We start from the raw sequence: 113,231 nt of genomic DNA, 5'->3' as shown, positions 1-113,231 counted from the left end.
TGCCGTCGGCGGGGAGCCTTCCGCTGCCGTCGATCTCCCCGGCGGGGCTCGACCCGCTGAACCGCGCGACGTAGAGCGTGCCGCGGCTGAGCAGCGTGCGGTTGTGCTCGCGGGCGGCCCGGGTCTGGCCCTCCATCATCGGCTCGTCGGAGACGTACTTGTAGACGTAGTCGAACCGCTCGTCGTCGCCCATGTACGCGACCACGCGACGGTCGGCGGCGAGCCGGATGGTGGCGCCCTCGTGCTTGATGCGGCCGAGCGCGGTGTGCTTGACGGGCGGGGCGGCCGGGTCGAGCGGGTCGACCTCGACCACCCAGCCGAAGCGGTTGACCTCGTTGGGCTCGCGCGTCACGTCGAAGCGGGGGTCGAACCGCTCCCACAGCCGTTCGGTCGCCTCCTTCGACACGCCGTACCGGGCGAGGCGGGCGGCCGCGACCGGCTCGGTGACCCCGGCCGCGTTGGCGAAGTACCCGTTGAAGTTCTCCTCGCCGGACAGGAACGTGCCCCACGGCGTGACGCCGCCCGAGCAGTTGTTGAACGTGCCGAGCACGCGGGTGCCGGTGGGGTCGCCGGACGTGCGCAGCCACTCCGACCCGGCGGCCGGCCCGTCGAGCACGAACTCCGATGCACCGGTGTAGCGGCGGTTGTACTGCGCTTCGGGAGTTTGGGGGTCCAGCACCGGCGTGATCCGCCCGGTGCCGCGGTCGCGCTCCACGACGACGACGGTCAGCCCGTGTGCCGCCAGGGCGATGCGGTACTGCTCCTCGGTGGGGTTGGCCGCGTCGTAGCCGCGGAACATGAGCGGCTCGATCGTGTACTCGTGGTTCGAGAACATCACGTACCGCTCGCCGGGGCCGGGCAGCGGCAGCAGCCCGCAGAAGTCGTTGTTGTAGCCGAACTGGGCGGCCTGCGCCTCCGCGGTCTGGTTGTCGAAGTCGAACGCGGGCGCGCCGGGCACGACCGGGTCGCCCCAGCGGATCACGACGTTGCTCTCGTAGCCGGGCGGCAGGGTGATCGCGTCGGCGGTGTTGGGCGCGACCGGCTCGAAGTCGAGCCCGCGCGGGGCGCTCGGCGCGGCGGCGGCGCCCTCGTTCTCGGCGCCGGGCGAGCACGCCGCGGTGGCGGTGGTGGCGCCCGCGGCGAGGGTCAGGACGGCGCCGGCTCGCAGCACTCCGCGACGGCTGAACGCTCGCGCCAGCATGTCGCCGAAGTACTCGTTGTCCGAGGTGTTGGGCTCGTCGTGGGCACACGCATTGGCGCAGCGGTAGCGGCAGGTGAGGCCCTGCCGGCCACCGTGGCTCTCGGTCAGCAACGGGAGCGCGATGCGGCCGGACGGGCGCGGCTGGGCCACGTCATCCTCCAGGGGGAGTTCGGGAACGCGCCGACCTTAGGCAGTCGGGGCGAGTGCGCGATGGCGGCCAGGTGGAGCAGAGGTGAACGGGCCGAACGGCGGCGGGAGGCGTTGCTCACCCTCGGCGAACACGGCCGCCGATAGCGAACACGGCGCCCCGCGGGCCCGCGTCCGGCCTAGCTTCGGGACACCGCCGACGAGAGGATGCCCGATGCAGATCCAGAACGCCGTGCACCACCCGCGGCCCCCCGTCCCGCCGTCCTACCCACCGGAGCCGCCGCGCCGGCCGGCACCGCCGCCCGCGCAGCCTCCGCCGCCGCTGGTGGGCGGACCCGTCCTCTACGCCGCAGCCCCGCCTGCCCCCGCGAGCGACCCGGTGCTGGACCGGCTGCTCGAGGAGCGGATCGTCTTCCTCGGCCGGGAGGTCGACGACGAGATCGCCAACCGGATCACCGCGCAGCTGCTCCTGCTCGCCGCGCAGGACCCCGGGCGCGACATCACGATGTACATCAACTCGCCGGGCGGCTCGGTCACGGCGGGCATGGCCGTCTACGACACGATGCGGCTGATCCGACCGGACGTCGCCACCTGGGCCGTCGGCTTCGCCGCGTCGATGGGCCAGTTCCTGCTCACCGCGGGCACCCCGGGCAAGCGGCACGCGCTGCCGCACGCGCGCATCCTGATGCACCAGCCGTCGGCCGGCATCGGCGGCCACGCCACCGACATCGCGATCCGGGCCGGGGTCTACGGGCAGATGAAGCGCGAGATCGCCGAGATCACCGCCCGGCACACGGGCCGGACCGTCGAGACGATCACCGCGGACTCCGACCGCGACCGCTGGTTCACCGCGGCAGAGGCGCAGGCGTACGGGCTGGTGGACCACGTCGTCACGGAGTGAGGGGGAAGGTGGCGAGCAGCGACGTACCTTCCCCGGGAGGGCTGATGATCCTGAACTCGCCACCGGCCGCCTCCACCCGGTCGACGAGCCCGATCAGGCCCGATCCCTGCCCGATCTGCGCCCCGCCGATGCCGTCGTCCCGCACGACGATCCGCGCGATCCCGTTGGTCGCGGCGACGTCGATGTCCACCACGGACGCCTGCGCGTGTTTCGCCGCGTTGGTGAGCGCCTCCGACACGACGTAGTAGGCGGGCACCTCGACCCGCTCCGGTAGGCGGTCCGGGACGTGCATGTTGAGCGTCGTGGGCACGGCGGAGCGGCGGGCGAGCGAGCGGAGCGCGTACGCGAGGCCGCCTTCGGACAGGATCGCCGGGTGCAGGCCCCGGGAGATCTCGCGGAGCTCTTCGAGCACCGCGGTCAGGCCGTCCACGATCCGCCCGATCTTCGCGGGCAGGTCGGGCGGGTCGGCGGGCGCCATCGACTCCGCCTCCCGCAGCGCGAGTGCCAGCGACACGAGCCCCTGCTGGACCCCGTCGTGCAGGTTCCGCTCGAGCCGTCGCCTTGCCTCGTCCGATGCGGCCACGACCCGCGCCCTCGACGCGGTGAGCTGCTCACGGGCGTCCGCGTTGGAGATCGCGATCGCGATCAGGTCCGCGAACTTGGCGATGCGATCCTCCGCGTCCACGGGTAGCGCGGCGGGGGGAACGGCCTCGGCGTCGGTCGACGGCTCGCTGCGCGGTGCCGTCATCGCGGACGCGACCCCCCACAGCCGGTCGCCGATGACGATCGGGGCCCCGACCGCCGAGAAGCCGGCGCTCGGTATGACGTCGGCGATCGGTCCGGAGGCGCCGCGGTAGCTGTCCATGCGGGCGGAGCGGCCCGTGCGGAACACCTTCGCGGCGACGCTCTCGCCCTCCAGCGGCCAGTTCGAGCCGACCGGCATCGGGATGTCGAAGCGGCCGGAGCTCGCGATGACCGTCGTCGTGTCGTCGGGCTCGAAACGCAGCACGAACCCGTTGTCGACGTGTGAGATCCGGGCGATCTCATCGGCGACGCGCCGGAAGATCCGGGCGGGCTTCTCACCCTTCGCGACGAGCGTGGCCACCCGCCGCAGCGCCGCCTGCTCGTCGGCCAGCCGTACGACCTCCGCCCTGGCGTGCGCGTTCGAGATCGACGTGGCGACGAGCTGGGCGAACTCGGCGATGCGCGACTCCGCGTCCGGCGGGGGCTCGGACGCGGGCCAGCCGGCGATCATCACGCCCCACAGCTGCCCCTCGACCTCGATCGGGCTCGCCGTCGCCGAGTGGAGCCCGCACCGGGCGACGTGGTCGGCGGTCGGCCCGCCGGCCGCGAGCGATCGGCTGTTCATGCGGGTGGCGCGGCGCTCGCGGAGGACGAAGCCTGCGAGCGCGTCCCGTTCGACCGTGACCCGGGTGCCGAGCACGATCCCCTCGCCGCGGACCTCCGGGGCGGTCCACCCGGCCACCGCCGTGGCGGTATCGGCCGCGTCGTACCGGAGCATCTGCGTCATGCCCGCCCGCAGGAGCCGCCCGACCTCCTCCGTGACGCTGGCGAGGACCTCCCCGGCCGCCGGCTGGCGGGCGACGAGGGTGGCCACCCGGCGCAGCGCCGCCTGCTCGTCCGCGAGCCGCTCGAGCTGCGCCTGGTGGTCGGTGAGGGTCGCGAGCAGGTGGGCGTTCTCGTTGCTCTGCCGCTGGCTCTCCTTGCGCAGCGCGCGCTCGTCGTCGATGTAGCGGCGCATGCGGAGGGTCATCGAGGTCACGCGGGCCATCGCGTGCAGGAGCCCGAGCTCGTCGGCGCTCAGGAAGCCCGGTCCGGACCGGGCCAGGACCATGCGCGCACCGGACGGGTGCTCCAGCGGCACGACGGCGGCCGCGCAGCACCCGGATCCGGGAACCGTGAGCTCGTCGCGCTGCCCCCTGGCCACGGCGGCGAGCTCGGCGAAGGGGACGGCGTCCTCCGGGTAGCCGATGGAGGCGACGGTGGCCCCCTGCCGCGACACCATCGCCACGACCTCCGCGTCCAGCGACTCCGCGACACGCTCGACCGCGCCTGCCGCGGCCGCGGCCTCCGTGGCGAACGACGACACCGCCGCGAGGAACTCGGCGAGCTTCTGGGCGGACCAGCCAGGGGGGACCGACATGTCAGGCGACCGACAGGACGACGAGCGTCTGGTTGTGGAAGCCGATCACCCCCTGTATGCGGGCGATCTCCCCGTAGGTGTAGAAGCCCGCCACCGGCGCACCACCCGAGCACTTCATGATCTCGTCGATCTCCACGCGGATCCCCTCGTGGCCGAGCACAGGACGTCTGCCGACGCATTCGAACGCGAGCACGCCGAGCGGAGGGTCGCCCCCGAGCGCCGCGACGGCGTCCTCGCAGGCGGCGTTACCGGCCCACCGGACCGACTCGGCGTCGCCCTCCATGAGCCAGACGAGTGCGGCCTGCGGTACCTCTGCGATGCACGCGAGCGAGCGGTCGGCGAAGTCGCCACCCGCGACGAACCGGATCTCCTCCTCGCCTTCGCGGTGGCCCAGCCCGAGCGGGTGCACTAGCGCGAGCCTGGAGAGCTCCTCCTGGCTGGTGCACGCCTCGTGCGCGCCGAGGCGCTCCAGGTACACGTCGAGCGCCGGCCGACCGTTGAGCTTGTGGACCCGGTTGCCGCCGCTCGCCGTGACGAGCATCGGCTCGCCGACCCGGCGCCACCCGTGGCGCACGCCGATCCCCAGCGGCGCGTCGGAGCCGATCGCGGCCCCGACCACCGAGTCGGTCAGCACCTGGTCACCGTGCAGCTGGAACGTCCGCTCCATCTGGGCAGCGCCGGCACACCCACCGACGAGCGGCACTCCCGCCCCGAGCACCCGGTACACACCGCGCAGGATCTCCCGCTGGTCGCCCGCGAGACCGTCGGTGAGGAGCAGCAGGACTCGGTGCGGCCGCTCGTCGAGCCCGCTGATGCACCTGGCCACGGTGGCGCCCGCCGCCCGTAGGTCGTGCGACGCGGGCGTCGCAGCTGCGGTGCGGACCGAGAAGCCGTCGCCGCCGAGGGCCATGACGACGACGCTCCGCTCGCCGCTGCCGTCCGGGGCGATCTCACCGGACGTCGAGCACCCGATCAGGGGAACGCCCCCGGAACGCTCGTTGATCTGCCGGAGGACGGTGGGCGGATCGAGGGCCTCGGAGCAGAAGACGATCAGGAGCTTCGCGTCGGCGTGGACGAGCGCGCCGTCCGCCGCTCGCGTTCCGGCATCCGGCTCGGTTCCCTCGGCCTGTCCGACTCCGAGCCACCGCTGTGTGCCCATAGCCACTCCGCTTAGAGGAACCCCCTCACGCTACTCCCGGACGCGATGCACCGCGCGAGCGACAGCGGCAGCAGGTGGCGCCGTCGCGGCGAACCCGCGGTGCCGCTAGCGTGACGCACTCGCCACCTTCTGCATCGATGGAGAGGTCACGAGCCATGCGCGTCGGCGTGCTCACCGGAGGCGGGGACTGCCCCGGACTCAACGCGGTCATCCGGGCGATCGTCCGCAAGGGCGTTCCGGAGTACGGGTACTCGTTCATCGGCTTCCGCGACGGCTGGCGCGGCCCGCTCGAGGCGCTGACCCGGCCGCTCGACATCCCCAGCGTCCGCGGCATCCTGCCCCGCGGCGGCACCATCCTAGGCTCGTCGCGCACCAACCCGTTCTCCGTGGACGGCGGCGTCGAGAAGATCCGCCGCAACCTGCAGAACCTCGGCGTCGACGCCCTCATCGCGATCGGCGGTGAGGACACCCTCGGCGTCGCCACCAAGCTGCACGAGATGGGCGTCAACGTCATCGGGGTGCCCAAGACGATCGACAACGACCTGTCGGGCACCGACTACACATTCGGCTTCGACACCGCGGTCAACATCGCGACCGAGGCCATCGACCGGCTGCACACCACCGCCGAGTCGCACCACCGCGCGCTGATCGTCGAGGTGATGGGCAGGCACGCCGGCTGGATCGCACTGCACTCCGGCATGGCCGGTGGCGCCAACGCGATCCTCATCCCCGAGGTCCGCTTCGACCTCGACCAGGTCTGCAAGTGGGTGGAGTCGCGGTTCCAGCTCGACTACGCGCCGATCATCGTCGTGTCCGAGGGCGCGAAGCCCAAGGACGGCGAGGAGGTGCTGCAGAGCGGCGAGAAGGACGCGTTCGGCCACGTCCGGCTCGGCGGCATCGGCGACTGGCTGGCCCACCAGATCGAGGAGCGCACCGGCAAGGAGGCGCGCACCACGGTGCTCGGGCACGTCCAGCGCGGCGGCACCCCCACCGCCCGCGACCGCTGGCTCGCCACCCGCTTCGGGCTGCACGCGATCGACGCCGTGCACGAGGGCAAGTGGGGGCAGATGACGGCGCTGCGCGGCACCGACATCGTCACCGTGCCGCTGTCGGAGGCCACCAAGGAGCTCAAGGTCGTCGACCCGGCCCTGTACGCCGAGGCCGAGGTCTTCTTCGGTTAGGACCCGATGCGGGGCGTGCGGACCGGGGTCGCGACCGCGAGGCGGGCCGCGACCTCGCGGGCCGCGGCGAAGCAGACGTCCTCGCGATGGCGCGGGCCGATGAGCTGCACGCCGAGCGGCTGCCCGTCGACCACGCCGGTGGGGACGGCCACGGCAGGCACGCCGGCACAGGTGGTGGCCGTGCAGAGCCGCATCCCGAGCATGGCCCGCAGCCCCTGGTCGGCGTCGAACGGGTCGACGTCGAACGGGCGCTCGGTGTAGACGGGCCCGAGAACCAGCGGATAGCGCTCGGCGAACGCGTCCCAGGCCCGCATCACCCCGAACCGGGTGGCCGTCGCGGCGAGGTAGCCCTCCAGCTCGGCCGGTGGCCGCTGCGCCATCGAGAGCTCCATGTGCCGCGCCGACTCCTCGGTGAGCAGGCGCCGGATCGACGGCCAGCGGAGCCCGAACTCCGCGGTGATCAGCGTCCCGTAGGCCATCAAGGCCTCGGCGATCTGCGGCGGGTCCGCCTCCACCACCTCGTAGCCCGCATCGGTGAGCGCCCCGGCCGCCCTCGCGAGCTCGGCACGGATCTGCGGGTCGACACCGAGCCCCGCCGGGTCGGTGCACAGCGCAACACGGCGGGCCGGCGGGGCGCAGGCGGCCCTCGGCACCGTGCGCGGATCGGCCGGGTCGGGCCCGGCGAGCGCGTCGAAGGCGAGCTCCAGGTCCTCGACCGTGCGCGCGATCGGCCCGTCGACCGGGAACAGCTGCGACGCCAGCGTCGGGTCCGCCCCTCCGACGCGGTGGTCCTGGGCGATGCCGCCGTAGCTCGGCTTGAGGGCCGCCACCCCGCAGAACATCGCGGGCAGCCGCACCGACCCGCCGGAGTCGTTGCCCAGACCCAGCGGGGCCATTCCCGCCGCGACCGCCGCGCCGTCCCCGCCGCTGCTGCCACCCGGCGTCCGGATGGCCCCCCACGGGTTGCGGGTCTCCCCGAACAGCTGGCTCACCGTGGTGTTCCCGGCCAGCGCCAGGTCCGGCATGTTGCTGTGCCCGATCGGGATCGCCCCCGCGGCGCGCAGCCGACGCACCGGAGGCGCGTCCGCAGGCGCCACCGCGTCACGGAAGCGCGGCACCCCGTGCGTCGTGGGGTGGCCGGCGACGTCGATGTTCTCCTTCACGGTGAACGGCACCCCGGCCAGCGGGCCGACGTGCTCCCCGGCCCGCACCCGGGCGTCGATCCGGTCGGCGTCGGCGAGCGCCTCCTCGAACCGGACGGTTACGGCGTTCACCGCGGGGTTCACCTCGTCGATGCGCGCGAGGCACCCCTCGACAACCTCGCGCGCCGTCGCCTCACCTGCGCCGACCGCCCGGCCGATCGCGGCCGCGCTCCATCCCCAAACCTCGTCCACACGAAGAGGATACAGAACCGTATCTGGATACGACTCTGTATTTTCAGTCGCGGGTCCAGAGGCGGTCCAGCAGCGCCACCGCGTCGACGACGACGTCGGCCGGCAGGCGGTCGGGCGCGAGCATCCGTTGGAGGAGCAACCCGTCCTCCAGCGCGTGCACGATCAACGCGAGCTGCTGCGGGTCGGCGGGCGGCTCGACCCCCCGAGCGCGGAACCGGGCGGCGATGGCGTGCGCGTGCGCGTCGCGGGCCATGTCCTCGCGCTCCGCCAGGGCGGGCCGCACCTCGGGGTGCCGCAACGCGTGCAGCAGCAGCTCGAGGCGCAGCGCCAGCCACTGCTCGAGGTGCTCGGCCCGCGCGCGGTTCCACTCCCGCAGCCGCTCGTCGCCGTCCTCACCCGCGGTCAGGGCGCGCATCTCTGCCAGCTCCCGCTCGGTGCGCCGCTGCAGCAACTCGCGGACCAGCTCGTGCTTGTCGGCGAAGTTGCCGTAGAAGGCACCCCTGGTGAAGCCGGCCCGCTCGGCGATCTGCTCAACCGACGTGCCGTTCACCCCGCGCTCCGCGAACAGCTGTGCGGCCGCCTCCAGCAGCAGGTCCCGGGTGCGGGCGCGGCTCTCCTCGCGGGTCAGGCGCTTGCTCGGCACCGCGTCACGATACGGCCTGCGCTCAGGCCGCGACCGGCATCGGCACCCGCTCCACCATGGCCGGGGTGCCGGGGCGCAGGCGCCGCACCAGGCCGGCCACCGAGCCGATCGCCGTGCCGATGCCGAGGCTCACGGTGAGGGCGACGAGCGGGTCGCTGGCGAACGCGGCGCCGCCGAGGAACCCCAGCATCGCGACGTACGCGGCCGACATGGTGGCCCCGAGCGCGCTGAAGCCCAAGTACCGGCGCCCCGGGAAGCGGCTCGCGCCCGCCGCCAGCGCCGCCACCGTGCGGCCGGCGGGGATGTAGCGGGCGGTCAGCAGGATGAGGCCGCCGCGGGTCGTCAGCATGCGCTCGGCCCGGGCGAACAGCTCGGCGCGCTGCGTGCCGGCCAGCAGTCTCGTGCGCACCGCGGCTCCGAACCCCCGGCCGATCAGGAAGGCGGCGCACTCGCCCACGAACGAGCCGAGCGCGGCCGCCGCGATCACGGCCATCAGGTTCTGGCCACCCGTGGCCGCACCCACTCCGGCCGCGATGATCAAGGCCTCGCTCGGCACCATCGGCAGCAGCGCGTCCACGACGGCGAGCCCGACGATGACGAGCAGCAACCACTGAGATGCCAACGCGCTGTCCAGCAGCAGCCGCAGTCCCTCGATCACAGCACCCAGGCTAGGAACGGCACGCCTGCGGCACATCGGTCGAAAGGTCGGCTCGACCCGCAATTCGTATCAGGGTCTACCCCGAGATCGACTCAGACGATTCCCTGGCGCGTCGCGGTGTAGACGATCTCGGTGCGCCGCCGGACGTCGAGCTTGTCGCGCAGGTTCCGCACGTGGAACTTGACGGTGGCCTCGCTGATCACGAGCCGCCTGCCGATCTCCCGGTTGGACATGCCGACCGCCAGCAGCCGCAGCACCTGGTTCTCGCGCTCGGTCAGCATCGCGCCGCCGAGCCCGCGCACGGGTGGGCGGTCCTCGTCGCGCAGCACGTCGGCGACCATGGAGCCCGCGGGGCCTCCGGTGTCGAACACGCTCTCGCCGCGCAGCAGCGTGTGCACGGCGCGGACGATGTCTGCGGTGTCGGCGCCCTTGCGGACGTAGCCGTGGACGCCGAGGCGCACGGTCCGCAGCATGAGGTCCCGGTCGCGGCAGCCGGTGAGGACGAGCACCCGCACCCCGCGGTGCCGTTCGAGCAGCATCCGGGCGAGCTCGACGCCTGCGGCGTCGCCGCGGCCGAGCGCGACGTCGAGGATGACGAGATCGGGTGGGCACCGGTCGGCGATCACGAGGGCGTCGCGCGGCGTGGCGGCCTCTCCGATCACGGTCACGTGCGGGTCGGGGGCGAACAGCTGGCGCAGCCCGAAGCGGACGATTGCCTCGTCGTCCACGACGAGGATGCGGGCGGTGCGCCGGGCGGTGGTGGTGGGGGCCGTGCGTGCCGTGTCGAGGACGGCGTGGTGGTCGAGCAGGGCGTCAGCAGTCATCGGGCTCCCTCCCTGGTGGTGGTCGGGCGGGATGAGGCTAGGCAGCGAGACGTTGCCTGCACGTTGCACGCGCAACGTCTGGCGCGCTTGCTGCCCGTGCCGCCCTGGGTGATGATGGCCAGGTCCTGGGGCGATGACGCTCGGAGTGCTGATGACCATCGATAGCGTGTTCGACCCATCGGCCCACGCGCACCTGATGCACCAGGTGTTCGAGGCCGTGCTCGCCGGTGACCGGGCACCCGTCGCGCCACGCACGCTCGTCTCCGAGTCGTGGCAACGCAGTCTGGCCGCCCACATCGACCCTGACAGGCGCACGCCCCCGGTGGTCGTCGGGGAGTCCGAGATCCCCCACCTGCGCACCGCCCACCCGCTGAACGCCGTGATGCCGCTGCTGCGCAGCACGCTGGTGAGCATCGCCGACGAGGCCATGCACGTCATGCTCGTCACCGACGCCGACGGCACCATCCTCTGGCGCGAGGGCGCCGCCTCGGTGCTCAACAAGGCCGACGAGGTCGGCCTGATACCGGGCACCCGATGGAGCGAGGACGCCATCGGCACCAACGCGATGGGCACCACGCTCGCCGTGGACGCGCCGGTCACGATCCACTCGGCAGAGCACCTCGTGCGCACCTACCACGCCTGGACCTGCGCAGCAGCGCCCGTGCACGACCCGGACACCGGCACGATCCTCGGTGCCATCGACATCAGCGGGCCGCTGCACACGGTGCACCCGGCGATGAAGCAGCTGGTGTCGGCCACCGCCCAGCTCGCCGAGCACCAGCTGCGCGTACGCCTCGCCATCGAGGACGAGCGGCTGCGCGTGCGCAACATGCCCCACCTCGCGACCCTCCGGGGGCAGGCAGGCGCGCTGCTCACGCCGACCGGCCGGATCGTCGCGGGCGAGCCGTACGGCGGGTGGCCGGAGCGCGTACCGGTGCACCCGGGCGTCGAACGGGTGGTCCTGGACGACGGCCGCGAGATGGTGGTGGAGCAGCTCGCCGAGGGCTACCTGCTGCGCGCGCCCCAGCGCAGCGCCCCCGCTCCGCGGCGCTCGGCGCTGTCGCTGCGCTTCACGGGCGAGGGCGCGCCGACGGCCGTCCTCGACGGCCGGTCCGTCCCGCTGACCCTGCGCCCCGCCGAGCTGCTCACCGCGCTCGCCCTGCACCCCGACGGTCTCACCGCCGAGCAGCTCGCGCTCCTGCTCTACGGCGAGGAGGGCAACCCCACCACGGTGCGCGGCGAGGTGCTGCGCCTGCGCGGGCTCATCGGCGCCGACGTGCTGCGCACCCGCCCCTACCGGCTGGCGGCCATCGTCGACACCGACTTCCAGGCCGCGCGCCGCGCGATCCGCGACCGCCGCCCGGCCGACGCACTGCGCGCCTGCGCGGGCCCGCTGCTCCCCCGGTCGGACGCCCCCGCGATCCGGGAGCTGCGCGCCGAGCTGGAGTTCGGGCTGCGCGGCATCGTCCTTGAGAGCGGCGACGTGGACCTGCTCGCCGAGTTCGCCGCCCACCCCCTCGGCCGCGACGACCTCGAGGTCCACGACCGCCTGCTGGCGCTGCTGCCGTCGTCGGACCCCCGGCGCGGGCCGATCTCGGCCCGGCGGCGCCACCTGCTCTTCTGATCCGCGCGGCGGCTGGGGGCTGCGCAGAGTCCCTTCCCTCTGCGACGACGGTGCCGAGCGCGCAACTAGCCGGCGAACGCCTTCCGGACGTCCGCGGGTGACGCCGCGACGGCCGCCGCGTCCGGCTCTGCCGCTGTCAGGCGGGGGACGTGGATCACGGCGTCGTAGGCGGCCAGGGGGTTCTGCTCGGAGTAGAGGCGGCCGAAGCGCTGGCGGCCGGCCGCCCGGACCCGCGCGGTGTCCGTGGGCGGGAGCCGGCGCAGATCGACCGCGAACGGGCCGTCGTGGCTCGCGGCCATCAGCGCGTCGAGGCTGTCGGGATCGGGCGGCCCCATCTCGGCGAACAGCGTGCCGGCGAAGAACTCCGGCGCGTCGGCGAGCGTCGGGCCGGTCCCCGCGGTCGTGCCGATGACCACGTAGTCCGAGCCGAGGCGGTCGGCGAGGTGCATGCCCATCGACGCCTCCGCCACCCCCGGCATCGTGCAGGGGCAGCGCTGGACGTGGCCGTTGTGCGCCGGCAGGACGACCCGGCCCTCCTCCCGGTCGACGATCCACTCGACGGTGTCGGCGATCGCCGTCTCGCGGTGCATCGCGAACTGCCCACCGCGGGCCATGGCGCGGAACTGCGCGTCGATCGTGACCGTGAGGTCCATCGTGCGGAGCGCACGCGCGTACGCCTCGGCGCCGGATCGCCGCAGGTACTCGAGGCGCCGGGCGATCAGCCGCGCCCGGAGATCGGCGAGCCCCGCCGTCAGCGCGTCCCTGCGCTCGCCGGGGAGGGCGGGGTAACCGGCCATCGCCGCGGGGATCCCGAACGGCGACCCGGCCGAGAAGGCGAGCGCCGTCTCCCGGACAGCGGGATCGGGCCTGAGCTCCGGGTCGGCCTCCGCGAGGTAGGCGGTCACGGCGTCGAGTCCCGGGAGCAGGGACACGTTCGACCCGCCCAGGTCGATCCCGTAGAAGCCGACCCCTCGGTCCCGCATCCACGCCAGCAGGTCGCGTATCTCCGTCCACAGCCCGCTCAGCGACGTCAGCCCGTTCGCCATGACGTGCCCGAGCTCGCCGTCGCCGCCGCGGACCCAGCCGTCGACCAGCCACCCCTCTGCGAACCCCGACTCCATCGCGACGGCACCGAACCCGTGCCGCTCGACGAGGTAGCGCGTCAGCCGGTGCCGGAGCTGGAGGTACTCGCGGGTGTAGTGCTCGCTCTCGCCGATCGCGACCACCTTCGCGTCGCCGATCAGCTCGTCGAGCCATCCCAGGTCGTCCAGGGGCGCTTCCGGCTCCAGCGTGGAGAGCGGGATCACCCCGTCGTCGCTCAGTTCATCCATCGAGATCTCCGTTTCCAATTTTGGGAACGGTACCAGATGTGGGATCGTCAGGCCGTGGACCTGCTCGACCTGCTCGTTCATCCGGTGCGGCTGAGGATCGTGTTCGCGATGTCCGGCGGGCAGACGCGCACGACGTCGGACCTGTGCACCCAGCTACCGGACGTCCCCAAGACCAGCGTGTACCGCCACGTGGGCGTGCTGGCCGATGCGGGCGTTCTGGAGGTCGCCGACGAGCAGCGCGTCCACGGCGCCGTCGAACGGCACTACCGGCTGCGCGGGGAGCGGGCGGCGATCGGCGCCGACGTGGCCGCTGCCATGTCCCTCGACGACCACCGCCGCGCCTTCGCCGCGGGCATGGCCGCCGTGCTCGCCGAGTTCAACGCCTACCTCGACCGCCCCGGCGCCGACCCCGTGGCCGACCAGGTCGGCTACCGGCAGGGCGTCCTGTGGCTCGGCCCCGACGAGCGCGCGAAGCTGATCGACGGGCTGCGCTCCCTGCTACGGGAGGTGGTGGACAACCAGCCCACGCCGGAGCGCAGCTCGCACCTGGTGACCGCGATCTTCTTCCCGGCTACTCCACCGTGACGCTCTTGGCCAGGTTGCGGGGCTTGTCCACGTCCCGGTCCAGCGCGACCGCGGCGTGGTAGGCGAGGACCTGCAGGGGGATCGACAGCAGGATCGGGTCCAGCTCCGGCTCGCCCTTCGGCACCACGATGGTGCGGTCGGCGAGGTCGGTCGGCAGCTCCCGGTGCGCCACCGCGATCACCGGGCCCTTGCGCGCCTTGATCTCCGAGAGCGTCGAGGTGTTCTTGTCGAGCAGGTCGTCGTCGGGGACGACCGCGACGGTCGGCATCTCCGGGCTGATCAGCGCCAGCGGGCCGTGCTTGAGCTCGGCCGACGGGTACGCCTCCGCGTGGACGTAGGAGATCTCCTTCAGCTTCTGCGCGCCCTCCCGCGCGACGGGCCAGCCGCGGCGGCGGCCGACGAACATCACGCTGTGACTCTTCGCGACCTCCTTGGCGACCTCCGCGATGCCGTCGGACTGCTCGAGGATCTGCGCGATCTGCGCTGGCAGCGCGTTCAGGCCCGCGATGATGCGACGCCCCTGCTCCGGCGCGAGGTCGCGGATCCGGCCGAGGTGCAGCGCGAGCAGCGCGAACGCCGTGACCGTCGACGTGAACGACTTCGTGGCGGCCACCGACATCTCGGGGCCGGCGTGGAGGTAGATGCCGCCGTCGACCTGGCGCGCGATCGTCGAGCCGACGACGTTCACGATCCCGATCACGCGGCCGCCCTTGCGCTGCAGCTCCTGCACCGCGGCGAGGGTGTCGATCGTCTCGCCGGACTGGCTGACCGCGACGTAGAGCGTGTCCGGCTCGACCACCGGGTTGCGGTAGCGGAACTCCGACGCAGGCTCGGCGCTCGCCGGGACGCGCGCGAGGTCCTCGATCAGCTGCGCACCGAGCTCGCCCGCGTAGCAGGCCGACCCGCAGCCGAGGATCTTCACCCGGCGGAACTCCCGCGCCTCGCGGACGGACATGTTGAGCCCGCCGAGGTGCGCGGTGGCGAAGCGCTCGTCGATGCGGCCCTTCAGTGCCCGCTCGATCGTGCGCGGCTGCTCCTGGATCTCCTTCACCAGGAAGTGCGCGTGGTCGCCGATCTCGGCGCCGACCACGTCCCAGTCGATCGTGGACGGGCTCTTGGCCACTGCGCGGTCGTCGAGGGTGTACGTGCGGTAGCCGTTCGCGGTGATCGTGGCCAGCTCGCCGTCGTCGAGGTAGACGACCTGGCGCGTGTAGCCGATCAGCGCCGCGACGTCCGACGCCACGAACATCTCCTTCTCCCCGACGCCGAGCAGCACCGGGCTGCCGTTGCGGGCGACGACGATCCGGTCCGGGTGCTCGGCGTCCAGGATCGCGAGGCCGTAGGCCCCGACCACCTGCCGCAGCGCCTGGCGGACGGCCTGCTCCAGGTCCTCGGCGCCTGCGGCGAAGGCGGCCGCCACGAGGTGCGCCACCGTCTCGGTGTCGGTCTGCGAGGTGAACTCGACCCCGTCGGCCGTGAGCTTCGCGCGCAGCTCGTCGGCGTTCTCGATGATGCCGTTGTGGACGACCGCGATGCGCCCGGCCGTGTCGGTCTGCGGGTGGGCGTTGGCCTCGCTCGGCTCACCGTGCGTGGCCCAGCGCGTGTGCCCGATGCCCGGCGCGCCCTTGAACCGCGGCGGCAGCTCGGCGGCCAGCTCGGCGACCCGCCCGCTCACCTTGCGGATCTTGAGCCCGCTCCGGCCGCGCAGCGCGAGACCGGCGCTGTCGTACCCGCGGTACTCCAGGCGCCCCAGCCCCTCGAGGAGGATCGGGGCGGCGTCCTGGGGTCCGACGTATCCGACGATGCCGCACATGGAAGTCCCTTCACGTTCACCCGTAGACGATGCGCCGCAGCTGCCGCGCCGACAGCGGCGGCGGGGCCACCCGCCGCGTCGCCAGCTCCGCGCTCAGCGCCGCGAATATCTGCTCGTTCGTGAGCCCGCGGCGTTTCAGCTCCGCGTGCCTGCGCCGGACGTAGTCCGGCAACTGTTCGGAGAAGTAGACGAGGACCTCGGCCACCACACGTGCCGCCTCCCCCGAGTCGAGGGGGGTGCTGCGGACCAGGTGCGCGATGAGATCGTCGTACGGTCCGGCGGGCACGGGAAGAGATGGTGCCCGACCAGGACGCCGAACCACAAATTTCCTGCCCGGAATCGGGCAGGATTCGGCTCTGCTTACGCAGCGGGCTCCATCTCGCCCGCCTCCCACAGCCGCGCGTAGTGGCCGCCCGCCCCGAGCAGCTCGGCGTGCGAACCCACCTCGACGATCCGGCCGCCGTCGAGCACCACGATCCGGTCGGCCCGCGCAGCAGTGCCGAGCCGGTGGGCCACGACGAACGCCGTGCGGCGGGAGGTGACGCGGTCGCCCGCGGCGTGCACCGCGGCCTCGGTGGCCGGGTCGAGGGCGGCCGTGGCCTCGTCGAGGAGCAGCAGGTCGGGGTCGGCGAGCTCGGCGCGGGCCAGAGCGATGAGCTGCCGCTGCCCCGCCGACAGCCCCTGCCCCCGCTCCCCGACCGGGTGCCGGAACCCGCCGGGCAGCGCGCGCACGAGGTCGAGCGCGCCGACGGCCCGCGCGGCCGCCTCGATCTGCGCCGGGCTCGCGTCGGGACGGGCGTAGGCGATGTTGGCGGCGACGTCGCCGGTGAACAGGTGCGGTTCCTGCGGCACGATGCCCAGCCGCTGCCGGAACGCGGCGAGGGGATACCGCCGCACGTCCACGCCGTCGACGAGCACCGCGCCGGTGCCGGTGTCGTAGAACCGGGCGAGGAGCTTGACCACCGTGGACTTGCCCGCACCGGTGGCCCCGACGAGCGCGACCGTCTCGCCGGGCGCGACCCGCAGCGAGACGCCGTCGAGCGCGGGCGCCCCCGCGCCGGCGTAGCTGAAGCCGACGTCGCGCAGCTCGACCTCGCCCCGGAACCGCTCGGGCACCGGGACGGGGTCGCCCGCCGGCTCCGGCGGCACCGACGTGGGCGTGCGCAGCAGCTCGCCGATGCGCGACAGCCCGATGCGGGCCTGCTGGTAGCCGTCGAAGACCTGCGACAGCTGCTGGACGGGCGCGAAGAACAGCCCCAGGTAGAGCAGGAACGCGGTGAGCACCCCCGGCGTGAGGTCGCCCCCGGCCACGCGCGCCGCGCCGACCCCGAGCACGGCGGCCGTCGCGATGTCCGAGAGCAGGGCGACGAACGGGAAGTAGGTGGCGATGTAGCGCTGCGCCCGCAGCCGGGAGCGCCGGTAGGCGGCGCTGCGCTCGGCGAACGTGATGGCGCTGCGCTCCTCGCGGACGTAGGCCTGCGCCACGCGCACCCCGGTGACGTTCTCCTGGAAGTCGGCGTTGACGAGGCTCACCCGCTCGCGGGCCTCGGCGTACGCCGCCGACGACACCCGGCGGAACACCACCGTGGCGACGGCGAGGACCGGCACCACCGCGAGCGCGACGAGCGCGAGCTGCGGGTCGGTGACCAGCAGTGCGCCCGCGACACCGCCGATCGTGAGCACGCTGACCACGGCCTGCGCGAGCCCGGTCTGCAGGAACGTCGACAGCGCGTCGACGTCGGTGGTCATCCGGGTCATGATCCGGCCGGAGAGCTCGCGCTCGAAGTAGTCGAGGCCCAGCCGCTGCAGGTGGGCGTAGCTGCGAACGCGCAGCAGGTAGAGCAGGGTCTCCCCGGCGCGCGCCGTGATGACGGTCTGCGCAGCGACCACGAGCCAGCCCACGACGACGAGCCCGAGCCCCAGCATCGAGGCCGTGACGAGGACGCTTGACGCCCCCGCCGTGATGCCGCCGTCGATCGCCAGGCGCGTGACGGCGGGCAGCGCGAGGCTGCCGAGGGCGTCGAGCGCGACCAGGGTGACCCCGAGCAGGAGCGGCGTGCGCACCGGTCGCAGCAGGCGGGTGAGCCGGAACGCGGGATCGGGGGCGGTGGGGTCCTCGCCCGGCACGCGGGGCACCTCGGTGGCCGGTGGCAGCGCCTCGACCGCCGCGAGCAGCTCCGGGGTGGGCGCCATGTCGCCCGCGGCGGTGCCCATCCCACCGCCGCCGTGGGAGCCCGTGCCGCTCGACCGGGCCGTCCCCGCGCTGGTCGACGTGGACGGCGCCGCCTCCGTGCCCTCGCTGCCCGGCTCGGGCCACAGCTGTGCCGTGCCCTCCGCCGAGTCCGACGTTCCGGCCCGGCGAGTGCCGCGTGCGGGCGCGTCGAGCAGCTCCCGGAACAGCGCGCAGCGCTCCATCAGCTCCGCCTCGGTGCCCACGTCGACGACGCGCCCTGCGTCGAGCACGGCGATCCGGTCGGCGAGGGCGAGGCTGGAGCGGCGGTGCGCGACGAGCAGGGTGGTGCGGCCGGCCGTGAGTGCGCGCAGCGTGTCGTGGATGGCGGCCTCGGTGGAGGTGTCGACGGCCGAGGTGGCGTCGTCCAGCACGAGCACGCGCGGGTCGGTGAGCACGGCCCTCGCCAGCGCGATCCGCTGGCGCTGCCCGCCCGACAGCGTGAGCCCGCGTTCGCCGACGAGCGTGTCGTAGCCGTCGGGAAGGGTCTCGACGAACGCGTCGACCTGTGCCGCGCGCGCCGCCGCCCGCACCTCATCGTCACTCGCGTCCGGGCAGCCGTACGCGATGTTGGCGCGGATGGTGTCGGAGAACAGGAACGCCTCCTCGAACACCACGCCGAGCTCGCGCCGCAGGTCGGCGAGCCGCAGCTGCGGGAGCGGCACCCCGCCGAGGCGCAGCTCGCCCCGCTGGGGGTCGTAGAAGCGCGGCAGGAGCAGCGCGATGGTGGACTTGCCCGAACCCGCCGTGCCGACCACGGCCAGCGTCTCGCCCGGCTCCACGTGCAGCGTGACCCCGTCGAGCACCGGGTCGCGGCGCGAGTAGCCGAACGTGACGTCGTGCAGATCCACCGACAGCGGACCCCCGGGGAGGGTGGCCGGGGAGGCCGGGTCGACGACGTCGGGCTGGGAGTCGATCAGGTCGTGCACGCGCTCCACACCCGCGCGGGCGAGCTGGGCGCTCACCACCACGGAGCCGAGCAGGCGCGCAGGCCCGACCAGCTGGGCGACGTAGGTGGAGAACGCGAGGAAGGTGCCGAGGCTGATCGAACCCTGCAGCGCGAGCCAGCCGCCCAGCGCGATGACGCCGACCTGCCCGAGCGTGGGCAGGGCGAGCAGCGTGGGGTAGAGCCGGGCCGTGAGCCGCGCGGCGCGCATCCGCTCGGCGAAGAGCCGGGAGGCCCGGCGCTCGAGCGAGGCCGTCTCACGGGCCTCCTGCCCGAAGCCCTTGACCACCCGCACGCCGGTGACGGTCTCCTCCACGTGCTGGGCGATGTCGGCGGCCCGTTGCTGCGCCGACCAGGTGGCCGGGAACAGCTTCGCCCTGGTGCGCAGCGCGATCCAGCACACGGTGGGCACCACTACCAGCGCCACGACCGTGAGCAGCGGGGAGAGCCACAACATGGCCGCCACCGACGCGACGACGAGCACCACCGCGCCGAGCGCGAGCGGGGCCATCGACAGCAGCGTCTGGACCAGCTGGAGATCCGTGATCGACCGCGACACGACCTGCCCGGTGCGCAGCGTGTCCTGGCGCTCGCCGTCGAGGCGCTGCATCGCGGCGAACACCTGCCGCCGGAGGTCGTGCTGCACGTCGAGGGCGAGCCGGCCCGCGAGGTAGCGCCGCACGAACGCCGCGCCGAAGCGCACCAGCGCGAGCGCGACCACCGCCGCGACGACCGGGACGAGCACGGCCGTCGACCCCGCGACGGCGTCGTCGACGGCGACGCGGGTGAGCAGCGGCCCCACCGCCTCCAGGCTGACCCCGAACACCGACGCCCCGAGCGCGCCCACCGCGACGGCCCGGTGCCGGAGGCAGGCGCGGACGAGACGGCGGATCCAACCGGGGGAGCGAGCATCGGGCACGTCTCCACGGTAAGCCGCGACTCCGACGGTCGGCCTTCCCAGGATCCCGGCGTCACACCCGCACGGGCCGGGCTCCCGCCGACGATCACGAATCGGTGACCGTTCGGCGGGACCCGGAACACCGCGGTCGATCGTTCGCGCTGCACCGAGCACCTCGTACGATGCTGGCCGCCCGGTCGACGCGTCCGGAAACCGACAGGAGACCCCCGGTGCACTCCAAGATCATCGCAGTGGCCACCGCGCTACTGGCCGCCCTCAGCGTCGCCGGCTGCGGCGGCGGATCCGACGCCGACACCCTTCGCGTCGGCACCGAGGGCACGTACAGCCCGTTCAGCTTCCAGGGCCCTGACGGCGAGCTCACCGGGTACGACGTCGAGGTCGTGCAGGCCGTCGGAGCGAAGCTCGGCAAGCAGGTCGAGTTCGTGCAGACGCCGTGGGACGCGATCTTCGCCGGGCTGGAGGCCGAGCGCTTCGACCTGGTCGCCAACCAGGTGACGATCAACGACGAGCGCAAGGCCAAGTACGACCTGTCGGAGCCCTACACGGTCTCCGAGGGCGTGATCGTCACCCGCGCCGACAACACCGACATCACCAGCCTGGCCGACCTGCGGGGCAGGACCACCGCGCAGTCCGCCACCAGCAACTGGGCCACCGTCGCGCGCGACGCGGGCGCCAACGTGGAGGCGGTCGAGGGCTTCGTGCAGGCCGTCCAGCTGCTGAAGGACGGCCGGGTGGACGCCACGGTCAACGACTCGCTCGCGGTGGCCGAGTACCAGAAGGTGCAGGGCGACGCCGCCGTGAAGATCGCCGGGACGACCGGCGACACGAGTGAGCAGGCGTTCGCTGCACGCAAGGACAGCGGCCTGATCGCCGACGTGAACCGGGCGCTCGGCGAGCTGCGCGCTGACGGCACGCTGAAGCAGATCTCGGACAAGTACTTCGGCACCGACGTCAGCGGCGCCTAGTGGACCCAGGTACCTGGGACCTGATCTGGCGCAACCTGTGGCCGATGCTGGTGGCCACCGTCACGCAGACCCTGCCCCTGACGGCCATCAGCTTCGTGGTCGGCCTGGTGCTGGCACTGTTCGTCGCGCTGGCCCGGATCTCCAAGATCCGGCCGCTCTCGATGCTGGCGCGCGGCTACATCTCGGTCATCCGCGGCACGCCGCTGCTGGTCCAGCTGTTCATCGTGTTCTACGCGCTGCCGCAGCTGAACATCGTGATCGACCCGTTCCCGGCCGCGGTGATCGCCTTCAGCCTCAACGTCGGCGGCTACGCGGCCGAGGTGGTCCGGGCAGCCATTCTGAGCATCCCGAAGGGGCAGTGGGAGGCGGCCCAGACGATCGGGATGGGCTACTCGAAGACGTTGCAACGGATCATCCTGCCGCAGGCGGCCCGCACCGCGGTGCCGCCGCTGTCCAACACGTTGATCTCCCTGGTCAAGGACACGTCGCTGGCCTCGACCATCCTGGTGACCGAGCTGCTTCGGGTCGCCCAGCTGGCCGCGGCGCCGACGTTCGACTTCTTCGCCCTGTACGGGGTGGCGGCGGTCTACTACTGGGTGATCTGCTTCGTCCTGTCCTTCGGGCAGATCCGGCTCGAGACGAGGCTGGAGAGGTACGTGGCCAGATGACCGGCTTGCTGACAGTCCGTGGCGTGGAGAAGTCGTTCGGCGACCTGCGGGTGCTGCGCGGCATCTCCTTCGACGTGCCGGCCGGCACGGTGACCGCGGTGATCGGGCCGTCCGGGTCGGGCAAGACCACCGTGCTGCGCACGTTGAACGCCCTCGACCAGGCCGACGCCGGGGTCATCACGATCGGCGACCTCTCGGTGGACTTCGCCGCCGAGGTCGACCGCGCCACCCTGACGCGGTTCCGGTTGCAGAGCGGCATGGTGTTCCAGAGCCACAACCTGTTCCCGCACATGACGGTCCTGCAGAACGTGATCGAGGGCCCGGTGGTCGTGCAGAAGCGGCCGCGGGACGAGGCAATCGCGGATGCCCGGGAACTGCTGGACCAGGTGGGGCTGGCCGAGAAGGCCGACCAGTACCCCTTCCAGCTGTCCGGCGGGCAGCAGCAACGGGTCGGCATCGCCAGGGCGCTCGCCCTGAAACCCAAGCTGATGCTGTTCGACGAGCCGACCTCCGCGCTGGATCCCGAGCTGGTCGGCGACGTGCTCCGCGTGATCAAGGATCTGGCGGCGGGCGGCTGGACGATGGTCGTGGTCACCCACGAGATCCGGTTCGCCCAGCAGGTGGCCGACCAGGTGCTGTTCCTCGACGGCGGCGTGGTGCTCGAGTCCGGCCCGCCCGCGCAGGTGCTGACCGACCCGCGTGAGCCCCGCACCCGGCAGTTCCTCGACCGGATCCTGAACCCGATCTAGAGCCGCACCACGCCGGTTCTCCTGGCTTGAGGCCTCCTGTCTCCAGGTCTTGCCTCCTCAGGGCCTCCTGGCGGCGCCGCGCAGTGTGCGGGGCCGCTCGGGCATGTCCTTGCTCTCGCACACCGACTTCTGCCCTCACACACCGACTGCAGACAGTGTGTGAGCACCGAAGTCGGTGTGCGACCGACACCCACGCCCGTTTTGCCCGTTTTTCGCGTACCGAAGCTTCGATCATGGTCGTGACACCGCCTTCGGTGGCGCCGCGCGCCGAAGGGGCAGGCCCACCGGCTGCCCGCGAAGCGGGCCCTTCAGAGGCCGCTGAGGAGCGGCCCCGCACCACGCGCGGCGCCGCCGAAGGCCTGGTGGGAGACGACCTGATGGTCTCGATGCTGTTTCAAGTGATGTCGCGCCGCCCAGCCACCAGCCAGCCCACGACGCCTGCCGCGGCCGTCCACGCTGCGAGCACCAGCAGGGCCACGCTCCAGGCCGGTGGGTCGGTGACGCCCGCGAGGAGCTCGACGACCTGGGGACCGGTTGCCGGGCCCGCGATCTCGTTCGCCGGGATGCCGTAGACCGCCACCTCGCCGGCGTTCCCGGGCAGGTACGACGACAGGGAGCGGACGGCCTGCGGGTCGGCCGCCTGCAGCAGCGCCCCGATCAGCAGCTCGCCGACCATGAGGTACAGCAGCAGGGACACGAGCGCGCCGACCTGGTTGCTCACCGCCGTGCCGAACGCGGCGCCGAGTGCACCCCACAGCGCCGACACCGCGATGCCGATCAGCGCGGTGGCCGCCAGTGGACCCGCGCCGGGGAACGCGACACCTCCGTCGGCGGCGGCGCCTGCGATCACCCCCGCCACCACGGTCACCGCGGCGTAGCAGCCTCCGACCCCGGCGCTGACGAGCATCTTCGACAGCAGCACCGGGCCCCGGCCGCGGGTCGTGAGGTAGGTGGTGGTGACGGTGCGGTGGCGGTACTCGCCTGCGGCCGCGACGACGCCGTGCACGGCGGCGAACACGGTGGTCAGCCCGAGCGAGTACGCCACGGAGCCGAGGAGGAGCGGGAGCCGCTCCGACTCGGTGAAGGCCGCCGTGAACACCCCGCCGAAGACGTTGATCATGATCGACAGCAGCGCGGAGGGGATCAGCAGACCCCACCACAGCTTCGTCGACGCGACCTTGCGGAACTCCGCACGGATCGGCGCCCCGATCGCCACCCTCACCCCACCCGCCACGGCTCCGACGTGAGCTGGAAGAACAGCTGCTCCAGCTCCACCCGCTCGTGCACCATGCCGTAGATCGCCACGCCTGCGCCGAGCGCCACGTCCCCGACGTGGACGGGGTCGGTGCCCGCCACGCCCAGCCAGCCGTCGGAGAGCGTGTCGATCTCCAGCACACCGGTGGCGGCCAGCGCGTCGGCCAGTCGTACGGGATCGGCGCAGCGCACCAGCACGCGAGCGCTGCGCGACCCCCGCAGCTCCGCGAGCGACCCCTGGTAGGCGCATCGGCCGCGGCTGATCACCACGAGGTGGTCGGCGGTCTGCTCCACCTCGGCGAGCAGGTGGCTGGAGATCAGCACGCTGCGCCCCTGCGCGGCGAACGCCCGCAGGAACGCGCGCAGCCACGCGATCCCCTCGGGATCGAGCCCGTTGCCCGGCTCGTCGAGCACCAGGACCTGCGGATCGCCGAGCAGCGCGACGGCCAGCGCGAGCCGCTGTCGCATGCCGAGGGAGTACTCGCCGACCGGCCGCTCGCCCGCGTCCCCGAGCCCGACGGTGCCGAGCGCGTGCTCCACCGCCCGGGCGGGCACCCCGATCGCCGCCGCGCAGACGAGCAGGTGGGCGCGGGCGGTGCGCGCGGGGTGGAAGCCCTGCGCCTCGAGCACGGCACCCACGACCCGGCCCGGCTGCGGCAGCTCCGCGAACCGCAGGCCGTTGATCCGAGCCTCGCCCGCCGTGGGCGTGACCAACCCGAGGATCATGCGCAGCGTCGTGGTCTTCCCGGAGCCGTTCGGCCCGAGGAAGCCGGTGACGGCACCGGGCTCCACGTCGAACGTCAGCCCGTCGACGGCCTGCACGGCACCGAACCGCTTGCTCAGCTCGCGGACGGTGACGCGGCCGTTCCGGTCGTCATGCACCAGATCGCTGGATCGCCGCTAGTCGTCGACCGGCTCGGCGTCGGCCGACGGCTTCCGGCCGTTGCGCGGCGCCGCGTCGGCGAGCTCGTCGCCGGGTCCTTCGACGGCGGGCGACTTGCTGTCGGCGTCGTCGGCCGAGACCACGGGCAGCTCGGGATCGGTGGAGGGTGCGATCTCGGCAGGCGGGCCGTCGATCGCGGCGAGAACGGCTTCGGCCCAGCCGGCGTGCTCGACGTCGCCGAGCAGGTTCGACTCCCGCCCGCGGCTGCCGGGCCCGAACCTCGGCGGCAGCTCGGCCACCCGCAGCCGGTGCCGGGCGGCCTCTTCCCGCGTGATCGCGTCGAATGCGGCGGCGGGCCCGCTCCGCGCCCCGCGCGCGAACGTGCCGACGACGGTGCCCGACGGCAGCGCGGCGAGCAGTGCCCGCAGCGAGTGGTCGACGCCGGGGACCCGGCGGACGATGTCCTCGGCACCGACGATGCAGCTCACCAGCGCCGCGGACTCCTCCTTCGTCAGCTCGATGAGCTCGGGGAGCTGGCGGGTGAGCACGTCGGCGACGCCCGCGCCCGCGCGCGACAGGTTGATCACGCGCCACGCGTCGCGGTGGCGCAGCCGCTGGTGGACGACGCTGACGTAGGCGGTGCCCCGCCGGGTGGCCCCGAGCCCCTGGCTGGCCGAGTCGCCGAGCACGATCCACAGCGGCCCGGTGGCCCGCCGGGCCTCCAGGTTGGAGGCGACCCACTCGTCGGCGAAGGCCTTGATCTGCAACCTGCGGGCGGACGCGCCGGGCAGCACGCCACCGAGGAAGCGTTCGCCACCCGCCTTCATCCGCCGTGCCGCTGCGCGCATCCGAGGGACCTGCAATGGAGAGCTCATGAGGAACTCCGAGTGGTCGTGACTACCCGCCGGCACGGGAATTGCACGCGGGTCGGGATCGTCACCGTATCCAGTGGGTCACCGCGGCGGTCAACGGGGGCGCCGCCGTCAGAAGCCGTAGGCCGTGATCGTCGGCAGGACGTTCTCCCGCAGGCCGTCGAGCACGTACCGCTCGTGGGGCACCACCGGGTCGGGCAGCGCGGACAGCGGGAACCACCCCAGGTCGGCCGCCTTCGCCGCCTCCATCAGCTGCGGCTCGCCTGCCCAGCGGTGGCAGCCGAAGAAGAAGTCGACACGTTCGTCGACGGGGTCGCGGTTGCCGTGGGTGCGGTGCATCGCGGTGAGCGGTTCCAGATCGGCCGGGTCGATCTTCACGCCGACCTCCTCCGCCGCCTCGCGGCACGCGGCCGCGAACACGGACTCGTCGGCCTCGACGTGCCCGGCGGCGGCCGCCGCCCAGTGCCCGTCCCGGTAGCCGGTGCCCTGCCGGAGCTGGAGCAGCACCTCGGCGTCGGAACCGGTGCCGCGGAACAGGAGGACGTAGGCGGCCGGAACGACGCGGAACCTCACACCAGCACCCTAGGCTGCCCTCGTGCCCCGCTCCCACTACGAGAAGATCACGACGCCGGACGGCGACTTCGACGCGTTCTGCGCCGTCCCCGAGACCACCCCGGCACCGGCGGTGCTGGTGCTCCAGGAGGTCTTCGGGATCAACGACAACATCCGGGGGCTCACCGAGCAGCTCGCCGAAGCCGGGTACCTGGCGCTCGCGCCGGACGTGTTCTGGCGGGTCGAGCCGCGCTTCGAGCGCAAGGACGAGTCCGGGCTGGCCGACGGCATGGCCCACGTCCAGCAGCTGGACTTCGACCTCGTGCCCGGCGACCTCACCGCCGTCATGGCGCACGCCCTCGCGATGCCGGAGTGCAACGGCCGGATCGGGGCGGTCGGGTTCTGCCTCGGCGGCACGCTCGCGTACCTGTTCGCCGGCACCGCGCGGGTGGACGGGCGCGGGCCGGACGCCGTCGTCTCCTACTACGGCTCCGCCATCAACGGCATGCTCGACCTCGCCCCGCGCCTCGAGTGCCCCGTGCTGTTCCACTACGGCGCGCAGGACCCGTACATCCCCGCGGAGCAGATCGACGAGGTCGAGCAGGCCTTCTCCGGCCGGAGCGACGTGGTCCTGCACCGCTACGAGGCGGGCCACGCCTTCTCCAACTGGGACGCCCCGACGTTCTTCGACGAGCGGGCGGCCAGGACGGCGTGGCCCCGCACGCTGGACTTCCTGGAGAAGCACCTGCGCTGACCGGGTCAGGCCGAGTGCGGGCCGAACAGGCCCGGGGTCCAGGCGGACGCCCTCGGGCGGGAGGCCCACCACAGGCGGGCGTAGAGGCGCAGCAGCCGTGACGGTCGCCCTCCCGGGGCGCGTCGGCACTGGCGGGCCAGCCGGTGGGCCGCGGCGGCGGCCTCCAGCTCCCGGCGGCGCAGCCGCACGAGCTGGCTCGTGTGAGCGATGGGATCCACGGCTCACTCCTCGGCGATGACGGGCTGCGGCAGGTACTGGGCGAGGAAGAGCCGCACGGCGCGCGAGCCCTCCGGCCGGAGCGAAGGATCCTCGAGGCGGCCGTCGTACCGGGCCCACACGGCCGCGAGGTCCCGGGACAGCTCGGCGAACTCGTCGGCGGTGAGCCACGTGATCGTGGCCCGGGTGCGCGCGTGGCGCCGCCATTCCTCCGGCTCGCGGTCCCGCCGCCGGCCGAACTCCTTGATCCGGCCGACCTCGTAGTCGAGGAAGACCTCGGTCAGGGTCTCGGCAGCCATGGCACCTTCGGGCTCCAGTTCCGCGGACTCCCAGCTCTGGTCGTACTTGACCAGCTTCCAGGGCCGCTCGCGCCCGGTGCCGCCGTCGGCCTGCTCCACGAACCCGTACTTGGCCAGCATGTTCAGGTGGTAGGAGCAGCTGGCGACGCTCTCCCCCGTGAACTCGGCACACCGGGTGGCGGTGGCCGTGCGTTCGAGCCCGAGCAGCTCGATCAGCTTCCACCGCGTGGGGTGCGACAGCGCGCGAAGAGCCTTGGGGTCGGTGATCCGTTCGGGTAGCTGCTCGGTCACGCATGTCAAGGTACCTTTGGCAAGGTTTCTTTCGCAAGGAACCTTAACTTGACTCGTCAGTAACATCTCCACCCATGCTGCTGTCGACCCAGCTCCAGTACGGCGACGACCCGGTCCGCAACGCCGAGGCGGTGGTCGCGATGGAGCAGGCCGGCCTCGACGTCGTGTGGGTCGCCGAGGCCTACAGCTTCGACGCGGTGTCGTTGATGGGGTACCTCGCCGCGCGCACCGAGCGTGTTCAGATCGGCTCCGGGATCCTGCCGATCTACACCCGTACCCCCACGCTCACCGCGATGACGGCCGCGGGCCTCGACGCGCTGTCCGGCGGACGGGCGATACTCGGGCTCGGCGCGTCCGGACCGCAGGTCATCGAGGGGTTCCACGGCGTGCCGTACGACAAGCCCGTCGCGCGCACGCGCGAGATCATCGAAATCTGCCGTCGGGTATGGCGCCGGGAGCGGCTCACCAACGACGGGCTCTACCCGATCCCGCTGCCGGAGGACCGGGGCACCGGGCTGGGCAAGCCGCTGAAGCTGATCAACCACCCGCAGCGGGCGGACATCCCGATCTGGGTGGCAGCGCTCGGTGACAAGAACGTCGAGATGACGGCCGAGCTCGCGAACGGCTGGCTCCCGCACCTGCTGATGCCGGAGAAGATCCGTGAGGTCTTCGGTCCCGCGCTCGACGCAGGCCTCGCGAAGCGGGCGCCGGAGCTCGGTCCGCTGCAGATCACCGGTGGCGGGATCCTCGCGCTCGAGGAGGAGATGTTCGAGCCCGCCCGCCAGCTGGCCCGCGCCGTGTACGCCCTGTACATCGGCGGCATGGGCGCACGCGGGCGCAACTTCTACAACACCGTCTTCGCACGCCAGGGCTACGCCGACGAGGCGCGGCTGGTGCAGGACCTCTACCTCGACGGGCGCAAGGACGAGGCCGCCGCGGCGCTGCCGGCCGACTTCGTCGACAAGGTCACGCTGATCGGCCCACCTGCTCACGTGAAGGAGCGGATCGACGTGCTGCGCGCGGCGGGCGTGACGCACCTGCACGTCAATCCGGTCACGGCCGACGCACCGAAGCTCCTCGGCCAGGTGAAGGAGTGGATCACCTGATCGACGCCCCTGGCGGTCGCAAAGGGACCCTCGTGCGGATGACGGAGTGTCACCAGACCACACTCCATGCAACGGATCCCACCGATCGGCAGGAGCCAGCGTTGCACGACCACGCCATCGCCGTGTCCGACCGCCCGATGGCGCTGCACCAGTACCGCTTCGTGGAGACCCATGCGTGGTGGCTCGGGACGTTCGGCCTCCACCAGCACCTCACGGAACACCGGCTGCGGCAGTGGATCCCGGCGCACCCGGAACGGGAGTGGGTGCTCGAGCGGGAGCTGACGGGAGCGCAGACCTGGCTCACCGGCTCGGCGGACGAGGCGCGCGAGGACGGGTTCGACCTGCACGACGTGGCGCCCGTCGGACGCTTCCGCGCCCGCTACGGCGACTTCGACACCTCGCGCGACTCCGAGGACGATTTCGGGATCGAGCTCGACACCGTGTTCTGCCCGCGGCCGCGGACGCCGCGGCGCGGGAGCTGGCAGTCCCCCACCCCGGAGTTCCTGCAGCGCCTGCCCCAGGACCCGGCCGCGTTGCTCGCCCGGCTCCGCGAGGACAACCCGGGCAGCTGGTTCGGGCCGTTCGCGGCCGCCGTCACCGCGCTGCGCACCACGCTCGTGCCCGCCGAGCTGCGGGCGGCGTTCTTCCGGGCGCTGTCGGCGCTACCGGGCGTCAGCTTCGCCGAGGAGGCGCAGAACGTCGACGGGCACGCGTGCGTCGCGCTCGTCCACGACGCCGGGCGCACGCGCACCGAGCTGCTCCTCGACCCGGCCGACGGCCAGTTCGCCGGCGAGCGCGACACGCTGCGCGTCGACTCCCGGTGCGGGCTGCCGGCGGGCACCGTGATCAGCACCACCGCGGTCCGGACCGAGGTCGTCGACGCCGAGGGCGAGGTCCCGGCCGGGGGCACCCACTTTCACTGAACCGACCCCTTGACCGGTGCAGCCGATCACCGCCCCTGTGCGGTACCCGCCTCCTGAGCGCGAGGACTAACCTGGCGTGCAGTCCTCGGCGAAGACGATGCGATCCGATCAAGGCGGTCATAAGCGTGTCCAGCAGCAGTACGTCCAGTCCAGCAGGCGAGTTCGGGCCGAACGAATGGCTCGTCGAGGAGATGTACCAGCGCTTCCTCGACGACCCCTCCACCGTCGACCCCGCTTGGCACGAGTTCTTCGCGGACTACCGACCGACCGACGCCGCTGCCGCCGACACCGCCGACGACTCGGCAGGCACCGGTTCCGTCCAGCAGGCCGCACAGCAGCCCGGCCGGCCGTCCCCGCCGTCCGACGCGCCCACCGCGCCCGCTCCCACCCCGGCCGCCGAGCCGGCCGAGCCCAGTGAGCGCTCGCGGGCCGCCGACCGCAAGGCGCTCACGCCCACCACGCCGCCCGGCGGCACCAACGGCAGCGGCCCTGCGGTCAAGCGCAGCGAGCCCGCCCGCGGAGCGAAGCCGGCCGCCGGCAGCACCTCGCAGGCCGCACGTCCCGCCGCGCGCGCCGCCGACGCGGGCGGCACCACCACCCCGCTGCGCGGTGCCGCGGGCGCGGTCGTCAAGAACATGAACGCCTCGCTCGCCGTGCCCACGGCCACGAGCGTGCGCGCGGTCCCGGCGAAGCTGCTCGCCGACAACCGCGTCGTCATCAACAACCAGCTCCGGCGCACCCGCGGCGGCAAGGTCTCCTTCACGCACCTCATCGGGTACGCGCTGGTCAAGGCGCTCGCCGACTTCCCGGTGATGAACCGCCACTACAGCGAGCAGGACGGCAAGCCCGTCGTCGTGCAGCCCGACCACGTCAACCTCGGGCTCGCCATCGACCTGCCGGGCAAGGACGGGCAGCGCTCGCTCGTCGTCGTCTCGATCAAGGGCTGCGAGGCGATGAACTTCGCCCAGTTCTGGGCGGCCTACGAGGCGATGGTGCACAAGGCGCGCGCAGGCGCGCTGCAGGCGGAGGACTTCGCGGGCACCACCATCACGCTCACCAACCCGGGCACGCTCGGCACCAACCACTCGGTGCCGCGGCTGATGCAGGGCCAGGGCGCGATCATCGGTGTCGGCGCGATGGAGTACCCCGCGCAGTTCCAGGGGGCGAGCGACGAGAAGCTGGCCGAGATCGGGGTCAGCAAGATCATCACGCTGACGTCCACCTACGACCACCGGATCATCCAGGGCGCCGAGTCCGGCGACTTCCTGCGCCGCGTCCACGCGCTGCTGCTGGGCGAGGACGAGTTCTACGACGAGATCTTCCGGTCGGTGCGGGTGCCGTACGAGCCGGTGCGGTGGGTGCAGGACATCCCCGAGGGCGCGATCGACAAGACCGCCCGCGTCATCGAGGTGATCGACGCGCACCGCACCCGCGGCCACCTCATGGCCGACACCGACCCGCTGAACTACCGCCAGCGCCGCCACCCCGACCTGGACATCCTGTCCCACGGGCTCACGCTGTGGGACCTGGACCGCGAGTTCGCGGTCGGCGGGTTCGCCGGCAGGCAGCACATGAAGCTGCGCGACGTGCTCGGCGTGCTGCGCGACGCGTACTGCCGCACCATCGGCACCGAGTACATGCACATCGCCGACCCCGAGCAGCGCGCGTGGCTGCAGGAGCGGATCGAGGTGCCGCACCAGAAGCCCAACCAGGCCGAGCAGAAGTACATCCTGTCGAAGCTCAACGCGGCCGAGGCGTTCGAGACGTTCCTGCAGACCAAGTACGTCGGGCAGAAGCGGTTCTCGCTCGAGGGCGGCGAGACCGTGATCCCGCTGCTCGACGCCGTGCTGGACAAGGCCGCCGAGCACGAGCTCGACGAGGTCGTCATCGGCATGCCGCACCGCGGCCGCCTCAACGTGCTGGCCAACATCGTGGGCAAGCCGATCAGCCAGATCTTCCGCGAGTTCGAGGGCAACCTCGACCCCGGCCAGGCCCACGGCTCCGGCGACGTGAAGTACCACCTGGGCGCCGAGGGCAAGTACTTCCGGATGTTCGGTGACGGCGAGACGGTCGTGTCGCTGGCGTCCAACCCGTCGCACCTGGAGGCCGTCGACCCGGTGCTCGAGGGCATCGTCCGCGCCAAGCAGGACCTCCTCGACAAGGGCGAGGGCGGCTTCACGGTGCTGCCGCTGATGCTGCACGGCGACGCCGCGTTCGCCGGTCAGGGCGTGGTCGCGGAGACGCTCAACCTCGCCAAGCTGCGCGGGTACCGCACCGGCGGCACCGTGCACGTGGTGATCAACAACCAGGTCGGGTTCACCACCGCGCCCGAGCACTCGCGCTCGTCGCAGTACTCCACCGACGTCGCGAAGATGATCGACGCGCCGGTCTTCCACGTGAACGGCGACGACCCGGAGGCCTGCGTCTGGGTGGCCAAGCTGGCCGTGGACTACCGCGAGCGCTGGCACAACGACGTCGTGATCGACATGATCTGCTACCGGCGTCGCGGCCACAACGAGGGCGACGACCCCTCGATGACCCAGCCGGCGATGTACGACATCATCGACGCGAAGCGCAGCGTCCGGAAGATCTACACCGAGTCGCTCATCGGCCGCGGAGACATCACCGTCGACGAGGCAGAGCACGCGCTCAAGGACTTCTCCAACCAGCTGGAGCACGTCTTCAACGAGGTCCGCGAGCTGGAGAAGACACCGCCTGCGCCGAGCCCGTCCGTGGAGAAGGAGCAGTCGGTCCCCACCGACCTCGACACGTCGGTCTCGCTGGAGGTCGTCCACCGCATCGGCGACGCGCACGTCGAGCTGCCCGACGGCTTCAACGTGCACCAGCGCGTCAAGCCGGTGCTGCAGCGGCGCTACCAGATGTCGCGCGAGGGCAACGTCGACTGGGCGTTCGGCGAGCTGCTCGCACTCGGCTCCCTCGTGATGGACGGCAAGCTGGTGCGGATCTCGGGCCAGGACACCCGCCGCGGCACGTTCGTGCAGCGCCACTCGGTGATCATCGACCGCAAGTCCGGCGAGGAGTACTACCCGCTGCGCAACCTGTCGGAGGACCAGGACCGCTTCCTGCCGTACGACTCGGCGCTGTCGGAGTTCGCCGCACTCGGGTTCGAGTACGGCTACTCGGTGGCCAACCCCGAGGCGTTCGTGGCCTGGGAGGCCCAGTTCGGCGACTTCGTCAACGGCGCGCAGTCGATCATCGACGAGTTCATCTCGTCCGGTGAGGCCAAGTGGGGCCAGATGTCCGACGTCGCGCTGCTGCTGCCGCACGGGCTCGAGGGCCAGGGCCCGGACCACTCCTCGGGCCGCATCGAGCGGTTCCTGCAGCTGTGCGCCGAGGGCTCGATGACGGTGGCACTGCCCACGGAGCCGGCCAACTACTTCCACCTGCTGCGCAGGCACTCGATGGACGGCGTGCGCCGCCCGCTCGTGGTGTTCACGCCGAAGTGGATGCTGCGGGCCAAGCAGGTCGTGAGCCCGCTGTCGGACTTCACCGGAGGCCGGTTCCGCCCGGTCATCGACGACCCGCGCTTCCGCGACGGCGACGGCGTCGCAACCGGCGTGCGGCGCGTCCTGCTGTGCAGCGGCAAAATCTACTACGAGCTCGCCGCCGTGCGCGACAAGCGCAGCATCGACGACATCGCGCTCGTCCGGATCGAGCAGCTGTACCCGGTGCCGGACCGCCAGCTCGCGTCCGTGCTCGACCGCTACCCGAACGCCGAGGACGTCCGCTGGGTCCAGGAGGAGCCCGCCAACCAGGGCGCGTGGCCGTTCTTGGGGCTGGAGCTGCCGGAGATGCTGCCGCGGCTGGTCGGCTTCCGGCGCGTGTCCCGCAGGCGGATGGCGGCCCCGGCCGCCGGCTCGTCGAAGGTGCATGAGGTGGAGCAGGCCGCCCTGATCGACGAGGCTCTCTCGAGCACTTCCGACTGATCGACGAGGTAAGGGTGTACGCAACCGACCGGGGCATCGAGGAGCTCGTCGAACGGCGCGGGGACGAGCAGGTCAGCGTGGAATGGCTGGCCGAGCGGCTCCGCGTGTTCGTCGACCTGAATCCCGCCTTCGAGGACGCCGTCGAGCGGATCGCGAGCTTCCTCGCCCGGGACGACGCCGACGACCTGGACTGACCGAACGGCACTCTCGTCCTGCTCCATGGGACGAGAGTGCCGTTTCTTCGGACGAACATGATCGCCGACACGTGTGGAGCGGCTCGACCCCGGTGGGCGCTCTGCGAGCTGCTCGTCTCACCTCCGGTGATCGCCCGTGAAGATCGAGGGTCGGGACCACCGGATAGTCGCGTAGGCACCCGGCGGTGACGGTCTCCTCGGCAACCGCCGTGCCCCCCAGTCGGGGACGGCCGCCCGATGCCCCATTGATCGCCGCGAGAGCACGCTTTGCGCCCACGACAGGGCGATCGTCGCCATCCCGCATCGATCAGTGGGCGCCCGCAGCGCTAGCCGACGCGGGACGCCAGGCCGTTCTCCAGGACGTCGAACGCCGTCTCCGCGCGGGTGACCGCCGCGGGGTAGGCGTCGTCGGCGCTGCGCCCGGAACGGACCTCCTGGGCGTTGTGGTGGCCGAGGATCCGCTGGGTGCCGAAGACCTGGGCGGCCGCGATGTGGGCGGTGAACCCGTCACTCACCGCGCCTGAGGCGAGGAGCTCGTCGGCGAGGTCGCGTTCCCGGTCGATCATGTAGCCGCTCAGGCGGGCCATCAGGGTCGGCGTCGAGTACAGCAGGTCGTGGAACGTGATGGCCGACGGGCTGTCGTTCAGACCGGTGAGGACGTCTCGCCGAGCGAGTCGATCGAGGTAGCTCTGCCGCAGGGCCCGCAGCGCGGGCACGCCCGGCCGGCGTTCCCGGACGACGAGCGCCGGGCTCCCGTCGCCGTCGACGAACCGGCGCAGGACGATGTCCTCCTTCGTCGGGAAGTAGGCGAACAGGGTCGGCTTGGACACCTCGGCGGCTGCGGCGATGTCGACGACCGAGACGGCGTCGAACCCAGACTCCCGGAAGAGGGCGAAGGCCGCGTCCGTGATCGCCTCCCGGGTGCGGCGCTTCTTGCGCTCGCGCAGTCCCAGTTCCTCCACGGTCGGAGCCTAGTCGGATACGACTTGGCCAGAAACTCGCCCAGGAGCTACTTTTAACCGAGTTAGCTATTGCTCCGAGGTGAGGATGTTCGTGACCACGTCGCAGACCGTTCCGGACCAGGACCCCGCCGAGCCGGAGATCCGCGCCGAACGCGCCTACATCGACCTCTGCCGCGCCGAGCTGGCCCGCATGCGCGAGGAGGTCAGCACGATGCTGGCCACCGGCGCGGGCGAGGGCGACGCCGTCCTGGACAAGTACTCGAACCACGCGTTGCGCCGGTACCGCCTCCAACGGGTCGAGGAGCTGTCCGACCGGGACGGCGGGCCGCTGTTCTTCGGGCGGCTCGACTACCCACCCGGAGCCGTCCACGACCACCCCACCAGCCGTTTTGGTGCGCGCACGCGGGCCGGTGACCGGGTCTACATCGGGCGCAAAGGCGTCCGCGACGAGCACGGTGAACCCCTGGTCGTCGACTGGCGCGCCGAACTCGCCCGCGCCTTCTACGAGGCAGGCGCCGAGGACCCGATGGGGGTCCGGGTACGCCGCCGGTACGGCTTCGACCACGGCGGCCTGCTGACCGCCTTCGAGGACGAGCCGCTCGACCGCCCTGGCCCGTCCGGCGGCGAGAACACGCTACTGGCCGCGGAGATCGAGCGTCCTCGCACCGGGCCGATGCGCGACATCGTCGCCACGATCCAGCCGGAACAGATGAGGCTGGTCCGCGCTCCGCTGGAACGCACGTTGTGCATCCAGGGTGCGCCCGGCACCGGGAAGACCGCCGTGGGGCTGCACCGCCTGGCCTACTTGCTCTACACCGAGCGGGAACGGCTGCGGAAGGACGGCGGGGTCGCCGTCGTCGGCCCCAACCGCTCCTTCCTCTCCTACATCCGCAACGTCCTGCCCGCACTCGGCGAGGTGGAGGTCTCACAGGTCACCGTCGACGAGCTCACCGGGCCGGGTGTGCCGGTCGAGCGGGAGGACGATCCGCGGGCCGGGCGGGTCAAGGGCGATGCCCGGATGGCCGAGGTCCTCCGTCGCCACCTGTGGTCCCGCATCCGGCCGCCGGCAGAAGCGCTCGAGGTCAGGCAGCACCACCGCACGTGGCGAGTGGCCGCGGAGGAGCTGGCGGAGGAGCTCGACATCATCCTCGCCCGCGGGCTCGACTACGGCGCCGGTCGAGAGCTGCTGACCCAGCGACTCGTGCATCTCGTGCTGCGCCGGATGGAGCGCGCCGGGGGCTCGGCCGCCACCGAGCACCAGCTGCGTCGCCACCAGGCGATCGGCCGCGCCGTCCGGCAGATGTGGCCGGCCGTCGATCCCGCCCGCCTGGTCGTCGAGCTCCTCACCGACCGCGACCACCTGGCGCGCGCCGCCGACGGGATCCTCTCCGGCGACGAGCAGCGCGCGATCCTGCTCGCACCCCGTCCCCGCAGCGTAAGGGCCATGGCCTGGAGCAGCCTCGACCTGGCCCTGCTCGACGAGGCCGCAGCGCTGATCCAGCACCCCGGCCGGCTCGGCCACGTCGTGGTCGACGAGGCCCAGGACCTCAGCCCGATGCAGATCCGGGCGATCGCCCGCCGCGTGGCGCGCTCCTGCACCGTGCTCGGCGACCTCGCGCAGGCCACCAGCCCCTCCGCAGTCGAGGACTGGAACGCGGTCCTCACCCACCTCGACCGCCCGGACGGGGAGATCGAGGAACTGACCCGCGGCTACCGCGTGCCGGCTCAGGTCATCGACTTCGCCGCCCGCCTGCTGCCGCACATCGCCCCGCAGCTACGCGGCCCCGCGTCGTTCCGCCGCTCCGCCGACGCCCTCCACATCACCCGGACCGCGCCGCAGGAGACGGTCGCTGCGGCCGTCGCGGCATGTGCCGCCGCGCTCGCCCGAGAAGGATCGGCCGGACTCATCGCCGCCGACGACGACGTCCCCGAGCTCCATCGAGCCCTCTCCGGCAGCGGGCTCCCGCACACCGTGCTGGGTACCGACACGAACACGGCGACGGCGAGGCTGACCCTCACCCCGGTCAGCCTCGCCAAGGGGCTCGAGTTCGACACGGTCGTCGTCGTCGAGCCCGCCCACATCGCCCGAGCCGAACACCGCGGGCTCCAGCGCCTCTACGTCGCCCTGACCCGCGCCGTCACGACCCTCCACGTCATCCACGCAGCTCCCCTGCCGGGGCCGCTGGCACCGGAACCGGGGACGGCTCTGCTGAACGGCCGGCCGACCCGGACGTGACCGAGCCTCCCACCACGGATCGTTCCAGCGCGTCCACGAGCCACGCCTGGGCGACACCCACGGTCACGGGGTCGCCCGTCACCTCGCCCACGAGGGTCCAGTAGCGGCGCAGCCGGGGGTCGCGGTCGACGGTGGCGGTGGCGAGCAGCTCCCGGCGGAACCGCGGGGTGTCCCCGGTGCGCCGCACCGTGGCGTAGGCGGCCACGTACCGGTCGAGGGACGGGCCGGGCTCGGGCCGGCGGCCGGCCAGCACCAGCGGCCGGGCCAGGTGGCACGCCTCGCCGATCCCGGTGAGCAGCTCGGCCTCGTCGGAGATCAGCTCGATGTTGACCCGCGCCCTCGCCCGCATGCGGCGGGCGAGGGTGGGGTCGCCGGCCAGCGCGACCATCTCGGCGTACGCCACCACCTGGCGCGGGGTCGGGACGTCCGGGGGCGCCGGGACGCTGACCTCCAGGAACATCTCGACGAGGTCGGCGGGCAGCGGGGAGGCGAACAGGCGGTGCCAGAAACCCAGGAGCGCGTCCCGCGCCGCGTGGTGGTCCTGCACCGCCGCGAGCAGCGCGAGGCGGGCCGCCCGGTCGGCGGGGGCGGCCTCCTCGACCGCGGCGAGCGACGCGCGTCGCCAGGCGAGCGCCGCGAGCTCGACGTCGAGGGCGGCGCGTTCAGCCGCGACGGCCTCCGTGATCGACCGCTCCTCGCGGAGCACCGCCGCGATCGCGGGCAGCCCGAGCCCGAGCCCGCGCAGCCGCCGCACCAGTCCGAGCCGGTCCACCGCCGACGGCGCGAACCGCCGGTGCCCGCCTGCGCTCCGCTGGGTGTCGAGCAGGCCCTCATCGCAGTAGAACCGGATGGTGCGCACCGGCACGCCGGTGCGTGCGGCGAGGTCACCGATACCGAGCGTGTCCTGGGTCACAGTCGCTCGAACCTCCAGCAGGGTGGAGCTCCTACGGTACGTCCCGTGGATCAGATGCAGAGCCTCGAGTTGGACGTCGACCGCCTGGTCACCGGGCTGCACGAGGTGACGGAGGCGTTCGCCGGCACGGTGGCGGGCCTCGACCCCCAGGCCCCGGTGCCGACGTGCCCGGAGTGGCGCGTGCGCGATCTCGTCGGGCACATCGGACAGGCCTACCGCTGGAGCGCCGGGCTCGTGCGCAGCCGCGCGGCCGCTCCCCCGCCGGACCCGAGGGACGCGGAGCCGGGCCATCCGCAGGACTGGGCGGGGTGGCTGCAAGACAGCGCCGACGACCTCGTCGCCGCGATCGCCGATGCCGGCCCGGAGACGCCGGTGTGGGCGTTCGTCGGGGAGGTACCGGCGCGGTTCTGGTTGCGCCGCATGCTGGCCGACTCGACGGTGCACGTCGCGGACGCGGCGTCCGCCGCCGGCCGGCCGTTCACGGTCGCCCCGGACCTGGCCGCCGAGACGATCAGCGAGGGGCTCTCGCTGATCTCGTCGCCCGGCGCGGCGGACCTGAAGCCCGAGCTGGGCGAGCTGCGCGGCGACGGCCAGACCCTGCAGCTCAGGGCCACGGACGTCGAGCCGGGCTGGCTGATCACCCGTGAGCCCGGCGGCGTGACCTGGGAGCGCCGGACGGCCGACGCGGACGTGGTGATCACCGCGCCGGTGGGCGACCTGCTGCTGGTGTTCTCCCGGCGGACCACGCCCGACGACGCCCGACTCACGATCACCGGCGACCGGGCGCTGCTCGACCACTGGTGGGCCCACACCGCCTTCTGACGTGCTGTCAGCCCCGACCCGGCTTCGTCCACATCAGGGAGTAGCGGAAGAGGACGTGCCTGCGCAGCCGCACACCGGGCAGGAGGCGCTCCGCGGTCGTCCGGACCTGGGCGAACGTGTCCGGGGGCGGCCAGACCGTCGGCGCGGACGTATGGGTCGACCCGCCGTTGCGCCATCGGTGCCAGCGGTGGGCGACGACGCCCGCCACGGCGTAGGGGACGTCGTGCGGCCAGCGGTTGCGGGGCAGCCCGACCACCGCGAGCACGCCGCCGGGGCGGAGCAGGTCCCGCATCCGCGCCAGCCCGGTGGCGGTGTCCATGTGGTGCAGCGCCGCGATCGACGCGACCACGTCGAACGACTTCGGCTCGAACGGGTGGGTCAGCACGTCCCCCTGCACGTACTCGACACCCGCGCCGCCCGCGCGGCTGCGTGCCAGCTCGAGCGTGGGCCCGTGGGGGTCGATGCCGGTGACCGAGGGCACCACCGCCCTCAGCTCCTCGGTCAGCAGCCCCTCGCCGCAGCCGACGTCGAGCGCCGTGCGGCTGCCCGGTGGCACCGCGGCGAGCACGAGCGGGTGGTAGTGGATGTTGTGGTTCCAACGGGAGGCAGCCACCCTGGCACTTTGCCATCCTGGCTCACCGGATGATCCACGACGGTGGTCGGCAAGATGAACGAGAGGCGGCGTGGGGCGCGGACGGTGTCGGGCGACCGGGAGGTATGACGCAGATCACGTCCTGGGTCGTCGAGCCCGTCGCGGCGACTCCGACGTCCGTGGTGGGAGGGGCGCCGCTTCCTCCTACGACAGGAGGAGAACCGATGAAGTACGTGGTGCTGATCCACTCCAATCCCCGGCCGTGGGGCCATCCGACGAGTGACTTCGTCGCCGAGCACCAGGCGCTGCCGAAGGAGCAGCGGGACGAGCTGCAGGCCGACTTCGAGGAGATGCTCACGAAGATGCAGGCCGACGGCGAGCTGCTCGGGGGCGAGGCGTTGGCCGATCCCGCGACAGCGCGTTTGTACCGCTGGGCCGACGGGGAGCCGGTCGCCGCGGACGGGCCCTACGCCGAGGCGCGCGAGCACCTGGCCGGCTTCTTCCTGATCGACGTCGACGCGGAGCGGATCGAGGAGATCGGACGCCGGTTCAGCGGGCCGGGTGAGACCGTCGAGATCCGGCCTGCCATGTGGCCCGGAGGCGGGGACTCCTGACCGCGGGGGCCCTGGTCGAGGAGGTGTGGCGGCGGGAGTCGCCGCACCTCCTGGCCGCACTGCTGCGCAGGCACGGCGACCTGGCCGACTGCGAGGACGCCGCCCAGGAAGCGATCGCCGAGGCCACCGTCGCGTGGGCCGTCCGGCCGCCCGACGACCCGCGGGGCTGGCTGGTGCGGGTCGCGTCACGGCGCCTGATCGACCGGGTCCGCAGTGAGCGTGCACGCATTGCCCGCGAGGACCGGGTGGTGCTGGCCGAGCCGCTACCACCAGCGCCATCGAGCAGCGACGACAGCATCGCGATGCTGGTCCTCTGCTGCCACCCGGCGCTGTCGCGCACCGCGCAGATCGCATTGACGCTGCGATCCGTCGTCGGTCTGAGCACCGAACGGATCGCAGCCGCGCAGCTGGTGCCGACGCCCACGATGGCCCAGCGGCTCAGCCGCGCCCGGGCCACCCTGCGCGCCGCCGGAGCCCGGTTCGAGCTGCCGTCGGTGGCCGAGCTGCCCGGGCGGATCGCGGTGGTCCTGGACGTCTGCCACGTGATGGCGACGGAGGGACACCTCCGCACCGGCGGCTCGGAGCTGCTGGACACCGACCTGGCCGCTGAGGCCCTGCGGCTGGTGCGGGTGCTGCACGCCGCGCTGCCCGCGCACGACGAGATCACCGGGCTGCTGGCACTGCTGCTGTGCACGGGCGCGCGAGCCGGAACCCGGGTGGACGCCCGCGGCGACCTCGTGCCGCTCGCCGAGCAGGACCGCAGCCGCTGGGAGCGGGCGATGATCAGCGAGGGTGTCCGGCTGTTGGAACGGGTGCTGCCCAGCGGGCCCGTCGGTCGCTTCCAGCTGCAAGCGGCCATCGCGGCCGTTCACGCCGAGGCACCCAGCGCCGAGGAGACCGACTGGGCGGAGATCAGCGCGCTCTACGCGATGCTGCACGACGTCGCACCGGCCCCGGCGGTCACGCTGAACCGCGCCGTGGCGGTGGCGATGGACCAGGGCCCCCGCGCGGGCCTCGACCTCGTCGAGCCCCTGCTGGAGCTGCCGGCGATGGGCCGCCACCACCGCACCCATGCGGTCCGGGCCCACCTGCTGGAGATGACCGGCGACACCGCGGCCGCCGCGGAGGCGTACCGGACGGCGAGCCGGCTGACCACCAGCCTGCCGGAGCAGCGCTACCTCAACCGCCGCCTCCGCGCCCTGGGTTGACGCGCGAAGGTTACCTGTACGTACATATCGTCGGCATATCGAGAATCACATACGTGCTGGCAACGCCGCGCCGCCTTGACTGGCGACATGAGCGACAGGGAACCAGCACGAACGGTGGTCCGATCGCTGACGTCCTCGTCCTCCTCGGCCGTCCCGCCCACCAGAATCACGATCTACGGATGCGGGCCGGACGAGGCCGTCCTGTTCCGCGAGCTGGGCCCTCGCCTCGGAGTTGCACCGACCATCACAGCGGCGCCGGTATCCGAAGCCAATGTCGAACTGGCGCTCGGAAACCGATGCATCAGCGTCGGCCACAGGACCCGGGTTGCGAACTCCACCCTTCTCGCGCTCAGCCGGGCCGGCGTGCGGTACGTCTCCACGAGGAGCATCGGGTACGACCACATCGACGTGAACTACGCGGAGAGCGTCGACATCTCCGTCGAGAACGTCTCCTACTCGCCCGACGGCGTGGCCGATTACACGTTGATGCTGATGCTGATGGTGGTGCGCGACGCGAGGTCGATCATCAGGCGCGTCGACACCCATGACTACAGGTTGAACACCATACGCGGGAAAGAGCTACGCGACCTGACCGTCGGGGTGATCGGAACAGGACGCATCGGCGCCGCGGTCATCGACCGGCTGCGGGGCTTCGCCTGCCGGGTACTGGCCTACGACAGCCGACCCGAGGCGGCCGCCGACTACGTCCCGCTCGACGAGTTGCTGCAGCAGAGCGACATCGTGACGCTCCACACGCCGCTCAACGCGCAGACCCACCACCTCCTCAGCCGGAAACGCATCGCGCAGATGCGGCCCGGGGCGTTCGTCATCAACACCGGACGCGGTTCGCTCATCGATACCGAGGCCCTCGTCTCGGCATTGGAAGGCGGCCGGCTGGGTGGCGCGGCGTTGGACGTCCTCGAGGGAGAGGAAGGAATATTCTACGCCGACTGCAGGAGCAAGCCCATTCAGGACCGAGCGTTGTTGCGACTGCACGAACTGCCGAACGTGCTCATCAGTCCGCACACCGCCTACTACACGGACCGCGCCCTGAGCGACACCGTCGAGAACTCGATCGTCAACTGCCTGAGCTTCGAAAGCAGGAACCAGCGTGGATAGGTTGAAGGTCGGAATCATCTTCGGAGGCCGCTCGGAGGAGCACCCGATCTCCGTCAAATCCGCGCAGGAGGTCGCCCGGATCCTCGACGTCGAGAAGTACGAACCGGTCTACATCGGGATCACGAGGAGCGGAGCTTGGAAGCTCTGCGACGGCCCTGACGCGCACTGGGAGAACGGCGGTGGCCGGCCGGCCGTGCTGTCCCCGGACAGCAGCGTGCACGGAGTACTCGTCCTGGAGCGGGGACGGTACGAGACGATCCGCCTGGACGTCGTGCTACCCGTGCTGCACGGCAGACTCGGCGAGGACGGTGCGATCCAAGGTCTGCTGGAGTTCTCCGGCGTCCCGTACGTGGGCTGTGACGTCCAGAGTTCTGCGCTCTGCATGGACAAGTCCCTCGCCTACGTGGTCGCGCGCAGCGCGGGAGTTGCCACCCCGAATTTCTGGACCGTGCCGGCCACCGGGCACATCGATCCAGCCGGGTTCCCGTATCCCGTCTTCGTGAAGCCGGCCCGCTCGGGTTCGTCTTTCGGCGTCAGCAAGGTGTCCCGCGGAGAAGAGCTGTCGGCCGCGGTCGAGGCCGCGAGGCAGTACGACTCGAAGGTGCTGGTCGAGGAGGCTGTCGTCGGCAGCGAGGTGGGCTGCGCGATATTGGGTGACGATACGGATCTCGTCGCCGGCGAGGTGGATCAGATCGGGCTGTCCCACGGCTTCTTCAGGATCCATCAGGAGACCACACCGGAAAGCGGTTCCGAGAACTCGACGATAACCGTTCCGGCCGCCATCTCGGCGGAGTCGCGCCGGCTCGTCCAGGAGACCGCGAAGGTCGTGTACCGCGCGCTCGGATGCAGGGGACTCGCGCGGGTCGACATGTTCCTGACGGACGACGGAAGCGTGGTGCTCAACGAGGTCAACACCTTGCCCGGAATGACGTCGTACAGCCGGTACCCGAGGATGATGGCGGCCGCCGGGCTGCCACTTGCCGAGGTGATCGACCGGATCGTGTCGTCGACGCTGACCGGGAAAGACGATGCACGGTGACTTCGTCTTCGTGGACGAGTTCGTGTCCGGAATACGTTGGGATGCCAAGTACGCCACCTGGGACAACTTCACCGGCAAGCCGGTGCCCGGGTACCTGGCAAATCGGGTGGTCGGCACGAAGGCCCTGTGCGCGGCGTTGGGAAGAGCGCGGGTGGAGGCCGCAGCCCTCGGCTTCGGCCTGCTCGTCTGGGACGGCTACCGCCCGCAGCGCGCCGTGGACTGCTTCATCCGCTGGTCGACGCAGCCGGAGGATGGCCGGACGAAGCCGAGGCACTATCCGAACATCGACCGGGCCGAGATGTTCGAGAGGGGGTACGTCGCGGCGAAGTCGAGCCACAGCCGGGGGGCTGCCGTCGACCTGACGCTCTACCACCTGGATACCGGCGAGCTCGTTCCGATGGGCGGCGACCACGACCTCATGGATCCGGTCTCACACCATGGGGCGGACGGGATCAGCCGGGTCGAGGCGAGGAATCGTGAGCACCTCCGTTCCATCATGACCGCCTGCGGTTTCGCCCCGTACGACTGCGAGTGGTGGCACTACACGCTGGAGGACGAACCTCATCCTGAAACCTATTTTGATTTTCCCATCGTGTAGCCGATCCGGTGACGACTCCCGGATCCGAGCGTGGGGTGGCCCCTGGAGGAGGTCGAGATGGTGATCGGGTCGTGGGAGAGGACCCCTGTCGGCAGCGGTGAGCACGCGGTTCGACATGCGCCTACCGGAGGCCGCGGTCGGTACGGCGATCCCGGCCGGGGGCCGTGGAGGCGCGGCCCGGTGCTCGCGGCGCTGGCACTGCTGCTGGGACTGTTCATGCTGGTGCACGGGAAGATCCCGAACCGGATCGGGAACCTCGGCAGCCTGGTGGAGACCTTCCTGCCGTGGTTCGGCCTGTTCATCCCGGTGCTGCTGGCCGGGGCGCTCCTGCGCCGCTCCACCTCCGCGGTGGTCGCGCTGCTGCTGCCGGTGGTGGTGTGGCTCGGCCTCTTCGGCGGGCTGCTCCCCGACAAGTCGCACCCGGGTCACGACCTCATCGTGGCCGGCCACAACGTGGGCGCCGACAACCCCGACCCGGCCGGCACCGCCCGCGACCTGGCCGCCTCCGGGGCGGACGTGCTGGCGCTCGTGGAGCTGACCCCGCAGGCCCGGCGCACGTACGAGAAGGCGCTGGCGAAGGCGTACCCGCACCACGTGGTGCAGGGCACGGTCGGGCTGTGGAGCAAGCTGCCGCTGTCGGACACCCGGCCGGTTGACATCGGGATGGACTCCACCCGGGCGTTGCGCACAACGGTGGCCACCGACCAGGGGCCGCTGGCGGTGTACGTGGCCCACCTGGGGTCCGTACGGGTGTTCCCCAGGGCGGGCTTCTGGACGGCCGACCGGGACGCAGGCGCGCACGCGCTCGCCAGGGCCGTCGCCGCCGAGGAGAACGAGCGGGTGGTGCTGCTCGGCGACCTGAACGGCACCATGGACGACCGCGCGTTCGACGACATCACCTCACAGCTGCGCTCGGCCCAGGACGCGGCCGGCAACGGCTTCGGCTTCACCTGGCCTGCGGCGTTCCCGGTGGCGCGGATCGACCAGATCCTGGTCCGCGGCGTGGTGCCGGAGAGCTCGTGGGTGCTGCCGGCCACCGGCAGCGACCACCGGCCGGTGGCGGCCGGCATCAGCTGGTGAACACCGCGTGCCGCCCGGACCGACCGTGCACTGTTCCGCCTGCCGTGAACACGGGCCCGGCCGGGCTCGACGATCACTACCGTCGGCCTCATGACGACGGTCACGACGCGCACGGTCGAGTACCCGGCCGACGGCCTGACGATGGTCGGGCACCTCGCGCTCCCCACCGGTGTCGGCCGCAGGCCCGCAGTGCTGCTCGGGCCGGAGGGGCCGGGGCTCGACGACGTCCAGCGCGGGCGGGCCGACGCACTCGCCGAGCTGGGGTACGTGGCGCTGGCCTTCGACATCCACGGCGGGCGCTGGTTCACCGACCCGGAGGAGATGCTGGCGCGGTGCATGCCGCTGCTCGCCGATCCCGACCGGATGCGGGGCATCGGCCACGCGGCGCTCGACGTGCTGCGCGCCGAGCCACGCACCGACCCGGATCGGATCGCCGCCATCGGCTACGGCACCGGGGGTGCGATCGCGGTGGAGCTCGGGCGGGACGGCGTCGATCTGCGCGCGATCGGGACGGTCAACGGGCTGTTCACGGGCCGGCCGGGCGAGGCGGCGCGCATCCGCTGCCCGGTGTGGGCCGGGGTCGGGTCGGAGGACCCCATCCAGCCGCCCGCGCAACGGGACGCGTTCGCCGCCGAGATGCAGGCTGCCGGCGTCGACTGGCGCCTCGTGGTGTACGGCGGCGCGCTGCACGCCTTCCACCACCCGATGACGCGGCACCAGACCCTGCTCCCCGGCGTCGGGCACCACCCGCGGCACGCCCAGCGGGCCTGGCGCGACGTCGTCGGCCTGCTCGAGGAGTGCTTGCCCGTATCGCACTGAGCCGCGCTCAGCGGCGCGGCAGGCCCCAGAAGCGGCGGGTGGCCTCCAGCAGCGCGGCCGCCCGCGCCTCCACCTCGGCGTCCAGCTCGTCGATGGCCGACGGGTCGGCGCGCCGGTCGGGGCCGGGGCGGGGCCGCAGCTTCATCCACGACTCCACCCAGAGGGCCTCGAGCGCGGCCTCCCAGTGCAGCTCGACGCCGAGCCGAGTCAGACCGGCGCGCTCCTCCGCGTGGGCCATGGCCTCGCCGAGCCCGACCAGCTCGCGGTTCAGCTCGGCGGCACGCTCGCGATCACGCTCGCGAAGCGCCTCCGCCGCCGCCGCGATCTCGGCGACGACCTCCTTGTACTCCCGCGCCGCACTCATCGGTCCTCCAACGACGGCACGATGACCACCACCGGCTGGGTGTGCTGCGCCCGGTCGAACAACAGGCCCCGCCCGGGACGCGGCGACCACGTGACGAACATCCCGGGCACCAGTGGCTGCACCTCCGAGCCCTGGACGTCGAGGGCCACCCACGCGCCGAGGTCGTCGGGCGATGCGCCCATCATGAGCAGCGCTTTCAGCCGCGCCGGGCTGCGCCACCAGCCGAGCACGTGCACCCCGGTCTCCGGACCGAAGTGCAGGATCTTGCGCAGCGCCTCGGTGCCGGCCCGGTCGAGCGCGGTCTCCGCGGCGTCGGCGGCGTAGAGCACGAGCGCCACGGGGTGGCGGGACGCGGTGCCGGCCAGTCGCTCGGTCACCTCCTGCGCCAGCGCCTCGACGCGAGCGCGGAAGCCGTCCAGCCGGACCGTCTCGACGCGCTGACCCGCGCCTGCGACCCGCTCGGCGAGCCGTTCCGCCGGTTCGGTCGCCTCGGCGATCAGCGGGGCGATCACGACGTCGAGCGTGTCGCGCACGTGCTGCCCGGCCAGCGACGCGGCGGCCGCGCCCAGCACCTGCACGGCCTCCCGCAGGCCGGACGCCAGCACGCCGAGGTTGCGCCCCGGCGCGTCCGGGAGCGCGACCGCGGCGGCGCTGCCCGCCACTTCGATGCACTGCCCCACGAGCGCGTGCGGGGCGTTGCGCGCGGGCAGGACGGCGAGCAGCTCGGACAGGTGCGGCGAGCGGCTGCCGTCGAACAGCCGCGGCTCGCGGCGCCCCTCGGCGTAGGAATCGTGGAGGATCCGCTGCACCTCGTCGACCGAGCCCTTGCCGGTGGCGTCCGGGATGCGCACCACCTCGTTGCCGTGCGTGATGCCCGACTCGTGGTTGATCACCGCGTGCCAGCGCGGGAGGCCGAGCGTTGCGTCGTTCAGCTCGGCGAGCACCCGCCGCGCGCGCGGCAGCGCGATCCGCAGCACGAACTGCTCGAAGATCGCCGGACGCCCCCAGAACGCTTCGATGCCAGACACGTCCTGGCTGGCCAGCACCAGGTGGATGCCCTGGGACCGCCCGCGCCGCGCCACGTCCTCCAGCAGGAGGGTGGCCTGGCGCGTGACGGCGTCACGCTCGGCGAACAGGTACTGGAACTCGTCGATCACGGCGACGATCCGCGGCCACCGGCCGTCGGGGTCCTCGCGGCGCAGCTCCTCCAGCTTGGTGACCTCGTGCGCCTTGGCCGCCTCCGCGCGGCGACGCATCTCGTCGGAGAGGAACTGCAGGAGCGCGAGGCCGAACTCGCGGTCGGTGTTGATGTTGACGCCGATCAGCCGTGCGTGCGGCAGCCACGTCTTGTCCCGCCGCCCGGGGGCGAACTGGGCGAACGAGACGCCCTCCTTGAAGTCGAGGAGGTAGAACTCCAGCTCGTCCGGGCCGTAGCGGGCCGCCATCGAACTGATCATGGTGAGCAGCAGGTTGGTCTTCCCGGAGCCGCTCGGGCCGCCGATCAGAGCGTGCGGTGAGGCGTCGGCCAGCGCGACCTGCGAAGGCAGTCCGTCGGTGAACCCCACGGGCGCGTGCAGCCCGCTGACCGACCGGGACTCGCCCCACTTGTCCCGCGGCGGGAGCAGGTCGGCGAACGTGCCGATCCGGCTGCGCCAGCGCTCGTGCTCGTCGGCGATGGCATGCGCGGCGCGGGTGACCTCGGACTGCGGCAGCGGGGGGTCCGGTTCCACCGCGACGTACTGGCCCGTCATCGACGACGTGGCGATACCGCTGTCGGCGAGGCGGATCGTCTCGATCGGCGCGTTGACCGTCAGCGGCACGTCCAGCAGCACCAGCTGGATCCCGCACGCCAGCCCGTCGCGCGCCACCCGCTGCAGCTGGCGGTGCTCGGCGTCCTTCAGCGCCGACCGGTTGCCCAGCAGCACCGCGACGACCCACGGCTCGGTGCGGCCGCCGACCGTCTCGGCCATCACCCGCAACGACGGGTGCCCGTCGACGAGGACGCGCGTGTGGACACGGCGGATCCGGTCCGACAGCTCCTCCAGCAGCTCCTCGAGCATCCCCGGGTCGTGCACGGTGAGCAGCCCGGTGCGGGTGAGCGGGTAGAGGCCGGGCAGCGACCCGGTGAACCGGCCGACGTCCCAGACGTGCAGCTGCACCACCCCGGGCCGGAAGCTGCTCATCACCCGCAGCAGCAGGTTCTCCACCAGCGCCTCGGCCCGGACGCGGCTGTCGTGCGTGGACGTGATCTGCAGGTGCGACTCGTCGAGCAGGGGAACCGCTACCGGGAACCCCGGCTCGGCACCGCCGACCCGCCCGGTGCCGATCGTCCACAGCGACGGCACGGGACCGGAGCCCTCGATCTTGCCGACCTGGCCGAGCCACTCGTCCGGATCACCGCCCGCGGCACCGGGCGCCGCCTCGGCGAGGATCTGCGTGAGCCGCCCGGGCCCGGTCGCGAGCCAGTCCCGGAACGCTGCCTTCCGGTCGAACTCCACCCGCTTGATCGGCCGGCCCAGGTCGCGGTTCGCGAGGATCCTGCGCAGGCCGGGATCGGACTCGGCCGCGTCGAGGCCCTCCTCGCGCAGCCACATCTCGACCATCGCCTCCGCGTGCGCGCGCACCGCGGCCTCGCGCGCGCCCTCCGCGGCGCCGAGCGCGCGCGCGATCGCGACGCACAGCGCGTCGAACGCCGTGGCGATCCGCTGCCGCCGCTTGCTGGGCCCGCGTGCCATGTCCGCCTACAACCGCGCGTCGATGTCGGCAACGGCGTTGGCACCACCGGTGATCAGCCCAAGGCCGCGCTCCAGCTCCTCCGCCGCCTGCAGCAGCTCGGGGGGCACGAGCGGCTCTGAGTGCTGCTCGCCCAGCCCGTCGAGCACGGCGACGGCGTCGGCGATCCGGTCGCGCGCGATCCCCGCGTGCTGGTAGGCGCTGCCGAGCTGCTCGGCCACCCCTGCCAGCACGGCACGCACCTCCCCTAAATCACTCACAGCCGGTTGGCGACGCCTTCGGACGCCTGGATCGCAGCCTGGACCTGGTTCTGCACCTCACCGATGCTGCTGACGGCCTGGGCGAGCAGCCCGTTCGCCTCGGAGACGTCGGCCTGTGTGCTGCCCTCCGTCACGCGCTGCAACGCCCCCTGCGCCTGCTCGAGGGAGGAATGCGCCTGCTGCAGCGCCCCGAGGCTCTCCGAGGCCTTGTCGTTGGCCAGCGCGATGCCGGCTCTGACCTCTTCGATGCTCGCCATTTCCGCAACTCCCCGTCGTGCCCGGACCCCAGTCGTACGGTGCGAATCTAGCCGCGATACGGCTACCCGTTGCATGCGGCTCGCTACTCGCTTTCCCGATTTTTCGGACGGCTCTACGCTCGGCCGCCGTGGGGGACGGGGACGTGCGCGGCAGCCGGGGTGGGGCGGTGCTGATCGGGGCGCTCGCCGTCGACTCGCTCGGCAACGGGCTCTTCCTCCCCCTGTCTCTCGTCTATTTCGTCGAGCTGACCGACGTGCCGTTGGCGCTGGTCGGGGTGCTGCTCACCATCGCGAACGCGGTGACGCTGCCGATCCCGATCTGGGTTGGCACGCTCGCCGACAGGTTCGGGGCGCTACCCCTCGTGGTCGGCGCGCAGCTGCTGCAGGCCGTCGGCTTCCTGATGTACGCGTGGGTGAGCGGCCCGGTCGGGATCCTCGTGTCGTCCGCGCTCGTCGCGATCGGGGTTCGCTTCTTCTGGTCGGCCGTGTTCACCGCGATCGCCGACTTCGTCGACGGCAGCACCTCGACGCTCTCCCGCGACACCTGGTACGCGTTCGCCAACGGCGCCCGGACCGCCGGGCTCGCGGCCGGTGGGCTCGTCACGGGGATCGTCGTCACCGACGGCAGGGAGGCCACCTACCGGGCCGTCGCGTGCGCCGCGGCCGCGTGCTTCACGGCAGCGGCCGTGCTCATCACGGCGTTCGTCCGCACCGGGCCCGGCCACGCGCACGAACCGCTCGAGCACTCCGGCTACGCCACGCTGCTGCGCGACCGGCCGTTCCTCGGCCTGATCGCGCTCAACTCCGTCTACGCGCTGTCCAGCATGATGCTCGGCGTCGCGCTCCCCACGGTGATCCTGATCGGCATCCAGGGACCCGCCTGGCTGACGTCGGCGCTGCTCGCGGGCAACGCGGTGCTGATCGCCGTCCTGTCCGCGCCGGTCGTCGCCCGGCTCACCGGGTTCCGCCGGACGCGCAGCATCGTCACCGCCGCCGTGCTGTGGGCGGCGTGGTGCGTCTCCCTCGCCGTGCTGGTGCCCGGGCAGCCGGAATGGGTACTACCGGTGCTGATCGGCGGCACCCTGCTCTTCACGGTGGCCGAGCTCGTGCACGCCCCGGTGTCGATGAGCCTGGCCGCAGCGGCCGCCCCACCCGCGGCCCGCGGCCGCTACCTCGCCACGTTCCAGTACTCGTTCACGATCTCGTCGATCATCGCGCCCGCGTTCTTCGCCACCCTCTTCGAGCTGGCCACGGCGGCCCCCTGGATCGCGCTTGGTCTGCTGAACATCGCGAGCATCGGCGGGATGCTGCTGTTGGAGCGCCGCCTCCCGGCGGCGGCCATCAAGGACCCCGCCCCCTCCCCCTCTTGATGTCAGCAAAGCCACTTTCCTGTCACCTCACGTCCTGAAAGTGGCTTTGCTGACACCAGGGGTCAGACCATCCCCAGCAACATCACCGACATCGTCGCCGCCGACACCAGCTGTGCGGCCGCCGCGACGTGCGGTGCCTCCAGCACGCCTGTCCGCACGGCCACCGCGCCGGGAGTCGGTTCGGGGCGGCGGCAGCTGTCGGCGCAGCGCAGGGCGTGCCAGGCGAAGTAGCCGGTGAGCGCGAGCGCGGCCACGGACACCGCCCCGAGCGTGCCCGCCGCCCCGCGGCCGTGCGCGCTGTGGCCTGCGGCCAGCATGAGCAGCATCGCGCCGCTGCCGACGGCGTGGTGGCCCGCGTCGCCGCCGAAGGTCCTGCTGCGCACCACGACGCCGCCGAACCAGGCCATGGCGAGCGCGAACACGACGGTCCACACCGGACCGGGTACCGGGTTGCCGAGCGGCGAGAACATGGCGGCCATGCCGAGGCCCATCGCGGCGTGCGAGAGCTCCCCTGCGACGTCCAGGCGCAGCAGGGCCGCCCGAAGCAGGTGCAGCAGGCCGACGCCGAGGCAGACGACCGCGAACGTGCCGGCCACCCATCCTGTGAGCGCCATCTCGCCCCCGATCCCTACGGCTCGAGCGGACCATATGCGGGCCTCCGGTGGCAACCATGTCGTCGGTGGCACAAGTGCGTGACGGGCTGCTCACCGTGCCGGATTGGGTCTTGCGAGCGGACCCGTCGGCGTTCGAAGGTGTCCCCTTCTGGGCGAGGACGTCGGAGGTCTGACGATGGCGGGAGAGTCCCGGGTGGTGCGCGCAGCGCTGGTGCAGGCGAAGTGGACTGGTGACACCGCCTCGATGATCGAGGTGCACGAGAAGTACGCGCGGTCGGCCGCCGAGCAGGGCGCGCAGATCATGGGCTTCCAGGAGGTCTTCAACGCGCCGTACTTCTGCCAGGTGCAGGAGGCCGAGCACTACGGATGGGCCGAGCCGGTGCCGGACGGGCCCACGGTGCAGCGCATGCAGGCGCTGGCCAAGGAGCTCGGCATGGTGCTCGTCGTGCCGGTGTTCGAGATCGAGAGCTCCGGCAACTACTACAACACCGCCGCCGTGATCGACGCCGACGGCAGCTACCTCGGCAAGTACCGCAAGCACCACATCCCGCAGGTCAAGGGCTTCTGGGAGAAGTACTACTTCCGGCCCGGCAACCTCGGATGGCCGGTGTTCGACACCGCCGTCGGCCGGGTCGGCGTGTACATCTGCTACGACCGGCACTTCCCGGAGGGGTGGCGCGCGCTGGGGCTGGCCGGGGCGCAGATCGTCTACAACCCGAGCGCCACCAGCCGCAGCCTGTCGTCGTACCTGTGGAAGCTGGAGCAGCCTGCGGCCGCCGTCGCCAACGAGTACTTCATCGCGGCGATCAACCGCGTCGGCGTGGAGGAGTACGGCGACAACGACTTCTACGGCAGCAGCTACTTCGTCGACCCGCGGGGGCAGTTCGTCGGCGATGTGGCCTCCGACCGCGACGAGGAGCTGGTGGTGCGCGACCTGGATCTCGGGTTGATCGACGAGGTGCGCCAGAACTGGGCGTTCTACCGCGACCGCCGACCCGACGCATACGGACCGCTGGTGGAGGCATGACCGACCTGCTGGCGCGCACGCGCGCCGTCCTCCCGTCCTGGCTGGCGATCTACTACCAGGAGCCGATCGAGATCGAGCGCGGCGAGGGCCGCTACGTCTGGGACGCCGACGGCAACCGGTACCTGGACTTCTTCGGCGGCATCCTCACCACGATGACCGCACACGCGCTGCCCGAGGTGACGAAGGCCGTCAGCGACCAGGCCGGGCGGATCATCCACAGCTCCACCCTCTACCTGAACCGGCCGATGGTGGAGCTGGCCGAGCAGATCGCCGCGGTCTCCGGCATCCCCGACGCCAAGGTCTTCCTGACCACCAGCGGCACCGAGGCCAACGACACCGCGCTGCTGCTGGCCAGCTCGCTGCGCCGGTCCAACCAGATCCTGGCGATGCGCAACAGCTACCACGGGCGGTCGTTCTCGACGGTGGCGATCACCGGGAACCGGACCTGGTCGCCCACCTCGCTGTCGCCGTTCCAGGTCTACTACGTCCACGGCGGGCAGCGGTACCGGTCGCCGTTCGCGCACCTGTCGGACGGCGAGTTCATCGCCGCGTGCGTCGCCGACCTGAAGGAGGTGCTCGACCAGGCCGGTGGGGACGTCGCCGCGCTGATCGCCGAGCCGATCCAGGGCGTCGGCGGCTTCACATCGGGCCCGGACGGGCTGCTGGGTGCGTTCGCCGAGGTGCTGCGCGAGCGCGGCATCCTGTGGATCTCCGACGAGGTGCAGACCGGGTGGGGCCGCACCGGCGAGCACTTCTGGGGCTGGCAGTCCCACGGCGCCACACCCGACATCGTCACGTTCGCGAAGGGCATCGGGAACGGGCTGTCGATGGGCGGGGTGATCGCCAGGGCCGAGGTGATGGACTGCCTCACCGCCAACTCCATCTCGACGTTCGGCGGCTCGCCGCTGACCTCCGCCGGTGCCCTGGCCAACCTGCGCTACGTGCTCGACCACGACCTGCAGGCCAATGCGGCCCGGCACGGGCCGACGCTGTTCGACGGCCTCCGCGCGGTCGACTCGCCGATCGTGGGCGACGTCCGCGGCAAGGGCCTGATGCTCGGGATCGAGCTGGTGCGACCGGGGACGGGCACACCGGGCGAGCCGGCCCCTGAGCTCGCCGCCGCTGTGCTCGAGGCGTGCAAGCGGCGCGGGCTGCTGATCGGCAAGGGCGGGCTGTACGGGAACGCGCTGCGGATCGCCCCGCTGCTCACCCTCACCGCCGAGGAGGCCGCAGAAGGCCTCGCCATCCTGGTGGCCGCGATCGAGGAGGTCACGCCATGACCCGCACGCTGATCCGGGGCGGCCTCGTGATCACCGCCTCCGACGAGAGCGCGGTGGACGTCCTGATCGAGGACGAGAAGGTGGTGGCGCTGGCCGACCCGGCGTTCGCGCAGGGCTGGACGGCCGACACCGTCATCGACGCCGCCGGCAAGTACGTCATCCCCGGCGGCGTGGACGCCCACACGCACATGGAGCTGCCGTTCGGCGGCACGTTCGCGTCCGACACGTTCGAGACGGGCACGCGCGCGGCGGCGTGGGGCGGCACCACCACGATCGTCGACTTCGCGGTGCAGTCGATGGGCGGGCCGCTGCGCGAGGGCCTGGACGCCTGGCACGCCAAGGCCGAGGGCAACTGCGCCATCGACTACGCGTTCCACATGATCATGGCGGACGTCAACGAGGGCTCCCTCAAGGAGATGGAGGGCCTCGTCGGCGAGGGCATCACCAGCTTCAAGCTGTTCATGGCCTACCCCGGCGTCTTCTACTCCGACGACGGCAAGATCCTGCGCGCGCTGCAGAAGGGCGCCGAGACCGGCGGGCTGATCATGATGCACGCCGAGAACGGCATCGCGATCGACGTGCTCGTGGCGCAGGCACTGGAGCGCGGCAACACCGACCCGAAGTACCACGGGGTCGTGCGGCACGCGCTCCTCGAGGCCGAGGCGACGCACCGCGCCATCCGGCTCGCGCAGGTGGCGGGCGCGCCGATCTACATCGTGCACCTGTCCGCCGCCGAGGCCCTCGCCGAGGTGTCCCGGGCGCGCGACGAGGGCCACAACGCGTTCGCCGAGACCTGCCCGCAGTACCTGTTCCTCGACGTCGACGACCTCGCGCGGCCCGGCTTCGAGGGCGCGAAGTACGTCTGCTCCACGCCGCTCCGCCCCGTCGAGCACCAGGCGGCGCTGTGGCGCGGGCTGCGCACCGACGACCTGTCGGTGGTCTCCACCGACCACTGCCCGTTCTGCTTCAAGGACCAGAAGGAGCTCGGGATCGGCGACTTCTCCAAGATCCCGAACGGGCTCCCGGGCGTCGAGACGCGGATGGACCTGCTGCACCAGGCCGTGCTGGACGGGCACATCGGTCGCAAGCGCTGGATCGAGATCGCCTGCGCCACCCCGGCGAAGATGTTCGGGCTCTACCCGCGCAAGGGCACGATCGCCCCCGGAGCTGACGCTGACATCGTGGTCTACGACCCGAACGCGCAGCAGGTGCTCTCCGCGGAGACGCACCACATGAACGTCGACTACTCCTGCTACGAGGGCCGCACGATCACCGGTAAGGCGGAGACGGTGCTCTCCCGAGGCCGCGTGGTCGTCGACAAGGGCGAGTACCTCGGCGCACCCGGCCACGGCCGGTTCGTGCGCCGCGAGACCTGCCAGTACCTGCGATGACCGCGACGGTGCGGGCGGCATGCGTCCGAGCCCGCCGAAGCGGAGCGGAGGCGCAATGGACATAGGCCTGGTCCTGCAGACCGACCCGCCGGCGCAGACCGTCGTCGACCTCATGGTGCGGGCCGAGGAGCTGGGGTTCAGCCACGGCTGGACGTTCGACTCGCACGTGCTCTGGCAGGAGCCCTACGTCATCTACCCGCGGATCCTGGAGCGGACGCAGCGGATGATCGTCGGGCCGATGGTGACCAACCCGGCCACCCGGGACTGGACCGTCATCGCGTCGCTGCACGCAACGCTGAACGAGCAGTTCGGCAACCGCACCATCTGCGGCATCGGCCGCGGCGACTCCGCGGTGCGCGTCCAGGGCCGTCCGCCCACCACGCTGGCCCGGCTGGAGGAGTCGATCCACGTCATCCGCGAGCTCGCGGAGGGCCGCGCCGTCGAGCTGCACGGCACGACGGTGCAGATCCCGTGGATCGCCGACGGCGCGAAGCTCCCGGTGTGGATGGCCGGGTACGGGCCGAAGGCGCTCGACCTCGTCGGGCGCGCTGCCGACGGGTTCATCCTGCAGCTCGCCGACCCCTACCTCGTGGAGTGGACGGTCAAGACCGTCCGCGCCGCCGCGGAGGCGGCCGGCCGGGACCCCGCGGCGATCACGGTCTGCGTGGCCGCGCCCGCGTACGTCGGTGACGACCTCGGTCACGCCCGCGACCAGTGCCGCTGGTTCGGCGGGATGGTCGGCAACCACGTCGCCGACCTCGTCACGCGCTACGGCGAGACGTCGGCGGCCGTGCCCGCGGCGCTGACCGGCTACATCAAGGGCCGCGAGGGCTACGACTACAGCCACCACGGCCGCGCCGGCAACCGGTCGACCGACTTCGTGCCCGACGAGGTCGTCGAGCGGTTCTGCCTGCTCGGGCCGCCGTCCGCGCAGCTGGAACGGCTCGCCGAGCTGAAGGGGCTCGGCGTGGACCAGTTCGCGATCTACGCCATGCACGACGCCCGCGAGGCGACGATCGATGCCTACGGAGCGGCGGTCATCCCCGCCCTCTCCTGACGTCCTGGAGGTCTCATTGCCCGGCTACCTCATCCTGCACGGCGAGGTGACCGATCCCGAGGGGTACGAGGAGTACAAGGAGAAGGCCCAGGTCCTCCTCGCCGAGCACGGTGCGCGCTACCTCGCGCGCGGCGGCGAGGCCACTCCGCTCGAGGGCGAGTGGCTGCCCCGGTTCGTCGTGGTGGAGTTCCCGAGCTACGAGGCCGCCCTCGCCTTCTACCACTCGCCGGAGTACCAGGAGGTGGCCGAGATCCGGAAGCGCTTCAGCAACTCGGCCGTGGCGATCGTGGAAGGGCTGCCGGCCCCGGCGCCGTGATCCGCCGACGTGATCCAGCTCGGCAAGCGGGTGGTCGGCACCCAGGTGGTGCTGTTTACGGCCGCTGCGGAGGAGGAGCCTGGGCAGCCTTCCGATCGAAGGAGCAGGTCATGGCTTACACGATTCGGTGCGCAGACAGCGGAGCTGACTGTCCGGGCGAGTTCGCCGCCGAGACCAGAGAGGAACTGGACCGGCACGTCGAGATGCATGTTCAGATGGCTCATCCCGACATGGTCTTCGACGAGAACACGAAGGCCGCGGTCGACGGTTTGGTTCGCCAGCGCTGAACGCCACAGTCCCGCAGCACTTGCGCGACCCCACAATGCGCGGCGCCACCGAAGGCCTCGTGAGGGTGACCTGCCTGAACTCCCCCGTGCGTAGCCTGGAACCGTGCCTGAGATCAATACCTTGGACGGCCGGCCCACCACGCTCGAGCAGCTGCGCGACGGCAAGGCCGCCCTCGTCGTCAACGTGGCCTCCCGGTGCGGGCTCACGCCGCAGTACACCGCGCTGGAGGAGCTGCAGCAGAAGTACGGGTCACGCGGCTTCACCGTGGTCGGCGTGCCGTGCAACCAGTTCGGCGACCAGGAGCCGGGGTCGGCCGAGGAGATCCAGACCTTCTGCTCCACCACCTACGGAGTCAGCTTCCCGATGACCGAGAAGGTCGACGTCAACGGGCCTGGCCGGCACCCGCTCTACCAGGCGCTGACCGAGACCCCCGACGACACCGGGGAGGCGGGCGACGTGCAGTGGAACTTCGAGAAGTTCCTCCTGTCCGCCGACGGCCGGGTGGTCGCCCGGTTCCGGCCGATGACCACGCCGGACGACCCCAAGGTGATCGCGGCCATCGAGGCCCAGCTGAACGCGTAACCGGTACAGCAGATCCACTCCGAACCGGTCCAGGTGACTGGACCGGTTCGTCGCTAGCGTCGCTACCGTGCAGTCCTCGAACTCCATCTTCACCTCCCTCGCCCACCAGCCCCTGCCTGCGCTCCCCGACGACGCCCAGGTCATGACGGCCACCGTCGAGGTGCCGCCCGGCGACCCGGGCACGCCGCCCCACCGCCACTCCGGCCCCGTGTACGGCTACGTCACGGAGGGCGCGATCGTCTGGGAGCTGGAAGGCGAGCCGGAGCGCGTGATCCGCGCGGGTGAGGCGTTCTGGGAGCCCGGCGGCGACGTGATCCACTACCAGGCCGGGAACGCGCTGCCCGATGCGTGGAGCCGCTTCGTGGTGGTGATGGTGCACGCCCCGAGCGCGCCGATGCTCACCCTCGTCGACGAGGCCGAGCTCGCCGAGCGCCGCCACCTGCGCGCCCCGCGGGCGGTGCGGGCATGACGCGCATCCTGCTGGCCGGATCGACCGGCGTCGTGGGCAGGCGGCTCGTCCCGCTGCTGGTCGAGCGCGGCCACCACGTCGTCGCGCTCACCCGCAGGCCGGACCGCGTCCCCGCGCTGCGTGCGGCGGGAGCACACCCGGCGGTCGTCGACGTGCGGGACGCCGCCGCGCTCGCGGCCACGATCCGCGACACCGCGCCGGAGGTGGTGGTGCACCAGCTCACCGACCTCGGCGGGGCCGACCTCGCCGCCAACGCAGAGCTGCGGATGTCCGGCACCCGGCACCTCGTCGACGCCGCGCTCGCCGCGGGCGCCCGCCGGATCGTCGCGCAGAGCATCGCATGGGCCTACGCGGGCGGGGACGGCCCCGCCGACGAGGACACCCCGCTGGACCTCGACGCCCCCGAGCCCCGTGCCACGTCCGTCCGCGGCGTCGCCGCGCTCGAGGCCGCGGTGCGCGAGGCGCCGGCGTGGGTGGTGCTGCGCTACGGGATGTTCTACGGGCCGGACACGTGGTTCGCCCCCGACGGCCTGCGCGCCGCCGACGCGCGGGCCGGCCGCCTCGTCGCGGACGGCGACGTGACGAGCTTCCTGCACGTGGACGACGCAGCCGCGGCCGCGGTGGCCGCGCTCGGGTGGCCGTCCGGCGCGGTGAACGTCTGCGACGACGAGCCGGCGGCCGCCCGTGACTGGGTGCCGGCCTTCTGCGCCTCGGTAGGAGCAGCGCCCCCACCGGTTTCGGACGCCCCGCGGCGGGAGTGGGCCCGCGGTGCCGACAACCGGCGTTCCCGCGAACAGCTCGGCTGGACGCCGCAGCACCGGTCGTGGCGCCGCGGGTTCGCCCTCACCGCAGCAGCTCGGTGAGGGCGTCGAGCGCCCGGCGCCACGCGTGCCCGGGCGGCGTGGCGTAGCCGATCACCAACGCCCCGGGCCGGTCCGGGGCAGGCCGGTGCCAATAGCCGCCGGTGTGCAGGCCGTGCAGGCGCACACCGGCCCGCTCGGCGGCGTCCACCGTCCGCCGCTCCCGCTCGGCGGACCCCACCGGGAGCAACGCGTGCAGCCCGGCCGCCACCCCGGCGGGCGGTGGCGCGCCGATCGCCGCGAGCCGGGCACCGAGCTCCTGCCGACGCCCCCGGTAGGCCAGCCGCATCCGGCGCACGTGCCGGTCGTACTCACCGCGCCTGAGCAGGTCGGCGAGCGCGAGCTGGTCGATGGCGGGAACCCACGCGCCGAGCGCCCTCATCTCGGCCTCCAGGGGTGCCCGCAGCGCCCGCGGCACCACCAGCCAGCCCAGCCGCATGCCCGGCGCGAGCGTCTTGCTCACGCTGCCGGCGAACACGACGCGGTCCGGGTCGAGCGGCTGCATCGCCCCGACCGGCTGCCGGTCGTACCGGAACTCGCCGTCGTAGTCGTCCTCGACGACGAACCCGTCGCAGCGGCGGGCCCACTCGACCACCGCGGCCCGGCGCGCGGGCGCCAGCACCACGCCGTACGGGTGCTGGTGGGCGGGTGTGAGCAGTGCGAGCGCCGGATCCTCCGGCAGAGCGGCCGCGTCGGCGCCCGCGTCGTCCACCGGCAGGGCCACCGGGGTCAGCCCGGCGGCGGTCAGCACTTCGCGGTGGCGCGCGAATCCCGGGTCCTCGGCCCCGGCGTGCCGCATGCCCAGCCGGTGGACGGCTCGGGCGAGCAACGCCAGCCCCTGCGTGAACCCCGCCGTCACGACGACGGCGTTCCCGTCCGCCCGCACCCCGCGGGTGCGCGCGACGTGCTCGGCGACCGCGGCCCGCAGCTCCGGAAGGCCGCCGGGTTCGACGTAGTCCAGCGACGCTGCACTCCCGGCGAGCGCCCGCCGGACGGCCCCGGCCCACGGCGTGCGGGGGAACGCGCTGAGGTCGGGACGGCCCGGGCGCAGGTCGATGCCGGCACGGGTGCCGGCCGGGACGGGCCGGCCGTCCGGTTCGGGCGTGACGGAACCGGACGGGACGGTGCCGACGACCGTGCCCGATCCCGCCACGCCGACGAGCCAGCCCTCGGCCACGAGCTGGCTGAACGCCTGCACGACCGTGCCGCGGGACAGGCCGAGATCGGCCGCGAGGCTGCGCGTGCCCGGCAGGCGGGTGCCAGGGGTGAGGCGGCCCGAGCGCACCGCGTCGCGCAGCGCGTCCTCCAGGGCGCGGCCGCGCCCGCGCACTGGCCCGACGTCCAGGTGCAGGTCGAGCCCGCGGACGTTGCCCACGCTCACCGCTCGCGGGCCGGCGGGATCCGGGCCTCGATACCCGCGAGGAAGTTCGGGCACTCGATGAAGTCGGGCGCCGGGCACCTCAGCCCGTGGGCGATCAGCTCTCGCGCGGCGACCGCCGACTCGATGCGGCGCTTCAGCTCGGCGTCGTGCCGGGCCAGCACCTCCTTGCGCGCGGCGGGGTCGGTGGTGTCCAGCATCGCTCGCACCTGCTCCAGCCCGAACCCGAGCTCCTTGCACTGCTGGATGAACGCCACCCGCGCCAGCGCGTCCCGGCCGTACCGGCGTCGCCCGCTCACGCGGCGCGCAGGCGCGATGAGCCCGACCGCCTCCCAGTGCCTCAGGACGTGCGTGGCGAGCCCGAACCGATCGGCCACCTCGCCGATCGTCATCTCGATCTGCTCGGAGCTTGACTTCACGTCAACATGAAAAGGCAGGGTCGGGTCCATGGACAAGGCCTTCCTCGAGACCCTGCTCGCCTTCGACCGGCGACCCGACTCCCTGCAGCTGCGCCGCCGGTCCTACGGACTGCTGCAGATCGAGCGCGGCAGCCGGGTGGTGGACGTCGGCTGCGGCGCCGGCACGGCCGTCGGCGAGCTCGCCGAACTCGGAGCGGACGCCGTCGGCATCGACGCCGCCCCGGAAGCCGTCGCCTTCGCGCGCGAGCTCCATCCGGACCGCCGGTTCGAGGTGGGGGACGCGCAACAGCTGCCGTTCGCCGACGAGAGCCTCGACGGATACCGGGCCGAGAAGCTCTACCACGCGCTCGACGACCCGGACAAAGCGTGCGCCGAGGCGCTCCGGGTGCTCGCTCCCGGCGGGCGGATCGTCCTCGTCGGTCAGGACTGGGAGCTGATCGCGATCGACTCCGACGACCCGGCGCTCACCGGGGTGATGGTGACCGCCAGCGCCGACGAGATGGTCAACGGCCGGGTGGCCCGCCGCTACCGCAACCTGCTGCTGGACACCGGCTTCGACGGTGTCTCCTGCGAGGTGCACACGGCCGTCCTCACCGATCCGGAACTGGCGCTGTTCATGGCCAGCCGCCTGGCGACGGGCGCGGTGCGCGCCGGTGTGGTGAGCGAGGCGCAGGCCGAGACGTGGCTCGACGACCAGCGCAGCCGGGCCGACCGCGATCGGGCGCTCGTCGCGATACCGCTGTTCCTCGCCGCCGGACGCCGGCCGCTCACACCGTCCTGACCGTCCCCATCATCGCCATGTCCTCGTGCTCGAGGTTGTGGCAGTGGAGGACGAACCGGCCCGCGTAGTCCGAGAACCGCACCGCCACGTCCACGACCTCGGCCGGACGGACGTCCACGGTGTCCTTCCAGCCCGCGTCGTACTCGCCCGGGTCCCGGCCGTTGCGACGCAGCACCTGGAAGGCGTCGAGGTGCACGTGGACGGGGTGGTGCACGTCGGTGACGAAGCGCCACACCTCGGTCTCACCGAGCCGGATGTCGGCGAGCGACGTGTCCGGGTCGAACGAGGTGCCGTTGATCGTCCAGCCGCGGTGGTCGCCGACACCGCCGCGCGCGAAGCGGAAGACGCGCTGCGGCGCGCCGGGCGGCGGGACGAGGGGCTCGAACTCGGCGAGCCGCTCGGGCACGCGGCTGTCGTCCGTGGCCTTGCGCACCACCCGGAACCGCATCACGTCCCCCGCCCGGCCTGCGTCGAGCCCGTTGACCATCGTCACCTCGGTGCCGACCGGCAGCAGCGAGAAGTCCACGACCACGTCGAACCGCTCCCCCGAGGAGATCTCGATCGCGTCGTGCTCCACCGGAGCCGCCAGCAGCCCGCCGTCCGACCCGATCTGGACCATCGGCAGGTCCGGCCCGCCCGGCACGGTGAGCGCGAGCCGGTAGCGGCGGGCGTTCGAGGCGTTCAGCAGCCGCAGCCGGTAGCGGGCCGCGTCGACCTCGTGCACGGGCCAGGGCACCCCGTTGACGAGCACGACGTCCCCCAGCACGCCCTCCATCCAGTCGTCCTCCACGCCGGGGAGCGTCCGCATGCCCTGGTCGAGGCCCGGGTAGGCGAACGAGCCGTCGGCGGCGAACGACCGGTCGCAGATCATCAGCGGCAGCTCCCGCCGGTCGCGGGGCAGCGGCAGGGCGTCCTCGACGTCGTCGCGCACGATGTGGAAGCCGGCCAGCCCGCGGTAGACGGCCGGGCCGGTGAAGTCCATCCGGTGCTCGTGGTACCAGAGCGTGCCGGCTCGCTGGTCGTTCGGGTAGCGGTGCTCCCGCTCGCCCGCAGCGAGGTCGCCGACCATGCCGTGATGGCTCCAGCCGGCCGTGTCGCCCACCGGCAGCACGAGGTCCAGGGGCCATCCGTCGGACTCGGCGGGCGTGTGCCCGCCGTGCAGGTGCACCACGGTCGGCACCGGCAGCTCGTTGCGGTGGCGCACCACCACCGGCTGCCCGCGGCGGGTCTCGAACGTCGGCCCGGGGAAGATCCCGTCGTAGCCCAGGATCGGGGTCCGCATCCCGGGCAGGATCTCCGCGTCGGCCACGCGCTGGGTCACGCGGTAGAGCTGCGCCCCGGACGCGTCCGTGCCGACCGGGCGTGCAACCGGCGGCACGGGCAACGGCACCCGGAACGGCTCCGGCAGCGGCCACGCGCTGGCCAGCACCTCCCCGGTGGAACCCACCGCCACCCCCGACCCGCAGGCCGGGAGCGCTGCGAGCGCAGCCGCCCCGCCCAGCAGCCCGAGGAACCCGCGCCGCGTCAGGTTCATCGCGCACCCCGGGGGCGAGCCGCCGAGGGGGTCCAGACCCACGCGGCGAGCAGCACCGCGACCACCACGATCGCGACGCCGAGCGGGACGTGCACCTCCAGCGCGCGGGAGTGGCCCACCCCGATCTGGTAGCCCTCTGCGAGGAACAGCAGCACGGTCACCGGCAGCACCCACAGCCGTCCACGCCCACCGACGACATACGCGAGGGCGCCTGCCACCAGGCTCATCGCGACCAGCGCCAGCAGCGACCCGACGAGGCCGTGCACCTCGATCGCGTCGACGTCGCCGGTGAGGAAGAGGCCGGCGAGCACCGGCTGGGCGAGCACGGCGACCAGGTGCGCGGTGAGCAGGAACCGCAGCGTCCAGAGCGATGCCCGCGGTCGCCTGCCCGGAGCGGCCGTCGGGCGTACAAGGGTCTCCACGGCCGGGACACTATAGGTAGACAGCCTACTTATATATCCGGGATTTCCCTGATCCAGCACCTGATGTGCGAGCGCCCCCGATAAGTAGGATCCCTGTACATGAAGCCCGACGCCGTTCGCGGCCACCTCGACGGGCTGATCCTCGCGGTGCTCGAGGACGGCCCCCGGCACGGCTACGCGATCATCGAAGCGCTGCAGGCCCGCAGCGGCGGCCGGCTCGACCTGCCGACCGGCACCGTCTACCCCGCGCTGCGCCGCCTGGAGCGGGCCGCGCTGCTGTCGGGCGCGTGGAGCACCGTGGGCGGACGGGAGCGGCGCACGTACACGCTCACCAGGGCCGGCCGGCACGCCCTCGCCGGCCAGCGCGCCGACTGGAGCGAGTTCAGCGCCGTCGTCGACGCGGTCCTGCGGCCTGCGGCAGGCACGCCGTGACCGCCGTGACCGATCCCGTCGGCGCCCACGTCGCCGAGCTCGACCGCGCCCTGCACGGGCCGGCCGCCCTGAAGCGCAGCATGATCGCCGAGGTGCGCCACGGCCTCGCCGACGCCGTCGCCTGCCACCAGGATCGCGGGCTCGAGCCCCAACGGGCGGCCGCCGAAGCCGTCCGGGAGTTCGGGTCGGTGCACGAGGTGGCCCCGCTGCTGCAGGAGGAGCTCACCGCGCGGCAGGGGCGGCGCACGGCCCAACTGGTCGTCGTGGCGTTCCCCGCCTTGCTGCTCGCCTGGGATGCGCTGTGGATGACGGGCCAGGCCTGGCAGTCGCCCCCGTCCCCCATGGTCGGCTCGCTGGCTCGCGCCGTGGACGTCCTGACCGTGCTGATCACCGTTGCCGCGCTCGTCCTGCTGCTGGCCACGTTCCGGGACGGTCCGCTGCCCCGGTGGGTCACGACGCTGAGCGGTCTCGTGGCCGCACTCGGCGTCGCCGGCTGCGGCGGCATGTCCCTCGTCATGAACCTGCTGAAACCCCACGCGGCCGGCGAGCTGTTCGCCGCCAACCCCGCGACGGCCGTCGTGCTCACGGCGACCGCACTGATCGCGGCACTGGTGACCCGGTCCGCCGTCCGATCGCTGCGGTTCGCGCACACGAGACGTGCGGCTCGGGTGGGACCGAGCCAAACCTGACGAGATCTGTCATGGTTGTGCTCGACGATCTCCTCATGACAGGAACGGAGCGGCCGCTCACCGGCCGAGTGGCGCTGGTGGCGGGGGCGACGCGTGGCGCGGGTCGGGGCATCGCCGTGGAGCTGGGCGCGGCGGGAGCAACGGTGTACGTCACGGGCCGCACCACCCGCGAGAGACGCAGCGAGTACGACCGGCCGGAGACCATCGAGGACACCGCCGACCTCGTGACGGCCGCGGGCGGCACCGGCATCGCGGTGCCCACCGACCACCTCGTCCCGGAGCAGGTCGAGCGGCTCGTGGCCCGCATCGACGCCGATCACGGCCGCCTCGACGTGCTGGTCAACGACATCTGGGGCGGCGAGTACCTCGCGGAGTGGGACAAGCCGGTGTGGGAGCACTCCCTCACCGACGGCCTGCGGATCCTGCGCCTCGCGATCGACACCCACCTCGTGACGGCCCGCTACGCGTTCCCACTGCTGATCAAGCGGCGGGGAGGGCTGGTCGTGGAGGTCACCGACGGCACCGCCGAGTACAACGCCGACCACTACCGGCTCAACGTCTACTACGACCTCGCCAAGGTCGCACCCATCCGGCTCGCGCGCAGCTGGGCGCACGAGCTCGGCCCGCACGGCGCCACCGCCGTCGCGATCACCCCCGGCTGGCTCCGCTCCGAGATCATGCTGCACGAGTACGGCGTGACCGAGGAGAACTGGCGCGACGCGTGCAGCAAGGAACCACACTTCGCGATCTCGGAGACCCCGCGCTTCGTCGGCCGCGCCGTCGCCGCGCTCGCCGCCGACCAGGGACGCGACCGGTGGCAAGGCAAGAGCCTCTCCAGCGGCGGCCTCGCGAAGGAGTACGGCTTCACCGATCTCGACGGCTCGACCCCCGACGCCTGGCGCTACGTGGTGGAGGTGCAGGACGCGGGGAAGCCGGCGGATGTGACGGGGTACCGCTGACGAGTGGACGCGGCGCCTTGGTCCGTGGGTCCCGGACGGATCAGCACCCAGTGATCGGTCCGAGATGGCGACGATCGCCCCGGCGAGGGCGCAAACCGTGATCTCACGGCGATCAACGCCGCATGATCGGTTCGAGATGAGGTGGATCGCCCTGGTGAGGGCGTTGAGCCGCGCGTCGCAATGATCACGGGCGCGTGGGCATGATCAGGTCGACGCCTCGGATCTTCGATCTTGATTCGAGACCCGTGGTGTCGACCTGATCATCAAGGCTCGGCTTGGCGCGCCGTTCCCGACCCCGGCGGGGAGACCGCGAGAAACGAGCTGGGCCAGGGGTCGTGCAGCTCTGATCGACCCCCCACCGACTCGCGCACACTCACCCGAGGCTGTTGGCCGTGAGCCACCTCTTCGCCACGTCCGCCACCGTGTTCTCCCCCGCGTTGGCGACCTCGCGGTTGAGCTGGAGCAAGGCGTCGGTGGTCAGGGCCGAGGAGATCGAGTTCAAGGTTTGGCGCACCTGGTCGTTCGCCTTGTTCTTGTTCACCAGCGGCACGACGTTCTGGGCCGCGAAGTTGTTCTTCGGGTCCTCGAGCGCCACCCAGCCGCGGTCGGCGATGGTGGGGTCGGTGGTGAACAGGTCGGCGGCCTGGATGGTGCCGTCGGTGAGGGCCGCGACGGTGAGGGGGCCGCCCGCGTCGAGCGAGCGGAAGTCGGCGAACTTGCAGTTGTAGAGCCGTTCGATGCCGGGCAGGCCGTAGGGGCGCTCGGCGAACTCCGGCGGGCCGCCGAACACGAGCTCGCCGCAGTGCGGGGCGAGGTCGTCGAGCGACCGGGCGTTGTACCGCTCCGCCGTCTCCTTGGTGATGACGACCGCGTCCTTGTCCTCCGCCTTGGACTGGTCCAGCACGATCAGCGGGTCGGGGAGCTTCGTCGTGAGCTCCTGGTACACCTGGTCGGACGCCGTGGCCGTGGCCTGGGCGTCGACCTCCTGCAGGAGGTTGCCGGTGTACTCGGGGATCAGGTCGATCGAGCCGTCCTTCAGCGCCGGGAAGTAGACCTCGCGGCTGCCGATCCCGAAGGAGCGCTCCACCTTGACGCCCTTGGCCTCGAGCGCCTGGGCGTAGATCTCCGCGAGCAGCCGGCTCTCGGTGAAGTTCGCGGACCCGACCTTGACCACGTCGGCGGCCGCCGGAGGCCCTCCCGCCGGCGCGCCGCTGTCGAGCGGGTTGCCACCGCCTCCGCAGGCTGTGAGGCCGAGGGCGAGCAGGCCGGTCAGCGCTACGAGCGTGCGTTTCATGATGCGATTCCTCCGGCGACGACGGGGGCCTGTCGGGGTGCCCTTCCGCGGGCAGGCGCGGTGCGCAGACCCGGTGAGACGATCAATCTTTGCAGTGCGCCGAGCAGCCCCTCGACGACCAGTGCGAGAGCGGCCACCAGCACTGCGCCCGCGGCCATCTGGGTGTAGTCGTTGCGGGCGAGGCCGTCGAGCAGGAAGCGCCCCAGGCCGCTGAGACCGATGTAGGCGCCGATCGTGGCGGTGGCGATCACCTGCAGGGTGGCGGTGCGCAGGCCGCCGATGATCAGCGGGACGGCGATCGGCAGCTCGACCTTGGCGAGCACCTCGTGCTCGCGCATGCCCATACCCCGAGCCGCGTCGATGACGGCGGGGTCGGCGTTGCGGACCCCCGCGTAGGTGCCGGCGAGCAGCGGCGGGACGGAGAGCACCACCAGCGCGATCGTGAGCGGCAGCAGGCCGATCCCGACGAAGCCGACCAGCAGCGTGAGCAGGCCGAGCTCCGGGAGCGCGCGCAGCCCGTTGGCCGCGCCGACGACGAGGAACCCGCCGCGCCGGGTGTGCCCGATCCAGGCCCCCAACGGGATGGCGATCACGGCCGCGATGAGGAGGGCCTGCGCGGTGTAGGCGAGGTGGTCGGCCAGCCGGGCCGGCACGCCCCTCGTGCCCGACCAGTGCGCCGGGTCGAGGAACCATTCGACGACCTGGACGAAGAGGTTCACGTGCCGCCCCCTGCCGCCTGCCGGTTCCAGGGCGTGAGGATCCGGCCGATCACGAGCAGCACGGCATCACCCGCCAGCGCGAGGAGCACGATCAGCGCGACGCCGACGATGATCTCCGTGGGGAACTGCAGCTGGAAGCCCTCCGTGAAGAACTCGCCCAGCCCGCCGACCCCGATGAGGGCGCCGACGCTGACCAGGCTGATGCTCGACACCGTGGCGACCCGCAGGCCTGCGACGAGCACCGGGATCGCCAGCGGCAGCTCGATGTCGAGGAACCGGCGCGCCGGCCGGTACCCCATCGCGGTGGCCGCCGCGATCACGAGGCCGGGCACGGCGGCGAGCGCGTCGGCGATGGTGCGCACGAGCAGCGCGACCGTGTAGATGGTGAGCGCGACGATGATGTTGATCTCGGACAGGATCCGGGTGCCGAGGATGCCGGGCAGCACGACGAACAGCGTGAGCGACGGGATCGTGTAGAGCACACCCGCCGCCGGCACGAGGATCGCCCTGGCGAGCGGGTACCGGTTGGCCAGCCAGCCGAGCGGGACGGAGAGCACGAGGCCCGCCACGATCGGGATCAGCGCCAGCCTCAGGTGCTCGACCAGGAGCGCGAGGATCCGGTCGGCGTTGCCGGGGATCCAGCTCCAGATCACGCGGCCGCCTCGTGCTCGCGGACCGCGTCCACGACCGCGAGGACGTCGCCTGCGGTGACCGAACCCACGACCGCGCCGTCGCCGTCGATGGCGACACCGACCCCCGACGGCGAGGAGAGCGCCGCGTCGAGCGCGCTGCGTAGCGACCCGCTCCCGATGTCGTAGAGCGAGCCGCCCGGAACGAGGTGGTCGGCCTCGACGACGGCGGCGCCGTTGCGTTCGGCGCCGTTGAGCCACCCCTGCGGGTGCTGCTCGGAGTCGACGACGAGCACCCATGCGTCGTCGTCTGGCACCGGCTCGCCCAGCGCGACGGTGGGCAGCTCGCCGATCGGGACGGCGTCGGACGACAGGAAGCCGAGGCCGCGGTAGCCGCGGTCGCGGCCGACGAAGTTGTCGACGAAGTCGTCGACCGGGCGGGCGAGCAGCTGGCCGGGCTGGTCGTACTGGGCGAGCACCCCTCCGACGCGCAGCACGGCGACCTTGTCGCCCAGCTTGATGGCCTCGTCGATGTCGTGGGTGACGAACACGATGGTCTTGCCCAGCTCGGACTGCAGGCGCAGCAGCTCGTCCTGCAGGCTCTCGCGCACGATCGGGTCGACCGCGCTGAACGGCTCGTCCATCAGCAGGATCGGCGGGTCGGCGGCCAGTGCGCGGGCCACGCCGACGCGCTGCTGCTGCCCGCCGGACAGCTGCGCGGGGTAGCGCCCTGCCATCTCGCGCGCGAGGCCGACGATCTCCATCAGCTCCGCGGCGCGCGAGCGGGCCTTCGCCTTGCTCCAGCCGAGCAGCAGCGGGACGGTGGCGATGTTGTCGAGGATGGTGCGGTGCGGGAACAGGCCCGCCTGCTGGATGACGTAGCCGATGCCGCGGCGCAGCTCCGCGGCATCGGTGGCGGCGACGTCGCGCCCGTCGACTGTGATCTTGCCCTCCGTGGGCTCGATCATGCGGTTGATCATCCGCAGCGACGTGGTCTTGCCGCAGCCGGACGGCCCGACGAAGACCGTGATCCCACCTGCCTCGACGACGAGGTCGAGGTTGTCGACGGCGACCGTGCCGTCGGGGAAGCGCTTGGTCACGCCCCGGAACTCGATCACAGGGGAGACCTCCGTGTTCGCCGACGACCCCTTGCCGGTCGCCGCTGCCAGCGAGGCTAACGCGAGGCGCTGACAACCGCGAACGTTGTGAGCGGCTCGTGATCAGACGCGGCTGGAGCGGGCGGCGGACGCCGGCGTCGCGAGCCTCCCGCGGGCGAGCACCTCGCGCACGCCCTCCCCGCGCACGGGGCGGGAGAACAGCCAGCCCTGGTAGGCGTCCACGCCGATGCCGCGCAGCACGTGGAACTGCTCGGCGGTCTCCACGCCCTCCGCCACCGTGGTGCGGCCCATCGCGCGCGCCATGTCCACGACGGCGCGGGCCACGGCGAAGTCGGCCGGGTCGTCGGCGATGCCCGTGACGAAGGCGCGGTCGACCTTGACAGTCTGCGCCGGCAGCTCCTTCAGCCGGGCGAGTGACGAGTAGCCGGTGCCGAAGTCGTCGACCGCGAACCGCACGCCGCGCTCGGTGAGCTCGGCCATGGCGGCGAGCGCGTGCGGCGGGAGTGCGACGAGGCTGGTCTCGACGAGCTCGAGCACGAGCCGGTCCCACTCGAGCCCGGCATCAGACACGGCGTCGCTCACGGCGGCGCGGAACCCCGGGTCGCCGGGCAGCAGCCCGGCCAGGTTGACGGCGACCGCGCACCGGCGGCCGCGGTACTCGGGCCACGCCGCCGCCTCGCGGGTGGCCGCCCGCAACACCCACAGGTCGAGCTCGCGCAGCAGGCCGCTGCGCTGCGCCACCGGCAGGAAGTCGGACGGCGGGATCAGCCCGCGCTCCGGGTGCGGCCAGCGCACGAGCGCCTCCGCCGAGATCATCGTGCCGTCCGGAGCCACCACGGGCTGGTAGTCGAGCACGAGGCCGTCGGCCGCGATCGCCGCTCGCAGCTCCGCCTCCAGCTCGAGGGCCTTGGTGGCGGAGCTGACCACGCCGTCGGTGGCGATCCCGATGCCGCCCCGCGCCTGCCGGCGCTTGGCGTCGTGCATCGCGGCCTCGGCGAAGCGCAGCAGGTCGGCGGCCCGCACCTCGCCGGTCGGCACGGGGGTGGCGAGCCCGACCGTCGCCGTCATCTGGACCGGGCGGCCGTGCACGGTGATCGTGGTGCGCAGCAGGTCGGCGACCGTCCGCGCGAGCAGGTCGGGGCCGCCGACCTCGGCGTGGTCCGCGCAGATCACGACGAACTCGTCGGCACCCAGCCGCGCCGCGGTGCACCCGAACGGCAGCTCGCGCTGCAGGCGTCCGGCGAGCGACACGAGCAGGTCGTCCCCGGCGTCGTGCCCGAGGGAGGAGTTGACGCGGGCGAAGTCGTCGAGGTCGCCGCACACCACGGCGACCCGCTCCCGGTCAGCCCCGGCCAGCAGCCGGTCCACGAGCTCGAGCCCGGCGGCCCGGTTGGGCAGGCGGGTGAGCTCGTCCACCGTGCCGGCGCTGCGCAGCAGCTCGGCTGCCCGGCGCCGGTCGGAGACGTCGGTGCAGGTCACGAGCCACAGGAAGCCGCCGTCGTCCGCCTCGGTCACGGAGACGGCCAGTTCGCACCACACCGTCGTGCCGTCGGCGCGGCGCAGCGGAGCGCTGTCGACCCGGTAGCCGTGGCGTGCCCCCCGGGGCACCGGGCGCAGCCATTCCGGCTGCGCTGCCCCGCCCGCGGGGGCGTCGTCTGCGGAGAGGGCGGTGGCCGCGGTGCCGCGCAGCCGTTCGAGCGGGACGTCCAGCAGCGCGCACATGCCCTCGTTGGCGTCCACGACGCGGCCCGCCGGGTCCAGCAGCGCGACCCCGACGGGCACGAGCGCCATCAGGTCGGCGAAGCGCCGCCCGGAACGCTCGACCCGGAACCTCGAGACCCGCTCCGCGCTCACGTCGTGCACGACACCGATCAGTCGCAGCGGGGTGCCGTCCGGGCCACGCTCCACCTGCGCCCGGCAGCTCAGCATGCGGTCGCCCGGCAGCTGCAGCTCGACGTGGTGGTCGGCGGTGGTGTTCCCGGCGCGCAGCTCCGCGCACAGCACGGCCACCTGCTCGGCCTCGATGGGCTGGGAGCCTGCACCGTCCGGGTCGATCCCGACCGAGCCGTAGAGCTCGTGGAGCGTCTCGCTGCGCTCGAGCGCGGACGTCGCGAGGTCGAAGGACCAGGTCCCGATCCGGGCCAGCCGCTCCAGCTCGGCCACCCAGACCGGGTCGACGCCCGGTGCGGCGTCCCGCTCGACGATCACGACACCGGTCAGGTCGACGCCCGGCAGCGGCCAGCGCACGGCGCGGACGGGCACGAGCCTCCCGTCCGCGCGCACCAGCCGCGTGTCCTGGTCCGGGCCGACGAGCAGCCGGTGCATCCGGGCACCGACGAGGGCCGCGGTGTCCGAGGCCCCCGCGAGGGCGGCGAGCGCCTCGTTTGCGCGCACGACCCGGCCGTCGTGGTCGTGCAGGAGCGCAGGCTCCGCCGGGAGCGGGACGGCCGGCACCCGATCCCGTTCCGGCGGCTCCGAGACGGCTCGGGCCAGCGTGGAGGCGAAGCGCGCCGCCTCCGGATGCACCTCGGCACCGAGCGCGGCGTACCGCTCGCGGTGCAGGTCCGCTCGCAGTACGGCGTCGGACCCGCTGTGCGGCTGGATCGGTGGCTCGACCACCGGGCCGTCGCCGAGGCGGTGTCCGAGCTCTCTCACGTCCATCTCCCAGCGTCGCGGCGTCGATACCCATCGCTACAACGACGCCGACGGCCACACGATCTGGGCGAGCTGCTCGATCGGCCTACCCCGCCCCGAGTGAGTGAACGGCCCGTCCTGCACGCTGAGTGACGGTCGTGATCTCCGTTGGAGCAAACGTGCAGGTTGCGGCGGGTTCAGTGCGTAACGGCCGACTCGGGGGCCGCTGCGGCGACAGCTGACGAAACGGCTAGGGCGACTCGCGGGTCGAACGGGCTCGGAACGATCGCGTCGGCCGAGAGCTCCTCGCGCGCCACGGAGAAGATGGCCTCCGCCGCGGCGAGCTTCATCTCCTCCGTGATGCGCCGGGCGCCCGCGTCGAGCGCCCCGCGGAACACGCCGGGGAACGCGAGCACGTTGTTGATCTGGTTCGGGAAGTCGCTGCGGCCGGTGGCGACGATGGCGGCGTGCCGCCTCGCGACGTCCGGGTGCACCTCGGGGTCGGGGTTGGACAGGGCGAAGACGATCGCCTCCCGCGCCATCCGCGCCAGCAGCTCCTCGGGCACCTTCGCGCTCGACAGGCCCACGAACACGTCGGCGCCGTCGAGGGCCTCGGCGAGGCCACCGGTCACACCGCGCGGGTTGGTGAGCGCGGCCACCGCGGCCTTCTCCCCGCCGCGCCCGGGGTCGAGCACGCCGCGCGAGTCGAGGACGACGACGTCGCGCACGCCCGCGGCGAGCAGGATCCGGGCACACGCCACTCCCGCGGCTCCCGCCCCCGAGATGACGACGCGCAGCCCGTCGAGCTCCCGGCCCTGCACCGCGCACGCGCCGCGCAGCGCGGCCAGCAGCACGATCGCGGTGCCGTGCTGGTCGTCGTGCATGACGGGGCAGTCGAGCGCCTCGACGAGCCGCCGCTCCAGCTCGAAGCACCGCGGCGCCGAGACGTCCTCGAGGTTCACCGCGCCGAAGCTCGGACGCAGCCGCACGAGCGCCTCGACGATCTCGTCGACGTCGGTGGTGTCCAGCACGAGCGGGATCGAGTCCAGGTCCGCGAACGCCTTGAACAGCGCGGACTTGCCCTCCATCACGGGCAGCGCTGCGCGCGGGCCGATGTCCCCGAGCCCGAGCACGGCGGTGCCGTCGCTCACGACGGCGACGAGGCGGTTGGTCCAGGTGTAGCGGGCGGCGAGACCGGGGTCGGCCGCGATGGCGCGGCTGACCTCCGCGACGCCGGGCGTGTAGGCGACGGCGAGGTCGCGCGCGTTCGCCAGCGGGGCGGTGAGCGCGGTGCCCAGCTTGCCCCCGCCGTGCGCGGCGAAGATCTCCTCGCGGGTGGGGATGGTGCGTTCTCCAGCGATGGTCACAGGTCCACTTCCTTGTGGTGCTCAGGGGGGCGCCAGCGGGGGCGCGCGCTCGCCGTGCACCGGGGGTCGCGGGTCTGCGACCGGTGCCGGACGGCCGAGCGCCGAGCAGCCGCAGGATGGTGCGACAGGCCCGGCGGATGGGCAGTCGGGTTCCGGGGCGATCTTACGGGAGGAGCTCACCCACCGGGGCGTCGCATGCCTCACCCCATTGCGACGAACGGCGCGTTCGTCGCAACCTATCCGACCAACGCGCCGCTCGTCGGGAAGTGGGTCAGGAGCGGCCGCGGAACCGCCGGGGGCGGGGCCACAGCCGGCACAGCACCACGGCCAGCACCGCGGCCGGCCCGAGCGTGCGGGAGTCGGTCGAACCGTGGTCGTTGTCGCCGAGCACCCACCAGCCGTCGTCCGCCGGCCGCGCGGCCCGCTTCACCGACAGCTGCTCCGGGCGCGCCGCCCAGCGCACCAGCACGACGTCCCCGGCCCGGACCCGCGCACCGAACTCCACGAGCACCACGTCCCCGTCCCGCAGCGTCGGCGACATCGACGGCCCCCGCACGGCCACCCTCCGCCAGCGCACACCCACCCCCTCATCACACTGCTGCGCCCCGACGCCGGGAGTAGTGTCGGACACGCCAGAACGATCACCATCCAGGGAGGACCCATGCGGCTTTTCGCCCGCATTCTCCGCCCGCGGCTGGAGGCCACCGCACATTGCGACCTCCCCTGCGGCGTGTACGACCCGGCGCAGGCCCGCATCGAGGCCGAGTCGGTGAAGGCGATCCAGGAGAAGTACCAGGGCAACGAGGACGCCGAGTTCCGCACGCGGGCGCTCGACATCAAGGAGCAGCGCGCGGACCTCGTGAAGCACCACCTGTGGGTGCTCTGGACCGACTACTTCAAGCCCCCGCACTTCGAGAAGTACCCGGAGCTGCACGAGCTGTTCAACAAGGCCACCAAGAAGGCGGGTGGCGGGCCCGGCGGCGTGAAGTCGTCCACGGACCCGGCCACCGGCCAGGAGCTGCTCGACTACATCTCCCAGATCGACAAGATCTTCTGGGAGACGAAGGCCGCTGCCTGACCCAGGCGTCGCCGACGGCGCTGACCTGCGAGAACACCTCTCGTGGGTCAGCGCCGTCTCTCGTTGTCGGGCGACTTCTCCCGGCCCGGACGGTCAGTGGTCGCGTCGAGCCACGAGCACCACGAGCGGGCCGAACTGTCCGTCGGCACCGAGCCGCAGCTCGGCCACCGGTCGGAGGCCCGCCTCCTCGACCAGCGCGGCGAGCTGTTCCGGTTGCCACAGGTAGGTCGTCCACTCGACCGGGACACCGCCGTACGCCTCGGCACGAGCCACCTCGCCGTCCCCCACGTGCGTGGCGACGATCAGCTGTCCGCCCAGCACCAGCGCCCGGGCGAACGACGCCAGGACCTGCGGCAGGACGTCGCGAGGCAGGTTGAACAACGACCACCACCCCAGCACCCCGCCCAACGACGAGTCGGCGAGGTCGAGATCGGTGGCCGACGCCACGCCGAAGCTGCATCCGGGGTGGAGACGGCGTGCGTGCTCGATCATGCGGGGCGAGAGGTCCACCCCGGACACGTCCACACCGCGATCGGCCAGGTACGCCGTCACGGCGCCCGGGCCGCACCCGACGTCGAGCACCGGACCCAACTCGCGGACCGCATCGGCGAACACGTCCATCGCGGCTCGGAGCCACGGGTACGCGCGGACGTCTCCCAGACCCATTTCCACGTAGGTGTCCGCGACGCGGTCGTACGACTCGCGGACGATGTCGAGATCAGCAGGACGACGCACCGATGGGACGCTCACCGGTCCGACCCTAGGGAGGCGGCACCGCACCCGTGCCGGCCGCCCGGCGCCCTCTCGCACCCGGCGGGAGCGGGCACGCGACCGGCGCGCCGGTCCCCCGCGTCTACGCTCCGGACCATGACCGGCCGCGTGTTCCTGCTCCGCCACGGTGAGACCGAGTGGTCGCTGTCCGGGAAGCACACGGGCCGCACCGACATCCCCCTCACCGAACGGGGGCACGTGCTCGCCGAGGCCGCCGGGCGGCTCGCCACGAACCTGCTCACCGAGCCGCCCGTCCTCGTGCTCACCAGCCCGCGCAGCCGTGCGCAGGACACCGCGCGGCTCGCCGGGTTCCGCGTCGACGAGGTCGACGAGCGGCTCGCCGAGTGGGACTACGGCGAGTACGAGGGCCGCACCACCCCGGAGATCCGCGAGACGGTGCCGGGCTGGACGGTCTGGACGCACCCGTGCCCCGGCGGGGAGACCGCCGACGAGGTCGGCGAGCGGGCCGACGGCGTGATCGCGCGCACCACCGAGGCCCTCGACCGGGGTGACGTCGTGCTCGTCGGGCACGGCCACTTCAGCCGCGTCCTCGTGGCCCGCTGGATCGGGCTGCCCGCCGTCGAGGGCGTCCGGTTCGCCATGGAGGCGCCGTCGTGGGCCGTGCTCGGCCACGAACGCGGCGTCCCCCGCCTCGACCACGTCAACCTCACCCCGAAGGGGCGCCCGTGATCCGGGAAGCACGCGAAGCTGACGTTGCGGCGGTCGTCGGCCTCGTCCACGAGCTCGCCGAGTACGAGCGCAGCCCCGAGCTGTGCACGCTCACCGAGGACCAGCTGCACGCCGCGGTGTTCGGCCCGGAGGCCGTGGCGCGCTGCCACGTCGCCGAGGTGGCGGGCGAGGTCGTGGGCTGCGCGGTCTGGTTCCGCAGCTTCTCGACGTGGCGCGGGGTGCCCGGGATCTACCTCGAGGACCTGTTCGTGCGGCCGGCACACCGCGGCAGCGGGCTGGGCAAGGCGCTGCTGGCCCAGCTCGCGGCCGTGTGCGCCGAGCAGGGCTACGCGCGGCTGGAGTGGCAGGTGCTGGACTGGAACGAGCCGTCGATCGGCTTCTACCGCTCGCTTGGCGCCGTGCCGATGGACGAGTGGACGACCTTCCGGCTCGACGGCGAGGCGCTCACGGCGTTCGCGAAGACCGCGGAGGGCTGAGGCCGGCGTACGCCGTCGACCGCGACGCCCTGCTCTACCCCTGACGGCCGGGCGCGGCGTCGTCGAGCCCCATCGACCAGTTCCGCGATGCCTCGCTGATCAGCAGCAGGAACGTGCCGGCGACGAAGAGGCCGGCCACGATGCCGAGCAGCAGCTGGCGGGACGGCCCGATCAGCGTGTAGACGACGGGCAGGAGCAGCAACTGGGTGACGATCGCCGGGGTTCGCGCCCAGCGGCGACCGGCGACCAGTCCGAGCCCGACGGCGACGAGCGCGACCCCGACGAGAACGAAGTAGCCGGCCTCGCCGATGATGTCGCGGACCGGCAGGCCGGGGCCCTCCGCGGTGAGCGCGCGTACGACCAGCGCCACCGCGAAGCCCAGCGCGAGCAGGCCCTGGACGCCGACGAGCGCACCGGCCAGTCGCACCTGGCGAGGCGCTTGCTCGGAGCTCACGGACCCGAGGATAGGCCGGGAATGCCCCACCCATCTGGCCGGTTGGCTAACGCGGGGTCCACCGACCACGACTCCTGGCCGTGTCCGGCGCACTACGGGTCGTCGTGCGAGGAACGCAGCTCGTCGCAGTCAAGCGCGCCGGTCACCCGGTGGGGTGACGATCGAAGGCCATTCACCGATGCTCGCGGACCGTCGAGCCGATAAGGGCTCGCACCTGGGGAAACGTTGGCCCATGGTAGTCACGGACAAGCGAGTGATCGCGAGTGGACTTCTCGCATGGTCTGGCCGGGACCCGGGTAACCGGGACCCCGGTGGGCGGTTCAAGGTTGATCGCTGAACGCGGCGACACCGGGCACGCGGTACAGGAGCAGTAACTGTCCGTACCGGCGCTCGTTGCGTTGAGTGGGTGAGAGTGCTCACCTGGGTGGACCTTGACCCTTGAAGATCGAGCGCGCTCGTGAAATCCTTCACAAGCGCGTCCACAAGACCGTGACAGACGATCGGCGCGACCCCGATCGCGCAACCACAAGGAGCCGAAGACCAATGGATTGGCGTCACCGCGCTATCTGCCGCGACGAGGACCCCGAGCTGTTCTTCCCTGTGGGGACCAGCGGTCCTGCGCTGCTGCAGATCGCCGAGGCCAAGACCGTCTGCCGGCGCTGCCCCGTGGTCACCGAGTGCCTCACCTGGGCCCTCGAGAGCGGCCAGGATGCAGGCGTCTGGGGCGGCATGAGCGAGGACGAGCGCCGGGCGCTGAAGCGCCGCAACGCGCGCACGCGGGCACGTACTGCCTGAACTCCTCCCTTCCCCGCCGCGGGCCCGAAGCCGGACTGCACCCGGCTCCGGGCCCGCGGTCGTTCCACCGGGCGCACGCGGGGGCTGCACCGGAGGGGGCCGGCGGTCCGGAGCGGCGCGACCACGCCCGCAGGACCAGCGACCTCCTGCTGAAGGCTAGCGCCCCCGCAACGAGAGCCTGATGACGGCCTCCGTTCCGCCTCCCGGGCGGGGCCGGACCTCGAGGGCCGAGCCGAGTTCCGAGTCCACGAGGGTGCGCACGATCTGCAGACCCAGACCGGTGGACCGCTCCAGATCCATCCCCTCCGGGAGCCCTCGCCCGTCGTCGCCGACCACGACCTCCAGCTCGCCGACCGAGCGGTTCGCCGACACGACCACCTCCCCGGCCCGGCCGGGATCGAAGGCGTGGGCGAGCGCGTTGTGCACCAGCTCGGTGAGCACCAGGACGAGCGGCGTGGCCAGCGCGGCGGGGAGCGTGCCGAAGCTGCCCTCCCGGCGCACCTTGGCCCGTGACTCCGCCGTGGCGCCGTCACCGATCGCCGGCAGCACCTTGTCGACGAGCTCGTCGAGGTCCACCCGCTCGGCGACCGAGACCGACAGCGCCTCGTGAACCAGCGCGATCGAGTTGACCCGCCGCACGCTCTCGGCGAGCGCGATGCGGGCCTCCGGGATGGCCGTGCGGCGCGCCTGCAGGCGCAGCAGGGCCGCCACCGTCTGCAGGTTGTTCTTGACCCGGTGGTGGATCTCCCGGATCGTCGCGTCCTTCGACAGCAGGGCCATGTCCCGGCGGCGCAGGTCGGTGACGTCGCGCACCAGCACCAGCGCACCCGCCGCGTCGCCCCGTGGCCGCAGCGGCATCGCGCGCACCAGCATGACGGCGCCCCGCGCGCGGACCTCCATCCGCAGCGAGTGCTTGCCGTCGAGCGCACCCTCGATCCGGACGGCCACCTCGGCCGCGTCGAACGGGTCGTGCACCAGCTCCCGCATCGTGTCTGCGAGTACGACGCCGACGAGGTCGCTGGCATGGCCCATGCGGTGGTACGCCGAGAGCGCGTTGGGGCTGGCGTACGCGACGAGGCCGTGGGCGTCCAGCCGGATCAGGCCGTCGCCTGCCCGCGGGCTGCTGACGGCGCCCACCGCCTCCGCCGTGGGCGGGAACGTGCCGTCGGCCACCATCTGGCACAGGTCGGACGCGCTGCCGAGGTAGGCGATCTCCAACGGGCTGGGCACGCGCGGCATGGCGAGGTTGGTGTCGCGGGAGAGCACCGCGATCACCGAGCGGCCGTACCGCACGGGGATCGTCTCGCGCCGCACCGGCACCTCCAGGTGCCAGCGCGGGTTCTCCTCGCGGCAGATGCGCCCCTCGACGACCGCACGCCGCAGCTGCGGGCTGTCGGCGGCGGGGATCCGCGCCGCCACGATGTCCTCCGGGTGCGCGGTGGGCGCCGTGGTGGGTCGCGCCTGCGCCACGCAGAGGAACTCACCGGTACCCGCGAGGGGGATCCACAGCAGGAAGTCGGCGAACGACATGTCCGCCAGCAGCTGCCACTCCGCGACAACGCGCTGCAGGTGCTCGACCGCGTCGCCGCGCATCTCGGTGTGCTCGGCGAGCAGCTCAGAAAGGGTCGACACCCGACGCCGCCTCCCGGTCCGTACTCGGCTCAATGAAAGCACGTGGGAGAATCGGGACATCCCGCGGACTGAAGGAGGTCATCCATGTCGAAGCGTGCACGCAAGCGTCGCGACCGCAACAAGAAGGGCGCAAACCACGGCAAGAAGCCCAACACCTGAGCTTCCCTCGCGGGGACGGGGCGACCGCGTCGTCCCCGCGGGCGCTAGCCGCGCTGCTCGACGCGCGTGGTGCGCACCTCGACCGTGGTGGTCGTGGTGCCCTCGGGGCCCTGCTCCACCGTGACCTCGGCCTGCTCCAGCACGGCCACGCGGATCTGCTGGCGCAGCCGGTTCTTCAGCTCGGGCGGGGCGTGCTCACCGCCGCACTTCGCCGCCAGCAACCTCTTCAGCTTCTCGTCGATGCCGTACTCCGACAGGCACGGCTCGCACTCGTCCAGGTGCTGGGCGAGCAGCCTGCGCCGCGCGTCGTCGCACTCGTGGTCGAGGAACAGCCACACCTCGGCGAGCACCTCGGAGCAGTCGGTGTCGTGATGGTTGCCGCAACTCATGAGGAGACCCCCTCCTCCTGCCGTCCCCGCAGGAAGCCGCGGTCACGGGCGGTGCCGGTGAGCAGGTCCCGCAGCTGCCGCCTGCCCCGGTGGAGCCGGGACATCACGGTGCCGATCGGGGTGCCCATGATGTCAGCGATCTCCTTGTAGGCGAAGCCCTCGACGTCGGCGAGGTACACCGCCATCCGGAAGTCGTCCGGAAGCTGCTGCAACGCGGCCTTCACGTCGTTGTCCGGAAGCCGGTCCAGCGCCTCCATCTCGGCCGACGGCAACCCCTGAGAGGTGTGCTCCCCCGCCTGGGCGATCTGCCAGTCGGTGATCTCCTCCGTGGGCGCCTGCACCGGCTGACGCTGCCGCTTGCGGTAGCCGTTGATGTAGGTGTTGGTGAGGATCCGGTACAGCCAGGCCTTCAGGTTCGTGCCGGCACGGAACGTCCGGAAGGCGGAGTACGCCTTGAGGTACGTCTCCTGCACCAGGTCCTCGGCGTCGGACGGGTTGCGCGTCATGCGCAACGCCGCGCCGTACAGCTGGTCGATGAGCGGCATCGCGTCCCGCTCGAAGCGGGCCGCTCGCTCCTCGGCGGTCTCGTTCGACACGTCCGGCTGCCCGCCGTCGACGCTCCCGTCGACCGCGGTGACCTCGGTCTCGACAGCGTCCGCCGCTTGCTCGGTGCCAGGCACCGCGCTCCTCTCGCGCCGGGTCGCCCACACGGCGGCCTCGGGAACGGCCACCCCCATGGCGACCGCATGACGCCCCGAGGGTACGCCGCGTGGCCCAGCCGAGCCCGCTCGGCGCACCCGGTCGGTGCGCGGACCCTCCATCACTGCCTGTGTCACGGGTGCCTCAACACCCGGCCGTGGCAGCTGATTCCCGCTGCAAGGAGTGTCCTAGGGTGCGGCACGTGGCAGGCAAGGGCACCCCGGCGACGGCGATGCTGGCGAAGCAGAAGGTCACCCATCAGGTGCACACCTACGACCACGGCGGCGGGCAGGCGTACGGCCCAGAGGCGGCCGAGCGGCTGGGCCTCGACCCGGAGCGGGTGTTCAAGACGCTGGTCGCCGAGGTCGACGGCACGCTCACCGTCGGCGTCGTGCCGGTCTCGGCCACTCTCGACCTGAAGGCGCTCGCCGGTGCCGTCGGCGGGAAGCGGGCCCGCATGGCCGACGTGACGGCTGCCGAGCGCGCCACCGGCTACGTGGCGGGCGGCATCTCCCCGCTGGGGCAGCGCAAGCGGCTCCCGACCGTGATCGACGAGTCGGCGCAGCGCTGGGAGACGATGTTCTGCAGCGGCGGCCGGCGCGGCCTGGAGATCGAGCTCGCCCCGGCCGACCTGGTCCGCCTCTGCGGGGGCCGGTTCGCGGCGATCGCCACGACCTGATCCCGAGCGCACGTCCTGGGTGACCGTTCCGACGAACGGCGCGTTCGTCGGATAGGTACCGACGAACGCGCCGTTCGTCGGAATCAGGAACGGCGTGGCGGTACGGCTAGAGGAGCGCTTCCAGCCAGGACGTCACCGCTTGGCGGAGGCCGGGCGCGTCGGACTTCAGGCTGTGGTCGCCGCGCAGCAGCACCACGTCGCGGCCCGGGGCGGGCTCGGGGCGGCCGAACGGGTCGGTCTGCCCCTGCACCACGAGGATCGGCACGGTCGGTAGGGCCAGCTCGGGCAGCCGGTCCTTCTCCGGCCTCCCCGGCGGGTGCACCGGGAACGCCAGGCACAGCACACCGGCGGCGCCCGCCGCCGTGGCCGTGCGGCAGGCCACCCGGGCTCCGGAGCTGCGGCCGCCGACGACGAGGGGCAGGTCGTCGCGGACGTGCTCCACCACGGCGAGCCAGGCCGCGTCGAGCTGCGCGGCGGGCGCCGGGGCGCGCCTGCCTGCCACCCGGTACGGCTGCTCCACCAGCACGACGTGCACGCCGTGCACGAGGGCGGCACCGGCGGCGACGAGCAGGTCCGGTGCGCTCACCCCGCCCCCGGCGCCGTGTCCGAGCAGGAGCAGGCCTCGCGGGGGGCCTTCCGCGTCGCGTCGGGTGATGCGGGCGGGGCCGTGCGGGGTGGGGACCTCCGCGGTCACCCCATCGTTCACTTCGGGTTGGGGCCCGCCAGCAGGTCCAGCTGGATGGGCTCCCGCACCTCCTCCGCCGGGAGCGGTTCCAGCAGCTGGGGGCCGTTGTTGCGCACGCTGTTGACCAGCGGGGCGACCGGGCGCAGCTCGAGCTGCGCGATCAGGTCGAGCGACGGCGGCGTGACCAGCGACGCGACGGCGTCGTCGGCGGCGGGACGGTCCGGGTCGAGCCAGGCGTCCCATGCGTCGCGCGGCAGCACCAGCGGCATCCGGTCGTGGATCTGGGCGAGCGGGCCGACGGCCTCGGTGGTGAGCACGGTGGCGGTGACGAGCCCGTCCGGGTACTCGTTGTCCGGGTCGTCCTTGGGCTTCCAGTACTCCCACAGCCCGGCCATCGCGAGCGAGCTGCCGTCGGAGTAGTGGGTGTAGTAGGGCTGCTTGTGCTCGGGACCCCGCTGCCACTCGAACCACCCGTCGGCCGGGATCAGGCAGCGGCGGGAGTTGAACGCGCGCCGGAAGGCCGGCTTCGTGGCGACCGACTCGGAACGCGCGTTGATCATCCGGGCCCCGCCCTTCGGGTCCTTCGCCCAGGACGGCACCAGGCCCCACCGAACCATCCGCAGCGTGCGCTCGGTGCGGTCCGGGTCGGGGGTGCCCTCTTCGTCGCGCGGATGCCGCTCGACGACCGTGATGATCTGCTTGGTCGGCGCGACGTTGTAGTCGGTCTGCGCCGCGCCGTCGGTGGCGTCGACGGCGCGGAACTCGTCGGCGAGGTCCGCGGGGGCCTTGATGGAGGCGTATCGGCCGCACATACCTCCATCGTGCCCCCATCTGGACGGCCCGGCGGCCACTGGGCTCCGGAATCGCCGCGGTCGTCGCGGGACGGGCGATCGGCCGAGGTCGCGCGCCTACGATCCCGAACGTGCCAGACCCCGGCGACGGCGATCTCGAGGCGCGCGTGCGCGACCTCGAACACGAGGTCGTGCGGCTGAAGGAGAGCGTGGAGGTCGCCCGCGCCGACGCAGCGGCCGCCCGCGTGCTCGCCGGTGGTGCCGACCGCGACGCGTCGGACATGAGGGCGCTCCTGCGCGCTCACACCCAGACGCTCACCGCCCTCCGCGAGGCGCAGCTGGAGCAGCAGGACGAGGTCAGGGCGCTGCGCTCGGACATGCAGCGGGGCTTCGGGATGCTGCAGACCGGGATCGCGCAGATCGTCGCAGCCCTCCCGAACCAGGACGACGAGGACGACCGGGGCTGAGCCGCGCTCAGCGAGCCAGCGCGGCGTGCCGCTCCAGGAACCGGGCGATGTCGTCGGGCTCCTCCAGCGGGAGCGGGTAGACCAGCAGCCGGTCCACGCCGAGGTCGGCGAACCGGTCGGCGGTCCCCTGGTCGACGGTCTGCAGCTGCATCGCCGTGATCTCCAGGCGGCCGAGCCGGGCCGGCCGCTCGACGCCGTCGGCCACGCGCTTCATGCGGGCGAGGTTCGCGGCCAGCTCGTCCGGGGTGCCGACGCCGAACCAGCCGTGCGCACGGGTGAGCGCGCGGCGGAACGCGGCGTCGCTGTGCCCGCCCACGACGATCCGCGGGCCGCCTCCGCTCACCGGCCGGGGGTGGGCGTCCACGTCGGCGAACCGCACGTACCGGCCGTCCATGCGGGGCCGCTCGGCGGTCCAGAGCTGGACCATCGCGTCGATGTACTCGTCGGTGCGCCTGCCCCGTTCGGCGAACGGCACGCCGACCGCCGTCATCTCCGGCTCCAGGTAGCCGGCACCGACGCCGAGGAGCAGCCGTCCGCCGCTCAGCACGTCCAGGCTCGCGGCCTGCTTGGCGAGGACGAGCGGGTTGCGCTGCGGGAGGATCACGATCCCGGTGCCCAGCTCGATGCGGTGGGTCAGCGCGGCGACGTAGGTCAGGTGCACGAGCGGGTCGAGGATCGGGTCCAGCGGGTCCATCGGGGTGTCCGGCGTGCGCGGGCTCGGCAGCACCACGTGGTCGCCGGCCCACCAGGACGTGTAGCCGAGGTCCTCCGCGACTCCGGCCAGCCGCGCGGTCACGGCAGGCCGCAGCGCCGCCTTCGCGTTCAGCCCGTTCACACCCAGCTGCATCGTCATGCTCCGATCTCCAGAACCGCCTTGCCGACCGTTCGGCGGTCCCGCAGGTCCCGCGCCACGTCGGCGAACCCCGTCCACGACTCGCGCCTGCTCACCTGGGGGTCGAGCGAGCCGCGCGCGACCAGGTCGAGCAGCACGGCGAGGTCGGGCCCCATGCCCAGCTCGACGACGAACGCCTCGATCCGCCGGCCACGGGGTCCGCGCCTGCGCTCCGCCTCGAAGTCGACCGTGGTCGGCCGACCGGACGCCTGACCCACGGTGAGCACGAGCCCGTCCTCGCCCAGCAACCCGAACGCCTGCCCGAGCAGCGGCCCGCCGACGTTCTCGATCACGCCCGCGACCGGCTCGCCGACCTCGGCCAGGTCGGTCACCACCTCCCGGGCACCGATCTCCGTCAGGCCGGCACCGCGGCCCGCGCCGCCGACCCCCGCGACGACGTGGGCCCCGGCCAGCGCGGCCAGCTGCACGGCGAACCGGCCCACGCCGCCGGAGGCGCCCGTGACCAGCACCCGCCTGCCGAGCAGCGGGCCGAGCCTGCGCAGTGCCTGCAGCGCGGTGACGCCGGCCCCGGGCAGCGCAGCGGCGGCGGCGAGGTCGACGCCGTCGGGCACGACGGCCGTGTCGGCGACGGGCGCCGCCCGGCGCTGCGCCCACGCCCCGCCCATCGCGAACGTGACGACCCTGGTGCCGGCCGGTGGCCCCGTACCGTCCGCGGCGGGGGCGAGCACGATCCCGGCCGCGTCGACACCGGGCACCTCACCTGGGGCGAGGTAGTGCTCCCGGTAGACGACGTCGAGGAAGTTCACCGACGCCGCCCGCACCTCCAGCAGCACCTCGTGAGGTGCTGGTTCGGGGTCGGGGACGTCGGCCATCCGCAGGTCTGCCGCCGGGTCGTGGACGATCGCGCGCACGTCCCCACCCTGCGGCGGCTCGGCCGCCCGCGTCCAAGACCGGCTCGCATAACCTCTGGCTATGAACGTGCGCGTGCAGGACGTGCATTACTTCCTCGCCGTCGCCGAGGAGCTGAGCTTCACGCGGGCCGCCGAGCGGCTGTTCGTCTCGCAGCCGGCGCTCTCCAAGCAGATCCGGCAGCTGGAGGCGCAGCTCCGCGCCGAGCTGTTCACCCGCGGGCACCGCACGGTGGGGCTCACCGCGGCGGGTGCCGCGTTCCTGCCGAGGGCGCGCGCCATGGTCTCGGAGTGGGAGGCCGCCGCCGAGGACGTCCGGCTGGCCGGTCGCACGCTCACCGTCGGCTTCCACTCCCGCATCGGGCGGGGGCTCGTCCCCACGATCACGGCGACCATGCAGCAGCGGCTGCCGGGGTGGCGGCTGCGGTTCCGGCAGGTCCCGTGGGGCGACCCCGCGGTCGGGCTGACCGCCGGCACGGTCGACGTCGCGCTCGCGTGGCTGCCGATCCCGGCTGGGCTCTCGGCCCGCCGGATCACCGCCGAGGACCGGGGCGTCGCCCTCCCGGCCGGCCACCCGCTGGCCGCACGATCGACCGTGCGGTTCGCCGACATCGCCGACGAGCCGTTCGTCGCGCTGCCCGCGTCGGCCGGGCCGATGCGCGACTTCTGGCTCGCGCTCGACCACCGCGCCTCCCCGCCATCGATCGCGGGCGAGGCCACCACGGCCGACGAGGCGTACGAGATCGTCGCCGCCGGGGAGGGCGTGCTCCTGCAGCCGGCCGGCAGCTGCGCGATCCACCAGCGCGAGGACGTAGTGCACCGCCCGGTCGTGGACCTGCCGCCCGCGCAGCTGGCGGTCGTGTGGCGGTCCGGGGACGGCAGGCCCGCGGTGCGGGTCGTCACCGACGCGTGTTTCCACTGCGCGAGCCCGCCCCGGGCGGCATGCGGAATCATGGCGGGGTGACCGCACCCTGGCCCGCCCCGCACGCCGCCGCGCCCGTCTGCGGCCGGGTGAGCGTGCCGGGCTCCAAGTCCGTGACCAACCGCGCGCTGCTGCTCGCCGCGCTCTCCGGCGGCCGGGCCACCGTCTCCGGGGCGCCTGCGTCCCGCGACACCGCGCTGATGGTCGGGGCGCTGCGCGCCCTCGGCGTGCCGATCGAGGTGGACGGCGAGCGGGTCGAGTTCGCCGGCCACGACGGGCTGCGCGGCGGTGGGAGCGTCGACTGCGGGCTGGCCGGCACCGTGATGCGGTTCGTACCGCCCGCGGCGGCGCTCGCCGACGGGCCCGTCACCTTCGACGGCGACCCGCGCGCCCGCGAGCGCCCGATGGGCACCGTGCTTGACGCACTGCGCGCACTCGGCGCGCGCGTCGACGGTGCAACCCTGCCGTTCGTGCTGCACGGCACCGGCGGGCTGTCCGGCGGCGACGTGGTGATCGACGCGTCGGCGTCGTCGCAGTTCGTCTCCGGGCTGCTGCTCTCCGGGGCCCGCTACGACAAGGGTGTGACCGTCCACCACGACGGCAAGCCGGTGCCGTCGCTGCCGCACATCGAGATGACGGTAGCGATGCTGCGGGAGGCCGGGGTCGAGGTCGACGACGCGGAGCCCGACACCTGGCGGGTCTCCCCCGGCCCGATCACGGCCCGCCACTGGGCCGTGGAGCCGGACCTGTCGAACGCCGCGGTGTTCCTCGCCGCCGCGGCCGTCACCGGCGGCGAGGTCACGGTCGCCGGCTGGCCGGCCGACTCCACGCAGCCGGGCAGCGAGATCCTCTCCGTGCTGGAGCAGGCGGGCTGCACGGTGACGCCGGGGCCGGACGGGATGACCGTCCGGGGACCGGCCGAGCTCGCAGGCGTGGACGTCGACCTGCACGACGCCAGCGAGCTCACACCCACGGTGGCCGCCGTGGCCGCGCTCGCCGCGGGGCCGTCGCGCATCCGCGGCGTCGCCCACATCCGTGGCCACGAGACCGACCGGCTGGCCGCACTCGCCACCGAGCTCACCGCGCTCGGCGGCGCCGTCACCGAGACCCCGGACGGCCTGGAGATCCGGCCCGCCCCACTCGCGGCGGGCGACCGCGCCTGGGGCGCCTACGCCGACCACCGGATGGCCACCGCGGGCGCGCTGGTCGGCCTCGTCGTGCCGGGCGTCACGATCGACGACATCGGCTGCACGGCCAAGACCATCCCCGACTTCCCGGCGCGCTGGGCAGCCCTGCTGGCGTGAGAGCGCGCGAGTACGACGAGTCCGACGTCCGGGTCCGGCCGGGGCGCCGGGGCTCGCGGCCGCGCAGCAAGCGCCGCCCCGAGCACGCCGACGCGGTGGAGGCGATGGTCACCACCGTCGACCGCGGGCGCTGGACGTGCGCGCTCGACGCGGACGCGACGCGACCCCCCGTCGTCGCGATGCGGGCCCGCGAGCTGGGCCGCACCCCCATCGTCGTCGGCGATCGGGTGGGCCTCGTCGGCGACCTCTCCGGGGCCGTCGACCGGATCGCGCGGATCGTGCGCGTCGAGGAGCGGCGCACGGTCCTGCGGCGGACGGCCGATGACACCGACCCGTTCGAGCGGGTGGTCGTCGCCAACGCCGAGCAGCTCGTGATCGTCACCGCGGTCGCCGACCCGCCGCCGCGCACTGGCTTCGTGGACCGCTGCCTGGTGGCCGCGTACGCCGGCGGGCTGGCCCCGGTGCTCTGCCTGACGAAGGCCGACCTCGCCGATCCCGAGCCGTTCGCCGCCCCGTACCGCGAGCTGGACATCCCGGTCGTCGTCACCCGGCGCGACCGCGAGCCCACCGCGCTCGCGGAGGTCCTCGGGGGCCGCGTCTCGGCGCTCGTCGGGCACTCGGGCGTCGGCAAGTCCACGCTGGTCAACGTGCTCGTCCCGGACGCGGCCCGGGCCGTGGGAGTGGTGTCGGCCGTGGGGAAGGGCCGCCACACCACCACGGCGGCCCTCGCGCTCCCCCTTCCCGACGACCTCGGCGCCGGCTGGGTGGTCGACACCCCGGGCGTGCGCTCGTTCGGGCTCGCCCACATCACGCCGGACGACGTGCCGGCCGCGTTCGACGACCTCGCGGCGGCGATCGAGGACTGCCCACGCGGGTGCGGTCACCTGGGCCCGCCTGCCGACCCGGAGTGCGCGCTCGACACGCTGGTCGAAGCGGGCAAGCTGCGCCCCGGCCGGCTCGCGGCGCTACGGCGGGTACTGGTCGCCCTGCGCTGATCCCCACTGCGCTGATCCCCACTGCGCCGATCCGCACTGCGCTGGGCCCCTCCGGGATGGCAGGCTCACACGCATGGCCACCGGAGAGGAGTCGTCGCCACTGCGCATCGGCCACGCCGAGCGCACGGCGGCGCAGCAGGCGCTCGACGAGCACCTCGCGGCAGGCCGGTTGGGCATCGACGAGTACGCCGACCGTTCGGCCGTCGCCGCGAACGCCGTAGTGGCCGCCGACCTGGCAGCCCTTTTCACCGACCTGCCGCAACCGCACCCGGAGCTACCGGGCACCCCGGCCGCACCGCCGCCCACGGCCCCGCTGCCGGTGACACCGCCGCCCGGTGAGGTGGCACCGTCGACCGATGGCGCCCTCGGGAGGACGGGCCCTGGCTTGATGGGCGTAGCGATCGTCGTCGCGATCGGGTTGTTCCTGCTCACGCGGCAGGGCGGGGTCTTCCTGCTGATCCCGCTCGCGGCCGTGCTGCTGTGGTTCTCCCGGCGCTAGCCTAGGCCTGGCCCTCCACCAGGAACGCCACCTCGGAGGGGTCGTACCAGGCCAGGTCGTGGTCCTCCGCCTCGCCCACGAGGAACTCGGCGTCGAGGTCGCCGAGGTCGGCCGCATCGACGGCACCCGCGGCCTCGCGCACGGCGTACTCGGCCTCCTCGGTGTCGACGTGCACCGCCGCGATCGACTCGAACGGCACGGCGCCCGAGATCCGCACGACGCCGTCGTCGAGGTCGGGGCGCAGCGTCACGTTCTCGAGGTCGGCGGACACCACCACCCGCCGCGCGGGCGTGGAGTCCTCTCCGAGCCCGAACTCGACCGAGAGCAGCCGCAGCGACGCGCGGGCCGCGTGGGTCATGGCCGCGAACTCGAGCTCCTCGTCGTCGCCGCTGATGTACGCCTCCCGCAGGGCGGGGGTGAGGGCGAAGGCGGTGCCGCCGATCGGGTCGACCACCCCCGTCTTGACCAACGTCCGCAACATCGGCCATGTGGCCGGTACGTAGACACGCATGAGTTCACGCCACCGTGGTCAGGAGCTCGTCGAGGGACTCGTGCACCAGCCCGGCGAGCACGTCGAGATCGTGCATGGCGTCGCGGTCCCCGTTGAACCCGTAGTAGACCCCGCCGTCGTACGACGTGAGCCCGATCGCGAGGGCCTGACCCTTCGCGAGCGGGACGACGGGGAACATCTCGAGCATCCGGGCGCCAGCGGCGTAGAGCGGGAACTGCGGTCCCGGCACGTTCGTCACCACCAAGTTGAAGATCCGCTTCGAGAACCCGCTCGCGGCACGCGCGCCCAGAGCGTGCAGCGTAGGGGGAGCGAACCCGCCGATCCGGACCAGGGTGTCGGCGCCGACCGACTGCCCGTTGGAGGTGTGCTCGCGCATCGCGTGCGTGACGTGGTGCAGCCGCACCACCGGGCTCGGCTCGCCGACAGGCAGCTCCACGAGGAACGAGGAGACCCGGTTGCCCAGCGAGCCCGCCGTCGCGGAGCTGGGTACGTCGGCCTCGCCGCGGACCGAGAGGGGCACCATCGCCCGCACCGTGGACGATGGCGTGACCGGCTCGCCGCGGGAGAGCAGCCAGTTGCGCAGCGCACCCGAGATGACGCTGAGCACCACGTCGTTCACGGTGCAGCCGTGCGCCGCCCGCACCCGGCGGTAGTCCTCCAGCTCGGCGCGGGCCACGGCGAACCGGCGCTGCGTGGAGATGTCCACGTTGAGCGGGGTACCCGGCGCGGGCCTGCTCGCCGCCCAGGCCATCGAGAACAGCTTGCCGGCCGCACCGGTGATCTTGTCGACGGTGGCCATCGCGTCTCCGGCGGCCACCCGCACGTTGTCGACGATCTCCCCGGGCCGCGCGACGGCGTCCGCCACGGCGCCGAGCACCAGCTCGACGCCCGACGGCTCGGGCCGGGGCATCCACAGCTCCTCGGGCACCACCCGCGGCTCGGCCGAGACGTCGAGGATCACCTGCCCGATGTCGATCGCGCTGATGCCGTCGACCATCGCCTGGTGCGTCTTCGTGACGATGGCGATGCGGCCCTGGGCGAGCCCTTCGACCAGGTACATCTCCCAGAGCGGGCGCGTGTGGTCCAGCGGGCGCGACATCAGGCGCGCGACGAGCTCGGTGAGCTGTTCCTCGGAGCCGGGCTTCGGCAGCGCGGAGCGGCGGACGTGGTAGGCGACGTCGAAGTCCGGGTCGTCGATCCACACCGGCCGCGCGAGGTTGCCCGGTACGTACCGCACCTTCTGCCGGTACCTCGGCACGAGCGCGATGCGCTGCTCGACGAGATCGACGAGGCGGTCGTAGTCGAACCCGCGCCGCGGCCGCCGGAAGACCGACACGGCCCCGACGTGCATCGGAGTCGTGGGTTGCTCGAGGTACAGGAACGACGCGTCGAGGGCCGAGAGCCGGGGCGGCATTCTCTGATCCTAGGCTCGGTACATGGCGGGCGAGCGGTCTCCGAAGGACACCTTCATCACGGTGTACGGCCGCAAGCCCGTGCTCGAGGCGCTCGACGACGAGGCGTTGCGCGTGGACAAGGTCGTGCTCGCCGAGGGGGCGCGCGGCGAGCCCGTCCGGGCCATCCTCGACGCCGCCCGCGGCCGGGGCGTCCCGGTCCAGCGGGCGTCGGCGCACCGGGTCAAGGTGCTCGCCGGCAACGGGCGGCACGACCAGGGCGTGCTCGCCGACGTCGTCGCGCCGCGGATGGCCCCCGTCGCCGAGTTCACGGCCGCGCTGCGCCCCGGTGCGCCGGCCGCCGTGCTGGTGCTCGACCGGCTGACCAACCCCGCCAACGTCGGGATGATCCTGCGCAGCGCCACCGCGGCGGGGCTGGACGGCGTGCTGCTGGCGCGGCGCGGGCTGCCCGCCATCGACCCGCTGGTGGTCAAGGCGTCGGCGGGGATCGCGTTCCGCGCGCCGGTACTGCGCTCCGGCACCGTCGAGGAGGGGTGCACGGCGCTGGCCGAGGCGGGGTTCGCGCTGTACGGCCTGGACGCCCGCGGCGACTCGCTGCTCGACACCGCGCTGCCCGACCGGGTCGCGCTCGTGCTGGGCAACGAGACCGAGGGTCTCTCGGCGTCGGTCCGTCCCCTGCTCGACGGGATGCTCGCCATCCCGATGCACGGCGGCGTCGAGTCGCTCGGGGTGGCGAGCGCGGGGGCGGTGGCGGCGTTCGAGCTGTCTCGCCGCCGCTTCGGGTCGCCCTGACGCTCACTGCACGACGACGACGGCCTTGCCCCGGGCGTGGCCCTGCTCCACGTGGCGCACGCCCTCAGCCGCGTCAGCCAGGGTGTACGTCCGGTCGACGACCGGGGCGAGCGTGCCGGCCTCGATCAGCGCGGTGACCGCCACGAGGTCCTCGTGGGTCGGCCCGGCCGGCGCGGCCGGGAGGATCACCCGCAGCTGCTGGCGGACGAACGCGTTGACCACCAGCACCCGCAGCATGGCGCCGATCGCGCCGAACACGTGGCCGGGCGAGCCGCCGCCGTTGGCCACCAGCGTGCCGGCCGGCGTGAGCACCCGACGCAGCCGGCCCAGCGGCTGGTTGCCGACGTTGTCCAGGACGAGGTCGTAACGCCCGCGGCTGCCGGGGTCGGTGAAGTCCTCTCGCGTGTAGTCGATCACCTGGGCGGCACCCAGTGAACGCACCAGCTCCAGGTTGCGGGTGCTGCACACCCCGGTTACCTCCGCGCCGAGCGCGGCTCCGATCTGCACGGCGAAGGTCCCCACCCCGCCGCCGGCACCGTTGACCAGCACCCGCCACCCGGCCCGGGCCCGCCCGACGGTCCGGATGCCGCGCAGGGCGGTCACCGCGGCCATCGGGACGGCCGCGGCCTGCTCGAAGGTCAGGCCTGCGGGCTTGGGCACGAGCAGGTCCGGGGTGGTGCGTGCGTACTCGGCGCACGAGCCCGGGCAGAAGCCCTGCACCTCGTCGCCGGGGCGCAGTCCGCGCACGTCAACGCCGACCGCCTCGACCACGCCTGCCGCATCGATGCCGAGCACCGGAGATTTCGGGCGGGTCAGGCCCACGCCGGGTGTCAGGCGTGCGGCGAACGGGTCGCCGCGCATCATGTGCCAGTCGTAGGGGTTCAACGCGGCGGCGTGCACCCGGACCAGGACATCGCCGGGGCCGGTGCGGGGCGGGTCGATGTCGGCCAGCCGCAGGACGTCGGGCGGACCGAAACGCTCTTGGACGATCGCCTTCACCGGCGTCTCCCCATCGATCGGCAGTGTACTGCGTACACCCGTCGTGGAGCACACTAGGTGTACGCCATACACCGGTCAAGACCGATTGTCAGGGGTCGCCGTGGAGCCGCTCAAGGCCGTCCAACGTCAGGTCGAGGGCGAACTCGAACTCGAACTGGTCGTCGCAGCCCGAGCCGACGACCGACTCGTCGTCGTGGGCGACCGCCATGGCCAGCTCGGCGATGTGCGGGAAACGCGCGGCGATCTCCTCGGGCGGCGGCATGTCCGGCTCCGGGTCACGGCCGGCGCCGTCCTCGAACAACTCCTGGGAGAAACCCAGCAGGCGGCTGCCCATGACGTGCATCGCGTGATGGGTCAAGTCGATCGAGAACCCCCCTCCCCGGAAGATCCCGATCATCGAGTCCAGGTACTCCATCACCACGAGGGTCGGGTTGGCCCGCGCCTTCATCCGCGACTCGATGACGCCCGAGGCCCACGGGTGGCGCAGGAGCATGCGGCGGGCCGACAACACCCGCCGACGGATGGCAGTCTTCCAGTCGGCCCCGTCGGCGGGCGGGTCGATCTCGCCGATGACGACGTCGATCATGCCGTCCAGCAGCTCGTTCTTGTTGGCCACGTGCTTGTACAGCGCCATGGGCACGACGCCGAGCGCCTGCGCGATCCTGCGCATGCTGAGAGCGTCGACGCCGCCCTCGTCGGCGAGCGCGACGGCGGCGTCCAGGACCCGCGCCTTGCTCAGGGGCGTGCGGGGCTGCGCGGCCGCGCCGGCCTGGGTGGCGATCTCGATCATCCCCTCTCGCGTGTTCTCCGGCCCAGCGTACGAGCGCCGACCTCGACGACCTCGCAGTCGGCGGTGCGCGACATAGGGTGGCTGCATGGTCCAGCGCCGGATGCCCCGCCCGTCCGAACTGCGCCCCCTGCTGCGGCCGGCCCCGTTCGTGTGGGACGCGGACGAGCGGCGGTTGCGGCGCGCGGCGAGCATCGCGGACCTGCGGACGATCGCGCGCAGGCGCACCCCGCGCGCGGTGTTCGACTACGTCGACGGCGCCGCCGACGGGGAGCTCTCGCTGCAGCGCGCCCGCCGGGCCTACGCCCGGGTCGAGTTCACCCCGACCGTCCTGCGCGACGTCTCGGAGACCGACACCGGGCGGGAGATCCTCGGCCGCCGGGCGAGCCTGCCGCTCGCGTTCGCCCCCACCGGCTTCACGCGGATGATGCACCACTCCGGCGAGCCCGCCGTCGCGTCCGTGGCGCAGGAGTTCGACATCCCGTACACGCTCTCCACGATGGGCACCACCACCATCGAGGACGTTGCGGCTGCTGCGCCCCGGGCCCGCAAGTGGTTCCAGCTCTACCTGTGGCGCGACCGCGCCCCCGCCAAGGACCTCGTGCAGCGCGCCGCAGCAGCCGGCTACGACACCATGATGCTCACCGTCGACACCCCGGTCGGCGGGGCGCGGCTGCGCGACATCCGCAACGGGCTCACGATCCCGCCCGCACTGACGCTGCGTACCTTCCTCGACGGCGCCCGCCACCCGCACTGGTGGTTCAACATGCTCACCACCGAGCCGCTGAACTTCGCCAGCCTCGACGCCACCTACGGCTCGGTCGAAGACATGATCAACCGGGTCTTCGACCCCGCCCTCACCATCGACGACGTCGCGTGGCTGCGCGAGACCTGGCCGGGCAAGCTCGTGATCAAGGGCATCCAGAGCGTGGACGACGCCGTGCGCGTGGTCGACGCGGGCGCCGACGCCGTGCTCCTGTCCAACCACGGCGGCCGCCAGCTCGACCGCGCTCCCGTGCCGCTGGAGCTGGTCGAGCCCACCGTCCAGGCCCTCGGCGACCGCGCCGAGGTCCTCATCGACACCGGAGTCACCCACGGCGCCGACGTACTCGCGGCCGTCGCGCTCGGCGCCCGCGCCGCCCTGGTCGGACGCGCGTACCTCTACGGCCTGATGGCGGGCGGCCGGCTCGGCGTCGAGAAGGCCGTCACGATCCTGGCCGCCGAGATCGTGCGCACCCTGCAGCTGATCGGCGTCAACAGCGTCGACGACCTGCGCCCGTCACACGTCCGGCTACGCCCGAAGGAGTGAGACGTGCTGCACGAGCGGCGCAGCAGGGCCATGGTGCAGGCATGGGTTTCATGGACAAAGCCAGGGAACTGATGGACCAGCACGACGACAAGGTCGACCAGGGCCTGGACAGAGCCGGTGAGATGGGCAAGGAGCGCTTCGCCGGCCACGACGAGCACATCGACCAGGGCGTCGACAAGCTGCAGGAGATGACGGGCGAAGGCGACACCACCAGGGCCCCCGAGGAGGAGCCGCCGCCTCCGCCGCAGTGATCCCCCACCGTTCGACCCAGCACTGATCAGGTCGTTTGGGGCCGGGCCGCTCCGGAGACTCCTCCCGCATGGGAGACGAGCGCGAGGAACGGTCCGCCCCCGGCGAGGAAGGCTTCCTCGAGAACATCCTGCGCGACGCCACGACCAGCGGCACCGGGGACGACCCGGCGCCGCCGGACGAGCCCCAGGCCGCCGCCATGCCGCGCCGCGGTGACGGACCGGACGACGACGAGGGCTCAGACCGGTAGGTCGAACAGGGCCTCCACCTCGGCGATCGTGGCCGCTTCTTCGTGGTGGTGCACCACCACCGCGCCCGCGGCGCGGGCGCCGCGCACGTTGCGCGCGTGGTCGTCGACCACCACGCAGCCGGTGACGGCCACCCCGAGCCGGGCGGCCACCTGCCGGTACAGCTCCGGATCCGGCTTCCGAACGCCCAGCGCGGCGCCGAGCACCACCAGGTCGAACGCGGCGGCGCAGTCCTCCGGCACCGTCTCCGCGTCGGTCACGAGCGCGGTGGGCACCCCGGCAGAGCGCACCCGTCGGACCACGTCGAGCAGCTGCGGCCCGTCGGTGAGCACCCCCGCGTAGTCCATCACCAGCGCCCGCAGTGCCATGCGCTCGACCGTCGCACACCGACTTCGCCCCGCACGCACCGACTGCACGGCGTGAGCTACGGCCCGGTCGTGGAGCCGGCGCCGTCCCGGCTGGTGCTCGACGCCGGGCGTGCTCGACCGGGGCCACGGAACCGGTGATCAGGGCACCTGCCCGGCAGCCCGCTGGCAACGGCATGGCAGCGAAGGGCTGGACGATCGCGGTGACCGCCGCGTTCGTGCCATCGGAGGATCTAGATGCAGCCCACGGTCTGGGAGATCGTGCTCCAGTACTGGACCGTCACCACCTTCCTCCCGGCGATCCTCACCCTCATCGCTGCGCTCGCATTCATCACACGGATCATCGATCGCGCCGAGGACCGGCGTCGGACCGATGGTCACGGCCCAGGACGCGCTCGTTGAGGAGCTCGCCGCAACCGGTGTCACGGCGCGGCGCGGTCCACCGCCTCCAGCACGTCGAGCAGGTGGGCGCGGATCAGCTCGACCTGCTCGCCGGACGGCGTGGGCAGGCGGGCCACCGCGTCCGTGACACCCGCTGAAGCCTCGGCGTACCGCTGCCTGCCCCGCTCGGTGATCGAGACCCGCACGACCCGGCGGTCGGAGCCGTCCCGCACGCGCGTGAGCGCTCCCGCCCCTTCCAGCGCGTCGAGGACCGGGGTGAGCGTGGCGGGGGCGAGCCGGAGGGCGCCTGCCAGGTCGCGGTGCGACACCTCGTCGAGCTCGACGAGCGCACCGAGCACATCGAGGGCGGTGGCGCTCAGCCCGTGGGCGGCGGCCACCCTCCGCGTGAACCGCTGCACGGCCAGCCCGGTGCGTACGAGCAGCCGGTCGAGCGGCTCGGTCGCCGGATCCACGCCGCGACGGTACGACGGCGACGATGCGCGCACGTACCGTATGGATGCGAAGCAACTCGTTCGGCCCTCGCGAGCAGCTCGCGGCCGGGACGATCGCGCCATGACGATCGCCCCGCCCGACCCGGCCGCCGATCCCATCCGGCCCCGCCTGCGACCGGTCCACTACGAGCCGGGACCCGGCGAGGCACCGGTTCGCGCCGGGCTGGCCGTACCGCACCTGCACGAGCGCGCGTCGAGCGCGGCGCGCGAGTTCGTCGAGGCGCACCACGGCGTCACCCGGATCCTGCGCCTCGCCATCGAGGTGCTCGGCGGCAGGCGCTCACCCCTCCAGCTCGAGCCGTACTTCGCGCCCGAACCCCTGCGCTACTGGCGGGCCATCCCGGGTCGACGCCTCACCAAGGCGCCGATCCGGCGCGGCCGGATGCGGCTGTGCATGCCCCGATCAGGCGTAGCCGAGATCGCCGTGCCGTGCGAGATCGACGGCGCCGTGCGCGCACTCGCCGCCCGGTTCGAGCGCACCGACGGTCGGTGGCGGTGCACCGCGGTGCGGTTGCTCGGCGCGCCACGCGAACCCCGCCGCGCACAGGCCACGGCCGCCCGTCCGGTGCGGAAGCGGCCGGATCCGGCCGCTTCCGCACCGGACCGACGATCAGGCGCTCGGGCCGCTCAGGGACGCGCCGCGGTGGGCGAGCCGTGGCACTGCTTGTACTTGCGCCCCGAACCGCACGGGCACGGCCGGTTGCGTGACGGCTCGGCCGTGCCGGCCGCCGTGGACTCGCCCCGGCTGCCGTCGCGCCCGCCCGCACCGGGCCGGGTGCGGGCGGTGCCGCCGTCCTCCGTCGGGCCGCTGTAGCGCAGCTCGGTGGGCCGGGAACCGCGGAACGCCGCCGGGAGCACGCTGCCGGGGCCCGTGGGGTCGCCACCACCCGGCGCCGCGTGCCGGCCGCCCACGGCCTGCGCAGGTGCGCGACGCGCGGCGGGCGGGGCCTCCTGGGCGGGAGCGGCGCCGGCCGGCTTGGCGGCCGCCGGCTGGGCCGCCGCTGCGCTCTCGGCGGCCGGAGCGGCCTGCGCAGGTGGCACGGCCTGCACGGTGGCGTTGAACAGGTAGCCGACCGTCTCCTCCTTGATGCCCTCCGACATCGCCTGGAACATGTCGAAGCCCTCGCGCTGGTACTCGATCAGCGGGTCGCGCTGCGCCATGGCCCGCAGGCCGATGCCCTCCTTGAGGTAGTCCATCTCGTAGAGGTGCTCGCGCCACTTGCGGTCGATCACCGTGAGCAGGACCTGCCGCTCCAGCTCGCGCATCCCGCCGAGCGGGGCGATGAGCTGGTCGACCTCGGCCTCCCGCCGCGCGTACGCCTCGCGGGCGTCGGCGAGGATCGCCTCGTACAGGCTCTCCTTCGTGAGGTCCTCGACCGCGTCCTCGTCGTCGCCCGCGAGATCCTGCCAGCGGATGCCGATGGGGTAGACGGTGGTGCGCAGGGCCGTCCAGAGCTTCTCGAAGTCCCAGTCCTCGGCGTAGCCCTCGGCGGTGGCGCCGTCGACGTACGCCCGGATCACGTCCTCGAGCATGTGCTCGATCTGCGACTGGATGTTCTCGCCGTCGAGGACGCGGCGCCGCTCCTCGTAGATGACGGTGCGCTGCTTGTTGAGCACCTCGTCGTACTTGAGGACGTTCTTGCGGATCTCGAAGTTCTGCTGCTCGACCTGGGTCTGGGCGCTGCGGATGGCCTTGGTGACCATGCCCGCCTCGATCGGGACGTCGTCGGGCAGGTTGAACCGGTTCATGATCGACTCGACCAGCTGGCCGTTGAAGCGGCGCATCAGGTCGTCGCCGAGCGAGAGGTAGAACCGCGACTCGCCCGGGTCGCCCTGGCGGCCCGACCGGCCGCGCAGCTGGTTGTCGATGCGCCGCGACTCGTGCCGCTCGGTGCCGAGCACGTAGAGCCCGCCCGCCGCCTTGACCTCCTCGGCCTCCTCGGCGACCTGCTCCTCCATCGTCCTGAGCGTCTTCTCCCAGGCCGCCTCGTACTCCTCGCGCGTCTCGACCGGGTCGAGCCCACGGCGGCGCAGCTCGAGGTCGGCGAGGAACTCCGGGTTGCCGCCGAGCATGATGTCGGTACCACGACCGGCCATGTTCGTGGCCACCGTGACGGCGCCCGCGTGCCCGGCCTGCGCGACGATCGCCGCTTCCTTCTCGTGCTGCTTGGCGTTCAGCACGTTGTGCGGCACCTGCAGCCGCCGCAGCAGCCCCGACAGGTACTCCGACTTCTCCACGCTCGTGGTGCCGACCAGCACCGGCTGGCCCGCGCGGTACTTGTCGGCGATGTCGGCGGCGACAGCGTCGAACTTCGCCTCTTCGGTCTTGTAGATCAGGTCCGGCTGGTCCACGCGGATCATCGGCCGGTTGGTGGGGATCGACACCACGCCCAGCTTGTAGATCTGGTGCAGCTCGGCCGCCTCGGTCTGGGCGGTGCCCGTCATGCCCGAGAGCTTCGTGTAGAGCCGGAAGTAGTTCTGGAGGGTGATCGTGGCGAGCGTCTGGTTCTCGTTCTGGACCTGCACCTGTTCCTTGGCCTCGATGGCCTGGTGCATGCCCTCGTTGTAGCGCCGCCCCGCCAGCACGCGGCCGGTGAACTCGTCGACGATGAGGACCTGGCCGTCGCGGACGATGTAGTCCCGGTCCTTCTTGAACAGCTCCTTGGCCTTGAGCGCGTTGTTCAGGTACCCGACGAGCGGGGTGTTGGCCGCCTCGTACAGGTTGTCGATCCCGAGCTGGTCCTCGACGTGCTTCACGCCCTTGTCGGTGACACCGATCGTGCGCTTCTTCAGGTCGTACTCGTAGTCGTACTGCTGGATCTCGGCACTGCGCCGGTTCAGCTCCTGCGGCGAGAGCCCGGTGACGTCGTAGCCGCGCATGGCCACCCGCGCGGTGCCGCGGCCGTTGGCCATGTCGGCGAACGCCTGGTACCAGCGCGAGCTCGCCTCCGCGGGGCCGGAGATGATCAGCGGGGTGCGGGCCTCGTCGATCAGGATGGAGTCGGCCTCGTCGACGATGGCGAAGTTGTGCCCGCGCTGCACCATGTCGGCCTTCTTCCAGGCCATGTTGTCGCGCAGGTAGTCGAAGCCGAACTCGTTGTTGGTGCCGTAGGTGATGTCGGCCGCGTACTGCTCGCGCCGCACCGCGGGCGGCATCTCCGAGAGGATCACCCCGACCGTGAGGCCGAGGAAGCGGTGGATCCGCCCCATCTTCTCGGAGTCGCGCTTGGCCAGGTAGTCGTTGGTGGTGACGACGTGCACGCCGTCGCCGGACAGCGCGTTGAGGTAGACGGGGAACACCGACGTGAGGGTCTTGCCCTCACCGGTCTTCATCTCGGCGATGTTGCCGAGGTGCAGCGCCCCGCCACCCATGAGCTGGACGGGGTACGCCCGCTGCCCGAGCGTGCGGACCGCAGCCTCGCGCACCACCGCGAACGCCTCGAACATCATGTCGTCGAGCGACTCGCCGTCGCGGTAGCGCTCGCGGAACTCCTCGGTCTTCGCCCGCAGCTCGGCGTCGGTGAGCGCCTGCATCTCCGGCTCGAGATCATCGATCGCCTGGGCGTACTTCGCGAGCCGCTTCACCAGCTTGGTCTCGCCGGCGCGGAGCAGACGGTTCAACAGCGGCACGGATCGACCTCATTCGCCTTCGCGGACCAGTTCTCGCGTTCACGCAGCCCTGCCTGAGCTCGCGCTACCCCGACCAGGGTAGCGAAGCGGGGAGCCGCCACCGGAACAACGCCGAAGGGGCGGCCCGCGTTCCGGTCGGACGCGAGCCGCCCCTTCTGAGCGAACAGGAGATGCGGGCTAGTGCTCCAGGCGGATCATCCCGTAGTCGTAGCCCTTGCGCCGGTAGACGACGCACGGCTGGCCGCTGTCGACGTCGGCGAACAGGTAGAAGTCGTGTCCGACGAGCTCCATCCGGGACAGCGCGTCGTCGACGGTCATCGGCTTGGCCGGGTGCACCTTCTCCCGGACGATGCGGCCCGGGATCGCCTCGGGCAGGTCCTCGTCGTGGATGCGCGGGCCGGGGATGTCGACGTCGATCGTGTCGTCGGCGCGGAGGTCGGCCCCGTCGTCCATCCGGTCGTCCGCGCGGTCGTCGGCCGAGACGGCCAGGTCGTCGAGCACCGCGGTGGCGGCGCCACGGGCCGCCATCACGCGGGCGCGCTTGCCGGTGACGCGACGGCGGTCGTGCGAGCGGCGCAGCCGCGCCTCGAGCTTGCCGACCGCGGCGTCCAGTGCGGCGTAGAAGTCCTGCGCGCAGGCCTCGGCTCTCGCGACGGGCCCGCACCCCCTGCCGGTGATCTCGACGCGCTGGCAGTTCTTGAGCTGGCGGCGGTTGCGCTCGTGGAAGAGCTCGACCTCCATGCCCACGATCTTGTGGTCGTACCGCTCAAGTCGACCGATCTTCTCGGCCACATGGACCCGGAAGTGGTCTGGGACCTCGACGTTCCGGCCGGTGACAACGATCTCCACGCAGACTTCCCTCGCTCTCAGTATCGCTCTGGGCGTCGGGTTGACGTTGCTGGGTCGCCGGGGACTGCCCACCCCCGGCGCTCGATCGGATCCTCCTGATGGGTGCCTCGGTGGGATGCGGAGCACGGTAACGCGCATCACGGTTCGGCAACAGCCCTCTGAACGCAGAGTGCCCGAGCCGGGTGGATTCGGCGTCGAGTTGGTTCCGCCGGCTCACCGCCGGGGGTACGATTGCGCGCCGCCCGTGATCAACGGGCTGGTGGCGTCGCACAGCACGACCGCCGCTCCCACCCCGACATCGACGGTGGCGAGCGCGTCGTAGCAGGTCCGGAGGGTGGCGCCGGTCGTGACGACGTCGTCGACGAGCAGCACGGTGCCGGAACCGGGCAGCGCGGCGGGGCGCACGCGCACCCGACCGGCGAGGTTGGCGGCCCGCTGCTCCGCGTCGAGCCCCACCGAGTCGCGGGCCCCGCTGCCCAGCCGCAACGGCCGCGCGACCCGCACCCCGGGCCGTCGCGCCGCGACCGCTCGGCACAGCCGTGCGACGTGGTCGCCGCCGCGCGCCCGCGCCGCGGCCGGGCGCGACGGGGCCGGCACGAGCCACACGGGCGACGGCCCGACCGCCTCGTCGACCGCGGCCGTGAGCAGCACCCCGAGCGGCCCCGCGATGTTCCGCCTGCCGCGTTCCTTGTAACGGAGCAATGCCGAACGCAGCGGCCCGGTGTACCGTCCGACGGCGAGCACGACCGGCCCGCCCGACAGGGGTGGCCGCGTCGGTGGGCCCAGCTGTGCGCGGCACTGCGGGCACCACGGCTGCACGGGCGCACCACACCCCGCGCAGTCCCCCGGCAGCACGAGATCGACCAGCGCCGCCGCCATCCCCCGCACGTCCACGAGACCAGCATCGCGGCCACTCCCGTCACCCGGGCCCGGCCGAACCCGAGTTGTCCACAACCGCGGCCGTCACCGCGACTCGCGCGCACCCAGGCCCCGACTCGCGCGCACTCACAGCGCGACTCGCGGAAGGGGGTCAGAGACCCTCCGCGAGTCGCGGGTTCAGTGCACCCGAGTCGCTGCGCGTCAGCCCGGGTAGAGGGGGACGGCGTCGGGGGCGCCCCCGAGCACCTGGCGCCATGCGACCTGGTCGCCGCCGCCGAAGCTCCAGACCCCGGTCTGGTCGGTGACCCACAGGGGGCGGTTGGCCGCCGCCGCGATCGCGGTGAGCGGCGCGGTGAGGTTGTTGCTCACGATCTGCTGGACGACGAGGCCGTCGACGGTGACCTGCCCGACCAGCATCTCGGGGCTGCGGGTGATCGCGACGATCGACTCGGGGGAGCGCCAGTCCGCCGCCACGACCGCCCCCAGGTCGTCGGAGCGCAGCCTCCGGACGTTGCGGATCGCGACCTCGCCGTCGATGGTGCGGGCGATCGCACCGGTGTAGAGGCCACCGCCGACGACGGCGACGACGCGCACGCCGTCCCGCGACAGCCGCAGGTCCGCGATCGGTCCGACCGCGGCGAGCTCGTCGGCGTTGACGCGGCCGGTCCGGGGCGGCGCCGTGTTGTCGACGAGCACCCTGGCGACGACCGCGGAGTCCAGCACGGTCCAGACCTCGCCGCCGGTGGGTGTCCAGGACGGCCTGGTCATCGTGCCCGCGGTGAGCGGGACCGCCGTGACACCACCGGCGGCGCCGTTGCCGACGAGCAGCGTGCGCTGCGCACCGATGTGGGCCACGGCGGCGAGCCGCCTCCCGTCGACGGTGGATGCCGCCGACTCCACGTCGTAGGAACCGTCGCCGAGCACGCCGGGGAGCGGGACGCTCGGTTCCGGGCCGCTGAGCTGGCGCACCCGCCCACCGGCCACGACGAGCCCCGGCACGTCGGCGCCCGGCTCGATCTCGGCCGACAGCGCGGCGACGTCCTCGCGGGTGAGGTCCTGCCGGTCGGGCAGGAGCGGCTCGCCGTCCGCCAGCAGCCGGACGCGCCCGACGTTCACCTCGGACAGCGACAACACCACCTGGGCGGCGAGCAGCTGGCGGGACGACTCGTCGAGGTCGCCGAGGCGGGTGAGGTCGACGACCACGGCGCCGTCGTCGGTCGTCGTCAGGTTCGAACGCAGCTGCGCGCCGGGCGGGAGCAGCGAGACGGCCGCGCCGGTGAGCGCCCCGGACGGCCCGGCGAGCAGCAGCTCCATCACGCGCGCGGCCTGGGCGCGCGCCGGGACGCTCGGCACGTGGCGCACGTCGGCGATCGCGAGCCTGCGCACCGGGTCGACGAACCAGGTGCGCACCGGCTTGTAGTTGTCCCGGAAGACCGAGAGCGGCACGACGACACCGGGCGGGAGCTGGGAGATCCGCCACTGGCCGTCGCGGCGCACGACGGTGACGTCCTGCTGGAACATCGCCTGCCCGGGCTCGAACGATCCCGAGGAGGTGAGGCGCCCGATCGCCGTGCCGCGGATCCGGATCGTGGTGGTGTCCGAGCCCGGGTTGGCCGCGCCGGGGGCGGGGACGGTGTCGAACTGCCCGTCGAGCACGGTGAGGCCCGCCGAGTCGTCCCACCCCTCGGCGTCGGCGGAGAGGAACCGGCGGGCCGCGCCGTGCCGCTCGGTGCTGCTGCCCGAGGCGAACACGAAGTCGCGCACCAGGTCGAGCGGGTTGCTACCGGCGACCGGGCCGGGCGGCACGAGCGCGTCCTCGCCGCCCCCGACCTGGCGCAGCACCTGCACCGGTGAGCTCTCGGGCACGCTCGCGCACCCGGCCAGCGCGGCGAGCGCGAGCAGGAGGGCCGGCACGAGCGCAGCGCGGTTCACGTCCCCTCCTGCAGGTAGGGGTCGGGCCGCGCGGGCACGGTGGTGGTCGTGCGGGCGCGCGGCGGGGTGGGAACCGAGGCCGGCTCGGCGATCGGGGCCGACGGCTCGTCGGGTCCGAGCGGCAGTGGGCTCGCCTCGACGACGTCTCCGACGTTGCGCGGCAGCGTCAGCCGGAACGCGGCGCCCTTCCCGATCTCGCCCCACGCCTGCAACCACCCGCCGTGCAGGCGGGCGTCCTCGATGGCGATGGAGAGCCCCAGCCCGCTGCCGCCGCTGCGCCGGGCCCTCGACTCCTCGGCGCGCCAGAACCGGTTGAACACCAGGCCGGCCTCGCCGGGCCGCAGACCGACACCCTGGTCGCGCACGAGCACCGCGACGGCCCGCTCGTCGGCGCGGAGCACGACGCGGACCGGCTTGCCCTCGCTGTGGTCGATCGCGTTGGCGACGAGGTTGCGCACGATCCGCTCCACGCGACGCGGGTCGACCTCGGCGGGCACGCCGACCGGCAGGTCCAGCTCCAGCGGGGTGCCCGTCTCGTCGGCGATGCCGCGGACCGCCTCGACGGCCCGGTTGACGACCCCGTGCATGTCGACGCGCTCGGCCCCCAGTTCCGCGACGCCCGCGTCCAACCTGCTGATCTCGAGCAGGTCCGCGAGCAGCGCCTCGAACCGGTCCAGCTCCGCGACGAGCAGCTCCGAGCTGCGCCGCAGCGCCGGCACCATCTCCTCCCGCGAGGCGTGCAGCACGTCCGCGGCCATCCGCACGGTGGTGAGCGGAGTGCGCAGCTCGTGACTCACGTCGGAGGTGAACCGCCGCTGCAGCGCGCCGAACTCCTCCAGCTGGCGGATCTGGCTCTGGATGCTGCTCGCCATCTCGTTGTAGGACTCGGCGAGCCGGGCGACCTCGTCCTCGCCCTGCACGGGCATCCGCTCGTCGAGGTGACCGTCGGCGAACCGTTCCGCGATCTCGGCGGCCTGCCGCACCGGCCGCACGACCTGCCGCGTGACGATGCCCGCGATGCCGGCGAGCAGCAGCAGGAGCACCAGCCCGCCCACGATCAGCGTGCTCTGCACCGTCCCGAGCGTGCGTTGCTCGGCGGTGAGCGGGAACAGCAGGTAGAACTCCAGGTCACCGACGGCCGTGCGCACCGGCTGCCCGACGACGAGCGTCGGGACCTCGACACCCTGCTCGGTGAGGGTGGTCGTGTACTGGTTGGAGAGCGTGCCCGCCGCCACCGCCTCGCGCAGGGTCGCCGGGACGTCCTCGACAGGGCCTGCGGCCACCTGAGCGCCCGCGTCCCGCGCGCTCGTGGTGAGCACCGCCCGGAACTCGCCCGCCGTGGCCGGCTGGTCCTCAGCGGAGCTCGCATTCGTCAACCGGTCGAGGGCGTTGTTGAGCTCGCCCTGCGCACCCTCGCGGTCCGGGTCGACGCCTGCGAGGTCCCCCTCCAGGAGCACCGCGCCGGTCTCCGTGCGCACCCGGGCGTCGGCCTCCTTGGCCTGCAGCAGCCGCTGCGCGATCTGCGTCTGCAGCACGAGGCCGAGCACCAGCACGACAGCAGTCGACAGCGCCAGCGTGCTGATCACGACCCGCATCTGCAGCGAGCGGCGCCACGCCTGGTTCCACGCCTCGGTCAGCTCCGCGATCAGCTGCCGGCTGGGAGCGAGGCCACGGCGAACCCGCCGAATGATCATGGCCGGGTGGTCACGGCGGTCCCGCCTTGTACCCGACGCCGCGGACCGTCAACACGACCTCGGGGTGCTCGGGATCGCGCTCGACCTTCGACCGCAGCCGCTGCACGTGGACGTTCACCAGCCGCGTGTCGGCCGCGTGCCGGTACCCCCACACCTGCTCGAGCAGGACCTCGCGCGTGAACACCTGCCGCGGCTTGCGCGCCAGCGCCACGAGCAGGTCGAACTCCAGCGGGGTGAGCGCGATCTGCTGGCCGTCGCGCACGACCTGGTGCGCAGGCACGTCGATGGTGACGTCGCCGATCGCGAGCTGCTCGGCCGGCTCGGCCTCGGTGCGCCGGACCCGGGCCCGGATGCGCGCCACCAGCTCCTTCGGCTTGAACGGCTTCACGACGTAGTCGTCGGCGCCCGACTCCAGGCCGAGCACGATGTCGACGGTGTCGCTCTTGGCGGTCAGCATCACGATCGGCACCCCGGACTCGGACCGGATGGCGCGGCACACGTCGATGCCGTTCATGCCGGGGAGCATCAGGTCGAGCAGCACGACGTCGGGCCGCAGCTCCCGGACGGCCGGAAGGGCCCGGGTGCCGTCGGCGACCACTGCGGTGTCGAACCCCTCGCCCCGCAACACGATCGTCAACATCTCGGCAAGCGCCGGGTCGTCGTCGACCACCAGAACGCGCGACTTCATGAGCGCAGCATCCCACTACGGATCGCGCGCCCGCCTCGGACCCGCGGTTTCGGCCGAACTGCACCCCTCCGGGCGCACGTTCACCTGGCCCGGACCGGTGCCCCGGACCTACCCGAGTAGCTGAGCGGCGAGCGCGTCGGCATCGATGGAGGCGCTGCCGTCCAGCACCGTCCACTCCGACAGCCAGGACGAGGCCGCGAGCTGCGCGTACGCCACAGCCGTGCGTTCCTGGAGGTCCGCGTCCGACTCGTAGGCGTCCCGCTCCCGGCCCTCCTCGGTGCGCTCCCGGTGCGCGGCCCGCTGCGCCGCCACCTCGCGCGGCACGGCGAGCAGCAGCTGGTGGTCCGGTACCGGCACCCCGAACCGCTCCACCTCCAGCTCCCGCACCCAGCTCGCGAACTCGCCGTCGCCGGGCTGGTGCAGGCGCGCGGCGTTGTACGCGGCGTTGGAGGCGATGTAGCGGTCGATCAGCACGACGTCGTGCGCCTCGCGAGCGGCCCGCAGCTCCGGCGCGGCTGCGCGGCGGTCCAGCGCGAAGAGCAGCGCCATCCCGTGCACGGACGCGGCCAGGTCGCCGTGGCGGCCGTAGAGGGCCTCGCGGGCCAGCTCGGCGTGCACGTCGGAGTCGTAGCGGGGGAACGCGAAGCGGGCGACCCGCGCACCCTTGGCGGCGAGCGCCGCGCACAGCGCGTCGGACAGCGTGCGCTTGCCGGCCCCGTCCAGCCCTTCAACGACGATCAGCCGCCCCATGGCGGGCATCATCCCCGCCCGGCCGCCGCGACCCGCGGGCGGGCGACGCGGAGGGCCGGCGAGCCCCGGCCGCTCTGATCAGCCGGTGAACATCCGGGACCGCCACAGGAGCCACGCGAAGTACGGCGTGCCGATGAGCGCCGTGAGGGTGCCCGCCGGCAGCTGGGCGGGTGCGATGACGGTGCGCCCGAGGACGTCGGCCAGGCACACCAGCAGGCCCCCGAGCATCGCGGCGACCGGCAGCACCCGCGCGTGCCGGGACCCGACCAGCGCCCGCGCGGCGTGCGGGGCCACGAGCCCCACGAAGGCGAGCAGCCCGATGGCCGAGACCGCGGTGGCCGTGAGCACGGCCGCGGTGGCGAGCAGCGCCAGCCGGGCCCTCCCGAGCGCGATGCCCAGCACGCGGGGCGTGTCCTCGTCGAGGGCGAGGAGGTCGAGCTCGTCGCGGACGCGGACGAACGCGGCCCCGGCGAGCAGCAGCACGGCGGCGACCGGGATCACCTGCGGGAAGGTCCGCCCGTACGTCGAGCCGGAGAGCCAGGTGAGGGCCTTCGCCTCGTTCCACGGGTCGGTGAACACGATCATGAGCGTGATCAGGGCCATCGAGCCGTAGGAGACCCCGACCCCGACCAGCACGAGCCGGTCGGTGGCCAGCCCGCCGCGGGCGGCGAGGCCGAACACCAGCGCCGATGCCAGCAGCGCGCCGAGAGCGGCGCTGCCGGAGAGCGTCCAGACGCCGACGGCAGGCGCGATCGTGATCACCGCGACCGCCGCGACGCCCGCCCCGCCGCTCACCCCGAGCAGCGCCGGCTCGGCGAGCGGGTTGCGGCACACCGACTGCACCACCGCGCCTGCGACGGCCAGCGCCGCGCCTGCGAGCAGCGCGGCGAGCACCCGCGGAACCCGCGCGTCCAGCACGAACGTGGTGACGGGTCCGGCGCGGCCGGCGAGCCAGTTCGCGACGTCGCCCATGAGCAGGAACGCGTCGCCGAACAGGAGGCTCCCCGCCGCGGTGGCGCAGGTGAGCGCGACGGTCACGGCCGTGACGAGCAGGAAGGTCCGGCGCCCGCGCAGGCGTCCGGAGCGGGCGGCCGGTGCCTGGCGCACCGGGCCCGAGTCGCGGAACCGGCGGGCCACCGCCACCAGCACGACCGCCCCGAAGAGGGTGGTCACGACCCCCGTCGGCACCTCGACACCGCCCTGCCCGCCCAGCAGGAGCCGGACCAGCACGTCGGCGGCGAGCACCACGCCGATGCCGGCGAGCGCTGACATCGGCACGAGCACCCGGTGCCGGTACAGGCCGGGCACGAGCGGCGCGACCAGCCGGACGGCTGCCGGGGCGCAGAGCCCGACGAACCCGACCGGACCCGCGACCGTCACGGCCGCGGCCGCCAGCAGCACGGTGAGCACCGCCACCACGACCCGCGTGCGGCGCACCGGTACGCCCAGCACCACTGCGGTGTCGTCGCCGAGGCCGAGCACGTCGAGCCGCCTGCCGAGCGCGACGAGCCCGGCGATCCCGAGCAGTACCACCGGGGCCATCCGGGCCACCGAGCCGAAGCCGATCTGCGCGAGCTGGCCGCTGCCCCACGCGTACAGCCCGGTTGTCTCCTCGGTGAACAGCAGGATCAGCACGCTGACCAGCGCGAAGAGGGCGAGCGACACCGCCGACCCGGCCAGGACGAGGCGGGTCGGCCCGGTCCCGCCGCCGGACATGCCGAACACGAGCGCGGCAGCGGCCAGCCCGCCCGCGAACGCCAGCAGGGCCGACGCCTCCACCGGCACCACCAGCCCGAACGCCGCGCAGGCGACGATCACGAGGTGCGCGCCCGCGTTGACTGCGAGGGTGTCCGGTGCCGCGAGGGCGTTGCGGGTGATCGACTGGAGACCGGCACCGGCGGCTCCGAGCGCGGCTCCCACGACGACACCGGCCAGCAGCCGCGGCATCCGCGAGGCCACGAGCACCGCCGCTGTCCGGTCCGATCCGGCTCCCGTGAGCAGCGCGATCAGGTCCGCGGCGGACACGCTGGACGTGCCCTGCGTGAGGTGCACCGCCGAGAGCACCAGGACGATCGCGACGCCGAGCGCGGCGACCACGGCCACGGTGACCCGTGAGGTCACCCGTGGCGCGAGGAGGACGTCCTGCACCGTCAACCGGCGAGCGCGACCGTGATCGCGTCGATGTACTGGCGCATCGACGCGGGCCCGCCGAACATCCAGATCCCGTCGGGCAGCCGCTCGACGTTCCCGGCCTGCACGAACGGCAGCGACTGCCAGACGGCGTTGCCGGCGAGCCCGTCGACGAACGGGTCGGGCCCTTCCACCTTGTTGGTCCAGTAGACGAACTCGACGTCGCCGAGCGTGGTGAGCCCCTCGACGTCGGTGGTGGCCGTGCCGTAGCTCTCGTCGCCCTTCATCGCCCACGCGTTGACCAGGCCCAGCTCGCGTGTCACCGTCCCGATCAGCGAGCCGTCGGTGAACGCGCGGATCGAGAGGCGGCCGCCGTCGAGGTAGCCGTCGGCGAAGGCGATCCGGCGCCCGGCCAGACCGGCCGCCGCGATCCGCTGCGCCCCGTCGGCGACGGCGGCGTCGAACCCGGCGAGCAGCTGCGCCGCCTGCGCCTGCTTCCCGGTGACCTGGGCGACCAGCTCCACGTTGCGGCGCATCTGGCCGACCGCGTCGGAGGCATCGGCGTCGCGCATGACGACGACGGGGGCGAACGCCTCGATCTGCGCGATCGCGCCCTCGTTCATGTCCGGGGTGGCGAACACGACGTCCGGCTGCAGCCTCGCGATCGTCTCGATGCTCGGCTCGCCGCGGACCCCGACGTCGGTGACGTCGGCGGTGAGCGGAGCGGCCTGCACCCAAGCCGAGTAGCCCGCGACGTCGGCGACGCCCACCGGCATCACACCGAGCGAGACGAGGTGCTCGACCAGTGCCCACTCGAGTCCCACCGCCCGGGTGACCGGCCCGTCGAAGGTGACCTGCTTGCCTCGGGCGTCGGTGACCGTGACCTGCGCGCCGCCCGCCGGAGCGGGGGACGCCGGCGCGCCGGCCGGCGCCTCGGTGGTACCGCACGCTGCGAGCACCAGCGCGGCCACGGCCGCACCAAGGGCGACGCGGATCCGCCGTCCTCTCATGCTGACTCCTTCTTGTGCCTGTTGGTGTGCCGGCCGACCGGCCGGATGCGCAGGAGCCCGGTGACCGGGTCGCGGTCGACCGCGACCTGGATCCCGTAGGCCTCGGTGAGCAGCTCGGGCGTGAGGACCGCTGCCGGCGGCCCGACCGCGCGCACGCGTCCACCCGCGAGCACCACGACCTCGTCGGCCACGGCGGCGGCCTGGTCGAGGTCGTGCAGGACCACGCCGACCGCGATGCCGGACTCGTCGGCGAGGTCGCGCACCAGGTCGAGGATCTCCACCTGGTAGCGCAGGTCGAGGTGGTTGGTGGGCTCGTCGAGCAGCAGCACGGCGGTGTCCTGGGCCAGGCAGCACGCGAGCCAGACCCGCTGCAGCTGCCCACCGGACAGCTCGTCGACCGGCCGGTCCGCCAGGTCGGCCACGCGGGTGAGCGCCATCGCGCGCTCGACAGCGGCCGGCCCTTCGGGATCGTCGCCGCGGAACCGCCCCCGATGGGGGTACCGGCCGAACCCGACGACGTCGTGCACCGACACCCCGGTCGGGACCGGGCGGCTCTGGGTGAGCAGGGTGACCCGGCGGGCGAACTCCCGCCGGGTGAGGGCGAGGGCGTCGACGGACGTGTCCCCGTCGAGGACGATCTCCCCGCGGTCCGGGCGGTGCAGCCGCGCGAGTGCGCGCAGGAGCGTGGACTTGCCGCTGCCGTTGGGGCCCACGAGGGCGGTGACCTGCCCGGCCCGGATGCATGCGCCGGCCGCGTGGACGACCTGGACGCCGTGGTAGCCGAGATCGAGGTCGGCGCCGCGGAGCGCTGTGGCGGTTCGCCCGGTCGTGAGCACGGCTTAGGATAGCCACACCTTGTTCGGACACGAGTGTTGGTGGCGCCGCCCGTCGCCCAGGCCCACCCCCAACCATGCCTTCGGTGGCGCCGCGCATCGTGCGGGGCCGCCCCTCACGCCTCAAGGGCGCTGCGCGTCGCTGCGCGATCGCTGGCGCGACCCTTGACCCGCGAGCCTCTACGACCCCTGAAGGCCCGCTTCGCGGGCAGGCCAGCAGCCTGCCCCTTCGGCGCGCGGCGCCACCGAAGGCCGGTCCGACCACCATGATCACGGCCTCGGCGCGAAAAGCCCCCAAGAACAGCCCGGAAACGCGCCGAACTGGCGATGATGGGCGGGACCGAGGACGCGGCCAGGCTGATCAGCGCGAGAAGCACTCCAGGGTCACCGGCGAAGCCGTCGTGTACTGCTCGGGGTGATCCGCAAGCTCCACGCGCCCGTTATCGGCCCACGCTGCCCGTCGACCGGTTGCGTGGACCGACAAGGGGTGCGCGAGCCCAAACCCGGTGCGCGACGGGCAAGAAGATCTCCGACACCGGCCTCCTGGCGGTGTCGCGCACCAAGGAGGGCAGGCCCATGGGCCTGCCCGCGAAGCTTGCCCTCAGGGGCCGCAGAGGCTCGCAGGTCAAGGGTCGCGCCAGCGATCGCGAAGCGACGCCGCAGGCGCCCTTGAGCTGTGAGGAGCGGCCCCGCACAATGCGCGGCGCCGCCAGGAGGCCCTGAGCAGGCAGACCCCGCGCAGGAGGCCCCACGACAGCGACGGCTGCAGACCCCGCCCGGCGAGCGACCCGACCACTAACCTAAGCGATGGCGCGGACCGTCTCCCACGTCGCCGCGAAGCCGGGGTGCAGCGGCAGGTCGTGGACCGACGCGGCGCGCACCCAGCGCACCTCGAGCGTCTCGGCGGTGAGCGCCGCGGGCAGCGCCGCCGTGCGGGCCTGGCCCACCACGGTGGTGTAGGACCACCCGCCGTGGTCGTCGACGTAGGTGCCGGTGATGTCGTAGGAGTCGGCGGCGAGACCGGCCTCCTCGGCCGCCTCGCGCTGCGCCGCCTGCTCCGGCGACTCCGCGCGGTTGCGGGCGCCGCCGAGCAGGCCCCAGGTGCCGCCGTAGTGGCTCCACAGCGCGCGGTGCTGCAGCAGGATGCACTCCCCGTGCCACAGCAGGAGCCCGGCCGCACCGAAGATGCCCCAGTGCTTGTGGCCGAGCGCGCAGTGGGTCCAGCCGTCGCCGTCGCCGCGAGGGAGCACCACGCCGACACACTATGTCGCGGCCGGGAGCACGGCGAGCCCGTGCGGCCCACGATGCAGCAGAGCCACCTCCACGCAACGAGGTCGCGTGGAAGTGGCTCTTCTGCGAACGGCGGTCAGTACCGGTAGTGCTCCGGCTTGAACGGGCCCTCGACGTCCACGCCGATGTACTCGGCCTGGTCCTTGGTCAGCTTCGTCAGCTCACCGCCCAGCGCCTCCACGTGGATCTTGGCGACCTTCTCGTCCAGGATCTTGGGGAGCCGGTAGACGTCCTTGTTGTACTCCTCGTGCTTGGTGAACAGCTCGATCTGCGCGATCACCTGGTTCGAGAAGCTGTTGGACATCACGAACGACGGGTGCCCGGTGGCGTTGCCCAGGTTCAGCAGCCTGCCCTCGGACAGCACGATGATCGAGTGCCCGTCCGGGAAGACCCACTCGTCGACCTGCGGCTTGATGTTGATCCGCCGGATCCCCGGGAAGCGGGCCAGGCCGGCGATGTCGATCTCGTTGTCGAAGTGCCCGACGTTGCCGATGATCGCCTGGTGCTTGGTGCGGGACATCAGCTCCGCCGACACGATGTCCTTGTTGCCGGTGGTCGTGATGATGATGTCCGCCTGGCCGACGACGTCCTCGAGGCGCGCCACCTGGAAGCCCTCCAGCAGCGCCTGCAGCGCGCAGATCGGGTCCACCTCGGTGACGATCACGCGGGCGCCCTGCCCCGCCAGGGCCTCCGCCGAGCCCTTGCCCACGTCGCCGAAGCCGCACACCACGGCGACCTTGCCGCCGATCAGCACGTCGGTGGCCCGGTTCAGCCCGTCGACCAGCGAGTGGCGGATGCCGTACTTGTTGTCGAACTTGCTCTTGGTGACCGAGTCGTTGACGTTGATCGCCGGGAACAGCAGCAGCCCCTGCTCCGCGAGCTGGTAGAGCCGGTGCACGCCGGTCGTGGTCTCCTCGGTGACGCCGCGGATGTCCGAGGCCACCGTGGTCCAGCGCTTCCCGTCCTCGGCGAGCGAGCGGCGCAGCGTGTCGAGGATGATCCGGTACTCGTCGGAGACGGTCAGGTCCTCGTCGTCGACCGTGGGGACGACGCCGGTCTTCTCGAACTCGACGCCCTTGTGCACGAGCAGGGTGGCGTCACCGCCGTCGTCAAGGATCATGTTCGGGCCGACGACGTTCCCGGCCTCGTCGGTGAACTTGAACAGCTGCTCGGTGCACCACCAGTACTCCTCGAGCGTCTCGCCCTTCCAGGCGAAGACGGGCACACCCCGCGGCTCCTCCGGGGTGCCGTGCGGCCCGACGACGATGGCCGCGGCCGCGTGGTCCTGCGTGGAGAAGATGTTGCAGGACACCCAGCGCACGTCGGCCCCGAGGGCGACGAGGGTCTCGATCAGCACCGCGGTCTGCACCGTCATGTGCAGCGAACCCGCGACCCGGGCGCCGTGCAGCGGGCGCGCCTCGGCGTACTCGCGCCGCAGCGCCATCAGGCCGGGCATCTCGTGCTCGGCGAGGCGGATCTCCTTGCGGCCGAACTCCGCCAGGCCCAGGTCGGCCACGGCGAAGTCGATGCCGTTGCGCTTCTGCAGCCTGCTGCTGATGTCGGCAGTGGCGGTCATGGGGTACTAACGCCTCCTCGTTGGGCTGGTGCGGCCGGCCACGTTACTGGTGCCCGGTCCGCTGATATCTCGAGGACGGCGAACGGAACACATACGCCCGCCCTCCCCGTGTGAGTGCAGGCGCCCTTGTTCCGTGTGCAATGGCCAGGTGATCGAGCGTGGCGGGCACCGAGGCCCGTCGCAGCGCCTCTCGACACCGACTTCGCGATTGCCCCTCCAGCATCCGAGCTCCCGCATGGACTGTCAACCGAGCCCGAGGACATAGGGTGGCGCGGTGAGGATCGCGCTGTTCCTGACGTGTCTGGGAGACGCGCTGCACCCCGAGGTCGGGCGGGCCACCGTCACGCTGCTGGAGCGGCTGGGGCACGAGGTCGTGTTCCCCACCGACCAGACCTGCTGTGGCCAGATGCACATCAACACCGGGTACCAGCGCGAGGCCCTGCCGCTCGTGCGCCACCACGTGGCCACCTTCGAGCCGTACGACGTGATCGTCGCCCCGTCCGGGTCCTGCGTGGGCTGCG

The 113,231-nt window shown here is 72.8% G+C and carries 115 protein-coding genes and 1 pseudogene (2 of these 116 only partly in view); 53 read left to right on the top strand and 63 right to left on the bottom strand.

Features of this window, described 5'->3' with window-relative positions; genetic code table 11:
• Positions 1 to 1,351, bottom strand: the 5' portion of a protein-coding gene (locus FB388_RS00855) for a PhoX family protein (protein WP_142095633.1). It extends 761 nt beyond the left edge of the window; 1,351 of the gene's 2,112 nt are visible here — the first part of the coding sequence; it begins with the start codon at positions 1,349 to 1,351; its stop codon lies beyond the left edge, outside the window.
• A 376-nt stretch (positions 1,352 to 1,727) separates the two neighbouring features.
• On the opposite strand from FB388_RS00855, the gene FB388_RS00850 reads away from it, so the two are divergent.
• Positions 1,728 to 2,249, top strand: coding sequence for an ATP-dependent Clp protease proteolytic subunit (locus FB388_RS00850; protein WP_281290403.1), 522 nt, complete (start codon positions 1,728 to 1,730; stop codon positions 2,247 to 2,249).
• On the opposite strand, the gene FB388_RS00845 is transcribed toward FB388_RS00850, so the two are convergent.
• On the bottom strand, positions 2,239 to 4,413 hold the full coding sequence (locus FB388_RS00845) for a sensor histidine kinase (protein WP_142095630.1): 2,175 nt from the start codon (positions 4,411 to 4,413) through the stop codon (positions 2,239 to 2,241). The two genes, FB388_RS00850 and FB388_RS00845, sit on opposite strands and share 11 nt — an antisense overlap.
• A 1-nt stretch (position 4,414) precedes the next feature.
• A complete protein-coding gene (locus tag FB388_RS00840; RefSeq protein WP_142095627.1) occupies positions 4,415 to 5,572 on the bottom strand; it encodes an FIST signal transduction protein in 1,158 nt (385 codons plus the stop codon).
• 155 nt (positions 5,573 to 5,727) lie between these two features.
• On the opposite strand from FB388_RS00840, the gene FB388_RS00835 reads away from it, so the two are divergent.
• Entirely contained in the window at positions 5,728 to 6,753 is a 1,026-nt protein-coding gene (locus FB388_RS00835; RefSeq protein WP_142102412.1) for a 6-phosphofructokinase, read from the top strand.
• On the opposite strand, the gene FB388_RS00830 is transcribed toward FB388_RS00835, so the two are convergent.
• The 4 genes from FB388_RS00830 to FB388_RS00815 all read right to left on the bottom strand — a co-directional run bounded on the left by FB388_RS00830 (position 6,750) and on the right by FB388_RS00815 (position 10,272).
• Entirely contained in the window at positions 6,750 to 8,147 is a 1,398-nt protein-coding gene (locus FB388_RS00830) for an amidase (protein WP_142095625.1), read from the bottom strand. The genes FB388_RS00835 and FB388_RS00830 overlap by 4 nt on opposite strands.
• Before the next feature lie 43 nt (positions 8,148 to 8,190).
• Positions 8,191 to 8,790 (bottom strand): TetR/AcrR family transcriptional regulator, encoded by a 600-nt coding sequence (locus FB388_RS00825; protein ID WP_142095623.1) that lies wholly within the window; start codon positions 8,788 to 8,790, stop codon positions 8,191 to 8,193.
• A gap of 22 nt (positions 8,791 to 8,812) precedes the next feature.
• Entirely contained in the window at positions 8,813 to 9,448 is a 636-nt protein-coding gene (locus FB388_RS00820; RefSeq protein WP_170225420.1) for a DedA family protein, read from the bottom strand.
• Between the two features lie 92 nt (positions 9,449 to 9,540).
• A complete protein-coding gene (locus FB388_RS00815) occupies positions 9,541 to 10,272 on the bottom strand; it encodes a LuxR C-terminal-related transcriptional regulator (RefSeq protein ID WP_142095619.1) in 732 nt (243 codons plus the stop codon).
• A 151-nt stretch (positions 10,273 to 10,423) separates the two neighbouring features.
• Between FB388_RS00815 and FB388_RS00810 the strand changes: the two genes are divergently transcribed.
• Positions 10,424 to 11,896, top strand: coding sequence for a helix-turn-helix domain-containing protein (locus FB388_RS00810; protein ID WP_246121444.1), 1,473 nt, complete (start codon positions 10,424 to 10,426; stop codon positions 11,894 to 11,896).
• Positions 11,897 to 11,961: 65 nt separating this feature from the next.
• Here FB388_RS00810 and FB388_RS00805 read toward each other — a convergent pair whose 3' ends face one another.
• The gene (locus FB388_RS00805) at positions 11,962 to 13,227 is read right to left on the bottom strand and encodes an erythromycin esterase family protein (RefSeq protein WP_142095615.1); all 1,266 of its coding nucleotides are present in this window, start codon (positions 13,225 to 13,227) and stop codon (positions 11,962 to 11,964) included.
• Positions 13,228 to 13,281: 54 nt separating this feature from the next.
• Here FB388_RS00805 and FB388_RS00800 point away from each other — a divergent pair, with 54 nt between their 5' ends.
• Entirely contained in the window at positions 13,282 to 13,812 is a 531-nt protein-coding gene (locus FB388_RS00800) for a helix-turn-helix domain-containing protein (protein WP_142095613.1), read from the top strand.
• Here FB388_RS00800 and glmS read toward each other — a convergent pair.
• The 3 genes from glmS to FB388_RS00785 all read right to left on the bottom strand — a co-directional run bounded on the left by glmS (position 13,799) and on the right by FB388_RS00785 (position 19,720).
• Positions 13,799 to 15,625 carry a glutamine--fructose-6-phosphate transaminase (isomerizing) gene (glmS, locus tag FB388_RS00795; protein ID WP_142095611.1) on the bottom strand — a complete coding sequence of 609 codons (1,827 nt, stop codon included), beginning with the start codon at positions 15,623 to 15,625 and terminating at the stop codon, positions 13,799 to 13,801. The two genes, FB388_RS00800 and glmS, sit on opposite strands and share 14 nt — an antisense overlap.
• Positions 15,626 to 15,641: 16 nt before the next feature.
• Positions 15,642 to 15,911, bottom strand: coding sequence for a hypothetical protein (locus FB388_RS00790; protein ID WP_142095609.1), 270 nt, complete (start codon positions 15,909 to 15,911; stop codon positions 15,642 to 15,644).
• A 74-nt stretch (positions 15,912 to 15,985) separates the two neighbouring features.
• Positions 15,986 to 19,720 (bottom strand): ABC transporter ATP-binding protein, encoded by a 3,735-nt coding sequence (locus FB388_RS00785; RefSeq protein WP_246121442.1) that lies wholly within the window; start codon positions 19,718 to 19,720, stop codon positions 15,986 to 15,988.
• 209 nt (positions 19,721 to 19,929) lie between these two features.
• Between FB388_RS00785 and FB388_RS00780 the strand changes: the two genes are divergently transcribed.
• Genes FB388_RS00780 through FB388_RS00770 form a run of 3 tightly spaced genes read left to right on the top strand, consistent with a single transcriptional unit; the run spans position 19,930 to position 22,102 of the window.
• Positions 19,930 to 20,685 (top strand): amino acid ABC transporter substrate-binding protein, encoded by a 756-nt coding sequence (locus FB388_RS00780; RefSeq protein ID WP_246121440.1) that lies wholly within the window; start codon positions 19,930 to 19,932, stop codon positions 20,683 to 20,685.
• A complete protein-coding gene (locus FB388_RS00775) occupies positions 20,685 to 21,353 on the top strand; it encodes an amino acid ABC transporter permease (RefSeq protein ID WP_246121438.1) in 669 nt (222 codons plus the stop codon). The genes FB388_RS00780 and FB388_RS00775 overlap by 1 nt, the downstream gene beginning before the upstream one ends.
• Positions 21,350 to 22,102: an amino acid ABC transporter ATP-binding protein gene (locus tag FB388_RS00770; RefSeq protein WP_142095605.1), complete on the top strand. Its 753-nt coding sequence runs from the start codon at positions 21,350 to 21,352 to the stop codon at positions 22,100 to 22,102. Before FB388_RS00775 ends, FB388_RS00770 begins: the two co-directional genes overlap by 4 nt.
• 394 nt (positions 22,103 to 22,496) lie before the next feature.
• On the opposite strand, the gene FB388_RS00765 is transcribed toward FB388_RS00770, so the two are convergent.
• From FB388_RS00765 to FB388_RS00750, 4 genes are all read right to left on the bottom strand, one after another.
• A complete protein-coding gene (locus tag FB388_RS00765; protein ID WP_211361702.1) occupies positions 22,497 to 23,336 on the bottom strand; it encodes an ABC transporter permease subunit in 840 nt (279 codons plus the stop codon).
• A complete protein-coding gene (locus FB388_RS00760) occupies positions 23,321 to 24,238 on the bottom strand; it encodes an ABC transporter ATP-binding protein (RefSeq protein ID WP_142095601.1) in 918 nt (305 codons plus the stop codon). Before FB388_RS00760 ends, FB388_RS00765 begins: the two co-directional genes overlap by 16 nt.
• Positions 24,239 to 24,256: 18 nt before the next feature.
• Positions 24,257 to 25,087, bottom strand: coding sequence for an SGNH/GDSL hydrolase family protein (locus FB388_RS00755; protein WP_170225418.1), 831 nt, complete (start codon positions 25,085 to 25,087; stop codon positions 24,257 to 24,259).
• Between the two features lie 135 nt (positions 25,088 to 25,222).
• A complete protein-coding gene (locus FB388_RS00750) occupies positions 25,223 to 25,684 on the bottom strand; it encodes an NUDIX domain-containing protein (RefSeq protein ID WP_142095597.1) in 462 nt (153 codons plus the stop codon).
• Positions 25,685 to 25,706: 22 nt separating this feature from the next.
• Between FB388_RS00750 and FB388_RS00745 the strand changes: the two genes are divergently transcribed.
• Complete coding sequence (locus tag FB388_RS00745; RefSeq protein ID WP_142095595.1) at positions 25,707 to 26,417, top strand: dienelactone hydrolase family protein; 711 nt, start codon at positions 25,707 to 25,709, stop codon at positions 26,415 to 26,417.
• A gap of 5 nt (positions 26,418 to 26,422) precedes the next feature.
• Here FB388_RS00745 and FB388_RS00740 read toward each other — a convergent pair whose 3' ends face one another.
• Positions 26,423 to 26,635: a hypothetical protein gene (locus tag FB388_RS00740; RefSeq protein WP_142095593.1), complete on the bottom strand. Its 213-nt coding sequence runs from the start codon at positions 26,633 to 26,635 to the stop codon at positions 26,423 to 26,425.
• 3 nt (positions 26,636 to 26,638) lie between these two features.
• Positions 26,639 to 27,223 (bottom strand): winged helix-turn-helix domain-containing protein, encoded by a 585-nt coding sequence (locus FB388_RS00735; RefSeq protein ID WP_170225417.1) that lies wholly within the window; start codon positions 27,221 to 27,223, stop codon positions 26,639 to 26,641.
• 74 nt (positions 27,224 to 27,297) lie between these two features.
• Between FB388_RS00735 and FB388_RS00730 the strand changes: the two genes are divergently transcribed.
• From FB388_RS00730 to FB388_RS00715, 4 genes are all read left to right on the top strand, one after another.
• A complete protein-coding gene (locus FB388_RS00730) occupies positions 27,298 to 28,329 on the top strand; it encodes an LLM class F420-dependent oxidoreductase (protein WP_142095589.1) in 1,032 nt (343 codons plus the stop codon).
• Positions 28,330 to 28,430: 101 nt separating this feature from the next.
• Complete coding sequence (locus tag FB388_RS00725) at positions 28,431 to 29,252, top strand: hypothetical protein (protein WP_142095587.1); 822 nt, start codon at positions 28,431 to 28,433, stop codon at positions 29,250 to 29,252.
• Between the two features lie 191 nt (positions 29,253 to 29,443).
• Positions 29,444 to 33,199 (top strand): multifunctional oxoglutarate decarboxylase/oxoglutarate dehydrogenase thiamine pyrophosphate-binding subunit/dihydrolipoyllysine-residue succinyltransferase subunit, encoded by a 3,756-nt coding sequence (locus FB388_RS00720; protein ID WP_246122025.1) that lies wholly within the window; start codon positions 29,444 to 29,446, stop codon positions 33,197 to 33,199.
• A 14-nt stretch (positions 33,200 to 33,213) separates the two neighbouring features.
• Positions 33,214 to 33,393 carry a DUF6104 family protein gene (locus FB388_RS00715; RefSeq protein ID WP_142095583.1) on the top strand — a complete coding sequence of 60 codons (180 nt, stop codon included), beginning with the start codon at positions 33,214 to 33,216 and terminating at the stop codon, positions 33,391 to 33,393.
• Positions 33,394 to 33,719: 326 nt separating this feature from the next.
• Here FB388_RS00715 and FB388_RS00710 read toward each other — a convergent pair whose 3' ends face one another.
• Entirely contained in the window at positions 33,720 to 34,355 is a 636-nt protein-coding gene (locus tag FB388_RS00710) for a TetR/AcrR family transcriptional regulator (protein ID WP_142095581.1), read from the bottom strand.
• Between the two features lie 91 nt (positions 34,356 to 34,446).
• Between FB388_RS00710 and FB388_RS00705 the strand changes: the two genes are divergently transcribed.
• The gene (locus FB388_RS00705) at positions 34,447 to 36,591 is read left to right on the top strand and encodes a HelD family protein (RefSeq protein ID WP_246121436.1); all 2,145 of its coding nucleotides are present in this window, start codon (positions 34,447 to 34,449) and stop codon (positions 36,589 to 36,591) included.
• Here the strand turns inward: FB388_RS00705 and FB388_RS00700 are convergent.
• Positions 36,509 to 37,504: a MerR family transcriptional regulator gene (locus FB388_RS00700; RefSeq protein WP_142095579.1), complete on the bottom strand. Its 996-nt coding sequence runs from the start codon at positions 37,502 to 37,504 to the stop codon at positions 36,509 to 36,511. The genes FB388_RS00705 and FB388_RS00700 overlap by 83 nt on opposite strands.
• 54 nt (positions 37,505 to 37,558) lie before the next feature.
• On the opposite strand from FB388_RS00700, the gene FB388_RS00695 reads away from it, so the two are divergent.
• Positions 37,559 to 38,326, top strand: coding sequence for a maleylpyruvate isomerase family mycothiol-dependent enzyme (locus tag FB388_RS00695; RefSeq protein WP_170225657.1), 768 nt, complete (start codon positions 37,559 to 37,561; stop codon positions 38,324 to 38,326).
• A gap of 7 nt (positions 38,327 to 38,333) precedes the next feature.
• Here FB388_RS00695 and FB388_RS00690 read toward each other — a convergent pair whose 3' ends face one another.
• Positions 38,334 to 38,939, bottom strand: coding sequence for a class I SAM-dependent methyltransferase (locus tag FB388_RS00690; protein WP_142095577.1), 606 nt, complete (start codon positions 38,937 to 38,939; stop codon positions 38,334 to 38,336).
• A 203-nt stretch (positions 38,940 to 39,142) separates the two neighbouring features.
• Between FB388_RS00690 and FB388_RS00685 the strand changes: the two genes are divergently transcribed.
• The 7 genes from FB388_RS00685 (at position 39,143) to FB388_RS00655 (ending at position 45,395) form a co-directional block, all read left to right on the top strand.
• Positions 39,143 to 39,532, top strand: a complete 390-nt coding sequence (locus FB388_RS00685; RefSeq protein WP_142095575.1) for a YciI family protein — start codon at positions 39,143 to 39,145, stop codon at positions 39,530 to 39,532.
• Positions 39,508 to 40,740, top strand: a complete 1,233-nt coding sequence (locus tag FB388_RS00680) for an RNA polymerase sigma factor (RefSeq protein WP_246121434.1) — start codon at positions 39,508 to 39,510, stop codon at positions 40,738 to 40,740. The genes FB388_RS00685 and FB388_RS00680 overlap by 25 nt, the downstream gene beginning before the upstream one ends.
• Positions 40,741 to 40,866: 126 nt before the next feature.
• Entirely contained in the window at positions 40,867 to 41,859 is a 993-nt protein-coding gene (gene vanH, locus FB388_RS00675; RefSeq protein WP_425468546.1) for a D-lactate dehydrogenase VanH, read from the top strand.
• Positions 41,852 to 42,898: a D-alanine--(R)-lactate ligase gene (gene vanA / locus FB388_RS00670; protein ID WP_142095572.1), complete on the top strand. Its 1,047-nt coding sequence runs from the start codon at positions 41,852 to 41,854 to the stop codon at positions 42,896 to 42,898. Before vanH ends, vanA begins: the two co-directional genes overlap by 8 nt.
• Complete coding sequence (vanX, locus tag FB388_RS00665) at positions 42,888 to 43,496, top strand: D-Ala-D-Ala dipeptidase VanX (protein ID WP_142095570.1); 609 nt, start codon at positions 42,888 to 42,890, stop codon at positions 43,494 to 43,496. Before vanA ends, vanX begins: the two co-directional genes overlap by 11 nt.
• 180 nt (positions 43,497 to 43,676) lie before the next feature.
• Complete coding sequence (locus FB388_RS00660; RefSeq protein WP_246121432.1) at positions 43,677 to 44,576, top strand: endonuclease/exonuclease/phosphatase family protein; 900 nt, start codon at positions 43,677 to 43,679, stop codon at positions 44,574 to 44,576.
• 90 nt (positions 44,577 to 44,666) lie between these two features.
• A complete protein-coding gene (locus FB388_RS00655) occupies positions 44,667 to 45,395 on the top strand; it encodes a dienelactone hydrolase family protein (RefSeq protein WP_142095568.1) in 729 nt (242 codons plus the stop codon).
• Between the two features lie 7 nt (positions 45,396 to 45,402).
• Here FB388_RS00655 and FB388_RS00650 read toward each other — a convergent pair whose 3' ends face one another.
• The 4 genes from FB388_RS00650 to FB388_RS00635 are packed head-to-tail and all read right to left on the bottom strand — an operon-like array spanning position 45,403 to position 49,009.
• The gene (locus FB388_RS00650) at positions 45,403 to 45,759 is read right to left on the bottom strand and encodes a hypothetical protein (protein ID WP_142095566.1); all 357 of its coding nucleotides are present in this window, start codon (positions 45,757 to 45,759) and stop codon (positions 45,403 to 45,405) included.
• Positions 45,756 to 48,494 (bottom strand): FtsK/SpoIIIE domain-containing protein, encoded by a 2,739-nt coding sequence (locus FB388_RS00645; protein WP_142095564.1) that lies wholly within the window; start codon positions 48,492 to 48,494, stop codon positions 45,756 to 45,758. Before FB388_RS00645 ends, FB388_RS00650 begins: the two co-directional genes overlap by 4 nt.
• 6 nt (positions 48,495 to 48,500) lie before the next feature.
• Positions 48,501 to 48,725, bottom strand: a complete 225-nt coding sequence (locus FB388_RS00640; RefSeq protein ID WP_142095562.1) for a hypothetical protein — start codon at positions 48,723 to 48,725, stop codon at positions 48,501 to 48,503.
• Between the two features lie 23 nt (positions 48,726 to 48,748).
• Entirely contained in the window at positions 48,749 to 49,009 is a 261-nt protein-coding gene (locus tag FB388_RS00635; protein ID WP_142095560.1) for a hypothetical protein, read from the bottom strand.
• Positions 49,010 to 49,137: 128 nt separating this feature from the next.
• On the opposite strand from FB388_RS00635, the gene FB388_RS00630 reads away from it, so the two are divergent.
• Positions 49,138 to 50,379 (top strand): MFS transporter, encoded by a 1,242-nt coding sequence (locus FB388_RS00630; RefSeq protein WP_246121429.1) that lies wholly within the window; start codon positions 49,138 to 49,140, stop codon positions 50,377 to 50,379.
• A gap of 62 nt (positions 50,380 to 50,441) precedes the next feature.
• Here FB388_RS00630 and FB388_RS00625 read toward each other — a convergent pair whose 3' ends face one another.
• Positions 50,442 to 50,993, bottom strand: coding sequence for a DUF5134 domain-containing protein (locus FB388_RS00625; protein ID WP_142095558.1), 552 nt, complete (start codon positions 50,991 to 50,993; stop codon positions 50,442 to 50,444).
• Positions 50,994 to 51,168: 175 nt separating this feature from the next.
• On the opposite strand from FB388_RS00625, the gene FB388_RS00620 reads away from it, so the two are divergent.
• The 9 genes from FB388_RS00620 to FB388_RS00580 all read left to right on the top strand — a co-directional run bounded on the left by FB388_RS00620 (position 51,169) and on the right by FB388_RS00580 (position 58,266).
• Entirely contained in the window at positions 51,169 to 52,020 is an 852-nt protein-coding gene (locus tag FB388_RS00620; RefSeq protein ID WP_142095556.1) for a nitrilase-related carbon-nitrogen hydrolase, read from the top strand.
• Positions 52,017 to 53,300, top strand: a complete 1,284-nt coding sequence (locus FB388_RS00615) for an aspartate aminotransferase family protein (protein WP_142095554.1) — start codon at positions 52,017 to 52,019, stop codon at positions 53,298 to 53,300. Before FB388_RS00620 ends, FB388_RS00615 begins: the two co-directional genes overlap by 4 nt.
• Complete coding sequence (hydA, locus tag FB388_RS00610; protein WP_142095552.1) at positions 53,297 to 54,691, top strand: dihydropyrimidinase; 1,395 nt, start codon at positions 53,297 to 53,299, stop codon at positions 54,689 to 54,691. The genes FB388_RS00615 and hydA overlap by 4 nt, the downstream gene beginning before the upstream one ends.
• A 55-nt stretch (positions 54,692 to 54,746) precedes the next feature.
• On the top strand, positions 54,747 to 55,748 hold the full coding sequence (locus tag FB388_RS00605; RefSeq protein ID WP_142095550.1) for a TIGR03842 family LLM class F420-dependent oxidoreductase: 1,002 nt from the start codon (positions 54,747 to 54,749) through the stop codon (positions 55,746 to 55,748).
• A 16-nt stretch (positions 55,749 to 55,764) separates the two neighbouring features.
• Positions 55,765 to 56,064 carry a DUF1330 domain-containing protein gene (locus FB388_RS00600; protein ID WP_142095548.1) on the top strand — a complete coding sequence of 100 codons (300 nt, stop codon included), beginning with the start codon at positions 55,765 to 55,767 and terminating at the stop codon, positions 56,062 to 56,064.
• Between the two features lie 110 nt (positions 56,065 to 56,174).
• The gene (locus tag FB388_RS00595; RefSeq protein ID WP_142095546.1) at positions 56,175 to 56,351 is read left to right on the top strand and encodes a DUF1059 domain-containing protein; all 177 of its coding nucleotides are present in this window, start codon (positions 56,175 to 56,177) and stop codon (positions 56,349 to 56,351) included.
• Between the two features lie 103 nt (positions 56,352 to 56,454).
• On the top strand, positions 56,455 to 56,934 hold the full coding sequence (locus FB388_RS00590; protein ID WP_142095544.1) for a glutathione peroxidase: 480 nt from the start codon (positions 56,455 to 56,457) through the stop codon (positions 56,932 to 56,934).
• Between the two features lie 67 nt (positions 56,935 to 57,001).
• Entirely contained in the window at positions 57,002 to 57,403 is a 402-nt protein-coding gene (locus FB388_RS00585) for a cupin domain-containing protein (protein ID WP_246121427.1), read from the top strand.
• A complete protein-coding gene (locus tag FB388_RS00580; RefSeq protein WP_142095542.1) occupies positions 57,400 to 58,266 on the top strand; it encodes an NAD-dependent epimerase/dehydratase family protein in 867 nt (288 codons plus the stop codon). Before FB388_RS00585 ends, FB388_RS00580 begins: the two co-directional genes overlap by 4 nt.
• Here FB388_RS00580 and pdxR read toward each other — a convergent pair.
• Both pdxR and FB388_RS00570 read right to left on the bottom strand, forming a co-directional pair.
• Entirely contained in the window at positions 58,247 to 59,638 is a 1,392-nt protein-coding gene (gene pdxR, locus FB388_RS00575; protein ID WP_246121425.1) for a MocR-like pyridoxine biosynthesis transcription factor PdxR, read from the bottom strand. The genes FB388_RS00580 and pdxR overlap by 20 nt on opposite strands.
• A 2-nt stretch (positions 59,639 to 59,640) precedes the next feature.
• The gene (locus tag FB388_RS00570) at positions 59,641 to 60,060 is read right to left on the bottom strand and encodes a MerR family transcriptional regulator (protein ID WP_142095538.1); all 420 of its coding nucleotides are present in this window, start codon (positions 60,058 to 60,060) and stop codon (positions 59,641 to 59,643) included.
• A 28-nt stretch (positions 60,061 to 60,088) separates the two neighbouring features.
• On the opposite strand from FB388_RS00570, the gene FB388_RS00565 reads away from it, so the two are divergent.
• Complete coding sequence (locus FB388_RS00565) at positions 60,089 to 60,841, top strand: methyltransferase domain-containing protein (RefSeq protein ID WP_142095537.1); 753 nt, start codon at positions 60,089 to 60,091, stop codon at positions 60,839 to 60,841.
• On the opposite strand, the gene FB388_RS00560 is transcribed toward FB388_RS00565, so the two are convergent.
• Both FB388_RS00560 and FB388_RS00555 read right to left on the bottom strand, forming a co-directional pair.
• On the bottom strand, positions 60,828 to 62,375 hold the full coding sequence (locus FB388_RS00560; protein WP_142095535.1) for a multicopper oxidase family protein: 1,548 nt from the start codon (positions 62,373 to 62,375) through the stop codon (positions 60,828 to 60,830). The genes FB388_RS00565 and FB388_RS00560 overlap by 14 nt on opposite strands.
• A complete protein-coding gene (locus tag FB388_RS00555) occupies positions 62,372 to 62,797 on the bottom strand; it encodes a hypothetical protein (protein ID WP_142095533.1) in 426 nt (141 codons plus the stop codon). The genes FB388_RS00560 and FB388_RS00555 overlap by 4 nt, the downstream gene beginning before the upstream one ends.
• A 99-nt stretch (positions 62,798 to 62,896) precedes the next feature.
• Between FB388_RS00555 and FB388_RS00550 the strand changes: the two genes are divergently transcribed.
• The 3 genes from FB388_RS00550 to FB388_RS00540 are packed head-to-tail and all read left to right on the top strand — an operon-like array spanning position 62,897 to position 64,877.
• Positions 62,897 to 63,229 carry a PadR family transcriptional regulator gene (locus FB388_RS00550; protein ID WP_142095531.1) on the top strand — a complete coding sequence of 111 codons (333 nt, stop codon included), beginning with the start codon at positions 62,897 to 62,899 and terminating at the stop codon, positions 63,227 to 63,229.
• Between the two features lie 5 nt (positions 63,230 to 63,234).
• Complete coding sequence (locus tag FB388_RS00545; RefSeq protein WP_142095529.1) at positions 63,235 to 63,918, top strand: permease prefix domain 1-containing protein; 684 nt, start codon at positions 63,235 to 63,237, stop codon at positions 63,916 to 63,918.
• A 35-nt stretch (positions 63,919 to 63,953) separates the two neighbouring features.
• A complete protein-coding gene (locus FB388_RS00540; RefSeq protein WP_142095527.1) occupies positions 63,954 to 64,877 on the top strand; it encodes an SDR family oxidoreductase in 924 nt (307 codons plus the stop codon).
• A gap of 373 nt (positions 64,878 to 65,250) precedes the next feature.
• Here FB388_RS00540 and FB388_RS00535 read toward each other — a convergent pair whose 3' ends face one another.
• The 7 genes from FB388_RS00535 to FB388_RS00505 all read right to left on the bottom strand — a co-directional run bounded on the left by FB388_RS00535 (position 65,251) and on the right by FB388_RS00505 (position 73,269).
• Positions 65,251 to 66,171, bottom strand: coding sequence for an ABC transporter substrate-binding protein (locus FB388_RS00535; protein WP_142095525.1), 921 nt, complete (start codon positions 66,169 to 66,171; stop codon positions 65,251 to 65,253).
• Complete coding sequence (locus tag FB388_RS00530; protein ID WP_142095523.1) at positions 66,168 to 66,890, bottom strand: ABC transporter permease; 723 nt, start codon at positions 66,888 to 66,890, stop codon at positions 66,168 to 66,170. Before FB388_RS00530 ends, FB388_RS00535 begins: the two co-directional genes overlap by 4 nt.
• Positions 66,887 to 67,543, bottom strand: a complete 657-nt coding sequence (locus FB388_RS00525; RefSeq protein WP_211361701.1) for an ABC transporter permease — start codon at positions 67,541 to 67,543, stop codon at positions 66,887 to 66,889. The genes FB388_RS00530 and FB388_RS00525 overlap by 4 nt, the downstream gene beginning before the upstream one ends.
• Positions 67,540 to 68,637, bottom strand: coding sequence for an ABC transporter ATP-binding protein (locus FB388_RS00520; RefSeq protein WP_142095521.1), 1,098 nt, complete (start codon positions 68,635 to 68,637; stop codon positions 67,540 to 67,542). Before FB388_RS00520 ends, FB388_RS00525 begins: the two co-directional genes overlap by 4 nt.
• Before the next feature lie 102 nt (positions 68,638 to 68,739).
• Entirely contained in the window at positions 68,740 to 71,292 is a 2,553-nt protein-coding gene (locus FB388_RS00515) for an EAL domain-containing protein (RefSeq protein ID WP_170225416.1), read from the bottom strand.
• Positions 71,293 to 71,468: 176 nt separating this feature from the next.
• Positions 71,469 to 72,638, bottom strand: coding sequence for an NAD(P)-dependent malic enzyme (locus tag FB388_RS00510; protein ID WP_142095516.1), 1,170 nt, complete (start codon positions 72,636 to 72,638; stop codon positions 71,469 to 71,471).
• A 271-nt stretch (positions 72,639 to 72,909) separates the two neighbouring features.
• Positions 72,910 to 73,269 carry a S26 family signal peptidase gene (locus tag FB388_RS00505; RefSeq protein WP_246121423.1) on the bottom strand — a complete coding sequence of 120 codons (360 nt, stop codon included), beginning with the start codon at positions 73,267 to 73,269 and terminating at the stop codon, positions 72,910 to 72,912.
• A 30-nt stretch (positions 73,270 to 73,299) separates the two neighbouring features.
• Between FB388_RS00505 and sodN the strand changes: the two genes are divergently transcribed.
• Positions 73,300 to 73,716, top strand: coding sequence for a superoxide dismutase, Ni (gene sodN / locus FB388_RS00500; protein WP_142095515.1), 417 nt, complete (start codon positions 73,300 to 73,302; stop codon positions 73,714 to 73,716).
• Positions 73,717 to 73,809: 93 nt separating this feature from the next.
• Here sodN and FB388_RS00495 read toward each other — a convergent pair whose 3' ends face one another.
• A complete protein-coding gene (locus FB388_RS00495; protein WP_246121421.1) occupies positions 73,810 to 74,466 on the bottom strand; it encodes a class I SAM-dependent methyltransferase in 657 nt (218 codons plus the stop codon).
• A 117-nt stretch (positions 74,467 to 74,583) separates the two neighbouring features.
• Between FB388_RS00495 and FB388_RS00490 the strand changes: the two genes are divergently transcribed.
• Together FB388_RS00490 and FB388_RS00485 are read left to right on the top strand one after the other, a co-directional pair.
• Entirely contained in the window at positions 74,584 to 75,177 is a 594-nt protein-coding gene (locus FB388_RS00490) for an acid phosphatase (RefSeq protein WP_142095513.1), read from the top strand.
• On the top strand, positions 75,174 to 75,653 hold the full coding sequence (locus FB388_RS00485; RefSeq protein WP_142095511.1) for a GNAT family N-acetyltransferase: 480 nt from the start codon (positions 75,174 to 75,176) through the stop codon (positions 75,651 to 75,653). The genes FB388_RS00490 and FB388_RS00485 overlap by 4 nt, the downstream gene beginning before the upstream one ends.
• Positions 75,654 to 75,687: 34 nt before the next feature.
• Here FB388_RS00485 and FB388_RS00480 read toward each other — a convergent pair whose 3' ends face one another.
• Complete coding sequence (locus FB388_RS00480) at positions 75,688 to 76,107, bottom strand: hypothetical protein (protein ID WP_246121419.1); 420 nt, start codon at positions 76,105 to 76,107, stop codon at positions 75,688 to 75,690.
• Positions 76,108 to 76,650: 543 nt separating this feature from the next.
• Here FB388_RS00480 and FB388_RS00475 point away from each other — a divergent pair.
• Positions 76,651 to 76,902 (top strand): WhiB family transcriptional regulator, encoded by a 252-nt coding sequence (locus FB388_RS00475; RefSeq protein ID WP_075950692.1) that lies wholly within the window; start codon positions 76,651 to 76,653, stop codon positions 76,900 to 76,902.
• Positions 76,903 to 77,058: 156 nt separating this feature from the next.
• Here FB388_RS00475 and FB388_RS00470 read toward each other — a convergent pair whose 3' ends face one another.
• Positions 77,059 to 78,534: a sensor histidine kinase gene (locus tag FB388_RS00470; RefSeq protein ID WP_142095510.1), complete on the bottom strand. Its 1,476-nt coding sequence runs from the start codon at positions 78,532 to 78,534 to the stop codon at positions 77,059 to 77,061.
• An 84-nt stretch (positions 78,535 to 78,618) separates the two neighbouring features.
• Between FB388_RS00470 and FB388_RS41115 the strand changes: the two genes are divergently transcribed.
• Positions 78,619 to 78,693, top strand: a complete 75-nt coding sequence (locus FB388_RS41115) for a 50S ribosomal protein bL37 (RefSeq protein WP_369805044.1) — start codon at positions 78,619 to 78,621, stop codon at positions 78,691 to 78,693.
• A 44-nt stretch (positions 78,694 to 78,737) separates the two neighbouring features.
• Here FB388_RS41115 and rsrA read toward each other — a convergent pair whose 3' ends face one another.
• Together rsrA and FB388_RS00460 are read right to left on the bottom strand one after the other, a co-directional pair.
• Positions 78,738 to 79,082 carry a mycothiol system anti-sigma-R factor gene (rsrA, locus tag FB388_RS00465; RefSeq protein ID WP_142095508.1) on the bottom strand — a complete coding sequence of 115 codons (345 nt, stop codon included), beginning with the start codon at positions 79,080 to 79,082 and terminating at the stop codon, positions 78,738 to 78,740.
• Positions 79,079 to 79,678 (bottom strand): sigma-70 family RNA polymerase sigma factor, encoded by a 600-nt coding sequence (locus tag FB388_RS00460; RefSeq protein WP_281290402.1) that lies wholly within the window; start codon positions 79,676 to 79,678, stop codon positions 79,079 to 79,081. The genes rsrA and FB388_RS00460 overlap by 4 nt, the downstream gene beginning before the upstream one ends.
• A gap of 305 nt (positions 79,679 to 79,983) precedes the next feature.
• Between FB388_RS00460 and ybaK the strand changes: the two genes are divergently transcribed.
• Complete coding sequence (gene ybaK, locus FB388_RS00455; protein WP_142102385.1) at positions 79,984 to 80,460, top strand: Cys-tRNA(Pro) deacylase; 477 nt, start codon at positions 79,984 to 79,986, stop codon at positions 80,458 to 80,460.
• 106 nt (positions 80,461 to 80,566) lie between these two features.
• Here ybaK and FB388_RS00450 read toward each other — a convergent pair whose 3' ends face one another.
• Together FB388_RS00450 and FB388_RS00445 are read right to left on the bottom strand one after the other, a co-directional pair.
• Entirely contained in the window at positions 80,567 to 81,154 is a 588-nt protein-coding gene (locus tag FB388_RS00450; protein WP_142095504.1) for an alpha/beta hydrolase family protein, read from the bottom strand.
• A gap of 8 nt (positions 81,155 to 81,162) precedes the next feature.
• Entirely contained in the window at positions 81,163 to 81,957 is a 795-nt protein-coding gene (locus FB388_RS00445) for an SOS response-associated peptidase (protein ID WP_142095502.1), read from the bottom strand.
• 110 nt (positions 81,958 to 82,067) lie between these two features.
• On the opposite strand from FB388_RS00445, the gene FB388_RS00440 reads away from it, so the two are divergent.
• Positions 82,068 to 82,403 (top strand): hypothetical protein, encoded by a 336-nt coding sequence (locus tag FB388_RS00440; RefSeq protein WP_142095500.1) that lies wholly within the window; start codon positions 82,068 to 82,070, stop codon positions 82,401 to 82,403.
• Positions 82,404 to 82,410: 7 nt separating this feature from the next.
• On the opposite strand, the gene FB388_RS00435 is transcribed toward FB388_RS00440, so the two are convergent.
• Entirely contained in the window at positions 82,411 to 83,256 is an 846-nt protein-coding gene (locus FB388_RS00435) for a TIGR03619 family F420-dependent LLM class oxidoreductase (RefSeq protein ID WP_211361700.1), read from the bottom strand.
• Entirely contained in the window at positions 83,253 to 84,167 is a 915-nt protein-coding gene (locus FB388_RS00430; RefSeq protein WP_142095498.1) for a zinc-binding dehydrogenase, read from the bottom strand. The genes FB388_RS00435 and FB388_RS00430 overlap by 4 nt, the downstream gene beginning before the upstream one ends.
• Before the next feature lie 61 nt (positions 84,168 to 84,228).
• On the opposite strand from FB388_RS00430, the gene FB388_RS00425 reads away from it, so the two are divergent.
• The 4 genes from FB388_RS00425 (at position 84,229) to FB388_RS00410 (ending at position 87,884) form a co-directional block, all read left to right on the top strand.
• A complete protein-coding gene (locus FB388_RS00425) occupies positions 84,229 to 85,128 on the top strand; it encodes a LysR family transcriptional regulator (RefSeq protein WP_142095496.1) in 900 nt (299 codons plus the stop codon).
• A complete protein-coding gene (gene aroA / locus FB388_RS39770; RefSeq protein WP_142095494.1) occupies positions 85,125 to 86,390 on the top strand; it encodes a 3-phosphoshikimate 1-carboxyvinyltransferase in 1,266 nt (421 codons plus the stop codon). The genes FB388_RS00425 and aroA overlap by 4 nt, the downstream gene beginning before the upstream one ends.
• Complete coding sequence (gene rsgA / locus FB388_RS00415; protein ID WP_142095492.1) at positions 86,387 to 87,385, top strand: ribosome small subunit-dependent GTPase A; 999 nt, start codon at positions 86,387 to 86,389, stop codon at positions 87,383 to 87,385. The genes aroA and rsgA overlap by 4 nt, the downstream gene beginning before the upstream one ends.
• Before the next feature lie 73 nt (positions 87,386 to 87,458).
• The gene (locus tag FB388_RS00410; RefSeq protein WP_142095490.1) at positions 87,459 to 87,884 is read left to right on the top strand and encodes a DUF1707 SHOCT-like domain-containing protein; all 426 of its coding nucleotides are present in this window, start codon (positions 87,459 to 87,461) and stop codon (positions 87,882 to 87,884) included.
• Between the two features lies 1 nt (position 87,885).
• On the opposite strand, the gene FB388_RS00405 is transcribed toward FB388_RS00410, so the two are convergent.
• Entirely contained in the window at positions 87,886 to 88,395 is a 510-nt protein-coding gene (locus tag FB388_RS00405) for a DUF6912 family protein (protein WP_142095488.1), read from the bottom strand.
• A 4-nt stretch (positions 88,396 to 88,399) separates the two neighbouring features.
• A complete protein-coding gene (locus FB388_RS00400) occupies positions 88,400 to 89,809 on the bottom strand; it encodes a WS/DGAT/MGAT family O-acyltransferase (protein WP_142095486.1) in 1,410 nt (469 codons plus the stop codon).
• A 22-nt stretch (positions 89,810 to 89,831) separates the two neighbouring features.
• Between FB388_RS00400 and FB388_RS00395 the strand changes: the two genes are divergently transcribed.
• Complete coding sequence (locus FB388_RS00395; RefSeq protein ID WP_142095484.1) at positions 89,832 to 90,599, top strand: TrmH family RNA methyltransferase; 768 nt, start codon at positions 89,832 to 89,834, stop codon at positions 90,597 to 90,599.
• A gap of 3 nt (positions 90,600 to 90,602) precedes the next feature.
• Here FB388_RS00395 and FB388_RS00390 read toward each other — a convergent pair whose 3' ends face one another.
• Positions 90,603 to 91,598 carry an NAD(P)-dependent alcohol dehydrogenase gene (locus FB388_RS00390; RefSeq protein WP_142095482.1) on the bottom strand — a complete coding sequence of 332 codons (996 nt, stop codon included), beginning with the start codon at positions 91,596 to 91,598 and terminating at the stop codon, positions 90,603 to 90,605.
• Positions 91,599 to 91,686: 88 nt separating this feature from the next.
• Positions 91,687 to 92,388, bottom strand: a complete 702-nt coding sequence (locus FB388_RS00385; RefSeq protein ID WP_142095480.1) for a TetR/AcrR family transcriptional regulator — start codon at positions 92,386 to 92,388, stop codon at positions 91,687 to 91,689.
• An 85-nt stretch (positions 92,389 to 92,473) separates the two neighbouring features.
• Here FB388_RS00385 and FB388_RS00380 point away from each other — a divergent pair, with 85 nt between their 5' ends.
• The 3 genes from FB388_RS00380 to FB388_RS00370 all read left to right on the top strand — a co-directional run bounded on the left by FB388_RS00380 (position 92,474) and on the right by FB388_RS00370 (position 94,193).
• Entirely contained in the window at positions 92,474 to 93,694 is a 1,221-nt protein-coding gene (locus FB388_RS00380) for an alpha-hydroxy acid oxidase (RefSeq protein WP_142095478.1), read from the top strand.
• 41 nt (positions 93,695 to 93,735) lie between these two features.
• Positions 93,736 to 93,945: an antitoxin gene (locus tag FB388_RS00375; RefSeq protein WP_142095476.1), complete on the top strand. Its 210-nt coding sequence runs from the start codon at positions 93,736 to 93,738 to the stop codon at positions 93,943 to 93,945.
• 68 nt (positions 93,946 to 94,013) lie between these two features.
• On the top strand, positions 94,014 to 94,193 hold the full coding sequence (locus FB388_RS00370) for a hypothetical protein (protein ID WP_142095474.1): 180 nt from the start codon (positions 94,014 to 94,016) through the stop codon (positions 94,191 to 94,193).
• Here FB388_RS00370 and FB388_RS00365 read toward each other — a convergent pair.
• Entirely contained in the window at positions 94,182 to 94,559 is a 378-nt protein-coding gene (locus tag FB388_RS00365) for an HAD-IA family hydrolase (RefSeq protein WP_142095472.1), read from the bottom strand. The two genes, FB388_RS00370 and FB388_RS00365, sit on opposite strands and share 12 nt — an antisense overlap.
• A 234-nt stretch (positions 94,560 to 94,793) precedes the next feature.
• Between FB388_RS00365 and FB388_RS39160 the strand changes: the two genes are divergently transcribed.
• A complete protein-coding gene (locus tag FB388_RS39160; RefSeq protein WP_170225415.1) occupies positions 94,794 to 94,958 on the top strand; it encodes a hypothetical protein in 165 nt (54 codons plus the stop codon).
• A gap of 20 nt (positions 94,959 to 94,978) precedes the next feature.
• On the opposite strand, the gene FB388_RS00360 is transcribed toward FB388_RS39160, so the two are convergent.
• Positions 94,979 to 95,410 carry a MarR family winged helix-turn-helix transcriptional regulator gene (locus FB388_RS00360; protein WP_170225414.1) on the bottom strand — a complete coding sequence of 144 codons (432 nt, stop codon included), beginning with the start codon at positions 95,408 to 95,410 and terminating at the stop codon, positions 94,979 to 94,981.
• 40 nt (positions 95,411 to 95,450) lie between these two features.
• Here FB388_RS00360 and FB388_RS40150 point away from each other — a divergent pair.
• Positions 95,451 to 95,951: pseudogene (locus FB388_RS40150) on the top strand (Rv3235 family protein); the annotation flags it as partial.
• Positions 95,952 to 96,076: 125 nt separating this feature from the next.
• Here the strand turns inward: FB388_RS40150 and secA are convergent.
• The 12 genes from secA to ahcY all read right to left on the bottom strand — a co-directional run bounded on the left by secA (position 96,077) and on the right by ahcY (position 112,710).
• On the bottom strand, positions 96,077 to 99,079 hold the full coding sequence (gene secA / locus FB388_RS00355) for a preprotein translocase subunit SecA (protein ID WP_142095468.1): 3,003 nt from the start codon (positions 99,077 to 99,079) through the stop codon (positions 96,077 to 96,079).
• A 177-nt stretch (positions 99,080 to 99,256) separates the two neighbouring features.
• Positions 99,257 to 99,928: a ribosome hibernation-promoting factor, HPF/YfiA family gene (gene hpf, locus FB388_RS00350; RefSeq protein WP_142095466.1), complete on the bottom strand. Its 672-nt coding sequence runs from the start codon at positions 99,926 to 99,928 to the stop codon at positions 99,257 to 99,259.
• A gap of 213 nt (positions 99,929 to 100,141) precedes the next feature.
• Complete coding sequence (locus tag FB388_RS00345) at positions 100,142 to 100,822, bottom strand: ComF family protein (protein WP_211361699.1); 681 nt, start codon at positions 100,820 to 100,822, stop codon at positions 100,142 to 100,144.
• 186 nt (positions 100,823 to 101,008) lie between these two features.
• On the bottom strand, positions 101,009 to 102,739 hold the full coding sequence (locus FB388_RS00340; protein WP_142095464.1) for an LpqB family beta-propeller domain-containing protein: 1,731 nt from the start codon (positions 102,737 to 102,739) through the stop codon (positions 101,009 to 101,011).
• Positions 102,736 to 104,433, bottom strand: a complete 1,698-nt coding sequence (mtrB, locus tag FB388_RS00335) for an MtrAB system histidine kinase MtrB (RefSeq protein WP_142095462.1) — start codon at positions 104,431 to 104,433, stop codon at positions 102,736 to 102,738. The genes FB388_RS00340 and mtrB overlap by 4 nt, the downstream gene beginning before the upstream one ends.
• 10 nt (positions 104,434 to 104,443) lie before the next feature.
• Positions 104,444 to 105,121: an MtrAB system response regulator MtrA gene (mtrA, locus tag FB388_RS00330; RefSeq protein ID WP_142095460.1), complete on the bottom strand. Its 678-nt coding sequence runs from the start codon at positions 105,119 to 105,121 to the stop codon at positions 104,444 to 104,446.
• Between the two features lie 108 nt (positions 105,122 to 105,229).
• On the bottom strand, positions 105,230 to 105,871 hold the full coding sequence (locus FB388_RS00325) for a dTMP kinase (protein WP_142095458.1): 642 nt from the start codon (positions 105,869 to 105,871) through the stop codon (positions 105,230 to 105,232).
• A gap of 78 nt (positions 105,872 to 105,949) precedes the next feature.
• Positions 105,950 to 108,019, bottom strand: a complete 2,070-nt coding sequence (locus tag FB388_RS00320) for an iron ABC transporter permease (RefSeq protein WP_246121417.1) — start codon at positions 108,017 to 108,019, stop codon at positions 105,950 to 105,952.
• Positions 108,020 to 108,021: 2 nt separating this feature from the next.
• The gene (locus tag FB388_RS00315; protein WP_142095454.1) at positions 108,022 to 109,011 is read right to left on the bottom strand and encodes an iron-siderophore ABC transporter substrate-binding protein; all 990 of its coding nucleotides are present in this window, start codon (positions 109,009 to 109,011) and stop codon (positions 108,022 to 108,024) included.
• On the bottom strand, positions 109,008 to 109,847 hold the full coding sequence (locus FB388_RS00310; RefSeq protein WP_142095452.1) for an ABC transporter ATP-binding protein: 840 nt from the start codon (positions 109,845 to 109,847) through the stop codon (positions 109,008 to 109,010). Before FB388_RS00310 ends, FB388_RS00315 begins: the two co-directional genes overlap by 4 nt.
• A gap of 797 nt (positions 109,848 to 110,644) precedes the next feature.
• Positions 110,645 to 111,097: an NUDIX domain-containing protein gene (locus FB388_RS00305; protein ID WP_246121415.1), complete on the bottom strand. Its 453-nt coding sequence runs from the start codon at positions 111,095 to 111,097 to the stop codon at positions 110,645 to 110,647.
• Between the two features lie 113 nt (positions 111,098 to 111,210).
• Positions 111,211 to 112,710 carry an adenosylhomocysteinase gene (ahcY, locus tag FB388_RS00300; RefSeq protein ID WP_142095450.1) on the bottom strand — a complete coding sequence of 500 codons (1,500 nt, stop codon included), beginning with the start codon at positions 112,708 to 112,710 and terminating at the stop codon, positions 111,211 to 111,213.
• Positions 112,711 to 112,984: 274 nt separating this feature from the next.
• Between ahcY and FB388_RS00295 the strand changes: the two genes are divergently transcribed.
• Positions 112,985 to 113,231: the beginning of a (Fe-S)-binding protein gene (locus FB388_RS00295; protein WP_142095448.1), read on the top strand. The gene runs 479 nt beyond the window's last position; only the first 247 of its 726 coding nucleotides appear in the window; it begins with the start codon at positions 112,985 to 112,987; the stop codon falls past the right edge of the window.

The sequence above is a fragment of the Pseudonocardia cypriaca genome (assembly GCF_006717045.1).
GTDB classification, from domain to species: Bacteria; Actinomycetota; Actinomycetes; order Mycobacteriales; family Pseudonocardiaceae; genus Pseudonocardia; species Pseudonocardia cypriaca.
This window is presented reverse-complemented; position numbering and strand designations above follow the sequence as displayed.

Bases quoted from the DNA above. Each gene is read 5' to 3' on its own strand.
- FB388_RS00845 (WP_142095630.1), bottom strand. From the start codon at position 4,413: ATGTCGGTCCCCCCTGGCTGGTCCGCCCAGAAGCTCGCCGAGTTCCTC.
- FB388_RS00840 (WP_142095627.1), bottom strand. From the start codon at position 5,572: ATGGGCACACAGCGGTGGCTCGGAGTCGGACAGGCCGAGGGAACCGAG.
- FB388_RS00835 (WP_142102412.1), top strand. From the start codon at position 5,728: ATGCGCGTCGGCGTGCTCACCGGAGGCGGGGACTGCCCCGGACTCAAC.
- FB388_RS00815 (WP_142095619.1), bottom strand. From the start codon at position 10,272: ATGACTGCTGACGCCCTGCTCGACCACCACGCCGTCCTCGACACGGCA.
- FB388_RS00810 (WP_246121444.1), top strand. From the start codon at position 10,424: ATGACCATCGATAGCGTGTTCGACCCATCGGCCCACGCGCACCTGATG.
- FB388_RS00805 (WP_142095615.1), bottom strand. From the start codon at position 13,227: ATGGATGAACTGAGCGACGACGGGGTGATCCCGCTCTCCACGCTGGAG.
- glmS (WP_142095611.1), bottom strand. From the start codon at position 15,625: ATGTGCGGCATCGTCGGATACGTCGGACCCCAGGACGCCGCCCCGATC.
- FB388_RS00770 (WP_142095605.1), top strand. From the start codon at position 21,350: ATGACCGGCTTGCTGACAGTCCGTGGCGTGGAGAAGTCGTTCGGCGAC.
- FB388_RS00755 (WP_170225418.1), bottom strand. From the start codon at position 25,087: ATGCGCGCAGCGGCACGGCGGATGAAGGCGGGTGGCGAACGCTTCCTC.
- FB388_RS00730 (WP_142095589.1), top strand. From the start codon at position 27,298: ATGCTGCTGTCGACCCAGCTCCAGTACGGCGACGACCCGGTCCGCAAC.
- FB388_RS00720 (WP_246122025.1), top strand. From the start codon at position 29,444: ATGTACCAGCGCTTCCTCGACGACCCCTCCACCGTCGACCCCGCTTGG.
- FB388_RS00695 (WP_170225657.1), top strand. From the start codon at position 37,559: ATGCAGAGCCTCGAGTTGGACGTCGACCGCCTGGTCACCGGGCTGCAC.
- FB388_RS00685 (WP_142095575.1), top strand. From the start codon at position 39,143: ATGAAGTACGTGGTGCTGATCCACTCCAATCCCCGGCCGTGGGGCCAT.
- vanX (WP_142095570.1), top strand. From the start codon at position 42,888: ATGCACGGTGACTTCGTCTTCGTGGACGAGTTCGTGTCCGGAATACGT.
- FB388_RS00655 (WP_142095568.1), top strand. From the start codon at position 44,667: ATGACGACGGTCACGACGCGCACGGTCGAGTACCCGGCCGACGGCCTG.
- FB388_RS00650 (WP_142095566.1), bottom strand. From the start codon at position 45,759: ATGAGTGCGGCGCGGGAGTACAAGGAGGTCGTCGCCGAGATCGCGGCG.
- FB388_RS00645 (WP_142095564.1), bottom strand. From the start codon at position 48,494: ATGGCACGCGGGCCCAGCAAGCGGCGGCAGCGGATCGCCACGGCGTTC.
- FB388_RS00635 (WP_142095560.1), bottom strand. From the start codon at position 49,009: ATGGCGAGCATCGAAGAGGTCAGAGCCGGCATCGCGCTGGCCAACGAC.
- FB388_RS00625 (WP_142095558.1), bottom strand. From the start codon at position 50,993: ATGGCGCTCACAGGATGGGTGGCCGGCACGTTCGCGGTCGTCTGCCTC.
- FB388_RS00620 (WP_142095556.1), top strand. From the start codon at position 51,169: ATGGCGGGAGAGTCCCGGGTGGTGCGCGCAGCGCTGGTGCAGGCGAAG.
- FB388_RS00615 (WP_142095554.1), top strand. From the start codon at position 52,017: ATGACCGACCTGCTGGCGCGCACGCGCGCCGTCCTCCCGTCCTGGCTG.
- hydA (WP_142095552.1), top strand. From the start codon at position 53,297: ATGACCCGCACGCTGATCCGGGGCGGCCTCGTGATCACCGCCTCCGAC.
- FB388_RS00605 (WP_142095550.1), top strand. From the start codon at position 54,747: ATGGACATAGGCCTGGTCCTGCAGACCGACCCGCCGGCGCAGACCGTC.
- FB388_RS00595 (WP_142095546.1), top strand. From the start codon at position 56,175: ATGGCTTACACGATTCGGTGCGCAGACAGCGGAGCTGACTGTCCGGGC.
- FB388_RS00580 (WP_142095542.1), top strand. From the start codon at position 57,400: ATGACGCGCATCCTGCTGGCCGGATCGACCGGCGTCGTGGGCAGGCGG.
- FB388_RS00565 (WP_142095537.1), top strand. From the start codon at position 60,089: ATGGACAAGGCCTTCCTCGAGACCCTGCTCGCCTTCGACCGGCGACCC.
- FB388_RS00560 (WP_142095535.1), bottom strand. From the start codon at position 62,375: ATGAACCTGACGCGGCGCGGGTTCCTCGGGCTGCTGGGCGGGGCGGCT.
- FB388_RS00550 (WP_142095531.1), top strand. From the start codon at position 62,897: ATGAAGCCCGACGCCGTTCGCGGCCACCTCGACGGGCTGATCCTCGCG.
- FB388_RS00540 (WP_142095527.1), top strand. From the start codon at position 63,954: ATGACAGGAACGGAGCGGCCGCTCACCGGCCGAGTGGCGCTGGTGGCG.
- FB388_RS00535 (WP_142095525.1), bottom strand. From the start codon at position 66,171: ATGAAACGCACGCTCGTAGCGCTGACCGGCCTGCTCGCCCTCGGCCTC.
- sodN (WP_142095515.1), top strand. From the start codon at position 73,300: ATGCGGCTTTTCGCCCGCATTCTCCGCCCGCGGCTGGAGGCCACCGCA.
- FB388_RS00490 (WP_142095513.1), top strand. From the start codon at position 74,584: ATGACCGGCCGCGTGTTCCTGCTCCGCCACGGTGAGACCGAGTGGTCG.
- FB388_RS00475 (WP_075950692.1), top strand. From the start codon at position 76,651: ATGGATTGGCGTCACCGCGCTATCTGCCGCGACGAGGACCCCGAGCTG.
- rsrA (WP_142095508.1), bottom strand. From the start codon at position 79,082: ATGAGTTGCGGCAACCATCACGACACCGACTGCTCCGAGGTGCTCGCC.
- FB388_RS00445 (WP_142095502.1), bottom strand. From the start codon at position 81,957: ATGTGCGGCCGATACGCCTCCATCAAGGCCCCCGCGGACCTCGCCGAC.
- FB388_RS00435 (WP_211361700.1), bottom strand. From the start codon at position 83,256: ATGACGATGCAGCTGGGTGTGAACGGGCTGAACGCGAAGGCGGCGCTG.
- FB388_RS00425 (WP_142095496.1), top strand. From the start codon at position 84,229: ATGAACGTGCGCGTGCAGGACGTGCATTACTTCCTCGCCGTCGCCGAG.
- FB388_RS00410 (WP_142095490.1), top strand. From the start codon at position 87,459: ATGGCCACCGGAGAGGAGTCGTCGCCACTGCGCATCGGCCACGCCGAG.
- FB388_RS00405 (WP_142095488.1), bottom strand. From the start codon at position 88,395: ATGCGTGTCTACGTACCGGCCACATGGCCGATGTTGCGGACGTTGGTC.
- FB388_RS00400 (WP_142095486.1), bottom strand. From the start codon at position 89,809: ATGCCGCCCCGGCTCTCGGCCCTCGACGCGTCGTTCCTGTACCTCGAG.
- FB388_RS00395 (WP_142095484.1), top strand. From the start codon at position 89,832: ATGGCGGGCGAGCGGTCTCCGAAGGACACCTTCATCACGGTGTACGGC.
- FB388_RS00385 (WP_142095480.1), bottom strand. From the start codon at position 92,388: ATGATCGAGATCGCCACCCAGGCCGGCGCGGCCGCGCAGCCCCGCACG.
- FB388_RS00380 (WP_142095478.1), top strand. From the start codon at position 92,474: ATGGTCCAGCGCCGGATGCCCCGCCCGTCCGAACTGCGCCCCCTGCTG.
- FB388_RS00375 (WP_142095476.1), top strand. From the start codon at position 93,736: ATGGGTTTCATGGACAAAGCCAGGGAACTGATGGACCAGCACGACGAC.
- FB388_RS00370 (WP_142095474.1), top strand. From the start codon at position 94,014: ATGGGAGACGAGCGCGAGGAACGGTCCGCCCCCGGCGAGGAAGGCTTC.
- FB388_RS00365 (WP_142095472.1), bottom strand. From the start codon at position 94,559: ATGGCACTGCGGGCGCTGGTGATGGACTACGCGGGGGTGCTCACCGAC.
- FB388_RS39160 (WP_170225415.1), top strand. From the start codon at position 94,794: ATGCAGCCCACGGTCTGGGAGATCGTGCTCCAGTACTGGACCGTCACC.
- mtrB (WP_142095462.1), bottom strand. From the start codon at position 104,433: ATGATCATTCGGCGGGTTCGCCGTGGCCTCGCTCCCAGCCGGCAGCTG.
- mtrA (WP_142095460.1), bottom strand. From the start codon at position 105,121: ATGAAGTCGCGCGTTCTGGTGGTCGACGACGACCCGGCGCTTGCCGAG.
- FB388_RS00325 (WP_142095458.1), bottom strand. From the start codon at position 105,871: ATGGGGCGGCTGATCGTCGTTGAAGGGCTGGACGGGGCCGGCAAGCGC.
- FB388_RS00315 (WP_142095454.1), bottom strand. From the start codon at position 109,011: ATGAGAGGACGGCGGATCCGCGTCGCCCTTGGTGCGGCCGTGGCCGCG.
- ahcY (WP_142095450.1), bottom strand. From the start codon at position 112,710: ATGACCGCCACTGCCGACATCAGCAGCAGGCTGCAGAAGCGCAACGGC.